Source organism: Pseudomonas sp. F-14 TE3623 (genome assembly GCF_053629015.1).
This window is the reverse complement of sequence record NZ_JBRJHM010000001.1, coordinates 3382028-3495350: the sequence shown is the minus strand read 5'-3', so window position 1 is coordinate 3495350 and position 113323 is coordinate 3382028. Positions and strand designations below refer to the sequence as shown.

Genomic DNA, 113323 nt, shown 5'->3' with positions numbered 1-113323 from the left:
TGCACGTCAGAGGTAACGAAGGTGCCGGTGTTGAGATTGCGAATCCGCACGCGGGTTAGCTCACCGACCGCCTTGACCAGGCCCTGCTCGATGGCAAACGGCCCGACCGCGCAGAGCATGTTGCCGCAGTTCGGGGCGGTATCCACCCGACGCTGGGACACCATGACCTGCACGAACAAATAATCAACATCGGCATCGGGATGCAATGAAGGGCTGACGATGGCGACCTTGCTGGTCTGCGGACTGCCGCCACCGATGCCGTCGATCTCCAGTTCGTGACCCGAGCCCATCACCGAGAGCAACAGCTCATCGCGTTCTTGAATCGAAACCGGCAGATCCCAAGCGAGAAAAACCGGACCCTTTGAGGTACCGCCGCGCATCAGCACACAAGGAATTCGTTGCATGGCTACTGACTCTTGTTGATCAATCGAGGTAATTGATGTCTTGCAAACAAGAGTGACAGGGAAGTAATTGTGTTTCCAATGCAAAGATCGGCGCAATTATTGCGTTTCACAAAAGAACGTTTTACCGTGATTCAGCGCCCTCCTCCGACGAGATAGAACATGGAATATGAACTTCAGGACATCCGATCTTTCGTGAAAATCGCCGAACTGGGGAGTTTTCACGAAGCTGCCGATGCACTGCATCTGTCGCAACCAGCCTTGAGCCGACGGATAAAAAAACTTGAGGAGGGTTTAGGGACTACGTTGCTCGATCGCACCACACGCAAGGTCAGCCTGACCAGCGTCGGCCGCGACTTCCTGCCCAAGGCTCGTCGATTACTGGATGACTTCGACGATTCGATCCTGAACATCCGTGAATTGGCCGAACGGCAAATCGGTCAGGTGACCCTGGCCTGCATTCCAACCGCTGCGTTTTATTTCCTGCCGTCGGTGATTCGTCTTTATAACGAGCGCTATCCGAAAATCCGCATCCGCTTGCTCGACCTCAGCGCCAATGAAGGGCTCGAAGCAGTGTTGCGGGGTGAAGCCGACTTCGGCATCAACATGATGAGCGGCCAGCACCCGGACATCGAATTCGTTTCACTGGTCAACGAACCCTTCGTCCTGGCCTGCCGTCGTGACCATGAACTGGCCCAGCGGACGTCCGTGACCTGGTCAGAACTGAGCGATTACCGGTTGATCGGCGTCGGACGCCTGAGCGGCAACCGCATGTTGCTGGACCACGCCCTGTCGGGCCTGAGCTGGCGTCCGCAGTGGTTTTATGAGGTACAGCATTTGTCCACCTCGCTGGGCATGGTCGAAGCCGGTCTGGGAGTTTCCGCGATGCCGAGCCTTGCGATGCCGACGGCGGATCACCCGACGCTGGTGAGCATTCCTCTCACCGATCCTATCGTGAACCGGACACTTGGCCTGGTGTACCGTCGGGGCGCATCGCTATCGCCGGCGGCGGAGAAGTTCGTTTCCATCCTGCTCGAACAATGGCCCCACTAAACCGTCAATTCTCAGCAACCTCCTTGCTGACTGAACGGACGCCACCCTTTATCCTGACGCCCCGCTGAAAATCGGGCGAGCGCCGCTCTCGCCTGCCCCACCCAGGAGTTTCGCCATGCCCCACGAAGGCAACCTGTTGCAAGCCGCTGTCGTCTTTTTATTCGCGGCGGTGCTCACCGTCCCCTTGGCCAAGCGCCTGCAACTGGGGGCGGTGTTGGGTTATCTGTTTGCCGGGGTGATCATCGGGCCGTCGGTGCTGGGCTTGATCGGTAATCCGCAAAGCGTCAGCCACATCTCCGAACTCGGGGTGGTGTTGTTGCTGTTCATCATCGGCCTTGAGCTGTCGCCGCGACGCTTGTGGGTGATGCGCAAATCGGTGTTCGGTGTGGGCCTGGCGCAGGTGTTGCTGACCGGTTCGGTGATTGGTGTGCTGGCGTTGTTCGTGTTCGGCCAATCCCTGAACAGTGCCATCGTATTGGGCCTGGGGCTGGCCTTGTCCTCCACCGCGTTTGGTTTGCAAAGCCTGGCCGAACGCAAGGAACTGACCAGCCCCCATGGGCGGTTGGCGTTCGCGATTTTGCTATTTCAGGACATCGCCGCGATCCCGCTGATCGCGATGGTGCCGCTGCTGGCCGGCGGCGATCACACCAGCAGTGCCGCCGAAGATTTGAACCACGGCTTGCGGGTGCTGGGCAGTATCGCGGTGGTGGTGATCGGCGGGCGTTATCTGTTGCGACCGGTGTTTCGCGTGGTGGCCAAGACTGGTCTGCCGGAGGTGTCCACCGCCACCGCGTTGCTGGTGGTGATCGGTACGGCGTGGTTGATGGATCTGGTCGGCGTGTCCATGGCACTCGGCGCGTTCCTCGCCGGTTTGCTGCTGGCGGATTCCGAATACCGTCACGAACTGGAAGCGCAGATCGAACCCTTCAAGGGGCTGCTGCTAGGACTTTTTTTCATCAGTGTCGGCATGGGCGCCAATTTGAGTTTGCTGCTCAGTGCGCCAATTGCGGTGCTGGGGCTGACCGTGCTGCTGATCGCGATCAAGCTGCCATTGCTGTTTGTGGTCGGTCGACTGGCCGGGGGGCTGGGCAAGGTCAATGCGATTCGCTTGGGCATCGTGCTGGCGGCCGGTGGTGAGTTTGCCTTTGTGGTGTTCAAGATCGGCCGGGATCAGGGCTTGTTCGAGCCGCGTCTGTACGACTTGCTGGTGCTGACCATCACCCTGTCGATGGCGCTGACACCGCTGTTGTTGCTGGCCTGCGCACGACTGGTCAAACCCAAGGTTCAACCGGTGGAGGTGCCGGAAAAATTCCGCGAAATCGACACCGACACACCGCGCGTGGTGATCGCCGGCATGGGCCGTATGGGGCAGATCGTGGCGCGGATTCTGCGGGCGCAGAACATCAAGTTCGTCGCCCTCGACACGTCGGTGGAAACCATCGAACTGTCCCGCAGCTTCGGCGGCGTGCCGGTGTTCTACGGCGATCCGATGCGCCCGGAAATCCTCAGCGCGGCCAAGGTCGAGCAAGCGGAGTTTTTCGTGATTGCCACCGATGATCCCGACACCAACATCAAGACGGCCGAGGTGGTGCACAAGCTCTATCCGCACATCAAAATCATCGCCCGCGCCCGTAACCGTCAGCATGTGCACCGGTTGGTGGATGTCGGGGCTCAGGCGGTGCGGGAAACCTATTACTCCAGCCTGGAAATGACCCGGCGAACCCTCGTTGGACTAGGGTTGACCCAGGCCCAGGCGGATGCTCGGATCAAGCGGTTTACCCATCATGATGAGCAGGTGCTGGAGGCCCAGCATGCGGTGTATGACGATGCCGCCAAGGTGATGCAAACGGCGCAGGAAGCGCGGGCGGAATTGGCAAAACTGTTTGAGTCGGATCAGTTGGAAGAGGAAGCGGGTAAGGTTTGAGGCGGTTGTGAGGGCCTCTTCGCGAGCAAGCCCGCTCCCACATTGACCGCGTCAGCCACAAGATTTGCGGCTGACATAGATCCAATGTGGGAGCGGGCTTGCTCGCGAAGAACGATAACGCGGTATTTCAGGTAAACGGTATTTCCAAGGAGCTCACAATGGCAGACCAAACCTCCCCCGCCCTGAAAGAAATCTTCAACGCCGAACGCCTCGCGCATATCGCCGCCGAAATGACGGCGGTCTACCCCGAATTCGATGCCAAGGCTTTCCTGAAACTGGCCAAAACCGGCTTGGCGGAATTGTCAGTCATGCAGCGCATGGCCCGCGTCAGTGAATGCCTGCACGCGGTGTTGCCACTCGGTTATGAAGAATCCCTGGACATCCTGCGTGCCCTCGCCCCGCGCCTGAACAGCGCCTTCGTCAGTATGTTTTTGCCGCACTACGTCGCGACCTACGGCGCTCACACGTTCGACCTGTCGATGAATGCGCTCAAATATTTCACAGCCTTCGGCTCATCGGAATTCGCGATTCGGCACTTTCTGCGCAACGATATCGAACGCTCGTTGGCGCTGATGCACGTCTGGTCGCTGGATGAAAACGAACACGTCCGGCGCCTGGCGAGCGAAGGTAGCCGACCGCGCCTGCCATGGTCGTTCCGCCTGGAACAGGTCCAGGCCGACCCGACACTGGCGGCTGCGATCCTCGACAACCTCAAGGCCGACAACAGTCTCTACGTGCGCAAATCCGTGGCCAACCACCTCAACGACATCACCAAGGATCATCCCGAGTGGGTGCTGGCGCTGATCGAGGGTTGGTCGCTGGACAACAAGCATACGGCGTGGATCGCCAGACACGCCCTGCGCAGCCTAATCAAACAGGGTAACCAGCGGGCGCTGGCAATCATTGGCGCGGGCGGCAAGCCCGAGGTTGAAATCATTGACGTTAAGGTTGAACCGACGGTGATACGCCTGGGGGAGAAAATCACTTTGTCCTTCGCGATGAAATCCACCGTCCCGGAGTGTCAGCGACTGGTGATCGACTACGCGATTGATTATGTCAAAGCCAACGGCAGCACGTCGGCAAAGGTATTCAAGCTCAAGGCGATGACGCTGCCCGGCAAGGCTACCGAATCCATCGCACGTAGCCAGCACATCAAGGAACTCACCACTCGCAAACACTACGCCGGTCAGCACGCCGTGCACATTTTCGTGAACGGTGAACGCCTCGCCAGCACCTCATTCGAAATTCTTGATTGATACACGGTCCCTGTGGGAGCGGGCTTGCTCGCGAAGAGGGAGTGTCAGTCGACATTAATGTTATCTGATACACCGCCTTCGCGAGCAAGCCCGCTCCCACAGGGATTGCACGTGACTGACTGGCATTAAGGCGCCAGTCAAGGTCAAAAGGCCGCTGAACACTCTGTGGCGAGGGAGCTTGCTCCCGCTGAGCCGCGAAGCGGCCCCAAAAAAGGAGCCACTGCACAACCCTGCGTCAGTAACTCCCTCACCACAGCAACCCACACCTACTAAGGCGTATCAATGTGATCCAGCAATCGGTTCGCGGTGATCTCCGCCACCATGATGCTGTTTGAAATGCCCATCAAGGCGTAGCGCGACTCACCCTCTAGATGATCTACCAACTGATGGACCATCACATCGACCGAGGCCAGCGTCTCGACCAAAAAAATCGCCAGGGTTTCGGCTGTGGCCTCTGGGGCCACGGCAAACAGCTTGCTGGGGTTACGCGCGGTGGCTTTGATATCGGCATTCGATGGAAAGTGGAAGTCGAGGGCGCGTTTGGCGGCCCCATTGAGTTTTTTTGAATCAGGTTCGTACGGGGATATTGGATCGGTGTCCGGCGGATTGGGCGTAGGTTTGATCATGGTGAAACTCCTGATTGTTCATTAGGAGCTACCGACATCACTTGCAGATGATGGGTGGCAGCTATGTGCGGGTCTGCAAGACCGGGAAACCAGGAACCCGGCAGATCCGAAGATCTCCCGCACAAAGCCGCCATTTCGCGGACATAAACGAGCGTCCTTTGGCAGGGCTATGCGACTGGTATTCCGGCGGGCTTGCAGACCCGATCACTGATGAGCAGTGACGAGAATTAAGTTACCGACGGCCCCCTAGACGCACAAGCCGGCGGATTCTGTCTTACCTGTAGGCGGTGGCGCAAGGCGTTGTAGCCTTTGGGTGGTAACGGCAAGCTTCATTTAAACGATCGCTATTTTTCTTGTTTAAATGGGCTGCGGGCGAAACGCAGCCTCACTCGCGGCGGATGCCTCTGTAGGAGCGAGGTTTGCCCGCGAAGAACGATAATGCGGTGTGCCAGACTTGACGCCTTCGCGGGCAAGTCGGATCGCCGCACCGCTCGCTCCTACAGGGGAATAGAGCCTCGCAGCAGCTCCTGCTCACGCTCACACAACTCCACCACGTAATCCCACAGCACCCGCAGCCTCACGGACTTGTGCAACTCGCGCCGCGTACTGATCCAATAACTGCGCTGGATGCTTTCATCCGGCAGCAACGGCACCAGTTGGGGATCGGCGCTGGCCATGTAGCACGGCAGCACAGCAATCCCCAGGCCCGAGCGCGCGGCCTGTTGCTGGGCGATGACGCTGGTGCTGTGAAAAACCACCTGGGGGTTGCGGCAGAAGCTGTTGAGGAACATCAATTCCTGGCTGAACAGCAAATCGTCGACGTAGCCGATCCATGCATGGCGACCGAGGTCTTCGCGGCTGCGCAGTGGTGGCGCGCGGTCCAGATAGGCCTGGCTGGCGTAGAGTGCCAGTCGGTAATCGGTGAGTTTGCGGGTGACCAGCATGTCGGCGGCCGGGCGTTCCAGGTGAATGCTGATCTCGGCTTCACGGTTGAGAATGCTGACGAAGCGCGGCACCGCCACCAGTTCCACTTCCAGTCCTGGATAGCGTTCGAACAGCCCGTTCATGCGGCTGGCAAGGAACATGATGCCCAGCCCTTCCGTCACCCCGACGCGGATCTTGCCCAGCGGCGCGGATGACTGGGTGATTTCTTCCTGAGCCAGTAGCGCGACGTTTTCCATGGCTTCGGCGTGTTTGAGCAGCGCTTCGCCGGCCGGGGTCAATTCGTAGCCTTGGGCATGCTGGACGAACAGCGCGGTGCCGAGGCTTTTTTCGATGGCTTCGATGTGCCGGGCCACGGTGGCGTGAGTGGTGTTCAAACGGCGAGCGGCGGTGAGCAAGCGGCCGCTGCGCTGCAATTCGAGAAAAAACCGCAGGTCATTCCAGTCGAACATGAACCATCCTTGACGTTATGCCGTTAGCGACGCTGTTTAAAAACGCACAGCAGCTGCGCAAAAACTAACATTCTTTTAACGAAAGCTAACAACTAGGATGACCGACAACAAGAACAACAATACGAGGTCAGGGATGCAGACTTCCCTTGATGAATACGACTACATCGTGGTCGGCGCCGGGCCGGCCGGTTGTTTGCTGGCCAATCGACTGTCAGCCAACCCGCAACACCGGGTGCTGCTGCTCGAAGCCGGCGGCCGCGATAACTACCCGTGGATTCACATCCCCGTCGGTTACCTGTTCTGCATCGGCAACCCGCGCACCGACTGGTGCTTCAAGACCGAAGCGCAATCCGGCCTGCAAGGCCGCGCCCTGAGTTACCCACGCGGCAAGGTGTTGGGCGGCTGTTCCTCGATCAACGGCATGATCTACATGCGCGGCCAGGCCGGCGATTACGACGGTTGGGCGACCGAGGGCAATGTCGGCTGGAGCTGGCAAGACGTACTGCCACTGTTCAAACAAAGCGAAAACCATTTTGCCGGCGACTCGGAATTTCATGGCGCTGCCGGCGAATGGCGGATCGAACGGCAGCGGCTGTCGTGGCCGATCCTCGATGCCTTCCGCACGGCGGCCGAGCAAAGCGGCATCGCCAGCATCGATGACTTCAATCAGGGCGACAACGAAGGCTGCGGCTATTTCCAGGTCAATCAGAAAGCCGGGATCCGCTGGAACGCGGCCAAGGCGTTTCTCAAACCGATCCGCCAGCGCGCCAATCTGACAGTGCTGACCGACGTCGAAGTGGACCGCGTGCAGCTGGAAAACGGCCGTGCCTCAGCGGTCAGCGCACGTTGGCAAGACCAGGCGAAAACCTTCAAGGCACGCAAGGAAATTGTGCTGTGTGCCGGTTCCGTCGGTTCACCGGGCATCCTCCAGCGTTCCGGTATCGGCCCTCGCCTGCTGCTGCAAAAACTGGGCATCGGCGTCGCCCATGAACTGCCTGGCGTGGGCGGCAACCTGCAAGATCATCTGCAACTGCGGCTGATCTATAAACTGGAAAACGCCCGCACCCTGAATCAGATCGCCGGCACGCTGTGGGGCAAGATGGGCATGGGCCTGCGTTATCTGTATGACCGCAGCGGCCCGCTGTCCATGGCCCCGAGCCAACTCGGCGCCTTCGCCCGTTCGGGGCCGGAGCAGACCTCGGCGAACCTCGAATACCACGTGCAACCGTTGTCGCTGGAGCGTTTCGGCGAGCCGCTGCACGCCTTCCCCGCCTTCACTGCATCGGTCTGCGATCTGCGTCCGCAAAGCCGTGGCCGAATAGACATTCGTTCCGCCGACCCGCGGGAAGCGCCGCTGATTCAGCCCAACTACCTGAGCCATCCCGAAGACTTGCGAGTGGCAGCCGACGCTATCCGCCTGACTCGTCGCATCGTCTCCGCACCCGCCTTGCAAGCGTTCAAACCGGTCGAGTACCTGCCCGGCGACAGCTTGCAGAGTGAAGAGCAGTTGCACGAAGCGGCCGCCCGGATTGGCACGACGATTTTCCACCCGGTGGGCACCTGCCGGATGGGCAACGATGCGGACGCGGTGGTCGACGCCGAGTTGCGCGTCCACGGCATTCCCGGCCTGCGCATTGCCGACGCCTCGATCATGCCGCGCATCACCTCGGGCAACACCTGTTCGCCGACGCTGATGATCGCCGAGAAAGCTGCGCAATTGATCCTCAACCCTTCGCCTATAGACCTCTCCCCTGTGGGAGCGGGCTTGCTCGCGAAGGCGGCATTACATTCAACATAGAGGTCGACTGACCCACCGCTTTCGCGAGCAAGCCCGCTCCCACAAGGGATCGCCGCTGCAAGGACTACGCAACACCAGTGGAACAACAAAAACAATCACTGTGAGGGATACCGATATGTCAGAACATGTTCAGCCCCTGGAAGCCGTCCGCAGCGCCGGCACCAGTCAGGAAACCCAGAAAGTCATCTTCGCCTCGTCCCTCGGGACGGTGTTCGAGTGGTACGACTTTTTCCTCTACGGCGCCCTCGCGGCGGTCATCAGCAAACAGTTCTTCGCCGGGGTCAACGACACCACGGCGTTTATCTTCGCGCTCATGGCCTTCGCCGCCGGCTTCATCGTGCGGCCGTTCGGTGCACTGGTGTTCGGACGTTTGGGGGACATGATCGGGCGCAAATACACGTTCCTCGCGACTATCGTCCTCATGGGCCTGGCGACCTTCTGCGTCGGCTTGCTGCCGACTTACGCGAGCATCGGCATCGCCGCGCCGATCATCCTCGTGGTGCTGCGCATGCTTCAGGGTCTGGCGCTGGGCGGTGAATACGGCGGCGCGGCCACTTACGTCGCCGAACACGCGCCGATGGGCAAACGCGGTTTCCACACCAGCTGGATTCAGTCCACTGCCACCCTCGGCTTGCTGCTGTCGCTGTTAGTAGTGCTCGGCTGCCGCTACTTCACCGGTGATCAGTTCGAAGTCTGGGGCTGGCGCATTCCGTTTCTGTTTTCGATCGTGCTGCTGGGCATCTCGACCTGGATTCGCCTGAGCCTGCATGAGTCGCCTGCGTTCGTGAAAATGAAAGAAGAAGGCAAGCTCTGCAAGTCGCCGCTGCGCGATTCCTTCGGCAAATGGGACAACCTGAAAGTGGTGCTGATTGCGCTGTTCAGCATCAACGCCGGGCAAGCGGTAACCTTCTACGCGGCGCAGTTCTATGTGCTGTTCTTCCTCACCCAGTTCCTGAAAATGGACCCGGCCCTGGCCAACAGTCTGCTGATCGTCAGCGTGATCATCGGCGCACCGTTCTTCATCTTTTTTGGCTGGCTCTCGGACAAGGTCGGGCGCAAACCGGTGCTGATGATCGGCCTGTTGCTGGCCACTGCGCTGTACTTCCCGATCTTCAAAACCCTGGCCCACTACGCCAACCCGGCCATCGACCAGGCCAGCCGCCAGGCACCGATCACCGTGCTGGCCGACCCGGCCACCTGCACCTTCCAGTTCGACCCGGTCGGCAAGGCTAAATTTGATAGCCCGTGCGACAAGGTCAAAACCTTCCTGGTCAAACAAGGCCTGCCCTACAACAGCGAAGCGGCTCCGGCCGGCAGCGCCGTGCAGATCAGCATCGGCGAGGTGAAAATCGATGGTTACGACGAAGCGGCCCTGCGCGGCGCGGTGACCCTGGCCGGCTATCCGTCGCAAGCCGACACCCAGCTGATCAACAAACCGATGATCGTGGCGCTGATCGTCGCGCTGATCATCATCTCCGCCATGTGCTACGGCCCGCTGGCGGCGCTGATGGTCGAACTGTTCCCGACCCGTATCCGCTACACCTCCATGTCCCTGCCCTACCACATTGGCAATGGTTGGTTTGGTGGTTTCCTGCCGACGGTGTCGTTTGCCCTGGTGGTGTACACCGGGGATATTTTCTATGGGCTGTGGTACCCGGTGGTGATTACCGGGGTGAGCCTGGTGGTGGGAATGATCTGTTTGCGTGAGACCAAGAATGTGGATCTGGACAAGAACTGACGGCACGAACCTCTAGCAAAGGGGTACCTGTGGGAGCGGGCTTGCTCGCGAAAAGGGAGTGTCAGTCGACATTAATGTTGCCTGGCACACCGCCTTCGCGAGCAAGCCCGCCCCCACATGGATTGCGTGCGGGCAACAGTCCCCTTACCACAATGCTTTCTGCACCTCAGGTATCAAGCACCTCAAACGTCACTTCTTCAGGATAAAACGCCACATACCCGCCAATCTGCGCAACCGACACCTTCGGGTGCTCATAACTCCATACCGCATTGGCACCTTCATGCCCGGGGATTTGCAGGCTGAAATAGCTGGCATCGCCCTTGTACGGGCAATAGCTGGTGTGGTCGGTGCGGGCGAAATATTGTTCGGCGATGTCCTCCCGGGGGATGTAGTACACCGGAGGATAATTGGCCTCATGCATGACCAGCGCCCGAGTGGATGACGCCACTTGAATGCCATGGAACTTCACCACCACGCAGCCGGGTTGAGGGCTGATGGCAATGGGATTACCGGGGCCGGGGGCTTTCATAGAGTAGGATCCTCTGTCGCTGTTGCGCTGTATCCGCGCTCCGACAGGTATACCTCATGTTTCGGCATCGCGACTGCTTCACAGCCGAACGGAGCTTGCCTGGGCTACAGTGAGGCCCCCAAAACAGCATGCCCCATCAGGAGAGCAGCATGGACATTGCCAACATCCCCTTCGGCACCACCGACTGGTCGCAAATCGAGCCCACCGAGCACCCGGGCGAGACTGGCAGCGCCCTGTGGCGCACCCGGCAGTTCGGCGCGATTCGTGCGCGCATCGTCGAATACACGCCGGGGTATCTGGCCGATCACTGGTGCTCAAAGGGGCATGTGCTGTTTTGCCTGGAGGGAGAACTGCACACCGAACTGGAAGACGGTCGAGTCTTCGTTCTCACGCCGGGCATGAGCTATCAAGTGGCGGACAATGCCGAAGCGCATCGTTCATCCACCGCCACTGGCGCCAGGTTGTTTGTGGTGGACTGACCGCTGTCATCAAGCGCAACAGCTTAAGCTGTACATCCATACAGATAAAGATTGCTCCATCGCTCATCAGCCGCCATTCTGTGCACCTCTCGAACACTGATTGATGATGGTGGTTATGCAGCTGTACCTCTGTGAAAAACCCTCCCAGGCCAAAGACATCGCGGCCGTGCTCGGCGCCAAGCGCCGGGGCGACGGCTGCTGGCTGGGAACGGGCGTCACGGTGACCTGGTGCATCGGCCATCTGCTGGAAACCGCACCGCCGGATGCCTATGACGCGCGTTACAAGCGTTGGGTGCTGGCGGATCTGCCGATCATTCCCGAAAAATGGAAGATGACCGTCAAACCGCGCACGGCCAGCCAGTACAAGGCGGTCAAACGCTTGCTCGGCGAGGCCAGTGAACTGGTGATTGCGACCGACGCCGACCGTGAGGGCGAGATGATCGCCCGGGAACTGGTGGAGCATTGCCGTTATCGCGGGCCGATCCGGCGGCTGTGGCTGTCGGCGCTGGACGATGCATCGATCCGCAAGGCACTGGCGGCGCTCAAGCCTGGGGCCGAGACGTTCAGCCTTTATCATTCGGCATTGGGGCGCTCCCGGGCCGACTGGGTGATCGGGATGAACATGAGTCGGCTGTTCACCCTGCTGGGGCGTCAGTCCGGCTATCAGGGTGTATTGCCGGTCGGTCGGGTGCAGACACCAACCTTGCGCCTGGTGGTGGATCGCGACCGCAGCATTGCCGATTTCGTCCCGGTGGCCTACTGGGCGATCGAAGTGCAACTGCTGCACGACGGCACCGCGTTCACCGCCCAATGGCGCGCGTCCTCCGACGTTTGCGACGATCAGGACCGCTGCCTGAATCAGGCGCTGGCTCAGAAAGCGGCTGCGGCCATTGGCGGTGCGGCGAGCGCGCGGGTGATCAAACTGCGCACCGAGCGGATGCGCGAAGTCGCGCCTTTGCCGTTCGATCTAGGCACGTTGCAGGAAGTTTGTTCGAAGAAGCTCGGGCTCGGTGCTCAAGAAACCCTCGATATCGCCCAGGCGCTGTACGAAACCCACAAAGTCATCACCTACCCGCGTAGCGACTGCGGCTACCTGCCCCTGAGTCAGCACAGCGAAGCCCCGGGTATTCTGGCGGCGCTTCGGCAAGCCGACCCGGCCCTGAACGCCTTGCACGATCACCTGGAGCCCCAGCGCCGCTCACGGGCCTGGAACGATGCCAAGGTCAGCGCTCACCACGGCATCATCCCCACAGCGGCGGCGAAAAACCTCGACCGACTGGCAGGCAAGCAACGGGCGGTCTACACCCTGATTCGGGCGCGTTACCTGGCGCAGTTCCTGCCGAACCATGAGTACGACCGGACCCAGGCCGACTTCGACTGCGCCGGTGAAGCCTTGCGCGCCGTGGGCAAGCAGATTGTCGAGCCCGGCTGGAAACGCGCCCTGCCCGAAGCCCTCGCGCCAGCCAAGGGCCGTGAAGCACCGGCACCACAAACACTGCCGGCATTGACCGAAGGACGTGACTGCGCAGTGGCCGATGTAAAACTCAAGGACCTTTGGACCCAGCCGCCCAAGCCGTTCACCGAAGGCGACCTGATCAAGGCGATGAAAAACGTCGCCAAACTGGTGGAAGATCCGCTGCTCAAGCAAAAGCTCAAGGACACCACCGGCATTGGCACCGAAGCCACCCGCGCCTCGATCATCCAGGGCCTGCTGGACCGCGGCTACCTGATCAAGAACGGCAAGGCCCTGGCCGCGACGCCGGCAGCGTTCAGCCTGATCGATGCCGTACCGCGCGCGATTGCCGATCCCGGCACCACGGCAATCTGGGAACAGGCCCTGGACATGGTGCAGAGCGGTGAAATGAGCCTGGAAGAATTCGTCACCAAACAGGCTGCATGGATGAGCAAGCAAGTGGCCCGTTGCGCCGGCCTGAACCTGACCATCAGCGGGCCGGCAAGCCCGGCCGGGCGTGGCGCCACACCGTGGAAAAACAAACGCAAACCGACCAAACGCAATCCCTCGACCAGCACCAAACGCGCGGCGAAACCGGCGAGCAAGGGTTGAGAGCACTTGCAACGAATCGAAATGGTCTAGTGTTCTTCATGTCCGGCAACATGCAATCCATGTGGGAGCGGGCTTGCTCGCGAAAGCGGTGTGTCAGGCGACATCAATGTTAACTGACACACCCTCTTCGCGAGCAAGCCCGCTCCCACAGGTTCAGCGTCAGGCATCAGCCCTGCTTTCTGAAAGGTACGACCATGACGACAATCAGAAGCCAGCCCTCAATAGAATTGCACGCCGCTCAGCGCGACGAACTGGAAACCATCGAAAACCTGATGCAGTTCTACGTGTATGACTTCAGCGAATGGCTGCCGCTGAAACTCGGGGAACATGGCTTCTTCAACATCCAGCCCAGGCTTGATTATTGGCGCAATCCCGCAACCAGACCGTTTCTGATCAAGGTTGACGACGAACTTGCTGGTTTTGTGACCGTGGATAACGAAACCCATATCGTCGGCGCGAAGCACAACATCGGCTACTTTTTTGTCAGTCGACGCTTTCGTGGCCAAGGCGTCGCGAGATTTGTCGTCTCTGCCCTCTTGAACCGGTTCCCCGGTCAATGGCAGATTTTCCACATCGAGGCCAACCAGCCTGCAAGGCTGTTCTGGGCCAAGGTGATACCTGATCTCACGGACGGTGAGTTCACCCTGCATCATCTGCCGATCGACGGTTATCCGTGCACCATTTACCGCTTTAAAAGATCGCAGCCTTCGGCAGTTCCTACCCCGGCCCTGTAGGAGTTGCCGAAGGCTGCGATCTTGGCGATTCTGTGACATCACAGCCTCCAATCGCTAGCCACACCTGACGTTCTAATTCCAAAACCACTTTGTCCGACAATATGTAGTGAGCAAAAATAATCACTACAAAACCGTTGACGCCTCCGATTTGCCCTTGCATGATGCAGACATCTCCCCGATCGGGAGTGCAGGTAACACGTTTGAGCAAGCTCGTCTGACCGCCGAGCTGTTTTTCCCGGATACACGCTGCCCACAAGGCAGATTGAAGAAGCTGACCTGGCCTGAACGTCCAGTACAAGGACGAGAAGCGCTGGCGATCAATCCTCATGAAGCTTGTGGCCGACCCTGAAAATGTCGGCAGTGGCCTCCAGGTTTTCGCTGCTTCTCTTCGTTGTGACGCTATTGCGTAGCAGTTATTCAACACGACTACATGCAACAGACGCGGGACCCCGTCGTATTGACGGCCGACCGCTGACGTCCTGGTTTCGGTGCCAGGGATCAACTAACCGATGGGCTACTTGTATTAGCGAATCAACTTTGAAAGATCACCAAATGGTCAAGGGGCTTACAATGAATCTGAACAATCAACCTACTATCGATGAACTGGCTCGCTTGTTCGCTGCGCAAAAAGACAGCCAGGACAGCCATATTCTGTGGATCAGCAAATCGGGCCAGGTACATATCGACTGCCTGTCGCCCCATGCCCACGAAGAAGCGTTCGACCAGAGCAACCAGAACCTGCTCGCCCGACTGAAGATGTACCGTCGCGGCCAGGGTTATGTCGGCAAAAAAGCCGCGGCCGACAAGGACTTCATCGGTAATGTGCTGCAAACGCTGAAACAGGCGTGGGCATCGATGCAGAACCAGAACGAAGTTCGGGTGATTGATCGGTTGTATTGATATCCCCTCTCAGTAATGAAAGAAGGCTCCGCTCGGAATATCGAGCGGGGCCTTTTCGTTTGTCTCGTGCGCACCAAACAAAGCTATGGTTAACCGTATGCCCTGCTGGATCTCTGGAGGCCTGCGATGAACAAAATCCTGATATTCATAGTGTTCGCGATGGCGAATGTTGCCCATGCGAACACCCTCCCTGGCATTCCCTCATTCGATGTGGACTGCCCCGGTAAAGTCGTTGTCCATGCGGATCAGGACGGCCCGGTATTGATCAACAGTAAAGAGGCGGTAACCAAAGCCATCGACGATCGCCGCTTCGAAGCCAGGGGTTCGGGCATCACGATCTCGATCATCCTCGCCGATGACGATTCGGTGACCGTGTCCTCCACCGGCAAGGCTCCCAATGGGCTGTGCCAATCAGTGGATGACTGACTTCGCCGACGCGACCGCAGTCGCGCCCAATACCAGATCCATAAAGGCCTCCGACGCCGCACTGTGATAGTTATTTTTGCGCCGAAGCAGCGCGGCCCCTCGGTTGGGCGCCTCCCCCAGCAGCGGAATTTTGCGCAATGCCCGTTCCGCAGTGGCGATGGGTTCCGGGAGGATGGTGGCCATCGGCGCGTGACGAATGACTTCCAGCAGCGTACTCACCGAGTTCACCTCGATTGCCACTTTGGGCGTAATGTTCTGTTGCCGAAAATACCCGTCGATAGAGGATCGGGTGATGAAGTCCGGCGTCAGCAACGCGAACTCCAGCTGCGCCACCTCCTTTGGCGATAGCGGGTTCTGGCGCTCGTACAACGGATGACTGCGCCCGACCATCACGCCCAACGTCTCGACAAACGCGGGCACGCACTCGATATCGAGGCTTCTCACCGGGGTAAAGGCGATGGCGATGTCCAGCGAGTCATCGAGCAACCCGGCCTCGATGTCATCCATCGATAACTCGAAAATCTGCAGATGGATGTTCGGAAACTTCGCCACGTAGTCGCGCACCAACGGCCCCACCAGATACGCCATGAACGTTGGCGTCATGGCCAGTCGCAAGGAGCCCCGAGACAAGTCCTTCACGTCATGCAGTGCGCGTTTCCCCGCTTCAAGTTCCACCAGTACCCGACGGGCACTTTCGATATAGGCCAGTCCCGCATCGGTCGGCTTGACCGTGCGCGAGGTGCGGTCGAACAAGCTCACGCCCAACGTTTCCTCCAGTTGCCGGATCTGCTGGGACAGCGTCGGTTGGGAGACGTGCAACGCCTCGGCGGCGCGGGTGAAGCCGCCGTGGTCGGCGACCGCCAGCAAATAGCGCAAATGTCGGAGCAGCATGGGGCACACCATCTATAGGCAGGGCTTATGCGAAGCATTGTATATCGGTCTTGGATGCTATGAATCAATCGACCGAAGATGGCTCCACTTTCCAGCCACAACCGATAGGAGTCACACCATGCAACAGTCCCACGCTTACCAGGACCCGAGTCTGGCCCTGACCACTTCGATCCTCGATGCCAAGGCGCGCAAGAATCTGTCCTGGCAGGATCTGACCGACGGCACTGGCCTGGGCCTGGCCTACGTCACCGCCGCCCTGCTCGGCCAACATCCGCTGCCGGAAGCCGCCGCCAAGGTGATTGGCGAGAAACTCGAACTGGATGCCGACGCCGTGGCCAAACTGCAGATCATTCCGCTGCGCGGCAGCCTCTCGGGTGTCCCGACCGACCCGACCATTTACCGTTTCTACGAAATGATCCAGATCTACGGCACCACGCTCAAAGCCCTGGTTCACGAGCAATTCGGCGACGGCATCATCAGCGCGATCAACTTCAAGCTGGACATGAAGAAAGTTGAAGACCCTGAAGGTGGTTCCCGCGCAGTGATTACCCTGGACGGGAAGTTCCTGCCGCTGCGTCCGTTCTGAAATCGACTAATGCCAGTCAGTTAAGAATTTGAACACTGCCCACCTGTGGGAGCGGGCTTGCTCGCGAAAGCGGTGTGTCAGGCGACATCAATGTTGACTGTGCCTCCGTCTTCGCGAGCAAGCCCGCTCCCACAGGTTCTGCACTTAACTGCCCCCTCATTCATTGCAAGGAAGTCCGCTATGAAAGCGCTCATCGAAGGCTTATTGAAGTTCCAGAACGAAGCCTTTGTGCAACGTACCGACCTGTTCAAACACCTGGCCACCACCCAGCATCCCGGCACTTTGTTCATCACCTGTTCCGACAGTCGTGTGGTGCCGGAACTGCTGACCCAGCAAGAGCCCGGCGAACTGTTCGTGGTGCGCAATGCCGGCAACATCGTACCCTCTTACAGCCCGCATCCCGGCGGCGTGTCGGCCACGGTCGAATATGCAGTCGCGGTATTGGGCGTGACGGACATCGTGATCTGCGGGCATTCGGATTGTGGTGCCATGACCGCCATCGCCCAGTGCAAATGCATGGATCACCTGCCCGCCGTCAGCGGCTGGTTGCAACACGCCGAGTCGGCCAAGGTGATCAACGATTCCCGCCCTCACGCCAGCGACGCAGCCAAGGTGAGTTCGATGGTCCGGGAAAATGTCATCGCCCAACTGGCGAATATCCAGACTCACCCGAGCGTGCGTCTGGCCCAGGAAAAAGGTCTGCTGAATCTGCATGGTTGGGTTTATGACATCGAGACCGGTTCGGTCGATGCTCTGGATGCCAGCGGTCGCAACTTCGTGTCGCTGGCCGAGCACCCGGACACCTGTGCGGTGTATGGTCAAGCGGTCGAAGCCGCCTGAAGGCTTCACCCGCTCGAGCTGCGCCAGGCTTGGCGCAGCGTTACAAAGTGAGCACGCGCGCGACTACACCCGTCCTCGGCTCCCGACCGGGAATGTGATACTCACAAGATCATCCTTGTCATTTGTCGTCCGTCTTTGCTGACGATGGTGGCCGACGTTCAGGCGTGTCTTCAGCATTGGGCGCTTCTGGAAAACTGCCCGGCGTGAACACGTGAGTGAGCAATTCGCTGGCATCGATGTCGACGACACCCTGAACCGAATGGGCCAGAGCAACAGCCTGTTCACACTGCCTGTGAGTGTTGACGCGGCCGCTCAATGCCACCCTGCCCGCATGGGTTTTGACATGGACATGCAGGCCAAGGGTTGAGTCGGCCAATGCCAGGGCCGACTTCACTCTGGTGGTAATCCACGCGTCGTGAACGACCGCTTCCAGATCATGAGAGTAATGTTGAAAGGAATGAAGTTTCATGACGCAACTCTCCCTGACGTAATCAGATGCGCCGCCCGCCCCACCGCAGACACGGACACACATTAAGTATAGTGCGGCCGTTGCCTGCGGGCGGGGCTGTCCCTGATGCCGGTAAGATATAAGAGCGACGAATATCCTGTGGGAGCGGGCTTGCTCGCGAAGACGGCGGCACAGTCAACATTGATGTCGCCTGACACACCGCTTTCGCGAGCAAACCCGCTCCCACAGGTTTGCGCGGCTGTTCTGGAGTGTTGTTTCAGCGTTTGACCGACAAATCCGTCTGCGTCATGCGGCTACGGATGGTGAACACGCCATCCCCCGAGAGAATCGCGCTGCGTGCAAACAAGCGCCCACTCTCCCAGTTCGAAAGCCCCAGCTCTGGCTTGTTCAGCGCGTACTGCCCGTCGACCCAGCGGGTAATCCCATTGCCAACAAAAGGCGCGTTGACCGCGTTGTAGAAACGCTCCTGCACCGGGGCATCTTCACTGATCAGCGACACAGTGAATTGCGGGCTGTAGCGGTTGAACAGAGCGATGGCCTGATCCAGGTCGTCGACGATCTTCAGGCTGACTTCCGGGGTTTCTTCCCATTCCCACTCGCGACCCAACTGATCCTCGGGCAGCGGTTCGGCCAACGCTTCGGTCTGATAGCCTTCGGCGCGGTACACCTCGACGCTCGCGGTCTGCCAATCGGTTGGCAAATGCTGCTCGCTACCCTTGACGATATGCAACTTGCAGCCCTGGCCCCGAGCGGTCCCGGCCTGTTGCAATGCGTCGAGAAACAGCGGCACCAGTTCGGCGGCGCGATCGCGGTGGATCAGGCAGACGTTCAGGGTGTTGCAGACTTTGCGGTCCAGCGAGTTGCGCACCACGGCGGCAAAGCGCTGGGCATCGGCGTCCTTGTCGGCGATAAGCCATGCGCCGCCGGTGCCGTGCAAGCTGACCGCGGTGCCGGCCTGTTGCGCGATGCTGCCCAACTGGCTGACCGCACGTCCCGAACCACGGGCCACAGCCAATGACAGGCGTCGGTCGGCGAACATCGCCCAACCAGCGGCGTGATTGACACTTTCAACCAGCGACACCGCACCGCTCGGCAATCCGGCATCGCTCAATGCAGGGTTCAATGCATGGGTGACGATGGCCTGAGCGGTGCCCAGCGCATCGCTGCCAATGCGCAACACCGCGGTGTTACCGGTGCGCAAGACACCGGCGGCGTCGGCAAAGACATTCGGCCGGCCTTCGAACACGAATGCGACGATGCCCAGCGGCGACACCACTTGCTCGACTTTCCAGCCGTCATGCTCGACGCAACTCACAACCTTGCCGCGGGTGGCCGGTGCATCGCGCCAGGCCCTGAGACCTGCAATCATGTCGCCGCGCATGCGTTCATCGGCGAGCAACCGCGTGGTGGAACGCCCGCGCGCCTTGGCTCGCTCGATGTCGGCCAGGTTCGCGGCCGCAATCAAGGCCCAGCATTCAGGCGTTTCCAGGCGTTGGGCAAAGCGATCGAAGAACTCGCTGATGGCCTGATCCGAGACGCCAGACATCGCAGCGAACGCCACTTCGGCACGTTCGATGGCGACCGCCGCCGCTTGCTGGTCCGCTACCGGGATCAGCAGCAATTCGCCGCTGACCTGCTCCACCAGCAGATGGTCGCCGGGCTGAAAGCGCGCCGCCAGTTCGGGGCTGACGACAGTGACACGATTACCGGCAAAAGGGATTGGCGTGCCAGCGACTAGACGTTCGAGCGCAAGAGACATGAAACGGTTTCACCATGCAGGAGAGCGGCCAGAAAATGTATAGGAAAATCCGTGGAACGTCATTCACTGGGGCGCAGTAGCGGTTACTTTTTAGCAAGTCGAAATACATCTTGCTCCAGGCGATTGCTCCCCTGTTTGCGCCACCTGGCGTTCGCGTCATAGACCACCAGCAGCAAGGGCTCTTCTACGCCCGCGGTGCTGATAAAGGTCAGTCCTTCGGCATGATCGCAGCCTTTATCCTCGCCTTGCCCGTAAGGAACCTCCAGGACTGGCGTCAATTGTTCGCTGAAGGCAAAACTTTCCTTTGTTGGCCTGGCGCCGTCGAGCCATCGAAATACGCTGACAGGCCCGTCGAGGTTCATCGTCGGCCCGGCCAGGATCAACATGTCGTCACCCTCGATGCATAAGTCCCTGACGCCGAGTCCGCCCAACTGGAGAAAATGCTTTCGATATTTTCGCCCCCCAGGCCCGATTTTTTTCAGCGTCAGCGTGTGGGCGGTCTGGGGATGGTCCTCGGGTTCGATCTCCAGAACAATGGTCCAGCCCCGCAGCACTGGCCCTCGCAACCCGATAAAAACACGCTTGCCGTTGACCTCGAGGCCTTCGGTATCGAACCCGTTGTCCTTGCCGGGAATGTGCAGGAATGCCCCTACATGCTCATCGTCCTTGAGTTCATCGAGCAATTCGTTACCCAGTTGATTGCCGGCCAATTGGGCGGCGGCTCGATCATCGCTGGCGGTGCTCTTCACCAAAGTGAACGTCCCGTTTTCTTCGACCACCGGAATCCGGGCCAGGAGAAAACGATTGCCATCGCGGCTGACAGTTGCCAGACGCTCGGCGTTTTTCTTCAGGGTCTTGGTGCTATCGGTTTTTTTCCGTATCAGGCTGTGAGACCCCACAATCCAGAGATACCCCGTGTCGGGGTCGTAGCTCATGCCTTCCAGGTCTGCTTCAACGAATTCTTGGCCATTCTTCGGAATGACCGGCAGCGCCAACAGGGATCCCAGCGAGAACTGTTTGTGTTCGTCAAACAAAAACTCGGCCGCACCGGCGCGCTCACGCAGGGTGAAGCGCTCCAGCGTCAAGGATTCATCATTGGCGACCCACAGGGTGTTGCCAATCTGGACCACGGCGGACAACCCTTTGCGCAAATGAGCGTCCGGCTCATTGAAGACTAGAAGCACGGAACCGAATTTCACCATGAAGTCACCCAGCCCTTCACCCGTTCGGGTGAGTCAAAGAATGCCTGCTTCACGGTAGCGGTCATCGGTCGCTAGTCAAGAGATGCCATCAGAACACCGACCAGCCAATCCGCTGACTCAACAACTCCAGCGCCGCCATGCCCGCCAGAGAATTGCCGGCAGCGTTCAATTCCGGGGACCAGACGCACACCGTGAATTGCCCCGGCACTACCGCGACGATGCCCCCGCCCACGCCGCTCTTGCCCGGCAGGCCGACGCGATAGGCAAAGTTACCGGCTTCGTCGTACAGCCCGCTGGTGGCCATGATCGAGTTGACTTGCTGGGTCTGGCGGGCGCTGAGGATCTGGGCGCCGCTGTGTTTGCAGAAACCGTCGTTGGCCAGAAAGCAGAACGTGCGGGCCAGATCCACGCAACTCATGCGTAGCGCGCAATGGCTGAAGTAGCTGCGCAGCACGGCTTCGACGTCGTTATGAAAGTTGCCGAACGATTGCATCAGATAAGCCATGGCCGCGTTGCGCGCGCGGTGCTGGTATTCCGACTCGGCGACCTTGCCGTCCACCATGACATTCGGGTTGCCGGACAAGCGCCGGACAAAATCGCGCATCGACAATGCCGGCGCGGCAAAACGTGACTGGTTGATGTCGCAGATCACCAGCGCACCAGCGTTGATGAAGGGATTGCGCGGGCGCCCGCGCTCGAACTCCAGCTGCACCAGTGAGTTGAACGGCTGGCCGGACGGCTCGTGTCCCAGGCGCTCCCAAATCGCTTCGCCGGAATGGTCGATGGCCTGCACCAGGCTGAATACCTTGGAGATACTCTGCACCGAGAACGGCGTGTCGGCGTCTCCGGCGCAAAACAACTCGCCGTCATTGCCATACACGGCAATGCCCAACTGATTGGACGGCACGGTGCCGAGGGCGGGAATGTAGTCAGCCACTTTGCCCTGACCGATCAACGGTCGGACTGCGTCAAGGATCTCGTTCAACAGCGCTTGCATGCCGGGTTCCGAAGTCTCGCCCCATAGGATTGCGGGGACACTGTCGCTAGACGCTGCTGGTCGGTGATGAATCACAGTTTTGTATGGGAATGTATCTGTCGCGGCCCGGGATACATGAACTTGCACCGGGCGACCTTTCGGACATACCGCCCACACACCGGGTTGAAAAACTCCTGCTGTCCGCTGACCACCGGCAAAACCGGGTCGGCCCTTGCTCAGGAGTGTTGTCATGATGACCCAAGTTCCCCGTTACCACGGCTGGTCGCTGTTTGGCCTGCTGTCCCTGCTGGTGTTGTTGATGACCGGCCTGATTCTGTTGCTGAACCCGGATCTGGTGGAAGCCACCCGCAGCGCCATTCGCGCCACTGCACGCACTTCGTTTGCACTGTTTCTCGCTGCGTTCACTGCGTCCGCTTTGGCTGTGCTGGTGCCCTCGCCTTTCACCCGATCGCTGGTGCGCGAACGACGCTTCATCGGCCTGGCCTTTGCGTTTTCCCACCTGGTCCACGCCATCCTGATCTACAGCTACGGCCAATTGAACCCCGAGTTCTGGCCCAGCCGCACCACGGTCGGCAACATCCCGGGCTCGGTGGGTTATCTGTTTATTTTGCTCATGGCACTGACCTCGTTCAAAACCACGGCGCGGCTGATCGGCCCCAAAGCCTGGAAAGCCCTGCACGTCAGCGGCATGTGGGTACTCGCGGCGGTGTTTACCTATTCCAACTTCAAACGCATCCCCATGAGCGCCTGGTACGTCCTGCCGTTCGGTTTGATGTTTTCGGCAATCGTCGTTCGGCTGCTGGGCAAGATTGCGTTGAAGTACAAACGGTCGGTCAGGAATGCGCTGTTGACTGAATGAAATCTCAACAACACCAACAATCCCCTGTGGGAGCGGGCTTGCTCGCGAAAGCGGTGTGTCAGGCGACATCAATGTTGAATGTGCCGCCGTCTTCGCGAGCAAGCCCGCTCCCACAATGAATCCCCGGAGCTCACGCCCATGAACACCTCTCTCTCATCGGCCATCAAAGGCCTGCACCTGAACCTCGACCGTGTCGGTAGCTGGATCGCGCCCCTGACCTTGCGGGTGTTTCTGGCCTGGGAATTTTTCGAGTCAGGCCTGGAAAAATGGAACGGTCAGAACTGGTTCGCCGACATTCAGCACAACTTCCCGTTTCCCTTCAACCACGTGCCGGCCACGCTGAACTGGGAACTGGCGATGTGGGCCGAATTGATCTGCGCCCTCGCCCTGCTGGTGGGCCTGGGAACGCGGGTTTCGGCGGTTATTCTGACCATAGTCACGATCGTTGCGACCGCTGCCGTTCACTGGCCGGCCGATTGGTCTACATTGAGTGAACTTGCCCAAGGCTATGCCATCAGCAATAAAGGCCATGGTAACTTCAAACTGCCGCTGATCTACCTCGCAGCCCTCATGCCGTTGCTGCTCTCGGGGGCCGGCAAACTCAGCGTGGACGCGCTGTTGGCTCGATACTTCTGGCGGCGCAGTCACCGCTGATACGCAGCGTCTCGATAACCTACCCAACTTATGTAAAGGAGCCATCATGAGCGTAACCACCCAATGGATCGAGATCAGTAGCGCCGAGGGCACATTCGGCGCTTACCTGGCCATCCCCCACACCCTTAAAGGTCCGGGGATTGTGCTGATTCAGGAAATCTTCGGCGTCAACGAACACATCCGCTCGGTCGCCGAGCAATACGCCGCCGACGGCTACCTGGTCATAGCGCCGGATCTGTTCTGGCGCAACGGCCACCGTATCGAACTGGGCTACGACGAAGCAGGCTGGAAACGCGCCGTCGAACTGATGAATGCCACCGACACCAAAAAAGCGCAGGCCGACATCAAACTGGCCATCGACGCCCTGAAAGCACAACCTGGGCTGGACGGCAGAATCGCGTCTATCGGTTTCTGCTTCGGCGGCATGCTGTCGTACAACACCGCGGCCAACGGTTTCGTCGACGTGGCGATCGCCTACTATGGCGGCGGTATTCAGAACCAACTGGATCGAGCCGATGAAATCAAAGTGCCAGTGCTGATGCACTTCGGCGAACAGGACAGCCACATCCCCATCGACGCCGTGAAACAAATCGCCGAGCGTTTCGAGTTCAACGATGACGTCGATATCGAGGTTTATCCGGGGGCCGAACACGGCTTCAACTGCTCACACCGTGACAGCTACAACCAACGGGCGGCGGTTGAGGCACATGGCAATACGTTGCTCTTTTTGAGTCAGAACCTTTAAGACCTGATCGCTGGGGTTGGCGACATAAACAATCGGTGAGCATTCAATCCCGGAAACCAGCATGGACAACCTCTCAAAACCCAGACCGACCTCATTACGCATCCCCTCCACGGTCTGGGCCCTGGGTTTTGTCAGTCTGTTCATGGACCTGTCTTCGGAGCTGGTGCACAGCCTGCTGCCGGTATTTCTGGTCACGACCTTGGGCGCGAGCGCATTGACCGTCGGGGTGATCGAGGGCATCGCCGAAGCGACCGCGATGCTGACCAAGATCTTCTCCGGGGCCATCAGCGACTTTATTGGCCGGCGCAAAGGCCTGCTGTTGATGGGCTACGGTCTCGCCGCCTTGTCGAAACCGCTCTTTCCCCTCGCGCAGTCGGTGGATGTGGTGTTCACCGCACGTTTTCTGGATCGCATCGGTAAAGGCATTCGTGGCGCGCCGCGAGATGCGCTGGTCGCCGATATCGCACCCGCTGAAATCCGTGGTGCTTGCTTTGGCTTGCGCCAATCGATGGACACCGTGGGCGCCATTCTTGGCCCGATCCTGGCGATCGTACTGATGTTATGGCTCGGGCAGATCCATCTGGTGTTGTGGTTTGCGGTAATTCCGGCGGTGATATCAGTGGCGCTGATTGTCGGCGGGGTCAAAGAGCCGACCACTGTCGCTGGCGAACGTGCCTTTCACTCGCCAATCCACTGGAAAGTTCTGCGGGATTTTTCGCGCGATTATTGGTGGGTGGTGATCGTCGGCGGGCTCTTCACGCTGGCCCGTTTCAGCGAAGCCTTTTTGGTTTTGAAGGCGCAACAAACAGGCCTGACGGCCACTTGGGTGCCGATGGTGATGGTGGTCATGTCGCTGCTCTATGCGGTGTCCGCCTACCCTGCCGGCTGGTTGTCCGACCGGATCAGCCGCACCAAAGTGTTGTGTGTCGGCATCGTCCTGCTGATCCTGGCGGACCTGTTATTGGCGCAAGCAGATTCGATCATGACCATGCTGGCGGGCGTGGCTCTGTGGGGCCTGCATATGGGTTTCAGCCAGGGCATTCTCGCGACACTGATCGCCGACACCGCGCCCGAACATCTCAGGGGTACGGCATTCGGCCTGTTCAATCTGATCAGCGGCGTGTGCCTGTTGATCGCCAGTGTACTTGCGGGCGCGCTGTGGGAGACCTCGGGCTCAGCCAGCACCTTCGTCGTCGGGGCGGTGCTGGCGGTTGCGGCGTTGTTGTTGCTTCTGCTGCGCAAGCCCTAGTCCACAGTGGCGGCGAACCCGCGTTGCAAATCCTCGATCAACGTGTCGGCATCTTCCAGGCCGATATGCAGCCGCAGCACCGGGTTCAATGCACGATCTACCGCGCTGTTGCGATCCTTGGTATCCGCGACGGTGACCAGGCTTTCATAGCCGCCCCAAGACGCGCCCAGACCAAACACCTGCAGCGCATCGATAAACCGCTCGAGGTACTTGGCGTCGACATCGCGCAGTTCGAAGGACAGCAAACCGTTGCTGCCAGTGAAGTCCCGCCGCCACAGTGCGTGATGAGGATGATTGGGCAGCGCTGGATGGAACACCCGTTTCACCTGCGGTTGCGCCTGTAGCCATTGAGCGATTTCCAGAGCCTGGCGTTCGTGTACGTCGAGGCGCGGCGCCAGGGTTCGTGCACCGCGCAGCACCAGATAGGCATCGTCGGGACTGACGGCGATGCCAAAGGTGTCGCTCATCGACGACAGTGGCTGCCAAACCTCTTGCCGGGTACAGACGCTGCCCATGACTACGTCGCTGTGGCCGCACAGGTACTTGGTCAACGCCATGATCGAGATATCCGCGCCCAGGGTCAGCGGCCGGTACAGATAGCCCGAGCCCCAGGTGTTGTCCACGGCCAGCAGTATGCCGCGCGGTTTGCACAATGCAGCGATGGCCGGCAGGTCGCAGAGTTCATACAGCAGCGAGCCGGGCACCTCGGTGTAGACCATTTTGGTATTGGCTTGCAGTTGCGCTTGCAGGCCGCTGCCGTCAGGCGCGAAGTAGCTGACCTGGATGCCGAACGGCTCAAGCAGCTCCCGGGCCAGACGCCGCACGGGCGCATACACCGCATCGGTGATCAGCACATGATCGCCGGGCCGCAAGTAGGCCAGAAATGTCTGCGCCACTGCCGCCAGCCCCGTGCCGAACAAGCGCGTGCGGTAACCGCCTTCCAGTTCCGTCACCAGATCTTCCAGGGCGAACGCCGTGGGATTGCCACGGGCGCCATAGCTCAGAACACGTTCACTATCACGACGAGCACGGGCGTCGCGCATTTGCGCCAGGTTGTCGAACAGCACCGTGCTCAAACGAGTGACCGGCACGTTGACCGCCCGACCGCCATTGCCCTTTTCAGTTCGCGCCGAATGCACCAGACGGGTACGAACCCGCGTATCACGGCTGGCTTGAGGCTGCGCGCGCAGCGGTTTGAGGCTGGCGATTTCGTCCTCGCTCATTTGCGCCAACAAGCCGATTTCCCAAGCCAGGTACTGACGCGCCGCGTCCTTGTTGCCGGAGTGACGATCGTGGGTAAAGAACAGGAAATCGATGCACTGGTGATCGGGCGGTGTGTTGGCATCCTCATGCAGTGCAAACCCCGCCGCACGCCAGGCCTCGACACCGCCATCCAGCAACCGAGTTTGTATACGCTGAGCATCGGGCAATTCCAGTACCGCGAAAGCGGCCAGCAGCGGATCATCGGCCAGCAGCACCAGAGGCAGTTGCTCTCCCATCACCTCAGTCGCCAGCAACGAGCGGATCGACCAGCGCGAGCCGGCGATATGACCTTTGCGCCAAGTCATGCTTGGACGCAGGTCAATCAGTGTCACCTCGTTATCCTTCAGCGCATCGCTCAGGGCCTGTGCCGTGATCACTGGCAACGCTTCGTGTGCGACGGCCTCCACCGCCGGCAACGCCAGACCGCTGTTCACCCCATCCGCTAGAACATAAGCCTCATGCCCCAACTGCCGAAGCCAACTGGCAACAATCGGTGCCCGCACGCCATCGCTGTCAATCAGCACCACCCGCGCCTGGCGCACGCCGATGTACAAATCGGTAGATTGAATCAGCTGGCCACCCGGCGCGGGTTGCGCGCCCGGCAAACTGCCGGCGGCAAACTCCTCGGCGGTACGCACATCACACAGAAACAGACTGCGTTCGGCCTCCCCGGCCCACTGCTCGACTTGCGCGGTCGCAACGGTTTTTACCCCGGCCCGTTCGGCCAGTTGTGCCGCGGCAAGACGCTCTTGCGGCAAGGTCTGCGATGACACCTCATCGGCATAGCGGCGGGTGCTGCCATGCTCCAGCTGAAGATCTTCCAGGTACCAGCCCTGGGTCCCATTTTCCAAGGCATAGACCGGGTTCTTCAGCCCCAGATTGATCAGGGTCTGGGCACCGATAATACTGCGGGTTCGACCGGCGCAATTGACCACGATCGGCGTGCTGTCGTCCGGCACCAGATCGTGTACGCGATAGCCCAGTTCGCCATTCGGGCAGCAGACAGAACCGGGGATGGTCATCTTGCGGTATTCGTCGAACGGCCGACCGTCCAGCACCACCAACGGTTCGCCCCGGGCTTGCCATTCGGCCAGCTGTTTTGCGGTGACATGCGGCGTATGACTGGCCTCTTCCACCAACTCGCCAAAGGCCTTGGACGGCACGTGCACGCCGGCAAACAGTTGCAGGCCTGCCGCTTCCCAGCCCTCGGCACCACCGTCGAGAATATGCACGCGGCCGTACCCCAACGCCTGCAGACGCTGAGCGGCGCGCGCCGCGACGTCCCCTCCGTTCTGGTCATAAATCACCAACCGCACCTGCGGATTCGGCGCCAGGCGTCGGACCTCCAGTTCCAGTCGACTGTAGGGCAGGTTCACCCCGTAAAACAGATGGGCTTCGCCATATTGGCCGTGCTCACGCACGTCAAACAGGGCAATTTCCTGCCCGTCGAACAGCCATTGCTGCAATTGCCCTGGAGTTACAGTCCGATTCATGCGTAGGCCTTGATCGACGGGGCCATTTGCGAGGCGTTGTAATTGAGAATGCGCCCGTCGGCCTCGACCCCATAACGGCCATTGAGCGATTCCAGCGGCAAACCGTAAAGGTGGAAATGCAGGGTTGGTTGCTCGCCTTCGACACGGATGCCATGCAGGTCTTCACCGAGAAACGAAATCGACGTGCCAGGCTGCACGATCACTTGTTTTTCCAGGTGCAGGGTGGTGAATCCAGGCTCGCGGTCCTCGTCATCACGGGCGTAGACGTAATTGATTTCCTGGCCTTCGACGGCACTGATGATCGCCCAGGTTTCGTGGTTGTGCGCGATGGTGCTTTTGCCCGGCAACAGCGAGTTGAGGTACAGCGTCGGCGTGTCGCCATCGTCGTTGAGACGGTAGCGAAACGCGGTGCTGCCCTGCCCTGGCACCGGAGCCGGGAACGCATCGAAATTGAACAGATCGCGGCGCTCGGCCAGGGTTTCGAGCAAGGCGACGATTTGCGTCAACGCGGCGCGGTCGACGCCGCGCTGATTGATGACGCGGATTTTCTTGAGGAAATCCTCGATGACGGCGGCACGGTTATCGGTACTCATGAACAGACTCCTCGGTATTAGACGGACAGGCTGTAGCGGCTCAGGTTGGTCAACAGATACGGGTCGTTGGCGACGCGGGGACGGCGTCCCGGATCGCCCAGGGCGTGGCGCAAAAACTCTTGAGTGCGCTCGCTGGTGGGGTGCTGAAAGATCTGCGCGGCGCTGCCGTGCTCGACGATCACGCCGTTTTCAGTGAAGTAGACGATGTCGCTGATCTCTTCGGCGAAGCGCATTTCGTGGGTCACCAGCACGCAGGTCATGCCCTCTTCGGTCAGCTCGCGAATTACCGTCAGTACCTCGCCGACGGTTTCCGGGTCGAGGGCCGAGGTCACTTCATCGAACAGAATCAGTTCCGGGCGCATGGCCAGCGCCCGGGCAATCGCCACCCGCTGTTGCTGACCGCCAGAGAGTTGTCCCGGATAGGCATCGGCCTTGTGCTCCATGCGCACCTTGGCCAGCAAGGCGCGGGCGTCTTTCTCCGCCTCGGCGCGGTTGCGCCCCAGCACTTTGCGCGGTGCGATCACCAGGTTCTCCAGCACCGACAAATGCGGGAACAGGTTGTACTGCTGGAACACAAACCCCACGCGTTTGCGCAACTCGATGCGCTGGGCTTCCTGGGCCAGGGTGTGAACCTTGGTGGCGCCGACACGAATGCTGCCGCGCTGAGGCTGCAACAGCCCGGTGATGCAACGCAGGATCGTCGACTTGCCAGAACCGGACGGGCCGATGATCGACACGGCCTGGCCGCGGTGCACGTCGAGGTCGATACCCTTGAGCACCGGGTTGCTGCCAAACGACAGGTGCAGGTCACGCAGGCTGACCAGAGGCTCGGCGACGGTTTCAGTAGAAGGCATAACGTCGCTCCAGGTGTTGGGTGAGTCGGGAAATCGGGTAGCAATAAGCAAAGAACAGCACCAGCAGGCTCAGGTAAATCACCACGGTGAAGCCGGTCAGGTTCACCGTGTTGCTGGCGATCTGCGCGGTGTCGATCACGTCATGCACGCCCACCAAAGACGCCAGCGCGGTGCCCATGGTGATCACCGCGTAGAGGTTCATCCATGGCGGCAACATGCGTTTGAAGCACTGCGGCAGGATGATCGAGCGGAAAATCTGCCCACGGGTGAACGCCAGGGAGCGTGCGGCTTCCCATTGGGTACTGGGGATCGAGGCGACGGCGCCACGGAAGATTTCCGCGACGTTGGCACTCGCCGGCAACGCCAGGCCAAGGGTGACCTTGACCCAGTCGGGGAACGAGACATAGGCCCTGCCGATGTGGATCTCGAACGGGAACACATAGGTGGTGAAATAGATCAGCACCAGCCACGGCGCGTTGCGAAAAATCTGCACCCAGATCCGCGCCGGCAAACGCAGCAGCCACAACGGCGACAACCCCAAGGCACCCACCAACAGTCCCAGCAACGCCCCCAACCCGATCGCCACCAGGCTGATCAGAATGTTCTGGCCAAAGCCCACGACCAGCGCCGGGGACCATTGCAGCAAGGCCTTGAGCACCGGGCTGTGCGGGGTGAAATACACCAGCCAGAGCACGGCAACCGCCAACAGCAGCAACTTGCCGACATGCCGCCGTGGCCAGGCCACTGGCGCGGTGACGGACGATTCAATGGCCATAGCCGGGCATCCTCAGGCGCGCTTCGAGCAGGCGTCCCACACAATTGACGGTAAAACTCAGCAGACCGAAAAACGTCAAGATCAGAATCATCAACTCCAGCACGTTATCGCTCTGGGTCCAGATCATGATCGCCGCGTAGGTGATATCGCCGACGGCAATTGCCGAGGCGACGGCGGTCATTTTCACCAGGTCGATCAGGTTGTTGATCAGCGATGGCAAGGCGAAGCGCAAGGCCAGCGGCAGTTGCACATTCCACAACAACTGGCGGCTGCTGAACGCCAGCGAACTGGCCGCCTCCATCGTCACCGCAGGCACGGCTTCGATGCCGGCGCGCAAGGCTTCGGCATGGAACGCCCCCTTGTGCAGCGAGATCACGATCACCACCCAGGCGAACGGCGTCAGCGGGTTGGCCGCGCCGACGGCCTGGGTCAGCAGCATGTTCAGCACCAGGAACGCGCAATACAGCTGCACCAGCGTCGGCGTGTTGCGGGTGACTTCGACAAATACTCGCGCGGGTTTCGCCAGCCAGGGTTTGCCCGAGGTCAACATCGCCGCCAACCCGACACCCGCCAGCAGACTGCCGACGATAGTGAACAGGCACAGCAGCACCGTGGTCAGCGCGCCCTGCTCCAGGGTTCCGCGCTGATAGGCGTCCAGCAGAAAACCGTAATTCAGGCCGAACCCGGCGGCCCAGTGGACGAACAGTTCCATCCAGTGATTCCTTGAACGACCGCCGAGCCCGTCGGCGACCTATTGAAACGATGAGGTGAACCGGTCAGGCGCCGTTGGCCTGGAACTGTTTCTGTAAATCCACCAAGGCCGGTGACGCGGGGGTGATGCGGCTGCGGGTCTGGGCTTCGATCAGCCAGCCGCTGCGATGCAGTTCCTTGACGATCGGGTCGAGCCGGGCCTGGGTATCGCGTTCGCCAAGCCGGGTCCAGATCACTGAAGGGGCCGGGTTGAGTTCCGGGCTGAGCGCGCGATAGCCCTGCCATTCGGCGTTGTCGGCGATCAACGGGTTGATCAGCGTGGCGTCATGCACCGCCGCGACGCAGTTGTTGCCACGCAGCGCGAGCAGGGATTCCGACGAGCTCTTGAAGGCCTTGATCTCGACGCCCAACTCGGTGAGCGGCTTGATGTAGCTGCTGCCTTGGGAGGTGCAAACGGGTTGGCCTTTGAGGTCTTCCCAGCGGGTGATCTTGCTGTCCTTGAGCAGCGCCGCGGAGCCGCCGACGCGGTAGAACGGTGTCGGCACAAAACCGAGAATCTCGCCGCGTTCGGCCGTCCATTCCATGTTGGCGATCAGCAGATCAACTTTGCCCTGCTGCAAAAACTGCACGCGGTTGGCTGGCAATACCGGCACCAGTTGCACCTCGGCGCCCAATTGCCGTCCCAGTTCCTGAGCGAGATCGACGTTCAAACCCCGTGGTTTCTGGGTACCCGGATCGATACTGCCAAAGGGACCGCCAGACAGTACAACCCCCACTGTCAGCACATGGCGTTGCTGGATCTTGTCCAGGGTGGCATCAGCCTGAGCACCGGCACTGGCGGCCAATGAGATCAAGGCACCCAGCATGGCAGGCAACAATCGTTTTACAGGTGAGCGCTCAAGCAACATGGATTTCCCCTCATGAAATGATCGGCGTCCCCCGACCTGATGTGAGGGCATCCTAGGTACAGCGTTGGCGTAACGGAAATTCAAATATCTAATATCGTTATAACTTGCCGTGTTGACGCTAAGCGGCAATCTTATTAACCCCAGTAATTACTGGAACATGTGACACAAACACTAAAATATCGCCAAAAACACATAAACAACTGTAATGTTTATGTTTGCAGCACTGATATAAAAACAGCCTCGGGAATGACCATGTCGACCTCACCTACCCTCGATCTCGAACTACTGCGCACCTTCATTGCCGTGGTCGATCACCACAGTTTTGCCGAGGCCGGCGCGCAACTGGCCCGCACGCAATCGTCGGTAACCCAACACATGCAACGCCTGGAACAACAAGTCGGGGTGAGTCTGTTCGAGAAGCGCGGGCGACAGAAACAACTCACCGAAGCCGGTTTGCAGTTACTTCGGCATGCACGGCAGATGCTCTCGCTCAACGACGATGCGCTGAACTCCCTGCGTGAAAGCAGCTTGAGCGGTGTATTGCGCATCGGATCGCCCCATGACATTGCCGACACCATCCTGCCGCCGATCCTCAGCCACATCGCCCGCTCGGCCCCTCGTTTGCGCCTGGAGATCGATGTCGGCCGCAGTCCGTTTTTGATGGATGACCTGCACCGGGGCAAGGTCGACATGGTGATTTCCACTCGCGAGGATCCGACGCTCGAAGGCTTTGCCTTGCGCACCTCGCCGGTGTGGTGGATCTGCTCGGCGCAGTACATCCATACGCCCGGCGAGCCCTTGCCGCTGATTCTGGTGGACGAGCCAAGCATCTATCGCCGCTATGCGCTGGAAGCCCTGGAACGCGCGAACATTCCTTGGCGCCAGGCGTACCTGGCGTCGAACCTGATTGGGATCAAGGCCGCGACGCGTGCGGGGCTGGGCGTCACGCCCCGCAGCATGGAAATGCTCGGCCCTGACATGCGTGTACTCGGCGAAACCGATGGCCTGCCACGACTGCCGGACGTGACCTACCACTTGTGGATTCGGCCCAACACCGTGAATCCGCTGGTGCGTCGGGCCTATGAGTTGATCAGGAGCAGTCGGGGGCTCTGAGCCGCTCAGCTTCCCTCGCTGCTGTGTGCTTCTTCAAAGAAGTAATCCTTCCAGCTGGCAGCCTTGTTTTTCAGCACACCGAGTTCCTGGAGTTTCTCGGCGTAGATGAAGGTGCGCTGGGGCACAACGGTGAAGTCGATTTCAGGGTCGGCGACGATTTTCTCAACCAGTGGCAGCGCCAGCTTCGATTGCTCCACCCGGATATAGGTTTGGGCCGCTGCGGGCTTATCGGCCTTGATTATTTTCTCGGCCTCGGCGAGTGCCCCGTAGAACGCCTTGTAGGTTTTCGGATTTTCGTCGTGGAATTTCTCGGTGGTGTACAGCACGTTAAACGTGGCCTGGCCACCCAACACGTCGTAGGAACTCAGGACCTTGTGCACGTTGGGACTCTGCAGCTCCTGGTACTGGAACGGCGGACTGGAGAAATGTGAGTTGATCTCCGAACCGCCGGCAATCAGCGCCGACGTCGCATCCGGATGAGCCAGGCTGATCGAGATGTCGTCAAATTTCTTGAAGTTTTGCGCGCCAAACTGTTTCGCCGTTTCGATTTGTAAAGTGCGCGACTGGAAACCTACCCCTGCTGCCGGCACCGCGATGCGGTCCTTTACGGTGAAGTCCTTGAGGCTTTTTACGTTCGGATTATTGGTCAGCAGGTAATTGGGCATCGACCCCAGCGAGGCGATGGCCTTGACGTTTTGTTTGCCCTTGGTCCGGTCCCAGATCGTCAGCATCGGCGGCACGCCTGCCGACACCACATCCAGCGCACCGGCCAGGAGCGCCTCGTTCATCGCCGTGGCACCCGAGATGCTGCTCCAGTCGACCTCGATGTCGAGGCCCTGCTCCTTGCCATGTTTCTCGATGAGTTGCTGATCGCGCACCACATCCAGGATCAGGTAACCGATACCAAATTGCTGGGCAATGCTGATTTTGCCTTCGGCCTGAGCGCCGGGGCTGAGTAACGCACTCACCGCAGCCACGGAGGCTGCCAACAGTGTTAATCCGGAGCGCTTCAAGGGAGTCGCCATGAAAACCTCAACGTTATGGAAAGTGAGCACAATGCCGGTAAGCCAAGACGTAGAACCTGTTGGAGCGTGGCTTGCCCGCGAAGAACGATGACGCGTAATACCTGAAGAACTGCGGTGCATTCTTCGCGGGCAAGCCACGCTCCAACAGGATTTTCGTCGCTCAAATTTCAATTTCAGAGCTTGGCGATCGACACCTCGGTGGATTTGACGAAGGCAATCACCTCGCTCCCCACTTTCAATTCAAGGTCGCGCACCGAACGGGTGGTAATCACCGAGGTGACGATCCCGGAAGCGGTTTGCACGTCGATTTCAGATACCACATCGCCCTCTACTATTTCCTTGATGACACCCTTGAACTGGTTCCGGACGTTGATCGCTTTGATGGTCATGATGAGGCTTCCTGTCTGATGTCGGGCGCATCCGCATGGATGTGCAGACCCTCAAAATGCACCACCCGAACTAACAACAAAAGGAATATATAATTATCTGCTTATTCCTTAATTGAATATTAATTCAATAACCAAAACGAATTAACAAATACAAAATCAGTATTTATCGTTATAAATATATCCACGTACTCTCAGCTCATCCCGTCATTCATCACCACAGTGAAGTGCCCCATGAATCCGACTGACAACCTCATCGACTTCGCCAGTTACCGCAAACGCAAACAGGCTCAGCAACGGGCACGGGCCATGTGGGAGATGTATGCACGTAACGCCGGTTTACAGGCTTATCAATGGGTCCAGGCCGCTCATTCGACCGAGACCCGACACGCATGAACGCGCAGCAACCCTCGCGATTTCTGGCGAGCGCAGACGAACCCGTGACGGATTTGAATAATCTGGAGCCACTGGAAGAAGAGCCGATCTGCGAGCGAGTCGCACAGAACCTGCAACGGCTGCGGGGCAAGCGTCACTTGTCCCTCGACGCGCTCGCCCGGCAATGCGGTGTGAGCCGGGCAATGCTGGCGCAGATCGAGTCCGGACGCAGCGTGCCGTCCATCAAAGTGCTGTGCAAAATTGCCAAAGGCCTGAAAGTCTCGGTGGCCGCCTTTCTTGAGCATCGAGCCTTTGAAGGTGTGGCCGTGCTGTCCGCACGTGAGAGCAAACGCCTGGTCAGCGCCAACGGAGCCTTCATCAGCCGTGCCCTGTTCCCGTTTGATGTGGCACGCCAATCGGAATTTTACGAACTGCGCCTGAGCCCTTTGGGCGAAGACCACAGCGAGGGGCATGGCCCCGGTGTTCAGGAGAACCTGGTGGTGTCGCAGGGTGTACTGGAAATCAGCGTCAACGATGAACGCTACCTGCTGTCTACCGGCGACTCGATCCTGTTCTACGCCGACCAGCCCCACCGCTACCGCAACCCCGCGGACAGTGAGGCAGTGGCTTATCTGGTGGTGACCTATCCGGAACGCCTGGATTAAACACCTGAAAGAGCAATGAACATCCAATGTGGGAGCGGGCTTGCTCGCGAAGAGGGAGTGTCAGTCGACATTAATGTTGCCTGGCACACCGCCTTCGCGAGCAAGCCCGCTCCCACAGTTTTACTACCGCTACCCACGAATACCGCGCTCAACCCAGATCCCTGTGGGAGCGGGCTTGCCCGCGATGAGGCCAGTCCATCCAACATTAATATTGGCTGACACTCCGCCTTCGCGGGCAAGCCTCGCTCCTACGGGGGGATGTGGTGTTTGCCGGAATGAAAAAGCCCCCGTAACCATAAGGTCGCGGGGGCTTTTTTGTGCTCCTGTCAGGGATCAGCAGGTGCAGCACATCAGCGGCATGCCGTTGCAGCTCATCATCATCGGCATGCTGCAATCGTTCATCATTTTCATCATCAAGTCGCAGCAGCTTTTCATCATGTCCATGTTCATGCCGGCCATCGGCATGATTTTGCACATCATGCAGTCGGCCATCATCGTGCACTCCATCACACACTTCATCGACGGCATCGGCATGCCCATCATCGGCATGGGCATCATCATGTTCATCATCGGCATGGCCATGCTCGCCTGGGACATGCACATCATGCTCATGTTGCCGCAGTGCATCATCATTGGCATGCCGCAGTTCATCATCATCTGCATCATTTCAGCGCTGTTCTTGAACATGGCCATGTCCATGCCAGCGGCCGGCATCATTTTGCACATCATGCCGTCGTCCATCATTTCGCAGCTCATGGTCGCCATCATCATCGGCATGCCCATTATTGGCATCATCGGCATGTTGGCGTTCATCATCGGCATTGGCATCTGCATGGCGTTCATCATGGTGTAACTCCCTAAGCGATTCGATAGTTGGACGAAGCTGATGGAGGCGGATTCTAAGGACTGGCAAAGGGACGACAAGATGATGGCCGAGCAGCAGGTTTTGATGTTGAAACCGCTTTAGTGGCGTGGTCGGTACGCTGCCGTCTGTAATAGCGGCTAAAGCGCCTTCATCACAGACAGAATCAAAACGAAGACGTGGTTTTAGCAGTTACGGATATTCGACCCAGCGCTATATAAAGAACCGAAAGAAATAATCGATCTAAACAGTGCCGATTTTTTTATTCGAGAGCTCTGGAGTCGATCAGTTAGCCGTATAGAACAATTTACGTCGACGTATTGAGCGCCACCGCCGCACGAATCAGCGTCTTCAACGCGTCTTCATCAATCCTGTCGCCCTCATGGAAATCGATGGCACGTCGGGTGTTGCCCTCGAGGCTGGCGTTGAACAGACCTGAAAGGTCCTCCAGCGCGGCGCCCTTGGCGAAGGTCATCTTCACGGCATTCTTGTACGTCTCGCCGGTGCAGATGATGCCGGCGTGCGACCACACTGGAACCCCTCGCCACTTCAACTCCTCGACCACATCGGGGTCGGCTTGCTTGATGAGCGTCCGGACCCGGGAGAGCGTTTCACCCCGCCAGCCACCCAGCGCCTGGATTTTTGCGTCTATCAGCTCAGAGGCAGAGCTTCCCTCCTCGTCTTCCTTTGTGTCGATCTTCTTCATGATGGTTGTCACTCCTCTGGGGGGTCATCAAGTTTCGTCGCTGGATAAAATCCAGCGACATAAACCATAGCAGGAGCCCGCCATGATCAAATGCAATCGACACTGTGCTCCAAGCATGGCGTTGCGAAGAGCTCGAGTCTTAACCAGCCTTTTCGCTGGACACATGGTCTCGGCCATCTTGGCACGGCCCAGTTGCGTGAAAGACCAGGCAGCTCGCCGCCACTAGCACCCATGCCGCAATACCGCCATACAGCATCACCCAGCCAAATCCATGGGCCAAAGCTGCGTTGGCGACATCGACCGGAATCGTAGTGCCCTGGCCAGCCTGTGCCAACACGGCGGAGTTGCCGGCTGAAATATTCTCCGCCGGCAACCTCAGTTGCACATCATCAGAGGAGCCAGATAACTGCTCGCGCAGGGAAGACAGGATGCCTTCCACCAGGATGAATCCCATCAGCGCGATATTGATTGCAAGGCTGATCATACGAGCGCTGATATCAATGCCCGATGCCATGCCTGCACGCTCACTGGGCACCGATCCAGTGGTGGTATTGGTGACAGGCGTATTGGTCAACCCCAGTCCGATTCCGGCGATCAGGCAGCCGGGAAGCATCGTCAGCCAGCTGGCATGCGTGACACTGCTGCCCCATTTCATCAGCAGGAAGCCCAGACCTATGATGAACAAGCCTGCGGGAATCACCACGTCAGGTCGATAACGTAGCGCCAGCCGTTCGCCCAACGGAGGGATAACCAGCGTTGGCAGCGTATACGCCAGCAGTGCCAGACCGGTGCCGACACTGGCGTAGCCCAGGCTATTTTGAAAGTACAGCGGCAGGTAGATCATGAATGGCCAGAAGCTGAAGTTCATGCCTGCCGACCCTAGCAAGGCACCCGAGAAGCGGCGGATGCGAAATACCGAGAAGTCGAACATGGGATCGACATAGCGTCGCTGTGCGATGACAAAGACAATGAAGCTGACCATTGCCACAACCAGGCTGGCGATGGCCGAACCACTGGAGAAGCCCAGCCCCGCTCCCTGAGTGATGAACCAGGAAAGACCCAACACTGCCAGCGATAGCGAAATAATGCCCAGCACATCCAGCCTGCGACGCTGCGGGTCGCGTGACTCATCGACACCGGCGATCACCAGCACCAGCGCGAGCACGGCAATTGGCGCATGCACCAGGAACACCCATTCCCAACTCGACAACTCCACGATAGCTGCGCCGATAATCGGACCGAACCCCAGACCGATGCCGAACACGATCCCCCAGGCACTGAAAGCTTTACCGCGCGCAGCTCCCGACTGGAATCGGTGAGACAGCACTGCCACCTGACAAATCAGCATGGCACCACCGGACATACCTTGCAGGAATCGGCTTGCGATCAACACACTGGTGCTTTGCGCCCATCCACAGCTCAGTGAGGTAATGCCGAAAAGTACCAGGCTAATGACAAACACTCGCTTGCGCCCATACCGATCCGCCAGTGTGCCGGTGGCCATCAGCACCGTGGTGCAGGCGATGGTGTAGGCATTCATGATCCACTGCATATCTTTGAAATCGCTGCGCAGAACCGATTCAAGTGTGGGCAGGATTGCCGGCACGCTCGAGATTTCCAGGCCGAACATCAGCGAGGCCAAGCAAACGGCGGCTATTGTGAAAACATCTTTTTGCGAAGAAGAGAACTGCATCGTGATCTTCCAGATCAAGTTGATGGGCAACTGGCAAGACCGCCCTGAACGCCCTCAGGGAGTTGGCGCAATGCCTCACCAGCGTCACCCGACATAACTCCAAGTGACCGGCCGCATTCTGGAAGTAATTAAAAAATGACAGAAATGATTTAATTTCGTAAGTTTTATTAATATTCATCATGAGTTGACTAAATGGACTTCGACCCAGCTCTGTTGCGTGCTTTTGTCGCGATCAAGGAGACCGGTAGTTTCACTCGTGCCGCAGAACGGCTGCACTTGAGCCAGTCAGCGATCAGTCATCAGATCCGGCGCCTGGAAGAACAGGCCGGCACCACCCTACTGGTGCGCACCACCCGACGTTTGACGCTGACAGAAGATGGCGAAGATTTTCTGCGTCATGCCGAACATGTCCTCAACGCGCAAGACGCCCTCTCACGACGTTTCAAAACTTCATCGGTATCCGGAACCGTGCGCTTCGGTGTGCCAGAAAACTTTATCGGCGACGGCCTGCCGCCGTTATTGACTCGGTTCGCCAGACAATTTCCCGCAGTACGTCTGGATGTAACCGTTGGCACCTACCTCGATCTGCGCGCGCAGGTCGATGCCGATGGGCTCGATCTGGCCGTGGTCATGGCATTGCCGGGCAGTCAGGCCGGCGGTACCGTGCTGCGCGAAACCCGGTTTGTCTGGGCCGCGGCGCAGGGTTTCGACTTTACCGGCGACGCCCCTCTACCGCTGGCGTTTGCACCAGCGCCCTGCATGCACCGGCAAGTGGCCGTAGAGGCACTGGCGAGTTCCACAGTGGATTGGCGAGTTGCCTTCACCTCTCCAAGTCAACAAGGACTGCGGGCGGCGGTATTGGCGGGGCTTGCCGTCACCGCGCTACCGCTGGGAGATCTAGAGCCCAGCATGGTGGTGATTGACGGGCAATATGGCCTGCCACCGCTGCTGGATGCTGATTTCAGACTGATATGGAGCGTCACAGGAAAGACGCCTGCGGCCAATACATTTGGGCAACTGCTGGTGCAGATGTCTGAGTCGTCATCGATCTAGAACAGGCTGACTGCCATTGGCATTCCAGGGTAAGCGTCCTGTTGGTTGCGAATGGCTGTTTGGGTTGTGGACGTTGGACACGGGATGGCTATCGCCGCAATATTGCCAAGCCTGCGGATACAAGGAAGAAGCACATGGCGCTAACCAGCAAGATTTCCCCCTACGACAGTAAATGGCCCGCGCTCTTCGTTAGTGCCAAAGAGCAGATCGCGAAGGCGTTTGGCACTGATCTTATTGCCATCCATCATGTCGGAAGTACCGCCGTTCCCGGGCTCGCAGCCAAGCCAGAGATCGACCTCCTGGTCGAGGTTGCGGAGCATCGAAACGAATCCTCCCGAGACAATGTCATGCGCGAACTAGGCTATGCACGGGGAAGCGATCTGTCGGCGGGACACCATTTTTATCGTCGCGATGTTGATGGTGTGCGAACACATAAGGCCCACGTTTGTATCACCGGCCACGGTCAAATCGAAAGAATGCTCCGTTTTCGTGACTTGCTCAGGGACGCCCCTGTGATTCGCCAACAGTATCAAGACTTAAAACTTGAACTGGAAGCAAACAACACCGGCGGCATAAGTGAATACCTGGCACGGAAAGCACCCTTTATCGACGGGCTTATGGGGTCAGTCTCGACACCCGCTCACAGAGGTGCAGCCGGATGCGACACCGATAGCGGCCCCTCGCGATAAGCTGCTTTCGGCCCAGTGTGTGTAAAAACACATATGGATTCGCGGTGGAGGTTACGCAGCCGGTTCGAAGACACCTGCATCCACAAGCATCTCAACTAACGCCTCTGGCCATACTGTTTCTCCAGTAGATCTCAGCTCGTGAGCGGACCACCATTGATGATCTGCCATGACCTGAGTCTCGTGTAAGGTCCATTCGGAGCTAGAAAGGGTTTGGCTTTGCGCATGCACAACGAAATACTGCTCAACTGCGAACACTGTCTCGCCGCTGGGCAGGAGCATTGAAAACCTCCGATCTGCCACAGGCCCTACAACTGTGTTGACCTGAATACCAGTCTCCTCACGCAGTTCACGTATTGCAGCGGCGTGGAATGTTTCTCCGTCTTCAAGACCACCGCCTGGGGTGGCCCAGTAATTTCTACCGGCTAAAGCCCCATCTTTATGGATAAATTTGAAAAGAAGGACATCCCGAGAGGGGCCTATAACTAGTAATCGTGCGGCCTTTCGCTCACGCATTTGACGTATATCTTCCCTGAAATTTTGAAATGTGGAGTGCCGTCCCGATCAGTCGGAGGTCACCCATCGACGACTCGGCCGCAATTTCACCAGCGCCAAACTGATCAACGATCAAGACTCTCCCCTAATGACTCTGCCATTCGAACCAAATCAGCAAATGACTTTGCGTGCATTTTTTTCATTGCATGCCCGCGGTGAATTTTCACGGTGATCTCGCTCAGATTCATCTGCCCTGCAATCTGTTTATTCATCAGACCTTTGACTGCAAGGGCCATTACCTCTTTCTCACGAACTGTCAGCGTCTGATAGTGGGCATGCAGATCTGAAAACTGCTGCTCAAATTGCCGGCGTTTGACATCTGCTTGCAGTGCGGCAGACACCGCATCCAGAAGGTCCTGTTCACGGAACGGTTTTGCCAAAAAATCCACCGCACCGGCTTTCATCGCCTTGACGGACATTTCGATGTCCCCATGCCCAGTGATGAAAATAATCGGAATATTGGCATTGGATTTAGCTAACTGGCTTTGAAACTCAAGACCACTGTTACCTTGAAGTCGTACATCAAGGATCAAACAGCTTGCACCCTCTGTCTTTGGCTGTTGAAGAAACTCCGCAGTGGATGCGAACGTCTCGACTTGTATACCGGCAGAGCGTAAAAGATTGCTTAATGCGTCGCGCATGGAAGCATCGTCATCCACCACGAACACCATAGAACCTTTATTGCCTTGCTCATTGGATGGTGGATTTCCGTTCATGCACAGCCCTCTTTGGTTGGTTGAAGGAAAAAGTCTAGCACAACACTTTATTTTGCGTTAGTGCGCGCGCAAGCATGATTACAACGGCCCGGAAAGACTGGGAAAAGTCATGCTATAAAATACAGCTCCAGCGCTGAAATAAAAGAAAGTAGATAACGTGGACAATGGAGAAACGCCCTGACCTGGACACTACAACTTCGCCCACTAATGCACCAATTGCAAAAATGCTCGCAGTTATTGGACAGAATCCTGTATTGACTTTCACCCATTCTAGAACGCGCACGACTGACAATTTCATCGCTTGAATATTCACACGGTTCCCGTATCAACCAGACTGGCTTGCCGCGTGCGAAGCTTTCAAGGTCAGTCACTTCGATGGGACCTGGCTTGAGGGAACTGCTAAATCCAGAGTAATGAGCTACGTCCCCACACCCAAGGTATATGCCATGATGCACATAAAATTTGCGCGGGCTAACCAGGTGCGAACCTATTGGCAAATTAACTGTATCCTTTTCGACATGCACTAACTCCATTGGAAACATGAAAGATCTTCTTGGTGACTTACTACCATTGCAGCGCTCGACAAACAGACAACTTTCGAGCATTAGCGCCTTCAAATAACCAGCGAGGTCTATTTCCATTATCGTCAGACAAAAAACGATGACTGATCGAAGCGATGAAAATCCACTTGTCAACTTGATAGCTAGAGTATTCACGACAAACTCTCCGCAGACCCTTGTTATGTAATATATCGCCAGGGCTGCGAAGCTTCATTTGTACACAGGATTAATTTAAGTGACCATTAATATACCTCCCCTAAACCTAAGTATTAAACCGGGCACCTGATTGCAGGCGACCAGAGTGCAGTAGATTCAATGATGCTCGACAGGCAGGGTGAATTGAACGGTAGCACCGCGGGGCCGGTTGACGCTTGCCCACAAGTGGCCGCCATGTGCCTCGATGATCGAGCGACAAATGGACAACCCCATCCCCAATCCGGTGGGCTTGGTGGTGTAGAAAGAAGCGAAAATCTGCTCGGTGTTTTCCGAGGCAAACCCTGGCCCCGAATCGCTCACACTGACGAGCACACAACCGGCGTCATTTAACAGAGCGCTGATGCGCAATTGGCGTTCACCCTCGCTTACACCATTCATGGCCTCGAGCGCATTCATGATCAAGTTGAGCAGCACCTGTTGCAGTTCAACGCGATCGCCTTCGATAAATGGCAAACCGTCTTTGAGTTGAGTCCGAATCAAGGCCCCACTCTTCATGATCTGGCCACGGGTGAACTCGATCATCTCGCGAATCGCCGCGTTGATGTCCACCGCCCCCTTTTGCGGTGGTGCCTTGCGGATATGCCGACGAATTCCACCCAATACATCGGCTGCCCGATTGGCATCCATGATGAGACTGCCAAGTACTTTGCGGACCTCTTCGATCTCCGGCGGCTGGATGTTTAGCCAGCGCAGCGCGGCGTTGGCATTGAGGATGGCCGCTGCAATCGGTTGATTGACTTCGTGAGCAATCGAGGCGACAAGCTGCCCCATGGTCGCGACACGGTTCGCGTGGGCCAACTCCGTTTGCACCTCGCGATAGCGTCGTTCGCTTTCGCGGATTTTTTCTTCCGCCTGTTTGCGCTCGGTCAGATCCAGCACGAAAGCGACTCCTTCCTTGCTGCTGGCTTCGAACATCGCCAAACCGACAATCACCGGCAGGCGACTACCATCCTTTCTGAAATATTCCTTCTCGTGGGGTTGGGCATAGCCGGTCCGCACGGCTTGCGCCAAAAAGTGCTCGCTGAGCTCATGAAATTCCGGTGTTGTCAGATCTCTCCAGCGCAGACAGCCCGAGACAAGATCCTCTCGCTCATATCCCACCATGCGAAGAAAGGCATCATTGGCCTCGACGATGTCACCGTCGGCGTTCCAGACGAGGATCCCGATGATGTTGGCGTCTACGAGACGCCGAATCTTCCCTTCGCGCTCCGCGACCTCGCGGTACAAACGGGCATTTTCCAGCGAAATAGCAGCCTGTGAGGCCACCAGTTTCAACACGGCAATCCGGGATGGGCTGAACACACGGGCGGTCAGATTGTTTTCGAGGTAGAGCGCGCCGGTCAGTTTGGCCTGGTTCATCAACGGCAGGCAGAGAACCGATCGGACGTGGTGCCGACGTATATAGGGGTCTTCGGCAAACGGGGCCTCGGTCAGGGCATCATCAAGAAAAACACTCTCACCCGTGCGCAGGACATGGTAGAGAAGTGACTCCGGCAGCAGTGCCGAAGTCATCGGCTCATCGCGCAACTGCATCGAATGGCTGCCAGTGGTCACTTGCGCTGCTATGCGGTGCTCACCCGTGTCCGACAGAATCAACACGCCTCGTTCGGCACCGGCCTGTTCGATGGCTGTGCGCATGATCATGTCGATGAGTTTTTCCAGGACGATTTCTCCCGACACGGCCTGCGAGACCTTTATCACGGTGGCCAGATCGAGGTGTTCGACCGGTGCGGCCATCGTCGTTGTCGGGCCGAGCGTTTGCTCCTCGGACCTCAGCAACGGATACCGTGCCTCAAGCTGCCGCACCTTGCCATCAGCGCCCCAGCGCAGGTAGCCGTAGCGAGCGTCTTGCAAGTAAACGCGGGCTACTTTCCCAAGACCGCGGGCCGCATAGAAGCGAGACGCCAGTTCGTTGGCAAGCGCTTCGATATGGACGAAACCGCTCTTCTGCGCCGAGTGGACGGCTTGTTCGTAAAGCAACTCGGCCTCGATCATGCGTCCTTCGACGCGGGCGATCTCGGCGTCGACCAGCGCGGCCCGGCTCGCGAAATTCTCTGGACACTGTTCAGCCCAGATCTGGAGTTGCCGGTGATCCGTCGCCATTGCGATCAGGTGCTGCGCACGCTCGTCCACCGGGACACTGTCGCACCATCGGGCACGAGCCAGTGCGTCATAGAAGTAAAACTCAGCCTCCTCGAAGAACAAATATGACGTCCATAGCAACTGCTGTGCCTTTGCAGCGGCTTGCATGGCCGCCCTGGGGTCGTCGGCCATGTAGCATGCCTGTAATTTGCGGACCCAGTACCAGCACTCGGCCAATGCCAGGTCCGGATTGCTGGACAGGTGGGCTTCGGTGCCTGGCTCGTCAAACTGTCCATCATCAAAACAACCGAATACTGGCGTCGAACCCCGGAGCATCCGGATCAGCGCCAGTTGTGTGCCAATGAAATCGGTGACCAGCCCGAACCGCACCTTCCTGGCGTAAGCCAGGCCACGTTCGGCTTCGTCCTGTACCTCGGACAATGGCTCGCCGGCGAAGAGAGCGTCGGAGGTGAGGCTATTGCCCGCATAAGCACCATATGGCAAGTCACCGATCCGGTTCGCCGCAGCAAATGAGCGATGCAGCAGGTCGCGGCATTGCTCTACGGGCTTCATCCAGCGCACGGAAAAATTCGAGAAACAAAGATAGGTACTGGCTTCGAATCGCTTCAGGCCTCGCTGTTCAACGAGTTCGCAGCCGAGTTGGCCGAATCGGAATCCTGCCTCGTAATCGCCGAAACGCCGTCCGGCGACTCTGAATGCATTGGCGTAATGCACACATGAGGCATCGCAGTTGCCCCCTTCGAGGCTCAGGCTGATCGCCTTGCAGATCAACAGGTCCGTCAGGTTCGCATCCGTCTGCAAGGCAGGCGGGAAGAGCTTGCCCAGCGCGCTGACGGTCATGAGGGAAGCTGCGTCCTCCATCAATGGCAAATCAATGAGTTCCTCGATTGCCCGATCACCCAGTAACGACCAGATATGGTCGTACTCCTGGCGCACTTCATCGTCGCTCGGATGAGCAGACCACTCGATGCCCACATGCCGCAGATAGGCGAGACAAGCAGCGACCGCGCCATCGCTCCGATCCAGGAGCAGGTAGTCATCCATTTGCAGACACACGACATTGGCTCGTTCGATCGTAGTCATGGCGCGATCCGATAGCGCCGCCAGGCGCTTGTCCGCGACCGATAACTGTCCAGTCAGCATCTCGCATTCGGCCCGGTTCAACTCCAGCGCGAACATCAACCCATGCAGACGCGCCCAACAGCTGTCGTCCAACAGCTGCGCACCCGTGGTGAGATAGTTGAGCGCCGAGGCATAGGCCGTTGACGCCTTGGCACGCTGGCCGGCCATCAGGTTGAGCTCTGCCAATTGCTCCCGTTCGGCCTGATCGGTGAGCAGCACTGCGCCGCTGTTGAGCTGGCCGACGATGTCAAAGATCGCCTCCTCCCGCCCTTGCAGGGGCGTCTGCGCTGCGAGCAGCCGGCCTATTCGCAGATGAGCCTCGGCGCGAGCCCCCTTGGGGATCAGTGAATAGGCCGCTTCATGAATACGGTCATGAACAAAGCCATAAGCGCCTTCCAGCCGCTGAACCAACTCCTGGCGTACGGCTTCCCACAATACCGTGCGGATCTGTGCCTGGGGGATGCCCAGAACGGTCGAAAGCGTCGTGGTCCCGGCAACGTTCCCCAGACAGGCAAGCTGCTGTAATGCGTGTTGCGTTTCAGCCGGCAAGCGGGTCAGCTTGCCGACCATCAGGTCCACGATGTTGTCGGTGTAACCCTTGGCATGGATGCGCTCCGGGCTCCAGCACCACTGCCTTGCTTGATGGTTGAAGGTCAGCAGCTGTTCGTCAGCGAGTGTTTGCAGAAACTGGATCACGAAAAACGGGTTGCCGGCGGTTTTGTCCAGCACCAACTGCGCCAGGGGCTCGATGTGCGCAAGCTCGTCGTGAAGCGCATCCGCAATCAACTGCTCAATGTGTCCCTTCCCGAGCGGCGCCAGAGTGATTTCATCTACCCTGCCCCCAGCGTTCCGAATGGCCTGAAGTTTGCCCGCTAATGGGTGCGTGACATTCACTTCATTGGTGCGGTAGGCACCCACCAGCATCAGATGCCGCACATCCGAGCTGGTCAACAGATCCTCCAGCAGGTCGAGCGTTGCCGCGTCGATCCACTGCAGATCGTCCAGAAACAGAGCAAGCGGATGCTCCGCCCGGGCAAATACACCGATAAAGCGCCGGAACACCAGGAGGAAACGGCGTTGCGCCTGTTGAGGCTCAAGTGTCTGCACCGGTGGTGGCTCACCAATGATGAGCTTCAGTTCGGGAATGAGGTCGGTCATGAGCCCCGCGTTGGCATCCAGTGCGCTCTGTAATGCGTCACGCCATTGCGCCAGTTCAGTGTCGTTCTTGCCCAGCAGCGTGCGCACCAGGCTTTGAAATGCCTGCACCAGCGTCGAATAGGGAATATCGCGCCGGTATTGATCGAACTTGCCGGTAGCGAAGAGTCCTCGCGGCGGGACCAGCGCTTTGTGCAGCTCATTGACCACAGAGGATTTGCCAATACCGGAATAGCCGGTGACCAACATCAGTTCCGGCGCGCTGCTTGCGATGATCCGATCGAACGCGGCGATCAAGGTACTCACCTCATGCTCGCGCCCGTAGAGTTTCTCGGGAATCATCAGCCGATCGGATGTCCCTTGCTCGCCCAACGCGAAGGCATTGATGTGGCTCAAGGACTCCCAGTCTGCCAGGCATTGCCGCAGATCGTGTTCAACACTCGCAGCCGTCTGGTAGCGCTCCTCAGCGGTCTTGGCGAGCAGCTTCATGACAATCCGGGAAAGCACATCGGGGACTGTTTCGACCCGCACGCTCGGTGGCTGCGGTTTTTTGGCGATATGGCAGTGCACCCACTCTATCGGGTCAGATGCCGTAAACGGCAGCGAGCCCGTGAGCATCTGGTAAAGCGTGACGCCAAAGGAATAGAGGTCGCTGCGTAAATCGATCGAGCGATTCATCCTGCCGGTCTGCTCAGGTGCCATGTAGGCGAGCGTGCCAGCGATGGTCTCAGGCGCCTGTCGCTCACGCGGTAGCCACGAGGCGAGGCCGAACCCTGTAAGCCGGGCCTGACCGTCGGAGCAGTTCACCAAAATATGGGAGGGCTTGATATCTTTATGGACGAGTCCGCGCTGGTGGAGCTTTCCCAATGCCTGCGCGATGCTAATAGCAAGACGCAGAAAAGTTAGCGTTTCCATGGGGGCAACCAGCAATTGCACAAGCGGCGTGCCACCCGTATCTTCCAGCAGCAGATACATCTGCCCACTTTCTCGCACCATCTCAAGCGGACGCACAGCCCAAGAGCCATCCAGTTCGTCCTTCAGGCCAAACTCGTGGGCGAAACGGCCAAGACAAGCCGGAAGCGGTTGTTCAGCAGCGGGTCGTGCAACCAGAACATTGCGGTCGCCTTCCACACCCGAGCGTAACTCTCGACAGAAGGTACGCTCACCATCGTTCCATAGTATCTGCATGTTGTTATCCGTCGGAGCGGGAACAATAAGTAGGTTCTTGACTGCCGCGCATTACCGTCACGCTGTATCCAGAGTCGCGCCGCACATGCCGATGCCGCCGCAATAGCCTACAACAGCTTCCAGTACCATTAGAACTCAGATCTGACCGAGCCCACCGTCAGCACAAAGATCAATGCCAGTGATAAAGCTACTTTCGTCGCTGGCCAGAAACAGCGCCGCCGCTGCCAGTTCCTCGGGACGGCCCAGTCGTCCAAGGGGGATCATCTCGCCAAGCCCCTTCTCAAAGGCCTCCAGACTTTCATCGGGTATGCCCATTTTGCCGATGATCGGTGTCATCACCGGCCCCGGGCTCAGGCAGTTGACGCGGATCCCGCGATGCTTGAGATCATGCGCCCAACTGCGTGCAAAGGAGCGTACCGCGGCCTTGGTCGCCGCGTACACACAGTGGCCTTCCAGTGCCTTGAAATGCGCAATGGAAGAAACCAATACGATAGCGCCGCCGTCGTTGAGCAACGGCAAGGCTTTTTGGGTGGTCTGGAATACTCCCCTGACATTGATATCGAACTGACTTTCGTACTGCTCCTCGGTCACTGACTCCAACGGTGCGGGATGGATGACGCCGGCATTGGCCACCAGCACATCAATGCGGCCATGCAACTCCCCCACTTGCTCATACAAACGCTCGATGTCATCCCGTCGACTGACATCTCCCCTGAATGCTGTGGCGCGTGAACCTATTATCGCCAGCGCATCATTCAGCGTTTCCTGTCGGCGTCCGGTGATCACCACTTTCGCACCTTCCTCAACGAACCGACGCGCGATCGCCAGGCCAATGCCGCTGCCACCGCCGGTGATCACCGCTACTTTATCGTCCAGTTTACCCATCGCTAACTCCCTCCAGTTCCCTATCAAAGCGTGTGTTATTGAGCGCATCGCTCTCTCGCTCACCTGTGTTCGTCGATGCGCCCGATTGGGTGTAGCGCTCCAGTCGGTCAAACAGTCGTTGCCTTCGCTCCAACAACAGCGCGAGCAAGCTGTCCAGGGCGCCCAGCTTCTCCATGTGCTGCTTCAGGCACTGACGAAATTGTTCACTGCCTGGCTCGCTGTCCTGCAGATAGGCGAGCAGACCGTGTATTTGTCGGGTACTGAAACCGCAATCAATGAGTTCCTTGATCCAAAGGACTCGTTGCACGGCCCCTGGCGCATATTCGCGATAACCGTTTTCCCGTCGGGTCGATTCGATTAGCTTCTGCAGCTCGTAGTGACGCAAGGCCCGATGACTCGCACCGGTCCGGAATGCCAGTTCTCCAATTCTCATGTTGTCCTCCACAATGGGACTCTACGACCCTGACACTAATGTCAGGGTCAAGCCCTGTTTGCACGACCTGCCAGGGGGCGCTTCACGGAACAATGTAGCCTTGATTCACGCTACGGCGAGAGGCGCGGGCTGCTCTTGATGTTGACCAAGATAGCGACAGAAGCACGAACGCAACCAGCGTTCCCGAGGGTCGTTGTGGGCCGCGCCGCGCCAAGCCATGGACAAGTCCGGCGCCGGTAGCGCCAACGGCGCAAAGTCAGCACGCATCCCCTCCATTCGCTCCATGGCCCGGGCGACGTAGTCCGGTACGATCGCAATCATGTCGCTGCCGGCGAGCAAAGCGGGCAAGGCACTGAACTGCGGAACAGCCAGTACTACCCTGCGCTGCCGACCGACCAGACTCAGGGCATGGTCGGCATCGTCGATGACATTTCCCATCGAAGAGACAACCACATGAGGCCGCCTGCAAAAGTCATCCAGCTCGAGGGAACCGGGGGCCGAATCGGCACGCAATAGCATGGGTTGCATCGCTCGCAAGCTTTTGCAATGGGCACTGGCCGGCAGTTCTTGCGCAAAGCTGATACCCACGGAAATCTCTCCCGAGGTCAGCAATTGGGGTAATTGCCGATGGTCCACTCTGCGCACTACCAGCGTGATGTTTGGCGCCTCGTCCCGCAGGTGCTTGATCAAACGAGGAAGCAGCGCGTACTCGACATCGTCAGAGAGCCCGATATGAAAGGTCTCGTCGCTGGTGAGTGGGTCGAACGCCCGGGCACAACTCAAGGCGACAGCAATGCCATCCAATGCTGGCGTCAGCCGCGCATGAATTTCTTCTGCCCGCGCCGTCGGCTCCATCACCCTGCCAGTGCGGATGAACAGCGGATCATTGAACATCGAACGCAGTCGCCCGAGGGCGCTGCTGATAGTGGCCTGACACAGGAAAAGTCTCTCTGCGGCCCGGGTAACGTTGCGTTCGCACATCACTGTTTCGAAGACAATCAACAGATTGATGTCGGCACGCCGCAGATCATTTCTGTTCATCACGTTCACCGCCTAGGCACAAGGCCACATGGGTAAGGGGAGTTCAAGCTTATGCAGGCCAATAGCAAGACGTCACTTGTACCTAGGTTCAGCCGATGTATCCCTTGGTTGGGCAGCCTTGTACATGGGTATGCCCGGAATCGCGACCAAGTAGCACAAGACTAACCTGGGTGACTTCATCGAACTTCCAAGTAGAACATCTACACTTTGGTCTTAGCGGATCATACATTGGTATACTTCAACACCTTACAAGTTGGCGTATGTTGTAGTAACGACCAAAGCTGTCACGAGGGTCCCAAATGAAGCAAGATACACAAATACGCAACTCAATGATTATCGCCATCGTCGACGATGATGATTCGGTCCGGACAGCGCTTGAAAGCTTGCTGCGATCCTGCGGTTACAAAGTTAAAACTTATTGCAGCGCTCTGGAGTTTCTCAACACGGACGGTCCCGCTCAAACACATTGCCTTATCTCCGATATCCAGATGCCGGGAATGAGCGGTTTTGAGCTTCATAAGCAGCTCGTCGCGATGGGCTTTCACATTCCCACTATATTCATCACGGCTTACCCTGAAGCCCTCCCGCCCCTTAGCACCGATACGCCTGCGCTGATTGCCTATCTGCCTAAACCTTGTGACACCAACAAGCTTCTGAACTACATCGAAACAGCCCTCCTCCAGCAGAACTGAGAGCGCTCTGAAAGTTCTCTTTTGCATCCAATACAAACCTTCGTATATCCCCATACCACTGACGTATAGCTTTTCTGAACCGATGTAGAAGTGCGCCGACAATAATCCAGCAATAACATAAATCCACAGCGGGCGACCTGCTGCATTCAACATAGGCACCTTGACTTTCGGGGCCCTTGTATCGACCAACCAAACTTGAAGAATAACTTCAATAACATTGAAAACCTTTTTGAGGAACAACTAATGAAACAGCATATTCTGGTTATTGGTGCGGGGTTCGGTGGTGTGTGGAGTGCATTGAGCGCCGCCCGTCTACTGGATAAGCACAGTCGTAGCGACGTGGAAATCACGCTGCTGGCGCCCCAGGCGCAATTGCGCATCCGCCCCCGCTTCTACGAAAGCGACGTGCACAAAATGTTCGCCCCCCTGGATGGGTTGTTCGACTCGGTAGGTGTGCGTTTCATCAAAGGCACCGCCGAGCACATTGATGACCTTGGAAGGACCGTTGGCTATCGCGATGAGGCTGGCCGGTGGAGCACATTGACCTACGATCGCCTGGTACTTGCGGCTGGCAGCCAGTTAGCCCGTCCGACGGTGCCAGGCCTTGACGCCCATGCCTTCGACGTTGATCAGATCGAAGCCGCGATGCGCCTGGAGAACCACCTCAAATCCCTCAAGAACCGTCCCTCCAGCGTTGCCCGCAACACGGTGGTGGTCGCGGGTGGCGGTTTCACCGGTATCGAGACCGGCACCGAGATGCCGGCGCGACTGCGGTCCTTGCTCGGTAACGATCAGGACATCCGCGTGATCATCATCGACCGTGCGCCTCAGATCGGCGCGACCATGGGTGAGGGAATTCGTCCATCGATCATCGAGGCGTCCGAATACCTGGGCATTGAATGGGTGGTCAACGCCAGTGTGACGGCAGTGGACGCCAACGGCGTTACCCTCGCCGATGGTAGCCGCATCGAGACCCAAACAGTGATCTGGACCGTCGGCTTTCGCGCCAGCCCGCTGACCGAACAGATTTCCAGCGTGCGCGATGTCCAGGGTCGCCTGCACGTCGATGAGAACCTGAAGGTGTTCGGCCAGGAGCATGTCTACGCCGCTGGAGATGTCGCCTATGCCGCCACCGACGACCTCGGTAACTTCGCCGCAATGTCTTGCCAGCATGCGATTTCTCTAGGCCGTCACGCCGGGAACAACGTCGCTGCGGACCTGCTAGGTGTCGCGCCCACCCCCTACCGTCAGCCCAAGTACGTGACCTGCCTCGATCTGGGCGCCTGGGGCGCGGTGTTTACTGAAGGCTGGGATCGCCAGCTCAAGCTGGTCAAGGAAACGGCCAAAGAGCTCAAGACGCAGATCAACACCCAGTGGATCTACCCACCGGCAGCTGATCGGGCCGCCGCCCTGGCAGCAGCCGACCCGATGATTCCTGTGGCCTGAAGCCTCCCGCCTGAACCCGACGTTCTTGACCCAAGCAATAGGAGAAGGACCATGACTATGCATTTGAACCACCCCACCCCAAAGGATGGAACACAGAAAAGGAACGCTCAGCAGGAGTCAAACCTGAGCTTGCACAACACCTCACACCCCGGTGGGTCGGGGTCCGAGGAGTTGGTTCCTTCGCGCTACGCGCTGCGGATCGGCGAGATTGACGTGCTGGTGGTTAGCGATGGGGTGCTGCCTCTTCCGACCGAGACGATGTCCACCAATGCCGACCCAGCCGCCCGCGCGGCCTGGTTCAAGGACATGTTTCTGGGGCCGGACGCGTTCGATTGGGCGCTGAACGTACTTGTGGTGCGCAGCGGCGACAAGCTCATCCTCGTCGACGCTGGACTCGGAGGACAGTTCCCCGGATTTCCGCGGGCCGGGCAGTTCCCCAAACGACTGAAGGCCGCCGGTATCGATCTTGCGTCCGTGACCGACGTGGTGATTACCCACATGCACATGGACCATATTGGCGGGCTGCTTGTCGATGAGGTGAAGAGCCAACTGCGTCCAGATCTGCGTATCCACGTTTCAGCCACCGAGGTCGCGTTCTGGGAGTCGCCCGATTTCTCCCTCACCTCCATGCCGTCGCCGGTGCCGGACGTCCTGCGGGCAACGGCCAATCAGTTCATCAGCGAATACCGCAGCAAGGTGCGCACGTTCGAGGATGAATACGAGGTGGCACCAGGCGTGGTCGTCAAGCTCACCGGCGGCCACACCCCAGGGCACAGCGTGGTCTACGTGACATCCGGCGGTGAGCGGTTGACCTTCGCAGGCGACGCCCTGTTCCCGGTCGCCTTCGAACACCCCGACTGGCATAACGGCTTTGAACATGACCCTGAGGAGTCGGTTCGCGTTCGTGTCCGCCTGTTGCAAGAGGCGGCAGCTAGCGGTGAGCTGTTCGTGGCGACTCACCTGCCGTTCCCCTCCGTTGGCCGGGTGGCAGTGGACGGTGACGCCTTTCGCTGGGTCGCGGGTTTCTGGGACTACTGATCGCTTGTCGGATTTGCGCCTCCGTTCACGGAGGCACGAATCTCCCTGAGCAACATCACATGATCGAGAGACCTTTAATGAAAGACTCCAATCGGGAGATAGATCTCCAGCGTCGGGCCATATTGACAAGTTCAGCAGTAGTGGCCGCCAGTTTGTTGGTACCGCTTTCCAGCTTTTCCGGGTTGACGCAGGCCGCTATTGAGCACTCTGCAACCCAAAACAAACCAGATCACAAGGAGATGCACGCTATGAACTCTATTACGACCAAAGACGGCACCGAGATTTTCTTCAAGGATTGGGGGCCGAAAGACGCGACGCCCATCGTGTTTCACCACGGCTGGCCATTGAGCGCGGACGACTGGGACAACCAGATGATGTTTTTCTTGCTCAAAGGCTATCGGGTGATCGCGCACGACCGCCGCGGTCACGGCCGCTCGACCCAAACTTGGGCGGGCAACGAAATGGACACCTATACCGCTGACGTCATCGAGCTGACCGATGCGCTCGACCTTAAAGGTGCGATCCATGTCGGCCATTCGACCGGTGGTGGTGAAGTAGCGCGCTACGCCGCTCGAGCCAAACCGGGACGCGTCGCCAAGGCCGTACTGATCAGCGCGGTTCCCCCCATCATGGTTAAGTCAGAGAAGAACCCCGGCGGTTTACCTCTGGAAGTGTTCGACGGGTTCCGTTCGGCACTGGTCGCCAGCCGCGCACAGTTTTACCTGGACGTGCCGTCGGGGCCGTTCTACGGTTTCAATCGACCTGGGGCCAAGGTTTCACAAGGCGCAATCGACAACTGGTGGCGTCAAGGCATGATGGGCGGTGCAAAAGCTCATTACGACTGCATCAAAGCGTTTTCCGAGACCGACTTCACCGAAGACCTGAAGGCGATTCAGGTGCCCACACTGGTCATGCATGGAGAGGATGATCAGATTGTGCCGTTTGCCGACTCTGCGCCGCTTTCGGCCAAACTATTGAAGCATTCCACCCTCAAGACGTACCCGGGCTTTCCTCACGGTATGCCGACTACCAACGCGGATCAGATCAACGCCGATTTGCTGGCGTTCATTCGCGGTTGAGCACTAACGTCGTGACGGCGATCTGATCGCCGTTGCGGCGGCTGAAATGGGCGCCACAGTCGAAAACTGCCTGCCCTACGACACTCCCACGTTAAATCAACCCCCATCGTTTGACCGCGCCCGACAGTCATTCCAAACCTCACGTATCACATCCTTAAGTATCAGCGCCTCCGCCCAGCGATCGGTGATGTCGCGTCCATCGGCACCCGTAATGGCATAAGGCGGCGGGCCGAGTTCACAGGTGAAGGACAGGCTGTCGGGCGTGTTCGGTCGGGCCAGCCAATCCTCGATCCCATAACGCCACCAGCCCAGAAAGCGCTCCAGCCAGGGTCGATGCTGGGCGAAGCTCAGGGGCACCTGGACCTGTTCGCCGTTGGCGACACGACCATGAAAACCCCAACTGTGGCGCAGGATGGTGTGGATCTGTTCGTCGTCCTCGGCGGTAGCCGACTCTGGCAGTTCGCGACCCACGACATAGTGGGACAAGTCGGCCAACAGTTTGAGATCGGGCATTTCAGCGAGGATGTCGAGGGTGAACAACAGGTCATTGGTGAGGCGATAACGGTGGGTTTCCAGCAGAACAGGAAAGTCCACCTGCTCGGCCAGACGCTGCCAGCCTTCGATCAGCTCGATAGCTTGCTTCAGCGTGCGCGGCCGCACGTCTGCTTGCAGCGTGAGGTGGTGGCAGCCGAAGCGGGACGCGACATCGATCGCTGCCGCCAGATCATCCACGGTGCGGGGGAACACCTGCCCTTCGATTTGCAGGCCCTGCGCCTTGGCGGCGGCATGCAGGCGTGCGGCATGTGGCACGACCCAGAAATGGTCGGTGATGCCGTCGAAGCCGGCGGCGGCGATTTTCTCCACTTGCGCTTCCAGGGGAAGGTCGCATTGGCCGCGGTGATCTTGCATGGCCCACTGGGACTGAAAGACCAGGAATTCACGCATGTCAGTTCCTCAGCAGTTGTTTGAGCGGTACATCGGCGTCGGCCAGAGCGTCTACCGAAAGGAGGTTACGGTAAGCGATCAGCCGTTCGCACAGCTTGATGTCCTTGGCGACGCTATTCCCCTGCCCCCAACCGCAAGCGCCTTGCAGACGTTGCTCGGCATCAAGGTAGAACAACAGGTAACCGCCACCAGGGGTTGTCCGACTCGCCGTGGGTTCTGTGTTTGCGATCACGCCCATGGTCTGCAATCCCCAGTCGTATTGATCGGACCAAAAACCGGGAATGACCTCGAAGGGCAACTCGCCGCCCAACAGATTCAGGGCGGCGTGACGACCTTGGGTCTCGGCGTTGCGCCAGGTTTCCTGACGCTGGAAAACGCCTTGCGGGTGCAGCCGAAACTCACAGACATCGCCCGCCGCAAAGATGTCCGGCGCACTGGTGCGCAGTTGGGCATCGACGCGGATGCCTTGGCCGACCTCGAGTCCTGCGGCCTCGGCCAGTTCAGTGTTGGGTTGCATGCCGATGCCCACCACCACCAGGTCGCAGGGCAGCAACTCGCCGTCGACCAGTTGCACGGACTCAACATGAGTAGCGCCCTGCACCGCCTCAATGGCCACATTCAGCCGGACATCCACGCCCTGACTGCGATGCAGTTCCAGCAGGACACTGGACAGCTGCTCCGGCAATACTCGCCCCGCGAGACGCGGTCCGGCCTCGAGCAAGGTCACCGTGCAACCCAAGGCACGGGCGGTGGCGGCGACTTCGAGTCCGATAAAGCCGCCGCCGATGATCACCACCCGGGCGTCAGGCTGCAACGACGCGCGCAGTGCCAGCGCCTCGTCATGGGTACGCAGATAAAGCACATTGAGCAGATGCTCGGGCACCGAGGCAAGTCTGCGCGACCGCCCTCCCGTCGCCAGCAACAGCCGGGCGTAATGCAGCCAGCTGCCGTCGGCCAACTGCAGACGATGCTGCTGCGGATCCAGGTATTTCACCGGGTTGCCGGCCAGGTGTTCGATGTCCAGATCGGCAAGCTGAGTGGTGTCGCACAGGCTGTAACCCGCCAGATCGACCGTGCCCTGCAACAACCCCTTGGACAGCGGCGGACGTTCATAGGGCGGGTGGGACTCGTCGCCTATCAGAATCAGGCGACCGCTATAACCTTCGCCGCGCAAGGTCAGGGCCGCGCGGCCACCCGCATGGCCGGCGCCGACGATGATCAATGGAGCATTGGCAGGATTCATGGCACAGACTCCGCGCAGTTAAACCGTGATGGCGAGCAGAACACGTCCCGCCTCGACCCGGACTTTATAGGTCTTGAGATTGACGCACACCGGTGCGCCAAGGGCTTTGCCGGAGCGGTAGTCGAAACGTCCGTTGTGCTTGGGGCACTCGATGACATGCTCCATCACCAGGCCATCGGCCAGGTGGATGGACTCATGGGTACACAAGCCCGCGGTGGCGAAAAACTCGCTGTCGGCGGAGCGGTAGACGGCATAGGTGTGCTGGCCATGGTCGAAACGAATGACATCTTCATCGTCGATATCGTCCACGGCACATACATCGATCCATTGATCGGTCATGGCGTTTTCTCTTGTAGTGGTACAGGCAGGAAGGTGTCATGTGGGAGCGGGCTTGCTCCGGGCGGCGTTCCGACGAAAGCGGTGTATCAGGCGACATCGATGTTGACTGTGACGCCGTCTTCGCGAGCAAGCCCGCTCCCACAGGGGTTGTGCCTATTGGATGTCAGCCCGGCATTGCTTCAGGTTGTGCCCGGACGGTTGCGGCGGGTTTGGTGCTTTGTGGCAAAGGACGAGAGACGAAATAAGTCGGGTCTTTGCGCTGCCTCCAAATGGTCGGGAGGATCTCCTTGAAGGCCTCGAACAGACTGGTGTAAGGCGGCGGACAGTCGTTGCGAATCTCCTCGTGAAGCTGCGCCAGCGCGTGAAAAGGCACCATCGGATACATGTGGTGCTCAAGGTGATAGTTCATGTTGAGGTACATAAAGCGCAGCACCGGGCCCATATAAATCGTGCGGCAGTTGCTGCGGTGATCGAGTACATCCTCAGCCAGGCCGACATGCTGCGACAGGCCGAACAGGTAGGACAGCCAACCGCCATAGAGCGTCGGCAGACCAATAAACATCAGCGGCAACCAGCTCTGCATGTACAGCGCAGTGCCCACGGTAAGCGCATAAATCGCCAGCCAGACGCGTGCATCCCTCACCACCTTGGGCCACTCGGATTCGGGGATGAACGTCTGTTCTTCTTCACCCATCCGCCCTACCGCATGCTTGCAGACTGACCACATCGTGTTCAACGCATAAGGCATTCTGAACAGACTCAGCACCATATTGATCAGGCTTGGCGGACGTGGTTCGACGATCTCCGGATCGCGGCCGACGATGACGGTGTCGGTGTGGTGCCGTGCATGGCTCCAGCGCCAGACTTGGGGTTCGAACATGAACATGAAGCTCGACAGCTGGTAGACCGCATCATTCATCCAGCGGGTCTTGAACGCTGTGCCGTGACCCGCTTCGTGCCAACGGGCATTGGACGCCGTGCCGTAGAGCATCCCGTAGACGAAGAAGAACGGAACGCAGGCCCAGGAGCCCCAGAACCAGTAACCGCCGAACCCGGTCACAACCATCGCCGACAGCCAGATCGCGGTATCAAGCAAGGCCGGGCCATCGCGGCGCTGCATCAATTCCTTCATGCGTTTACGAGAAATGGGGGATTGGTACCAGCTTGCCGATACCAGGCCTTTTTGCGCCGCTCGGGCGGCTTCGGGGCCGGTCAATCGATAATCCCGAGGCATGGGTTTACCGGGGTTTTCAAAGGCTGCGTTTTGTTCAGGCATTTTATTGTTCTCCGCAAGCTTGATTGTTTTAGGCACTTTTCGACGCGGGATCACATCGCTGGGGAAAATATAGAGAGCGCAGAAATCACCCTCAAGCCCTTGAATACATTCCCTATCAAGCTATCATCCAGGCCCATTGAAGCTTGATAGTTTTCTATCAAAGCGTTTGCGGGACCTACCATGAACAACACTAAACGCCCAACCATCGCCACCGTTGCCGAACACGCTGGCTTGAGTGTCGCTACCGTAGACCGGGTGCTCAACGCCAGGGCTCCGGTCAACCCGGACACCGCCGAGCAGGTATTCCAGGCCGCCGAAGCGGTCGGTTATTTCGCCGCCAGGCTGATCGGCCAGCGGATCCGCGAACGTCGTCCCACCTACCGTTTCGGCATCCTCTTGCTCGGCACCGCCCAGGCGTTTTATGGCAACGTGGCCACCGCCATCACCGAAGCGGCGCAGCGTCAGGCTGGTGCCAACCTGAGCATTCAATTCGAGTACGTCTTCGATCGCACGCCCAGCGCGATCATTGCCCAGATCGAACAACTGGCGGTGCAGTGCGATGGTCTGGCAGTGGTCAGCTTCGCGCATCCGCAGATCAATGCCGCCATCGCGCAGATCAGAGAGGCCGGCGTGCCGGTGATCGCGCTGCTGTCCGACATCCATGAGACGGCGGATGAGCCTTACGTCGGCCAGGATAATCACGAGGTCGGACGTACCATGGGTTGGCTGATGGCTCACACGTGTGGCGCCCGCACAGGCAGTGTCGGAGTGTTACTCGGCGGCCACCGATTTCTTGGCCATCAGGCGCGGGTCGAGGGGCTGCGCAGCTACCTGGCGGAGCGCGCCCCAGGGTTGCGGCTGCTGGAAGCAGTGATCAATCTGGACAATTGCGACATCACCGAAGAGGCGACGCTGGACCTGCTGGCGCGGCATGACGACTTGCGCGGTTTGTGCGTGGTCGGCGGTGGCGGCGACGGGGTCATCAATGCCCTGTCGCAACTGCCGAAGCAGCCATCGCTGTGCTGCATTCTGCAGGAGTCGACCGAGCTGTCGCGACAAGCGCTGGATCAGGGATTGATCAGCCTGGTGATCGACTCCCAGCCGCGATTACTGGCAACCGCGCTGGTCGATTTGCTGGTCGAGCTGCAGACCACGCCGGACTTCGATCCGATACGGCATCGAATCCATGTTCCATTGCAGATCATCACCTCAGAGAACGCCCGACACTGACGGTGTGAGCCCCCATCAGAGGTTGGGTTCCGAACGAAAAGCATCGGCACTCAGCCCGAATCGATTCATCTTGTTGTACAACCCGCCACGAGAAACATTTAGCTGCCGCGCGGCCAGGCGGATGTTCCCGCGGGTATCCCTGAGGGCCGCGATGATCGCATTCATTTCATGGGTGCCAAGGTCCAGGGCAGCCAGGGGTTCGGGCACACTTCCCGGCGCCGGCTGACGCAGCTTTTGCTTGATTTCAAGCGGTAGATCAGCTGGCTGGATCAGTTCGGTCACCGCCAGATTGGTCGCGCGCTCGATGGTGTTTTCCAATTCACGCACATTACCCGGCCAGCTATAGGCCGAAAGAATATCCAACGCCTCTGGCGAGATGCCCTGCACCGATTTGCGCAACGACCGGGTACAACGATTGAGAAAATGTCGCGCCAGCAATGGAACATCTTCCCGGCGCATCCGCAGAGGCGGAACTGTCAGGTTCAGCACATTGAGCCGGTAGTAAAGATCCTCACGGAAGGCGCCATCGGCAACCGCCTGGCTCAGGTTGCGGTGGGTGGCGGCGATGATGCGTACATCCACTTGCTGGGATTTTTTCGCGCCCACGCGAGTCACCTCACCTTCCTGCAAGACGCGCAGCAGGCTGACCTGGGCATCGAAAGACATGTCACCGATTTCGTCGAGGAAGATCGTTCCGCCATCGGCCAATTCGAACTTCCCGGCAGAGCCTCCACGGGCCGATCCGGTGAAGGCGCCCTCGACATGACCAAACAGTTCGCTCTGCACCAGATCTCGCGGAATGGCCCCGCAATTGACGGCCACAAACGGACCGCTGCAACGGTCGCTGGCGTTATGGATCGCCTGGGCAAACAACTCCTTGCCGGTACCGCTCTCACCGAGGATCAGCGTGGTCGAGTCACTGCGACTGGCAATCCGTCCCAGGTGCAACGCGTCTTGTATGGCTCGCGAATTGCCTTGAATGGTCTCGAAGGTGTAGCTGGCTTGAGTGCCGATAATCCGCCGGGTAATTTCCCGGATGCGCCTGTTCTCGCGCAACGAAACAATGCGCCCACCCTGCTCCAGTGGGCACACCGACACCAGACACGCCAAGAGGCTGCGATCATGCAGCTCAAAGGTGCAATCCAGATCTCTTATCCCTTCATACTGCTGCCCTTCCCCGCCACGCAGCAGAATCTCATCGGTCAGCTCGCTCTGGCCCAGACGCTGGAACGGGCTGCCCAACAGGTCCCGGCCGACGCGGAATAATTGCCGGGCATAACGGTTGAGCGCCTTGATGCAGCCCCGCTCATCCAGCACCACAAGACCCTCGTTGAGCACTTCGAGGACGGTTTGCTGTTCTTCCAGCAGAGCTTGAAGCGCCATCTGCCGCGAGACCGCTTCGGCCGCTGCCTGGACGGTGCCCAGCGTATGGAAATGAAACCACCCCGGCTCGGCGGTCAAGGTCAGCATGGCCAGCGTCCTGCCCTGCGCATCCCTGATCGGCGCGGCAGCACAATGCATGCGCCGGCGACGCAGTCCGATCCCGAAGTTTTCCTCGGCCAGCACATACACCAATCGATCCTCGGCAATCGCCAGCCCGGTGCAGTTGGTGCCCTGCACCGACTCCAGCAGCCGACTGCCCACAGGCGTGAGGTCCAGGCCACAGAAATACAGGGTCGTGCCTGCAGCATCGGTCAGATTGATATGGCCCCTGGGGTTGTAAGCCAGCAATCCCTTCATGACCTCCGCCGCCGCGGCGATCAAGGCACGATTGGCCGCCAGCGTTGCAGCCAGAACGGTGGGGGCGACAAACCGGTATTCACCATCCTCAGGATCGAGGCCGGCACTGACGCTGCGCAGCCAGGAGTCCCAGATAACCTGCCTGACCCCGGCAGGTCGATCGATGCGCCCTTTCAGGCAAGCCAGCCAAGCCTGATCCAGCTCGGCGATCGGTCCTTCGTTCAACGACGCAGGCCCGAGCGCGGTGATGTAATCGAGGTCTTGCGCGCTGAAGGCTGTTAGCTGTGGGTTCACCATCATCGATTCGCTTCTATGTTCACGTTTTAGACATGTCAGTGTAGACATGTCATGCGAATGAACACATCTTTCAATAAATATTAATTAAACCCTTAAATATCAGGTACTTATACATTGGCACAGCCCTTGCTCTCTTGATTGACGCCAGCGAGAACATTCCTGCTGCGAGTCATTGAACAACAATAAAAGGGAGTCATTTCATGAGTACGTCCAAGATCATCCGCCTGGGTCTCATCGGTGCTGGCCGCATGGGCAGCTTTCACGGCCTGACTGCCGCCAGACACATTCCCGGCGCCTGCCTGGCCGCCATCGCCGACCCTACCCCCGGTCAAGCCGCGCGCCTGGCCGCAGAGTTGGGTGTGCAACGGGTCTATACCGATCCACAGCAACTGCTCGATGACCCGGAAATCGACGCTGTCTTGATTGCCGCCCCCGCCCGCAGCCATGCCGAACTGGTGATCAGTGCGGCCCGCGCCGGCAAAGGCGTGTTTTGTGAAAAACCCATGGCCATCACCCTCGACGAGGCGGACCGCGCCATCGCCGCAGCCGCCGATGCGCGCGTGCCGCTGCAGGTCGGCTTCAACCGCCGCTTTGCCAAAAGCTTCCGGGCTGCCCATCTGGACGTGGTCGCCGGTCGCATCGGTACCCCGCAACTGCTGCGCTCGCTGACCCGCGACCCAGCGTTGAATAATCCGGCTGCCTCGCCGCAGTGGGTGATTTTCCTCGAAACCCTGATCCATGACTTCGATACCCTGCGCTACCTCAATCCCGGTGCCGAAGCGGTTGAGGTTTTTGTCATGGCCGATGCCCTGATTGCACCGGACTACAAGGCCAAGGGCTTCCTCGACACCGCCGTGGTCACTATCCGTTTCGACAACGGCGCCATCGCGACGGCCGAGGCCAATTTCCAGGCCGTGTATGGCTACGATGTTCGAGGGGAAGTCTTCGGCAGCGCTGGCATGCTGACCATGGGCAGCCTCAATGATTCTGACCTTGTGCGCTATCTGGCCAATGGCATCCAGGCCGATACCCAGCGCCTGGACACCGACCTGCTGCGTGATGCCTACGTGGCCGAGCTCAATCACTTTGTCGATTGCCTGCGCACCGGCGAAAAACCACTCGCCAGCGGCGAAGATGCCCGGGCGGCACTGGCCATTGCCCGCGCGTGTATCGAGTCCTTCCAACAGGGCAAACCTGTGCGCGTGCAAGGAGCCCATTCATGAGTTTCACACCGTTCAAACTGGCGATCAGTGCCGAGATGGTCTTCCTCGATCTGCCATTCACAGAGCGCGTCAAACGCATTCACTCGCTGGGTTTCAGCGCCGAACTCTGGGACTGGACCAAGAAAGACATTGCGGCCCTTGTCGCCACGGGCGCTGACTTCACCTCCATGACCGGCTACATCTCGGGCAACCTGACCGACCCCGAAGACATCCAGCACCTGCTCGACAGCGCACGAGAATCGCTGGCCGTCGCCGCACAACTGAATTGCCCGAGTCTCAATCTGCATGGTACCGGTTTGGGCGACAAAGGCATGCCGGTCAAACCCGTGGCCCACACCACCGGACGCATGTGGCTGAGCGCCTGCAAGACCCTGGAAAAAATCGCTCGCCTGGGCGAAGACGCTGGTCGGGTATTCTTGCTGGAAAACCTCAATACCGAGGTTGACCACCCCGGCACTCCCTTCGCTCGCGCCGACGATACTCTGGCGCTGATCGAGGCCGTGGGCAGCCCTCATTTGAAGATGAACCTGGACCTTTACCATGCCCAGATCGGCGAAGGAAACCTGATCGAACTGATCCAGCGCGCCGGCAGCGCCATCGGGGAAATTCAGGTCGCCGATGTCCCCGGCCGCATGGAACCCGGCACCGGTGAAATCCATTATCCGGCCATTGCCAAAGCCTTGTTCCGCATGGGATACACCGGTGTCGTCGGGCTCGAGGGCTGGGCCAGCGGCGACAGCGAAGCGGCACTTGAACGCTTTCGGCAAGCCTTCACGCTAGATTGAGGACGCTGGCGCTCTCGGCGGGTTTGATTCAGAGAGCGCCAGAAACCCTCACGTTTGATCTTGATGAATTTCAACTCATAACAAAAAAGGAAAAACCATCATGCGTCGCTGCACTCTTCTATTTGCCACGCTGCTATTCCTCTTCAGCCAATGGGCCGCCGCCAGCTATCGCATCGGCGTCAGCATTGCCAGGGTTGACGACAACTTCATGACCTATGTGCGCAGCGGCCTGGAAGATGCCGCCAAGAAGGAGAACGTCCAGATCCAGTTCGAGGATGCCCAGGGCGATGTGGTTCGCCAGCTCAATCAGATTCAGGGCTTTCTCGGCCAGAAAGTGGATGCCGTCATCGTCCTGCCCGTGGACACTGCCGCCACCGCCAACATGACTCGCGCCGCCGTCGAAGCGAAAATACCGCTGGTCTACGTCAACCGCCATCCGGACGAACGCGTCCTGCCCAAAGGCGTGGTCACGGTGGCGTCCAACGACGTTGAGGCCGGGCAACTGCAAATGCGCTACCTGGCTGACAAAATGGCGGGCAAAGGCAACATCGCGATCATCATGGGCGACCTCGCGCAAAACTCCACGCACGACCGCACCGAAGGCGTCAAACAGGTGCTCAAGGACTATCCCGGGATCAAGATCGTCGAACAGCAAAGTGCCGAGTGGCAGCGCAATAAAGGGATGGACCTGACCAGCAACTGGCTGCTGGCCGGCACCGGCTTCGATGCCATCGTTGCCAACAACGACGAGATGGCCATCGGCGCCGCCATGGCACTGCAGCAAGCAGGCAAAGCCAAGGGCGAGATTGCAATTGTCGGCATCGACGGCCTGCCTGACGGCCTCGCGGCCATCAAGCGCGGAATGCTCGTAGCCTCCGTCTTTCAAGACCCCAAAGCGCAAGCGACCAGCGCGCTGCAAGCGGCTATCAAAATGATCAAAGGGGAACCGGTCGAGACGGATGTCTGGGTGCCCTTTCAACTGATCACGCCGGAGCAGGTAGCGGTGTTTGAGCAACATTACAAATAGCGTCAAACCGGTAGCGCGGTTGGTCGATTTTGTTCATTGAGTGATGTCGCGACACAGACGTTCAAGCCGTTTGATTGCTGCCCTTGGTGACGGGCAGCAATCGGCCCAGACTGGGTGAAAACGTATGCACTGTTTTGAAGTCTGCGTTGCTAGTAAAAACTGCCAGCGTTTGGCTAGTCAGCAGACCTGAAATTTGCGTAGGAGCGCGACTTTCGCTCCCGTCATAAACAGGGGAATTGAGCAGTCAGCTTTCACTACGTAATTCCTCTGCAAGCCACTCAATCAGCGCACGCACCTCGATCCGATCTTCCCCATCATGTTGTCTAAAAACCGATATCGCATCAGGTAAAGGAACACTTTCTGCGCAAGGTCTCACCAGCGCACCGCTATCAATAAGCCTCTCGGCGGTTCGGCGCCACCCCATTGCAATTCCATGTCCTTCGACGGCGGCCTGAAGCATTAGGGGGTAACTATCAAACACGGAGCCCTGAGGATAACCGTCCAATGTCTGCCCAAACACCTGCAGCCAGCTATCCCATTCCATCAAGTGAGGCGGCGTGGCGCGATGGTGTAAAAGCGTGTGGAGGCGAAGATCGCTGATTTCCAGTGATTGCCGGACAGCCAGGTAATGGGGGCTGCACACTGGAAACACCTCATCTGCGGCAGTGAACGCCAGAACATGCAAGCCACTGGGGCGTCCGGTACTTTGTAAGGCCACGTCAAAATGGTCATTGAATTCAGTCAATGGTCGGGTGGATGTCGCGACCTGGATCTCGATTTCCGGGTGTTGCTGGTGGAACGTCGAAAGGCGCGGCATTAACCAATAGAACGCTTCGCACAACTGACACAGTAAAACGACACGGTTTTTGCGAGGTGATTGACGAAGAGTGACGGCACTGTCGCTGATACTTTGCAATGCGGTGCTCACCACGCGCCCTAGCTCACGCCCCTCCTGCGTCAGGAAGACTGCGCGGTTGCGCCGGCAAAAAAGCTTCAGTCCCAGATTATCTTCAAGCCCGCGGATCTGGCGGCTTATCGCCGCTTGCGTGATGTGCAATTCATCGGCGGCCTTTGAAAAGCTTTCCAGTCGAGCAGCCGCTTCGAAGGGCAGCAAACTGGCAAGCGGCGGCAATGACTTCCCAAGCGTATTCATAATCAGACGTTATGCATCCAGGACCGAGAACTCGTTTGTAGCATACCCCTGACGCTGTGCAACATGAGTTGAATACCTCGTGGATACGCCTGATGACCATTGCTCACTCAAACATCATCGCCGGAGTGACCCTTGCCGTGGTCGCGACCCTGAGCTGGGCTCTGAATTTCGTAGCGCCCTACGTCACTGGCGCCTACAGCATCTACGACTTGATGGTCATCAGGTTTCTGATCGCCGGTGCGCTGGGCCTGAGTGTCATGGTGCTCTGTCGCGCCCAGCTGCGGTTCCTGCGTCGCGATCAGCAGTTTCTCGCCGCAAGTCTGGGGGTGATCGGATACCTCGGCTACAGCACCTGTATTGCCGCCGGTGTCATTTTTGGCGGGCCCGTGCTGACTCCAGCGTTTATTGGCATGGTGCCAGTCTTGTTGGCACTGCTCAGCAACGCTGCGAAAAAAACGCTTCCATGGCGCAGACTGACGATACCGCTGACGTTTTTGACGGGTGGGCTTTTGCTGTCGAACATCAGCAGTATCAATCAACCCGTAACAGGCGACGGTTCGTGGCTGATAGGGTTGGTTTTTTCAATCAGCGCCGTTGTCTTGTGGCTCACATTCAGCTGGCTGAATCAGGGTGCCTTGGGGAAACTCCCGGCCAATGCATCAGGTATCTGGACCGGCCTTATGATGGCAGGCGCCGGAATGGGCACCTTGTGCTTGTTACCGGTTGTGCAGGTGCTGGATCTTCTCAAGCTGCCAACGCTTGGTTTCCGTATTTCCCTTGCAGGACATCTGTACGTCTGGGGCCTTGTTATTGCGGTAATGTCCTCACTCGTCGGGGCCTGGGCGTGGAACGCAGCATCCCGTCGCCTTCCCATGGTGCTTTCTGGGCAACTGATCTCCCTTGAATCGCTGTTCGCCACCCTACTTGGCTTGTTGTTTCACAGCCGGCTGCCAACACCTCTAGAAGCGTCAGGTCTTGCTGCCGTTCTCGTAGGTGTGGTTATGGCTGTTCGTATCATCCTGATTTCAATCGATAACCCACCCAGCACGATAAGAAAAATCGGCTCCGTTTGCTCCTGACAGTCACTATCCGGTACTGGAAGCGGCCTGAAGAAGATAACCATATTGGATTTAGCTGACCGTTTTGGTGTCACGGGGAGGCCAGGTTTCATTCTGATGTTCCACCGCGACCGCGCGACAGTTCCAGAATGGCCCCCACGACCGAAGTGCCCCTCTTCAGCTCGAAATCGAGTATGCGTTTGGCGCGTTGAACGCCAATGGTGTTCATGTGACCTACTCCTCAAAGCGACCCGTAGCGTCACGATCGCGCTCGTATCGTCGCATGAGCGGAAACGGCGGCAACCAGGATTCGCGACGGACAATCCAGCTTTCGTAGGTTGGCATCAGTTGGTCAGGGGCATCCAGGGATCCGAGGTTCACTTCGATTTCGTCGCCGGTGCGGGCGAAAACGGACGAGCCGCAGCGGGGACAAAAAAACCGTCCGGCGTAGTCGCGTGTTTCCCCATCGATCGTCACCGCATCCTGAGGGAACACTGCCGAGGCGTGAAAAAGAGCCCCATGATGCTTGCGGCAGTCAAGACAATGACAAAGGCCGACCCGGTATGGGAGCCCCGACGCCTCAATTCGGACGTTGCCGCACAGACAACCGCCGGTGAATCGGTCCATGCTGCCTCTCCTCTGAAATCAAGTGGCACGATGGCGCCATTGCGTGACGCTTTAGCATTTCAACATTACACAGAACTAACAGTATCTACTTTCAGCCGTCGCAGTTTCTGACGACGAACCCGGCTGATACACAGAGGTCAAAGCAGGTGATGACGTCGCCAATGTTCAAAGGCCTCTGGCCTGCTACATTCAAGGGCGAAGCCAGTAATTCACACACTTAAGGGTGCGCGGGATAATTTCAGCAGGCTCGGATTTCTGCCGAAGGCAGGTGCTGACTGCTGCTCACATCCAATGCTCCCGTATTGGAGTACTAAAATGACTCAGTCAATGCGGTTCTTCCTATCGATCGTCCTTGCGACAGCCTCACTGGCATCAGCCAGCTTCTTGAACACTGCAGGTGCGGCAACTGCCGAGGATCTAGATGTCGATTCTCGGCAAGCGTTGCAAACTCTCTACAAGTCCACCCCATTTGCCGAATCCATTTCGCATAAAGCCAAAGCGATTCTTGTCTTCCCGAAAATCATCAAGGCGGGCCTTGTGTTTGGCGGCAGCTATGGCGAAGGTGTGTTGTTGGAGGGCAAGAAAGTAGAGAATTATTACAACTCCGTAACCGGGTCCTGGGGGCTGCAAGCAGGCGCCCAGTCGTATGGCTATGCGGTTTTCCTGATGACCGACAAAGCCGTGGACTATGTCCGTAAAACCAAGGGTTGGGAAATTGGCGTAGGACCCACCGTTGTAATGGTTGACGAAGGGGTGGCGAAGAATCTGTCCAGCACGACAGTGAAAGACGATGCCTACGCGTTCATTTTCGACCAGCAGGGGTTAATGGCCGGGATCAGCATCGAAGGCACCAAGATTTCCCTGATCAAGCGCTAAGACTAGTCGTTTGGCGCATGGATGCGCCCTCTTGCCAACCAGTCACCGTGCAGATAATGTCAACTCTATGAATCAGCCACGCATTGCCTCGACCACCACTACCACGACCGCCCGAGGCGGGTCGTGAGAGGTGTCGTGAGCCAATAACGCACGAACTTCAAAAGGCCCGCCAGTGATGGATAGGGCCTTTTCTTTTGCCCTTGTGTCGCTGGTCCAAACGCAAGGAAAAGCACTATGTATGCACTGTTGATTCTCGATATGCAGGTTGGATTGTTTCATGGCCCGGATAAACCATGGGCTGGCGAAGCGTTGCTGAACACTTTGAATAGCCTGCTGAGCAAAGCCCGGAAAGCAGGCGCGCCAGTTTTTCTTGCTCGCCACGTAGGTCCGCCTGGCTCGCCTATCGAACCTGGAAGCCCGTTGACACAACTGGTGCAGGAACTCCTGCTACAAGGCGACGAAGTGATCTTCGAAAAAAGCCGACCCAACGCTTTCGCCATGACTGACCTGGCCGATCGGCTAAAAGCTTGTGGATCTCAAGGCGTGGTTATTGCCGGCATGAAGACCCAGTATTGTGTCGACAGCACCTGCCGCGCTGCACGGGATCTTGGGTTCGATGCAGTGCTGATCGCCGATGGGCATACCTGCACCGACACGCCTGCGTTGAAGGCCGAAAATATCGTCGCTCATCACAATGCAACCCTGGCGGGCCCATTCTGTCGTGTCGTTCACGCTGATAATTGGCACTTCTAACCGGCATTGATAGATCGGCTCAAGACTGGGTCGATCTGTCCTTTTGTCGGCGTCGTTGATTCTGCTGCTCCGCTGTGTATCTCAGTGTGTCTGGCTAGCAGCTTGATACATGGGTTTTCACCTGGCCTGCGATTCGACACAGGCCAGATACGTCGCCGCGTTCAAATGCAAGCCAGGTTTGAAGGGGATCACCCGGAACCCCTGACCAACGGCTTGCAACGGAGACATCACCATGAAGATGGCACTGCAGAACAAAACCGGCAAAACTCGCCGCCGTCTGGTCGGCTCATCGATCCTCGCGCTCACCCTGTTCAGCGCTCTCGGTGCGGCCCACGCACAAACGACCGCAGCTGTGCCGCCAGACGCGATCAGCGCCGACGCCACTCATGCGGCACCCTCCCCGTTCGGCCCGCTGAAGCATGTCAGCGCCGGACTGTTGAACGTGGCGTACGCCGAAACAGGCCCGGCCGATGGACCAGTAGTCATTCTTCTGCACGGCTGGCCGTACGACATTCACAGCTATGACGAGGTCGCGCCATTGCTTGCAGCAAAGGGCTATCGAGTGCTGATGCCGTATGCGCGTGGCTACGGTGATACGCATTTTCTGTCCGATAAAACCGTTCGCAATGGTCAGCCGGCCGCGCTGGCAAGTGACGTCATCGACTTTATGGATGCGCTGAAGATCAAACAGGCCGTACTCGGTGGCTATGACTGGGGCGCGCGATCGGCCGACATCGTCTCGGCGCTGTGGCCAGAACGGGTTAAGGCGCTGGTCTCTGTCAGCGGCTATCTGATCGGCAACCAAGCGGCCGGCAAGAACCCGCTGCCACCCAAGGCCGAGTTGCAATGGTGGTATCAGTTTTACTTCGCCACCGACCGCGGTCGCTCCGGCTACGAGAAAAACACCCACGACTTCGCCAAGTTGATATGGCAACTGGCGTCGCCGAAATGGGTGTTCGATGATGCCACTTTCGACCGCAGCGCCAAGGCTCTGGAGAACCCCGACCATGTCGACATCACCGTATTCAACTACCGCTGGCGCCTGGGGCTGGTTCAAGGCGAGAGTCAATATGAAGCGCTAGAGCAGAAACTGGCTACGGCGCCTTCCATTAGCGTGCCGACCATCACCCTTGAAGGCGATGCCAACGGCGCGCCGCACCCTGCCCCCGAGGATTACGCCAAGCGCTTCACCGGCAAATACGAGTTCCGGCTGATCAACGGCGGCATCGGCCACAACCTGCCGCAGGAAGATCCGCAGGCGTTCGCCAAGGCTGTAATTGATGCGGATCACCTTTGAATCCGGTCTGACATCCGTGCACTTCCTCCGATAAGCACCGTCACAAAAACGGCTCGTTCCATTTAACGAGCCGTTTTCTAATTTTTGCACTCCGCCAACACCACGTGGCAAGTATCCGGCGTGCCACCGGATCGGCCGGCATAGCGTATGCAATTAGTCAGGGATTTTTCGCGAGCCATGTTCAAGGTTGAGCCCCAAGCCAGGCCACCCTCGCCGGCGGTGGGTAGCGCTTTTGCATAGCAGCTTGAGCCTATGTTTGAGGCCGAATAGCGAGCCGTGGCAGCTTTGCCGGAACATCCCGCCGTCAGCACCAGGTTGATGGCTAACAGGGAGAGTAGGACCCATGACGAGCATTGGCACGCTGTTGTTCCGGTCATCCCGTTTCCCCTGCAGCAAGAGACGTGAGACATGCTTGTGCTCGCGTACTATTCAGATTAGACGGAGTTGCGCCGGCCCTTGGCTCCGTTTGGCGGACTGATTTGCGATGGCCCTGACAATGGCGATTGTTCTCGATGCTCGGCAGTTTTCGGCCATCATCGGGCACCCGGGAACGTCTCCTCACCGCCCCAAGCTCCGGGAGCGACAGTCAGTCTGGGTCGAAGAGCTCCGGTCGCTTCGGGTTGCAACCGAACTCAAGAGAACCAGCATTGATTTCATTCAATGCGTGCAGTCAGGGAATAAATCAGATTGGTCGCAGGGGCTGGCGCGTGTGCTCCCCCATGCGCCTGCGTGTTGGTCGGAATCTCAGGTAGATAAGGTCACTTCTTCCTGGGGTCATCCGCTGGATTGAGAAAATTGATACCCCACGGGCCGGTCCCATGGATCTGCACGACAGTTTCTTCTTGGGTGAATACATACATCGGCATACCAACAGGCATGATCGTGATACCGCCCGGCGTGTAGGCCCTGGTTTTGGCGGGGTCAAATTTGTCGCCGACTCCCAGGTGAAAAGTGCCGGAAATTACGGTGACACGTTCCACTACCGGGTGAGTATGGACACCTATTTTAGAGTTGGCCGGTAGCTTGAGCCGAAAGGTAAACGGATCTGCAGTTTTCAGGTCGCCTTCAATGACTACGATTTGGGCGCCAGGCGCGACCGATGGCGCATCAGACCATTTGAGATCGGAGGGTAGAACCGATATGTGGCCCGCCATCGGTTGCTCAGCGCTCGACACGGGTAACGTCATGAATGCGGCGAGTGTGAACGCGCTTGACGCCAAAAAGACTCTTAATTTGTACATTTTCTGCTCCTTTCGAACGGAACAAATGTTGCTCAGGGAGATCACCATTTATTAAAGCTACCTTGGGGCCATAAGCAAGGTGGCCTGTTGTTAAAGCCGCAGCCGTTAGGGACGTCGACGTACGCATCCGGCCATCTACGGCGTGCGCGCCCTCCCAAGGTACACAAGTTGCCAAAATTGTCCGGCTGCCTACGCTACTAGAATGCATGCATCAGTCCCAATTCTGGAGAACCAAGATGATCAGCAAGAACACGATTTGTCTCTGGTACGACGGCACCGCGTTGGACGCGGCGAAGTTCTACGCCGATACGTTCCCGGACAGCACTGTGGGAGCTGTCCTTCGCGCGCCTGGCGACTATCCGGCGGGCAAACAGGGCGATGTCTTGACGGTCGAGTTCACGGTGATGGGCATCCCTTGTCTCGGGCTGAACGGAGGTTCGGCGTTCAAGCACAACGAGGCTTTCTCGTTCCAGGTTGCCACCGACGACCAAGCTGAAACAGACCGCTTGTGGAACGCGATTGTCGGAAACGGCGGCCAGGAAAGTGCATGCGGCTGGTGCAAGGACAAGTGGGGACTGTCGTGGCAAATCACACCACGCGTTCTGACCGCCGCGATAACCGATCCTGATCGAGCGGCAGCCAAGCGCGCGTTCGACGCCATGATGGGGATGAAAAAGATCGACATCGCGGCGATCGAAGCGGCTCTGAAGCGTTAACCAGCGGTGCGTTCGTTGCTCGATCAGGCAGGATTTACGGCGGTCGAGGCCTCCTGTGAGGTGTCAGGTTTGATCTTGAACCAGAGGGCGTACATCGCAGGCAGGAACACCAATGTCAGCACAGTGCCAGCAAACGTACCTCCGATCAGGGTGTAGGCCAGCGTTCCCCAAAACACCGAATGGGTCAGCGGGATGAACGCCAGCATCGCCGCGAGCGCCGTGAGAATGACGGGCCTGGCTCGCTGCACAGTGGCTTCGACCACTGCGTCATAAGGGGACAGGCCGGCCTGCTTATTGGCGTGAATCTGACCGATGAGAATCAGCGTGTTACGCATCAAAATTCCCGACAGCGCAATCAGCCCCACCAACGCGTTGATCCCGAAGGGTTGCTGGAACAGCAGAAGCATCGGCACCACGCCAATCAGTCCCAGAGGCGCCGTGGCGAACACCATCATCATTGCCGACATCGAACGCACCTGAAGAATGATGGTGAGCAACGTCAGCGCGATCATGATGGGGAACAACGGCAGCAACGCCTTGTTCGCTTTGCCCGACTCCTCAATCGCCCCTGCCAATTCAATCCGATAGCCCTTAGGCAACTGTTCAATAAGCGGTTGCAGTTGCTTCATCACGGCGCTGGAAACATCTGGAGGCTGAAGCCCTTCAGCCACATCACCACGTACGGTGATGGTTGGCGTTCGGTCACGACGCCGCAGGATGGGCTCTTCCATTCGGATATCCACCGTCCCGATCTGAGACAACGACACCCGTTGGCCCTGCGCTCCGGTCAATGTGAAGGCATCGATTTTCGAGGGATCCAAACGAGTGTCACCGGCAGAGCGTGCAACCACCTGGACTGAGCGAATGTCCTCGCGCACCTGGGTCACTGGCGCTCCGGTCAGCAGAAACTGAAGCTGCTGAGCAACATCTGCGGAGGTCAAACCGAATGCCTGCAGACGATCCTGATTCAGCGTCAGGTGGAGTGCCGGCGCACGCTCGCCCATGTCCGTATTGACGGTTCTCATCATGGGGCTGGCTTTCATGACCTCACGCACCTGGCCGGCGATATCGCGTAGCACTGTCAGGTCCGGCCCCATGACGCGAAAGGCCACCGGGTAAGGCGAGTAAGGACCGAATACCAACTGGGTCGCACGTACGCGTGCTTGAGGGGCCAGGCCATCAGCAACGGCTTGCCTCAGCCGGATCTTGAGAGCCTCACGCTCTTCCTGATTTGCCGTTAGCACAACGATTTTTGCAAAAGAAGGATCGGGCAACTCTGGCGCCATCGCCAAGTAGAACCGTGGAGCGCCCTGACCAATGTAGGCGGTGACTATCCGTGCTTCCGGCTGTTGCGCAAACCAAGCCTCGACTTCGGATGCCGCTGCATCAGTTTGCTCGATGGACGTGCCATAAGGCATCTGAACCTCAACGAGCACCTCGGGGCGGTCTGATGTTGGGAAAAATTGCTTCTTCACCACGCCCATGCCGAGAATAGCGACAATGAACAAACCAACCACTGAGATCGCTACAAGCCCTTTACGGCGAATTACCACGCCCAGCACGCGCCTGAAACGCAAGTAATTGGGCGTGCCGTAAATCGCGGTATGGCCGCCTTCAGGCACCTTGATCTGCGGCAGCAGTTTCACCCCCAGGTAAGGTGTGAACACCACTGCCACCACCCAGGATGTGATCAGCGCAATGCCGACGATCCAGAACATGTTGGCTGTGTACTCACCTGCTGTTGATTTGGCGAAGCCATTAGGCATAAAGCCGATTGCAGTGACCAACGTGCCCGACAACATAGGAGCTGCAGTGTGACTCCAGGCATAGGCGGAAGCTTTGATGCGGTCATAACCCTCCTCCATTTTCACCACCATCATTTCAATGGCAATGATCGCATCGTCCACCAGTAGCCCCAGCGCCAGAATCAGCGACCCTAGCGTTATACGGTCAAAGTCTTTACCTGTTGCGGCCATGACAATGAAAACTGCCGCCAGGGTCAGCGGCACCGCCGCAGCGACGACGATGCCGACACGCCAGCCCATGCTGAGAAAACACACCAGCAGAACCACGCCCAGCGCAGCGAAAAACTTGATCATGAATTCGGTGACGGATGCATCTATGTTCACCGCCTGATCGGTGACCTTGCTCAATGTCATGCCTAGCGGCAATTGCTCATTGATCGACGTTGTCTCGGCTTCAAGCGCCTTACCTAAATCGAGACCGTTCCAGCCGTCGCGCATCACAATACCGAGCAGCAACGCGGGCTCGCCATTGTTGCGCACCATAAACGTGGTGGGGTCCTCGTAACCGCGCTTGACCTCGGCCACATCGGATAATTTGAGGGTCCTACCCTGCACGGCCAGCGGCGTGTCGCGAATCTTCTGGAGATCATCAAACGCGCCATCAAACCGGATGAACACCTGTGGGCCCTTCGCCTCAACTGAACCGGCCGGCGTCATCATGTTTTGCGCGCTCAACGCGCTAAATATGTCTCGAGCGGAAATACCCAGCGTCGCCAGACGCTCGTATGACAACTCGACATAAATGCGCTCGGACTGCTCACCAATGATATTGACCTTCTTCACGCCCGCCACGTGCAGCAGGCGCTGGCGCAAGGACTCGGCCTCGCGCACCAGCAATCGCTGCGGCTCGCCCTTGGCCTTGAGCGCATAAAGGGCAAAGGTGACATCGGCATATTCGTCGTTGACGATCGGGCCGATGACTCCAGGCGGCAAACCCGCCTCTTCATCACGGAGCTTCTTGCGAGCCTGGTAAAACTCCTCGGGAACAGCAGAAGGTGGCGTGCTATCGAGCAAATAGACGGTGGTGAGTGCCACTCCCGGACGAGTGAAGGTCTCAGTCCGGTCATACCAACGCAGTTCCTGCATGCGTTTTTCCAGCTTTTCAACCACCTGATCCTGCATCTCCTGAGCCGTCGCACCAGGCCATACCGTTACCACCGTCATTTGTTTGATGGTGAAGGCAGGATCTTCCGCCCGCCCTAGTTTGAAGAAGGCGTACAGCCCACCTATGGATATCAACAAGATCAAAAACAGCGTGATCGAACGCTCACGCACTGCCAGTGCGGACAGGTTGAACCCGGTCATCGGCGCACCTCAGCCACTGCTGCCTGAGCGTTGCCCGCCACCTGAGGCCTGACCTGCTCACCCTCGCTTAAAAGGTGAGCGCCCAACGCGACAATACGATCATTGATATTGAGATTACCTGTCACACGTGCAGTTTCTGCGTTACTCAAACCGAGGAACTTTACGGGGCGCCAGGTCACCTGCTCAGGTTCTCCGCCCACGACCCATACACCCGGACCTTTACCCGCGTCGTAGAGAGAAGCGACGGGCACCTGGACTTCACTATCGATGGCAGTTGGCGTGCCGCCTATGGCAACCGAAATGGTCGACCCCAGCGCGGCATTGGCAAGTGCGCCTTCCAGCACGTAACGCGCCTCAAATGTGCGAGTCAACCTGTCAGCCGAATCGGACAGTTGGCGCAGATGCGCCTTCCCTTCGTGCCGGTCCAGCCCATAAAGCTGCACTGTCGCCGACGATCCCAGTGCAGGACGTAGCGTTTCAGGCAATTGAATGACTGCCTCACGCTGCCCGGAATGGGCGACACGCACCACCACCTGGCCCGCGCCTACTACCTGCCCCGGCTCCACCAAAGTGTCTACAACAACGCCGTCGGAATCGGCCAGCAAGGTTGAATAACCGGTGGAGTTTTTCGCCACATCAGCCTGGGCTTTGGCCGCATTCAGTTGAGCTTTGGCCGAGTCGGCAGCCGCTTTGATCCCTGCGTAAGCCGAGGCAGATACAGCACCGATAGACACCAGATCACGGTATCGCCGCTCGTCATCAGTAGCTTGTCGGGATCGAGCCATTGCCGCCAGCACTGCTTCCTGCTGCGCTCGCGCTGTCAGCATCAGATCGTTCGCATCAATTCGCATAAGTGGCTGTCCGCGTTTGACGCTCTGGCCGGTGTCCACGAGGCGCTCCGTCACCTTTCCGGGCACTCGAAAACCAAGGTCACTCTGAACCCGAGCCGCAACGACGCCGGTATATACGCGGGTTTCAGGCACAGAAGGCTGAACCAGACCGATGCGCACCAAGGGCACCTGAAGACGAGGATCAGGAGGCGGCCCCTCGCTGCATGCAGCCATGGCAAACGGCAATAGACCGATGAAGATAAATGAATGGGAGCGGCGCTGGACCATAGAGACCTCTTGGAAGCAGATACGCCATGCTTATTCAAGTGACCAATTATGTCAATGGTCACGACATGAACAAATGAAAGCCGCCTGATGACCAAGGTGAGATCAGCAGAGTCGGCCTTAAGTTACGGATGCAAAGATAAATGTGGAGGTACGCAAGATCTGCCAGCCAGAACCTTTTTAAGGCATCAGGCTGCGCAGAATGAGGTTGGAGATGAGCCCGGGTGCCTCTTCAACGACGTCGAGGTTGTACTGCAACAGCAAAGGATTGATGTAGGGACGTAAAGCGAGATGAATCGATTCCACCGTCTCATCCAATGGTGTCTTGCGCTCAAACTCTCCAAGTTCACGCCCCTCTCGCACAATTTGCTGTACGAAGTGTTTGATTCGCACGTCATAGACCTGCGAGCTGGGCCAGCTCTCCGAAGCAGCGAACGCCGCTATGTCATACAACTTTCGATCATTAAAAAATAGGTCAATCCCCTTGGTTATCAGGGTTTTGACCAATCGCCGAAAGCGCTCCGTGGGTGAGATACCCTCGGCATTGATCGCTTCCTCCACCGCCGCAATGATTTGCGACAGGCAATTGCTGCAAATTGCCTCACCAATCGCCTGCTTGGAGTCGAAGAACTTGTAGATATAAGCCTTGGAAAAACCGATCGCTTTCGCAAGGTCGGAGACTGTTGTCTTGCTGTAACCGTATTGACTGAAATGTTCATTGGCCGCCGCGACAATCTGGTCGCGGATGTCGTGTTCGGCTGGACCGCGGGTGCTGGACGAGGAAACGGATAATGGGTTCATGCGATCAGCTTACGCACCCGCAGGACAGTTGACAACTCATGACCAAATCGTAATATGGTCACAAATCTAGCATTTCCAAGGTGTCACATGCACCCTTTCCGTTTTGCCGTTTTGCTAAGTTTCGGTATGGTCACGGGTTGCTCGGTGGGCCCTGACTATTCAGTGCCCAAAGTAGAACTGCCCGAGCATTTTTTGGCGCTTACACCTACAACACGAACAGTTGACGCAGCCCCCTGGGATCTCACCGTCTGGTGGAACGCTTTCAATGACCCCGTTCTCAGTCAGTTAATCAATCGAGCCCTTGAACAGAACCTCGATTTAGCTCAGGCAACAGCCAGGATCGAACAGGCTCGCGCAGGCTTGGGGGCAGCTAACGCAGCTCTTTTGCCGTCGGCTACAGTCAGCGGCCAAGCGGCTAGAGCGCGACAGTCCTTGGAGACACCGCTGGGCCAAGTGCTGAATTCAGATCCATCCTATAACCGCTACGGCAGTGCTTATGAGGCTAATCTCAATGCTGGCTGGGAACTGGATGTATTTGGAGGATTACGCCGAGGCAAAGAAGCAGCCGTCGCCGACTATCAGGCTTCCCAAGCTGCAGCGGTTGCCACACGTCTAGCAGTGGTAGCGCAGACTGCTGACCTTTACATCAGCATCCGCGGCCTGCAAGCACGCCTGGCAATTGCAAGAAAGCAAGTAGAGACGCGACAACACCTGCTCTCCACCATCGAACATCTCTATGCCAAAGGACTGGCTGCTGAACTACAGTTGAATCAGACTCAAGGATCGCTGAACCAAGCGCAAGCAACTGTCCCTGTACTGCAGGCTGGCCTTGATTCGGCGATGAACGCTCTGGATGTCATGTTGGGTAAACCACCGGGTACTTACACTGCGCAGTTGACTCAATCGACACGCATCCCGGACATACCAAAATTCGCCAGCCTGGGCTCTCCAGCCGACCTGCTGCGTCGGCGTCCAGACTTGATCGTCGCAGAGCGCCGACTTGCGGCATCGAACGCTCGCATCGGCGAAGCCATTTCCGAGTACTACCCAAAGTTTTCTATGGGAGCGCTGCTAGGTAGCGCTACGTCGGTCTCCAGCGGAAATCTTTTCACCAACGATGCCAGTCAGGCATCGGCGGTATTGGGATTACGCTGGAGGCTGTTCGACTTTGGCCGCATCAACGCTCAGATTGACTTGGCCAAGGGGCAAGAAGCCGAAGCGTTAGCCGCCTATCGCCAATCGGTGCTGCGGGCCTCCGAGGATGTCGAAACCGCTTTTTCGGCACTGATCAACCGCGAGCAGCAATATAAAAATCTTGCACAGGGTGAGGCTGCTTATGCAAAAGCCCGACGTACATCGTTTACCGCCTATGAGAAAGGCGTGGTGAGCTTGATCGAAGTATTGGATGCCGATGAGAACTTGTTAGCTGCATCTGATGGTAGGGCACAAGCACAAACGGAATCGGCTCGCGCTGCGGTGGCTACATTCAAAGCCTTGGGTGGCGGCTGGCAACGCGAGGCAACATTTCCCAATCCTGATCCCTTGCCCCCCGCCATCTAATCTGCAAGCGGCCCAGCACAGATGTGTATCTGACCGGTGGCTTTCGGGTTGATTACAACCCTTCAAGATGGACACCAATCAGCCAGAAGCCCCCGCACAGATTTATCGAGGTCAGTGCGACTCACGCGGGGCCACCAGAAGGCCCTTCTGATCATTTAGAGCGGCCCGCAAATTTCTGAATCAGATGAGTCGAGCCAGAGACGATGAGTAAATCGCCCGGCAGGATCAGGGTGCCAGGCGTGGCATGCTGGAAGTCTTCGTTGGCGCGCTTGAGCCCTACAACCGTTACGCCATATTTTTCACGAATATTGGCGTCGGCAAGTGTGTTGTTTTGAGTCGGCAATGGGGCGTGAATTTTGGCGATTGCAAAGCCGTCATCAAACTCGATGAAATCAATCATCCGCCCGGTAATGAGGTGCGCGACACGCTCCCCCATATCCGCCTCCGGGTAGACAACGTGATGGGCGCCAATACGCTGGGCAAGATGTCCATGTTCGGCAGTCAGTGCTTTGACCCAGATATCCGGGATGCCCAGTTCGGTCAACGCCATGATGGTCATCAGGCTGGCCGCCAGGTCGGTACCGATCCCCACGATGGCATGGGCAAAGTCGGCAACGCCCAGTTGGCGCAAGACCATGAGGTTGGTGGAGTCGGCCTGGACTGTGTGAGTCAAGAGATCAGCCCTGTCATGGACAGGCTCAGCATTCCTGTCGATGCCCATGACGTCATGGCCCAACCGCATCAACGATTGGGCCACAGAGCTGCCGAAGCGGCCCAGGCCGATCACCACAACGCTATCGCCTTTGGAAAAAGAAAACTGCTCCGTAAACAGAAACTTAGCCAACAATTGGATCCCAAGGCGCAGCACTACCTTCGGCGTGGGATATCGGGAGCATCAGAAGCGCGCTGCCGACGAGTATTGCTGCCAGAAAAACCAAAGCGACAGCTCTGGCTGGATGAAGCAATGATTTCATTTAATGGTCGCCAGCAAGGTCGGGAGGCATGGGCGAGGGCTTACGCGCATCGAGGGCCGATTCTCAAAACAGGAACATCGGTAGCTCACAGGCACGGTAAATTCAGCCGTATTCCAGAATATAACCCTGCATGCCGGACGCGAACCCGGGAGCAAGAGGCTCTTTTCTGCGAGAGCCGAGCCAGGTACCGGATGCTACCCCAGATTCAATATCTACATGTATTGCACGGCTGACTGCGGGGCGAAAATTTACTATTTTTTTACGCGCCGCCGATCCCTGTGTATCGAAGCTTTATGCCAATCACTCAAGAAAGGTGATAGCCATGTGGGAGGCCCGGGGACAGGTGGGAAAACGCGGTGTCTAGTCCTGAAATAGGTTTACACCTATTTCACCCCAACGCGCGTTTGCACTCGATCTAACAACCAATCGCATCAAAGCTGACCAGCTTGCTTCGTATCCATGATCAGCAGTGAACTGCGCATAGCTGCCGGTGACGACAGGCAGCTATCGACCGATTCTGTTGGAAAAGTCGGTCCTTCCAGACTGCCTGCATACTGACCGCTGAAAAGCCTTTTGCGCACCGCTACGCGAAATCTGAGCCATCAAGAATACTCATCGCTTCCTTTGCGTGGCGAAGGTGTCTCAGTGCGCCGGACGAGGCTACGCGGTCACCCTTTTGTCCCTTCCTGGCTTAGGCGAGGTAATCGGCGTTTGCTTTCGGCCCTGGCTGGGTAAAACGTTTTAAAGCAGGTTTGACAGGCAAAACCGGAACGAAAATCGCGCTCCTACACAATTTTTGTGCGTCTGCTGAATGCCGGGCGCTGGCAGATTTTACGTAGCGACGCAGACTTCAAAACGGTGCCTTGAGCAAACGCGGCTAGGCGCGTTCACGCCGCTATAGTCGACTCTATTGCCGACCGTACTTCCAGGAGCCTTTTCCCAGTGTCTGACATGCCGACCAACTTCGCTTACACAAAACGCTTCAACGCCGTACTCGCCTACATTGATGCCCATCTCGAAGGTGACCTGTCGGTGAAGACGTTGAGCCATGTGGCGAACTTTTCGGCGTTTCACTTCCATCGACAATTCACCGCGTTCGTAGGAGTGCCTGTCTCACGTTATGTGCAACTGATGCGGCTACGACGCGCGGCACATCGCTTGGCCGCCCCCGCTGATCACTCGGTACTGGATGCCGCACTCGGTGCCGGCTTTGAAAGTCCCGAGGCATTTTGCAGGGCGTTCAGGCGGGCGTTCGGTATGACGCCGAGTGCGTTCAGGAAGGAACCGAACTGGCAGGTCTGGAATGCGGTATTCGCAATCCCTCACTTTTCCAGGACTATCATCATGCAAGTACGAATCGTGCAATTCCCTGAAGTCAGGGTAGCAACGCTTGAGCACTGCGGGCCAGCCGGGCTCGTCAATGAGAGCGTGCGCAAGTTCATCGAGTGGCGTATGCAGAGCGGACAGTCGCCGGTGGCATCGAGTCGCACCTTTGGCATTCCCTATGGCAACCCCGATACGACACCTCCACAAGCATTCCGCTTCGCCATTTGCGGCGAGATTCACGAGGCCGTGGCGCCGAATGGGTTCGGCGTGCACGAGATCGTCATTCCTGGCGGTCGCTGCGTCGTGGTGCGACACGCGGGGTCACCGGATCACATTGGCGAAACGATCTATCCGATTTACCGTGATTGGCTTCCCGCCAGTGGAGAGGAACTTCGTGACCAGCCGCTGTTCTTTCATTACCTGAGCGTCTATCCCGAGACACCGCAGGATCAATGGCAAACTGATGTGTATGTTCCGCTGCAATAGCGAAGCTTTTGGCCCTGAGCTGATGTTGACGAGTGTCCGCTCAGGGGTGTGGATTGCAGTCTTTGTTCTCTATTTATGGCGTTGCTGACAAAGAGTAGATACTTTGATGAGCCCGGTCAGCGGGGTTCTCACTCAAATATCAAAACAAGGAAGTGCAATGGGCGTCCCGCTCCCCCTCTGGCTCATTCTCACAGCCGTGACCGCTTATGTTGCGAGTACACGCGGGCGATCAGGGCCAAGATGGTTTGCAATCGGGCTTTTCGTTCCCGGCGTAGCCCTGATCGCCGTGTTGTTAATGCCACGGTTGGCAAAGACCGGTGTTGACGCTCTAGTGCACGAAGATCTGCGCCCCTGCCCTGCCTGCACCCAAGCCATCAAAGCTGCAGCCTCACGATGTAAGCGCTGCGGAGCCGAAGTGGAGCCTATCGCCCTGAGAAATCGCAGCGGCTGGGTAGCACGCATTACTGCCCATACCGATGAGGAATTTGAACGGATAGCTGCACAGATGACGCTAATCGACATACCAACAATTCTCGATGAAGCGCCCCACGTTTTCGCAGGCCCGTTTGAAGAAAAGGCCGAGGCACAAAACATGCTCAGATACCTGAAGTCCGACCATGGCCTGGATGGACTGGTGACGTGGCGGTCAGTGACTAGGTAACAAGACACTCCCATCATCGCGCCTGGCTGTCTGCATACTTGGCTTACATGGATTCCATCTGGTTCGCAGACAGGTCTGCTAGCATCCGCTTTTTGTATATTTCTGAGCTACCAGCAGATTCAACCGGTCGAAGCAACACAAGGAGTTCCATGGAAATGCTGATGGAGGTTGTGTTCGGCGTCATCTGCTACCGAGTCGGATATTGGGTACTCAGGGCGATAACGCTGGGCCGGTTCACCGGAAAAAGCAGCTATTGGTTTGCAGTGGTCTGCACCGTAGGCGCATTGGTGTTGCTATCCCCTGTCATCACAATCATTGCATGGAAGTTGATGGAGAGCGCCAAGTAAGCACTGACCTGACTATCGTCCTTTTTCGGACAGAAGCGGGAAAAAGGTACTTTGGGTCGCAAGCTGACCTTCTTGACCGGCAGAAAACGGCCAGAAGCGGACGATCGTGCTCAGCCGTTTATCTTAGTTATTTGCGAGGCGGTACAGTGCTTGGGCATGAGATGTCGTCAACCCGGCACGTTGCAGATTTCGATGACTTTGGGAGCTGGCCAGCGCGGTCGCGGCGATCAAGTGGCAGCCATGCTTCTTCGCTTGCTCAATTCGATGAGATATCAGTGCTCCATGGTAGCCAAGGCCCCGGGCATCCTTTCGGGTGGCAGCTGTTCCAAGGTAGGCAATGCCATTACTGGCCAAATACATTGAGGCTCCTGCCACGACTTCCCCATCAGCTTTCAGGACGCAGATTTTCAGACGTCCGCTCGACGTCTGCTCTTCGAAGGATGCTTGATTCAACAATCGGTACTCCGGTTTGGTATGAAAACCGTCCGCATGCACGTCTGCGAACTGAGCAAGAGTTTTTGACGTGACTTCCTCAATTTCGAATGAGTGGCGACTCAAGACTACCTTCTCGATGGCACACGCGGATTGCAAGTGAGTCCAGCCCCTCAAACGCTCAAGCTGCGCTTCGCCCACAAGTGAGTACTGCCCCAACGCGGAAGGTTTCCCGATTAGGGGAGTTACGACCGAATGTTCCGCTGAATCTTTGAGCAACTTCAACACTGCCTTGGGATCACCTGCGCTGTCGCCGTAGATGCGGTTGAACATTGGGCTAGGTGATGCGTTCACCTGAAAACACGGAAAGTCTCCATTGGAAAAAACACATGCGCCATAAGGATTTCCGCTTACCCCTGCTAGGTTCTGAACACGCGAACGCAAATACTCGCTTTCTGCGGCCTCAATCTGATGTGCCAGTTCAACATCCATGTAAGTCGTCCTTTTTTTAAGATTTCCAAGGGAAGTAAAGCGCATCGAACAATACGCTTGCGTCCAAGTACGTACCAGTAGCTGGCTCTGCTTCACTGTCAGCTTTGGGTCGAAAGCAGGCATCCGACACCCGACTTCAATATGCTAGATTCACCGCTCGATTGGCACGACAAGGAATGTTCGTTCATGAAATTTGGTTACATGATCATCTACGTCCCGGACGTTGCTGCTTCACTTCAGTTCTTTTCATCAGCCTTCGGGCTCAGCATTCGATTCCTCCATGAATCCGCCACCTATGGCGAACTTGAAACAGGAGAAACTGTACTGGCATTCGCCGCCGATGAACTGGCCGCGATGAACTTCAGTACCGGCCATGTTTCGGCGCACTCGTCCGCCAAACCGCTAGGAGTCGAAGTAGGACTGGTGACCGAGGACGTTCCAGCGGCTCATGCCAGAGCGCTGCAAGCATGCGCTACTGAAATTTCCACCCCAAGCACCAAGCCCTGGGGGCAAACCATTTCCTACGTTCGATGCCCTGACGGGACGCTGGTAGAACTCTGCACACCAATGATGCATAAGCCAGGTGCTACCCATGACTGAAGCAGAAATCCTGTCTTGGCTTTTTTCCAACGATTGGCCTAAGGCTGATGAACTGACCAGCTACGCAATAAGTCATCACGGATATGTGGGGGATGATGGCTACTATGGAATGAGATTTTGTTCCGATCTCGATGAGTTTGAGCGAGAGGTTGAAGGGGCGTTCATCCCTGAAGGTTTTGTGGAAATAATGTTCTGGGACGGTGACCACAAAGAAATTCAAATTCCCGAAAACAACTACATCTTCGGCTTAAAAAAACACCTTTTGAAACAGGGCTATTGGCGTCTTGCTGCCGATCTTGACAGTGCATATCCAGCTGCTCAAACAAAAATGTCGCTTCTCCCATGAGCCAGGCTTAAGCCGGTTGTCTGCCGGTCGCTGATTGGCGCGAGATCACCAGTCGAATTTTAACTTGGACTGAGAGCGAAGGGCTGCCTTCGGCCAAAAGCGGCCCTTGTGCGAACGATAAGTCCAGCATTTTCCGCATTAACTAAAGTTCGGCTCGGTCAACACGTTGCGCCCTGACTGGCGCAATCGCATGCGAAAAAGATAGTCACGAAGATTTGATGCTTTTTTCAGCCATTGCGCACTTTCGGGCACGCGTTCCAAATAATCGAGCATAGGCGTCAGGATGGCGTCCGCCATGCTGTAGTCCGCCCCGCAGAAAAATTGCTGCCCGCCCAAATGCGTCTCCAGCAGCCCAAGTGTTTGGGTAGCCATTGGCTCGGCGGTAGCCACAGCTTCTCTATCGATAGGGCGTGACGGTTGCGCAGGTGAAACCAGCAATAAAAGATAACGACGTATCAGTCGATCATCGGCATACATCGCCAAGGCAGCGGACCACTGTTCGACCTTTACCCTCTGGGCCAAGTCTGCGGGTCTTAGAGAAGTGTGCGCAAAGGCTTCATCCAGGTAGCGGCAAATGGTGGTTGTTTCGATTACGCTCCGCTCTCCATGCAGCAATACCGGGACCTTGCCAAAAGGATGCAGTGCCTTGTGTTCAGGGCTGTGGAGCGTGATCGTTTTACCATCCACGTGCATCCCGTGTGTGTAATCGAGCGCTTTCTCTTCGCAGTAAAGTCTGACACTACGTACGAAGGTACTAAATCCAGGTCCCAGTATGTGCAATCTCATGTGTAGCTCCTTGAGGGGGAAGAGTCGGCAATTCTGGTCGGTATGACTTTATGTTCAAGAACATAAAGTCCCGTTTTGTCATACTCCATCTCACGCTTTACTGAGGAGAAGACGTATGCCCTGGCCTGCTACACAGCGCGCAACCACTCGACAGATGATTCTGGATAGCGCATCGCGACTCTTCGCACTGGAAGGTTTCGAAAAAGTCAGTATCGACTCAATTATGGAGAGTGCGGGATTGACCCGGGGGGCCTTCTATAGTCACTTCGCATCCAAAACGGAGCTTTACACCGAAGCTATTAGAAATGCCGCGAACGCGGGGGGCGCGATACTGGAAGAGGCTGGTAAAGACGGTTTGCAGCAGGTGGTGAAAGACTATCTCCGCATGGACCATCGGGATGCAAGCCGCATGCACTGTCCGTTAGCCTTCATGGTCAATGATGCTGCTCAGCAGGACGGAGCCATCCAGGAGAGCTACACCCAAGTGCTCGCAGCTTTCATCACACGTCTAGAGTCCGGACTGAAATCGACGACAGAGACGGATACACGCCAGCATGCTCTGCAAATTGCCGTAGGGATGATTGGGGGCTTGGCACTAGCTCGAGCTGTGGCCGATGACCAATTGGCGCAGGAAATTCTCACAGCCTGTCAACAGGGATGTTTGGAGCTCGTTGAGCTATGACATGCCTTAGCAAGCAACGAAACGGCCGCATTGGGTCGCACGCGACCCCACGTCAGAGGCAAAAATCGGCCAAAAACGGTCATTCAGATGTGTCTATGGAGCCAGGGTCGATACAGGTGGAGTTGACCTCTACTCAAGGCACTCCGAGCAGGAGGGCAATTGATTTACCTACATCTGACCACCTCACGCACCACGTTTGAGGAGTCTGGAGCTGGATCTGCGACGTCTTTGGTGGGTCGGTACCCAATGAAAATGTTGATAGTGTCGCGACCCACAACCTTACGGCCCGTAAATATCAAGGGACAACTCAATACCTCGACGTGACAACGCGTCAAGGCTTGTAACCGACAGTGATAAACCCTGGTTGTCGTTGCTCATGAACAGACCGCAGAACAGGTCTACTTTAAACCGCGCACCTATTCGCGCCCACACGCTGAGGTCGGGCGTAAGCTTGCTGAGTAGCTCAGCGATTTGACCATCTAGATCCTCTGGGCTCGACTCCGTCGCCTCTAGCCTCCAGCCCCCCGTTTTGGCTTCAAAATCCGAGCCTGCTTTGATCGGTAGGCCTTTGGTTTGAGCGCTCGTAGGCGGACATCCAAGCAAATTCGTCAACTCATCAGGATTTAGGTCGTCACCGAACATACGAAGTGTCGCCTTGGAGCGTCCTATTGGGCCCATAGTTCTCTCTCAAAAACTTGATTTTAGCAGTTCGTCTCCATCCCTGTTTTCACTGACCGCTATCAGCCATAAAGCGGTCATTCAGACTTCGCCGATTACCGCCAGAAACCGCCATCGATGCCCAAGGATCTACAGACTTACCCGTAGCCAGAGCAAAGAGTGAGATGTAACTGCTATACCTTCACCTGCTGCGTTCCAGCATAGTAAGAGGGTAAATGAACATGGGCTTCCTTGGAGACACCTACCAGCAAATCATCACATGGCGCCGGCTCAGCGATTCGGCGGCAGTGAGATACGTCTGCTTTTTGAATTTCCAAACCTCACTGTACACCGTACAAAGCGCTGATTTTTTTAACCTGCCATTGGACACCTCTAATCAAACCTTCCTTGATAGTCAGTTGATTGAGCTATTTATCGAGGTTTCGCCGCGCGATCGGAGTGATGGATATCGGAGCTTGACGGAAGCTATGGACGCTCACGATGCAGCTTTCTGAAGGTACTCAGCTTATGGCTACCGACCGGGCCGAGAGTAACAAGACTAATTGAAGGGACGGTCTGCCCGGGCGAGTGCTCGCGTTTCGGGATCGGCGTCGAATGCACACTCTGCAAGCACCCAGGCCGGAGCGATGTTCGTGTCGGTCAACGCCTTCACTGCCCGCTTTCGGCAGGTCGAACACGGCGAAAACTCATATACGTAGAGGAGACAGTCGAGCGCCTCTTGGCCAGGATGCGCTTCGCACAAGTTCAAGAGTTGTCCGACGAAATGGTGCGTTTTGTCAGCATCATAAAGCTGTGTTAGGTGCTTCGTGCACAATGAAAAATCGCCCTCAAAAAAATTGTTCACCAGCAACGCGACACCGTTTGGGACGTTGCCATCAGCGATCAATCGCTTAGCCACATCTCGCAGTTCTCCGTGCGTTTTAGGTGCAAAAGCCTCTACTGCCGCCCACTGAACTTGTTGGTCGGCATGGTCAATCCAGCGGAGTAATCGACTTTCGAATCGAGGAACGCCGGTTTTTGCAAAGCATCTGAACAGTCGTTTGACTTGTTCCGACTCCTCCGACGCAAGCAGGGCTGCGAATACTATGTCGCATTGCTCGTTAGTGGCTTGTGTGCCCCATCTTCTGAGCCAATAACATTGTTCTATGGGGTTCTTTTTGACATACGCCACGACCTCATTGCCATCAAATAACATTGGTTGAAAGCGGGTAGAAGAACCGCTGAGGCTATCGTGCGTCTCGCGTATCCCCACGAGATAGCTCGCAATATCGGAATCAACTGCGGCCTTACGCTCCAATGCGGCAAGCCCTCCTTCAATCCCTGTGGAGGCATCAAATTGTTTGATCGGATAGTCATCAACCCAGAAATCCGGATCAGCCTGCAACCATTGCCCCATCTGCCTGACGACATATATCAAGCCATCCACGCCGCCGAGTGCGATGATTTCCTCAGCGCCAATTACGCTAGCGGTACCCGGAAAGAGCGCGAGGGAAGAATACAAAAGACGTCTCGCGTCTTCTGATCCTGAAGCAGCCAGTTCTTTCAGGATCGCACTGCGCTGATCACTGTCGCGTTGATTCTCGGGCGGTGGCGTGTTCTCTAGCGCCTTGATTGCCTGCACCACCTTTGCGTTCAGCTTCGCGCGATCAACAATCGAAAACAGCCATGGAGCCCGATCTACCTCCAGCTGAGGATCATAGGAAACGCATGTTAGGCACGCTTCGATGATTATCTCTTCCAGCCCATTCGATCCATGACTTTCGACGTGATAGATAGCGCGCCCATGACCTGTCCTGAGAGCCGCGGCGAATGCGGCTTTGGCAAGGGGCAGAACCGGCTGTTTTATTCGCATAAGGCGTCCAATGTTGGATCATCAAGCCTGTGAACGTTGCGGTATTTCTTCGCCTCGCACCATAACTATAGCAATCGTGAGGCCGCCGCAATTATGAACTGTAGGGTAACTGGCGTCGTTAATTGGCCAGTTTTAGCCGATTGATCCCCGGCAAGCTGCGATGGAGGCGCGAACGTCAGCTATGGGCCCAGGCTGTGTGAAAACGCATGCTCCGTTTTGAAGTCTGCGTTGCTACGTAAAATCTGCCCGCGTTTGGTTAATCAGCAGACCGGAAATTTGCGTAGGAGCGCGATTTTCGTTCCGGTCCTGACTGTCAAACCTGCTCTAAAACGTTTTCACACAGCCTCGGTCGGTTGCTGCCCTTCGCAACAGGTAGCCATCGGACCCAAAAAGCAGACTGTAGACAGGTAACCGCTGACGTCTCTACGCTCGTCGACCTAGTGACAGCACAGCGCTAAAAAGGAGCAGTTATGTTGGTAGTTACCATTGATCGAGATAGCGTTCATGCGGGGGATGATATGGGAAGCCACGCGACGTCGATCACGCTCGATCCATCAGCAACGCTGCGTTCCTTAATCGAAGTGATACAAGGTATGGGCTACCTACCTGGTATCAATGGAGGCAAGGCTACTTGGATTATTTGTTCGTCTGGCAAACCAATAGGTGTTTTAGCGCAACAATGGTCAGAACCTAAATTGACTGCGCCCCCCGCGAGCATCGTGGATCAGTATTTCGGAAATACCGAACCTCGCCTTCTGTTCAGATATTGGGGCCAAGCAGATCCAGATCAGGTCTTTTCGCATATCGAGGCCGGAAATGAGCCGCCATCACTGTTTTAGGATTGGCGGGTGGCATTCCTATCGATGAATGCAGTTCAGATGACTGCTATCCAAGCTTAATGCTTTCGCTGCAAAGATGTATGAGATGAAACTGCATTGCCTTGCCAAGACCATCCAAGGAATGTCATTCCAGTAGCGGGACCAGGCGCGGCTCAATCGAGCACGTAAGCACCTCGAGTAGAGCCAGCGTCACCGGTAGTTTGAAGCGCCGCCGGCCAGCGCTACCTGGGTTGAGGTATAGCCGTTCGCCGCGCCATTCTATGCGTGGCTTATGCGAATGGCCGGTGATCACCAGCCTTATGTCTGCATCAAGCACGGCAGGGACATCTGCAATGTCATGAACCAGCAAGGTCTGCCAGCCATTCAGGTCGAAACATAGTCGGTCGGCGAGATTTTCTGCCCAAGGGGCGTCCAGATCATTGTTCCCGCGCACTACGTGCAGCGGGGCAATGGACGCCAGTTGATCAAGTATTTCGAGCTTGCCGATGTCGCCGGCGTGAATGATCCGTTCACAACCCTCCAAGGCAGCAAGGGCTTCGGCGCGCAGTAAGCCATGGGTATCGGAGATCACGCCAACTTTCATGCAACGCTCCAGACCGGTCTCAAGTATGGGAACTCACCAGAACCAAAGCAGCCGACTGAATACCTGAAAGCAGCTGCATTTACCGGGCTTACAAGATGAGCATTATGGTCGGCCCGCTCTTCTGCGGGTCATATGGATGAGTGCTGATCTACGACTATCCAGAGAAGATCGCTCTTCAACAGCAAAGGGCAAGAAGCCCAGTTTTGGATAAAGCAGCAAGCCTGCTGTGTTTTCATTGAAACACGAGATCTGTACTTCGGTGGCGTCATAGCGATTGAACGCCAGAGCTGTCATCGTCTCCACGATGAAGGTCGCCACACCTTTACCTCGTGCCTCTTGGGCAACGATGACATTGCCGATACAGCAAACCCCACCCGTTTCAGCCCGATAAAAGTTAGCAAAGCCGACGACGCTATTCCCGCACTCGACAATCGTCGAGTCGAATCGTTGAGTAATAGCGTTAGAAAGCTGAGCTTCAGTCAGAGGGTATTGAGCTTTCGGAAACATATAAAACAGTTCCCGAGCGTCAAGAGGAAAGCTACAGATAGTTTTGATGTCATCAGCCTTCACTGGCCTGTGCTGCAATATCATCGCGCGTCCTTGAGGTCTTTGATTACCGTTACCAAGCGGGATTGGAGCGTGTCCTGCCCCAATCCCGCCCTTCTTATTTCTGGCCACCCGACAATGGTGGGGTTCGAGGCGGGATCAATCGTTTCGTCCCCGTCGACTCAAATGCTAAAGCCAAGCGAAGCAGCGTCGAATCGTCATAGGCACGCCCAGCAAATGTCAGCCCGACGGGCATGCCGATGTCCGGCATGACGCCCATCGGCACCGTGACCGTGGGAACACCCAAGTGGCGGATGGCGAGGTTGCCGTTGGCGACCCAGACACCGTTACTCCACGCGATGTCCGCAGACTTCGGATCGACATCGGCATTCGCCGGCCCCACGTCGGCTACCGTAGGGAAGATCACTGCGTCGAGCCCCAATCGATCCATCCAGTCTTCAAGATCGATTCGACGGGTCTGCTCAAGGCCGCGTAGTCCGTCCGGCACCGTGGTGATCTGGTCCCAAGGGGTGATGCCGCGCTCGGCCATTCGCACATACTCGTCCATGCCCGCGGCAAGGTCGCCCTCACGGTTGGGCAGCGTCCCCGGGTCGTGCGGGAAAATCAGCGGCCCGTTCACATCGACCAGGCGATTGAGTTTTGGATCGCCATTGGCCTGCAGAAAATCGTCGAACGCCCAGGCCGTCAGATCCCACAACTCATGGTGAAGGAACTCTTTGGAAACCAGGCCGCGGTTGAACACTGTCGGTGCACCAGGACGATCGCCCTCGCAATTGGAGACCAGCGGGAAATCGACCTCGATCACTTCGGCACCAAAGGCTTCGAGTGCCTTGCGAGCCTCTTCCCAGAGCCCGATAACCGAGGGACGGGTATTGATTCTCTGGCCCGTCGGACCACCGATACCAGGCGCATCGCTGGTGCCTGCCTCGGGATCCGCGTTGATGTACATACGTGGAACGCCGAAGCGCTTTCCGGCGAGGGCATCGGTATTTGCGGCAAGCGACCTATAGGAAGCGGGACGCACCGAGGCGACACTCGGAATGGGCACCCAAGGTTGCATCCGCCACAGATCGCCTCGTGTGTCGGGATCGTCCGCCACCACCACGTCGAGCACTTCGAGCAGGTCGGCCATGGTTCTGGCAAACGGCACGACAACGTCCATGGTCGGCGTCAACGGCCAGTTCCCGCGCACCGAGATCACTCCGCGCGAAGGCGTATAGGCACACAAGCCATTGTTCGACGCCGGGCCACGTCCGCTCGACCAGGTTTCTTCAGCGAGGCCGAACGCCGCGAAACTGGCGGCGGTTGCAGTACCGGCCCCGTTTGATGAACCCGATGCGAAGGGGGCGGTGAGATAGTCAGCGTTGTACGGGCTCTCCGCACGACCGTAGACCCCGCGCTGCATGCCGCCGTTGGCCATGGGCGGCATATTGGTTTTGCCCAGGCAAATCGCGCCGGCGGCGCGAAGCCGTTCGATGGTGAACGCATCGCGATAAGCAATCAGGTTCGCGAAGGCGGGACTTCCAGAGGCTGCGGTAAGCCCCTTCACCAGATAACTGTCTTTGGCCGTATAAGGGATGCCATCGAGCGGCCCCAGCGCTTCGCCCTTGGCCCGACGGGCATCGGACGCCTGCGCTTCCTTGAGCGCATCGGGGTTGCGAACCACCACTGCGTTGAGGGCGGTGGGCGTGTCGGCACCGTCGTAGGCATCGATCCTGGCGAGATAGGCCTGGACCAACTCAACCGCCGTCGTCTGGCCCGATTCGAGCGCAGCACGCAGTTGGGCAATGGAAACCTCGGTGACCTCAATCATGCTGTTACCGCCGGCTGCTGAAGGGTGACTGGATCTTGGGCTCAAAGACATCACTTATCTCAAAATGGGTTTTTGTATCGATTCTCGTTGCACTGCATTACGCGACAGGGTCGGGACTTCCTGCGTCGAACTCCACATCTGATGCGAGTTCCGGGTACTCCATTTTCATGTCCGCAAGGCATTCTTGCATGAGCCTCGCATCATCCGGTAAACGTCTGGACAAAGTATCCCACCCTGAGATTTTCAGTTGCGTGGGCATTTGGACAAGCCCTGTTATTGCGTCCCGGAAAGCATCCCAATTACAGCCCTACCAGCCGGGGAAGCCGAGCGCATCGCTCAAGGTCGAATAGAGTTCGCCAGAACTCGTCACCGTACTTAAGTCGATTTTTACAACATCTAAGCGGGTCATCGTCAGTGCCTCGAAAATTGCTCACTAGTGAGAAGGATAACTGAAGTCCGCGTCTGCCACGCAGCCTTGACTCTGTCCCGTGGGACAGAGTTTATGGTTGCCCGCTATGAAAAAGGGTACTGGGTCCAGCGAGGGGTGATTTCAATGCGTCAGTTATGTCTGGTTACAGGGGCGAATGGGCACTTGGGAAACACCTTGGTCAGAGCGTTGCTCGATCAAGGTTACCGAGTCCGGGCCGGCGTTCGCGACATGAACAATACGGCCCCTTTCGATGGGCTGGATTGCGAAATGGTCTATGCCGAACTGTTGGACGAATCCGCCATGCTTGAGGCATTGCAAGGGGTTGACGTGTTGTTCCAGGTCGCCGCCGTGTTCAAGCACTGGGCAAGAAATCCGCAAGCCGAGATTATCGAACCTAACGTAGGGGGCACTCGCAGCGTTTTGCAGGCCGCGTCGAAAGCCGGGGTCAAACGCGTGGTTTATGTCAGTTCCGTTGCGGCAATCGGGCAGAACGGACATGCACTCGATGAAGATCATTGGAATGACGAAGACGAGAATGCCTATTACAAATCCAAGATATTGTCGGAAAAAATGGCGTGGCGCACAGCTCAAGCCTTGAACCTTTGGATGGTCTCGGTCTTACCCTCGGCAATGATCGGTCCTAATGCCGCGAACCTGACGGATACCATGAGGTTTCTTGATTCGGTCAGACAGCGGCAAGTACCTCTGGACCCGAGGTTTCATTTCAATTTTGTCGATGTCCGGGATGTCGCCCAGGGAATGATTCAAGCAGCAGAAAAAGGCAGGCCGGGGCAGCGCTATATTCTGGCGAATGAGCAGTCCTCTTCACTCACCGAAGTCATTGATGCAGCGAATGTAGTTTCACCCGGCTATCGTACTCCCCCGGCGGCCCCCAAGTGGCTTCTGCTCACTGTGGCCTGGGCACTGGAGGTTTGGGCACGGCTAACTGGCCAACCTGCCCGGATGTTGCTCAGCCAGGTCAGGATGTTCCACGACGTTCAACAGAACTACAGCATATTAAAGGCCAGAACCGAATTGGGCTTTAATCCTCGATCACCAGAAACCGCCCTGCAGTCGGCTTTTATCTATCTGAGCAAGCGCTCGATTCTTCCCTATGAAACGTTGCCGTTGCGCCAGATTCAAAAAGCGAATTGATCTCGCTTTTGAGTTCGCCAAGGTGAATGTCCAAGGCCCGAAATTCAGCTATTTTTTCGTTGATTTGTTGACGTTTGAGGTCGATAGCCTCGTTCGCCAGCGCCAAGGGAAAGGCATTCAGTTTGTTCTTGGCCGAGATCAAGGGAGTCATCTCGGCGAGCTTGAATCCGGCAACCTGTGCTTGGCGGATAAGGTGTACGAGTCGGAGGTGATGCGCGGTATAGACGCGATATCGACCATGGCGGTCGGGCTCCGGGATCAATCCCATCTGTTCATAAAGTCGAATGGCTTTCGGTGTACAGCCAGTCAGCCGGGCGAGTCTTCCAATGAACATTAGCAATCCTTTTTTAGAAAAACGGGGGCAAGGGCGAGGTCAAAACCACTCATCCACCGACTACGCATCCTGAAGCCGCTCACGCAGAAACTCGATAAACCGCTGGGTTTTCGCCGGTAACAGCCGCGTCTCGGTGAGGGCGTAAACCGAGACGGGTGAAGCCTGCCACTGCGGCAAGACTCTGCGCAGTGTGCCATCGGCGAGGTCTTGCGCAACGATACCTTCCCCCAATAACGCAATACCCAGATCCAGCGTCGCCAGACGTCGAATCATTCCCACGCTATTGAGTTCGAATCGACCGCCAACCTCAACCTCCACCTCCCCTTCACTGCCGGAGAGTATCCAGCGGTCGGCGCGCGTGCCGCGCATACGCAGGCATTCGTGGCTGGTCAGGTCCGTGGGATGAATCGGATCACCGTGCAGTTCGAGATAACGGGGTGAGGCATACAGGCCGCGGCGCAAACTGGCGAGCTTACGGGCGATCAGGTTCGAACTCGCGGGCTCGCCCATGCGAATGACCACATCAACCGGCTCACTCACCAGATCGACCTGACGCGGGGTCAGATCAAACTCGAAGCTAATACCCGGATACAACCGGGCAAACTCCGCGATCAGCGGTGCCAGGTAGATATTGGCGAAATCCACCGGGAGCGAGGCCCGGAGTACACCGCTGGGTCGGGCAAGCATTTCGCCGAGCTGCTCGTGCGCAAGCCGGGCTTCGTCGACGATGCGTTTGCAGCGATCGAAGTACAACTGCCCCGCTTCGGTCAGCTCGATTTTGCGCGTGGTGCGATGCAAAAGCCTTAGCCCGATTTCCTTCTCGAGGCCACTTATCCGGCGCGACAGCGTCGAGTTCGGCATCCCCATCGCCTCCGCCGCCCGACGGAAACTGCGCGCCTTCACGACTTCGACGAACAACGCCATGTCGTTGAGAAACTCCAATGTCATTGCTCCATCAGTGGATCAGTCAATTCAGTTTTACCCGGTTTATCCCGGATTCGGATTGATCAATGATAGCCACATCATTTACCGAGGAGTACCGCAATGCATTCGCTTTTTTCTCAAGTCCAGATCGGGCGCCTTACACTGTCCAACCGCATGGTCATGGCCCCGATGACTCGCTCGCGTTCTGATGATTCCGGGGTGCCTACCGAACTGGTACCGACCTACTACGCGCAGCGCGCCGGTGCTGGGTTGATCATCTCTGAAGGGGTGTTCCCTGTGGCCTTGGGCAAAGGTTATGTGCGTACTCCCGGTATCGAAACCGCTGAGCAAGTGGCCGCCTGGAAGCAGGTGTCCGAAGCCGTACATGCTCGCGGCGGACGGATCTTCATGCAGCTGATGCACTGCGGACGCATATCGCACCCTTCGCTGTTGTCTGACGGCGCCCTGCCACAGGCCCCCTCCGCGATCAAACCCACCGGCCAGACCTGGACAGCCTCAGGCCTTCAGGACTTCGTCACCCCACATACGCTGAGCGTGGTCGAGATTGCCGCGGTCATCGAGGGCTACCGTCAGGCCGCACGCTTGGCCATTGAGGCCGGCTTCGACGGTGTCGAGCTGCATGCCGCTTCGGGGTATCTGCCTGAACAGTTCCTCTCGACGAGCAGCAATCAGCGCACGGATGAGTACGGTGGATCGGTTGAAAATCGTGCTCGCTTTGTACTGGAAGTGTTGAATGCCATAGCGACGGAAATTGGCAGTGATCGTGTTGGCATCAAGCTCTCCCCTGAAATGAACTTCAACGACATCGTCGATGCCAACCCGCAAGAAACCTACACCTGGCTGGTCGAGCAATTGCGCGGGTTGAATCTCGCCTATCTGCACGTTGCCCTGTTCGGCGCCAGCGTCGACTACCACGCCTTGTTGCGCCCGCTGTTCGATGGCAGCTACCTGATCGGTGGCGGGCTCGACCAAAACGCCGCCCAATCCCTGCTCACTAAGGGCCAGGCCGACGCGGTGGTGTTTGGCAACGCATTCCTCGCCAACCCAGACCTGCCTGAGCGTTTTCGCACAGGCGCCGAGCTTAATGTGCCGGACAAAGACACGTTCTACGCACCGGGCGCTCAGGGGTATATCGATTACCCAGCCATGAGCCCGGCTCAAAGCGCCTGAGGAAACTGCGCTTCCCATGCATGCGGCTCACTGAGGCCATTCAGCGCAGAACCTGTGGGAGCGGGCTTGCTCGCGAAGAGGGAGTGTCAGCCAACATTAATGTTGCCTGGCACACCGCTTTCGCGAGCAAGCCCGCTCCCACAGGGATTGTGTTTGACTGACTGTTGTCGTCTACATCTCAACCTGCGTGCCCAGCTCTATCACACGATTGAGCGGCAACTTGAAGTATTTGAGGTTGCTGTTGGCGTTCTTCAGCAAGAACGCGAACAGGCTTTCGCGCCAACGGGCCATGCCGATACGCTTGGTCGGGATGACAGTCTCCCGGCTGAGGAAATACGTGGTGCGCATCGGACTGAAATCCAGCTCTTTCAAATGGCAAAGGCTCAACGCCAGAGGTACGTCGGGCTCCTCGATAAAACCAAAGTGCAGACTTACTCGAAAGAACCCTTCACCATAAGCCTCGACCTCGAATCGTTGATCCGCAGCCACACGCGGACTGTCTTCAGACACCACGGTAAGCAACACCACCTGCTCGTGCAGAACCTGGTTATGCAACAGGTTATGCAAGAGGGCATGCGGGACAGCATCAGCCCTGGCCGTCAGAAATACCGCGGTACCCTGCACACGATGGGGTGGTTGCGAGCCGATGCTGCTGATGAACAACGGCAGCGGTAGCGAGGTTTCGTCCAATCGCTCGACAATGATCTTTCGGCCCCGTTTCCAGGTGGTCATCAATATGAACAGGGCAATACCGGCAATCACCGGGAACGCACCGCCCTGGAAGATCTTCGGTGCGTTGGCGGCGAAGTACAGGCTGTCCACTATGAGAAAACCCAACAGCATCGGAATAGCCAACCAACGAGGTGTTTTCCACAGCAGCAATACAACGGCCGAGGACAGAATGGTGGTAATCAGCATGGTCCCCGTCACCGCCACGCCATAAGCCGCCGCCAGCGCACTGGACGATTCAAAGCCGATGACCAGCAACACAACGCCGACCATCAGCGCCCAGTTCACCATGCCGATATAAATCTGCCCCTGCTCCTGACTGGAGGTGTGCTGGATAAACATACGAGGTACGTAGCCCAGCTGAATGGCCTGGCGAGTCAGTGAGAACGCGCCGGAAATCACCGCTTGGGAGGCGATGATGGTGGCCAGTGTCGAGAGCGCAACCATCGGCAGCAGCGCCCAGTCAGGTGCCAATAGATAGAACGGATTACGTACCGCTTCAGGGTTCCCGAGGATCAGCGCGCCCTGGCCAAAGTAGTTGAGTACCAGGCCGGGGAGTACCAGGATGAACCAGGCACGAGCAATGGGTTTGCGACCAAAATGGCCCATATCGGCATACAGTGCTTCAGCACCGGTCAATGCCAACACGACGGCGCCCAGGATGGCGACGCCAATGCCCGGATGTACCACGAAAAATTGCACCGCCCACGCAGGATTCAGCGCTTGCAGAACTTCCGGTCGTTGCAAGATGCCGTAAATGCCGAGTGCACCCAACACCACAAACCACAGCACCATGACCGGGCCGAACAGGATGCCGATACGAGCCGTGCCATGTTTCTGTATCAGGAACAGTGCTACCAGGACGACCACGGACAGCGGAACCACCCAATGCTCAATGCCATCGAACGCAAGCTGTAGCCCTTCAACCGCAGAGAGCACCGAGATGGCCGGGGTGATCATGCTATCGCCGTAAAAAAGTGCCGCGCCAAACAGGCCAAGCAATACCAGGACCCTGCTCATTTTGGGATACGGCGCAGCGGCCCGACGTGCCAGTGCCGTCAAGGCCATGATGCCCCCTTCGCCCTGGTTGTCGGCACGAAGGATAAACAGCACGTACTTGATCGAGACGACCCAGATCAATGACCAGAAGATCAACGACAGAATACCCAGTACACCGTCGTGATTGGCCTGGACTCCGTAGTGACCGGCGAACACTTCTTTGAGGGTGTAAAGAGGACTGGTGCCGATATCCCCATAAACCACGCCCACCGCGGCGACAAGTAAACCCACTCCCGAGGTTCTGGAATGGGATTCTTCATGGGCAGGGATTGCTGTTTCGCTCATGGGTCGCTTCTCGAAAATTGAGGAAAAGAGGGTTTGCGGGGGCACTGGGTAGACGTTTCGACTCGGCCGCCATGAGATCCAACGGCTTGATAAGGACGAAAAACTACAAGCATATCGATGACCAAAAAAACGCGGTAAGTATCGTTGCGAGAAAGAATATTCCCCGTAAAGAATCCGTAAAATTCTACGGACAGCACGCTCCGCCAGCGACTCACACCTACTGCGCCGTCCCGCCACGAGGTTTATAAAACAGAAACTTCCGGGTCTCGGCCGTCCTGGTGTATTTCTTTGCCCAGGCGGGCTTTACCGTTCTGTCGTGGAAATACAACGCACCATGGGTGCGGTCCGCGAGTTGCTTGTTGAGTGCCTTGCGCGCGATTTCCTTGGCGAGGGCATATTCGTCGTCTTCCTTTACCTGATCCGCACGTCCGTCGCACCACCACGAAAACTGGCAGGAGCCCGTTTCAGAACCTTGCTTGACCACGGCGCACACCGTATCGGGAAACCCACCATGGCCGAGCCGGTTCATGACCACGCTGGCGACGGCTTCCATGTTGGCCGGTGCCACACCTTTGGCTTCCCAATAGATACTGCGGGCAAGGCAAGTAATGGCATCGTCCAGCGGCGCGGTGCCCGCCGGATCGACTGCCTGCACTTCGGAGGTGGTAATGGCTTCGGTCTTGGGCACCGGAAGTTCGCTGTCCTTTTCGGCGGCTTTCTGTTCCAGGACCTGCGCCTTGTCTTCAGCCACTTCCTGTTTTTGCTCCTGCTCAGTCGCCAACACCTGACCTCCTAGAAGGATGATTGCGAAGCAGGTGAGTACCCATTTTAATCGCATTATCGATCCTTCCGATGACACTGGCTTGAGCAATGAAACGGCGATGTTGTAGCGCTGACCTGCTGTGATTGTAGTCGTCGCAAGTCATTCCAGCCGCCTGACAATAAACGCGTTTCAGTGCAAAAAGGCATTGCGTTCGCAGGGGTGAAATCGCGCATCATGGGCGCAGTCCGTCCAAGGGAGAATTTCATGCGCAGCCTGTCATCCGTTTTACATCTTGCCGTGTTGTCATTCGGGCTGGTGTTCAGCGTCGCCGCCTCAGCGGCTGATGAAACGCAGTTGGTCGAGTCAATCAACGTTTACCGCAGCCAGGCGCAGCGCTGCGGCGGCCAGGCGTCTTCGGAGTTGCCGCCACTGGCGAGCGATCCGCGTCTGGTCCTGTCTGCCAACAGCATCGGTGACTTGCAGCAGGCACTGGCCCGCGCGGCTTATCCGATGGTCAATGTGCAAGCGATCAGCCTGTCCGGCCCGCGTGATGCGCCGTCCGCCATGAAGGCGATTCAAGAGAGCTTCTGCCAAGTGGTGCTGGACCCGCAATTCGTAGACATCGGCGTCAGCCGCGATGGCCGTGAGTGGCGCATCGTGCTGGCGCGTCCGCTGTTGACCGGGCGTTTGGGCGACTGGCAGGCAGAGGGACAAAAACTGCTTGAAGCGATGAACAGCGCCCGCGCTCAAACGCGCCAGTGCGGCACCCAAGCCTTTACCGCCACGACGCCGCTGGCCTGGAACGCCACACTGGGCTCCGCGGCCGAGACCCATAGCCGGGCCATGGCCAACAATAACTATTTCGATCACAAGGACCGCGACGGCCGAACACCGGGTGATCGGGCTGAATTGGCGGGTTATGCGGGTCAACAGGTCGGCGAGAACATCGCTGCCGGGCAAGACACCGTGCGCAAAGTGGTCGATGGCTGGCTGGCCAGCCCGGGCCATTGCGCCAATCTGATGAACCCGCAATTTCGCGAGCTGGGTGCGGCCTATGCGGTGGACCCGAAAAGTGACGCGGGCATTTACTGGACGGCGATGTTTGGGACGCCATAAAGGCCTGAATCGACCGTTGAAAAAGGAATCGTGATTTGAATAAAGCCCCCTCTTCGACCGTCGAGCAGGACCTGTCGACGCCTGCGGCCATCAGTCTGCGGGAAGCATTTCTGTTTTGGCTGAAGCTCGGCTTCATCAGTTTCGGCGGGCCGGCCGGACAGATCTCGATCATGCACCAGGAGTTGGTGGAGCGCCGACGCTGGATCTCGGAACGGCGCTTTTTGCATGCTCTCAACTACTGCATGTTGCTGCCTGGGCCTGAGGCTCAGCAGCTGGCGACCTACATTGGCTGGCTAATGCACCGCACATGGGGCGGCCTGATTGCCGGCGCGCTGTTTGTGCTGCCTTCGCTGTTCATCCTGATCGCGTTGTCCTGGGTGTACATCGCCTTTGGCGAAGTGCCGGTGGTGGCCGGGCTTTTTTATGGGATCAAACCGGCCGTGACCGCCATTGTGGTGCAGGCAGCCCACCGAATCGGCTCGCGGGCACTGAAGAACAACTGGCTATGGGGGATCGCCGCGGCTTCATTCACGGCGATCTTCGTGTTCAATGTGCCCTTCCCGTTGATTGTGCTGGGCGCCGCGATCATCGGTTATGTCGGCGGACGTCTGGCGCCTGAAAGGTTCCAGACCGGGGGCCACGGCGCTGCGAAAAAATCCTTCGGCCCGGCGTTGATCGACGACGACACCCCGACTCCCGAACACGCCCGCTTCAGCAGTTTTAAATTGCTGCGCCTGTTGCTGGTGGGTGTTGTTTTGTGGGTATTGCCGATGGGGATTCTCACCGCGCTGTTCGGCTGGGAAGGCACCCTCACCCAGATGGCCTGGTTCTTTACCAAAGCGGCGTTGCTGACGTTCGGCGGCGCGTATGCCGTGCTGCCCTATGTGTATCAGGGCGCTGTCGGTCACTATGGCTGGCTGACGCCCACGCAGATGATCGATGGCCTGGCACTTGGCGAAACCACCCCCGGGCCGCTGATCATGGTGGTGGCCTTCGTCGGTTTTATCGGCGCCTATGTTCATCAGGTGTTCGGCCCCGAGCATGTGTTCCTGGCCGGCACCCTCGCCGCCACGCTGGTGACCTGGTTCACTTTCCTGCCTTCGTTCCTGTTCATCTTTGCTGGCGGTCCGTTGGTGGAATCGACGCACAACGAACTCAGGCTCACCGCACCGCTGACCGCGATTACGGCGGCGGTGGTCGGCGTGATTCTTAATCTGGCGTGTTTCTTCGGCTACCACGTACTCTGGCCCAACGGCTTCGGCGGTCAACTCGACTGGCCTTCGGCGCTGATCGCCATTGCGGCGGCCATCGCCTTGTTCCGCTTCAAACGGGGAGTGATTGAGGTGCTGATAGGCTGCGCGTTGATCGGGCTGGCGGTGCATCTGCTGCGCTAACCCATCAAGACGGAATCATTGACCTTGCCGTTGCCTCTGTAGCTCAGTCTTCAGCCAGAGGCTGGCGGATTGTACGCCTGCCGGACAGCGCACTTCATAGGCGCGGCCACTCATACTGCTTTGGCTGGCCGCCAGATCGATGAAGTCTTCGGCGCTGTTGACCTTGTTCCGGTCTTCAAGATACTTCAGCTTCTTCTGCAGATGTACCCGGGCCTCAGCGCCCGGGTATTCGCTTCCATTACGCACAAACCGGCACTCACTGTGCTCGACAAAGTCCAGCAAGCTGTTTATTTCCTGAGTGGCTTGAGGTGGGGTTTGCGCCTGTGCATCGAACGCCATACCGGTGAGGCAAATACTCGACGCGATCAGCCATTGGCTGAGGCGCCGAGTGAAACGTCCAGGCAGAATTTCCATGGTTGGGCCTCGCATAACCAACGGCAGATCAGAGCGGTGGTGCCCTCCGCTCTGAAGGTTGACGGCAAGTATCAATCGTCGTCCCGGTCGTCATGGTCCCGATCGCGGTAACGACGGCGATCATCACGACGATCGTAATCGCGGTAATACCCTCGATCATCACGTTGGTCATAGCCTCGGTCATGGTCGCGACGGTATTCACGGCGATGATCCCGATCGTACCTGTCGTCATCTTCCCAGTGAGGAAAGCAGCCTCCCAACAGGAGAGTACTTGCAATGGCCAGGGTCATTATCGCGGTGCGCTTCATTTGAACATCCTAAAAGCAAAGGTCAGAGCTGCGGGGATGAGTTGACGCTATCCACGAATTTATTCGAAGTGCGTGCAAACCGCAGATACGACCTTCCAGATGCTCAATGATTCAGTTATCGCCAAGCCTTACAGCGTTCTTTGGCTATTGCCGATTGTTTTGGCTTTTTCGATCGCCCAGTCCAGCGCGGCCTCCATGTCCAGCAGATGCGGCGACGGATGGTTGTCCTCAACAATGGCCGAACCGTCCGGCCAGTAAACACCGATGAACATCCCCAGCGAACCGTCTCTCAATATCTCGGCCTTAACCTTGATCGTGCATCCGTTCGATAGCGTTTCCGAGTGGATCATATGGCGCTCAGTCATGACTGCATTCCTCCCGTCGTAGCTATCAGCGTAACCCATGCAGCGCTGACCGCGATGACACTCAAGCGTCTACCTGCACCACCTCGATCCCCAGTTTTTGATAATCCTCGACATTGCCCGAGGCCACGTGACGTTCGGTGATCAGGGTATGCACGCGGTTGCAAGGCGCAACAACGAAGGGCTCCACCGCCCCCAGCTTGTCTGCGGTAGTGACGGCAATCACGTGGGAAGCACTGGCGAGCATCGCCTGCTTTACCGGCACCTCATCGAAATGCAACGAGCTGATGCCGACTTCCGGATGAATGGCGCAGACCCCGGTGAACAGCAGATCGGCCTTGATGCCCTCGATCAGCCGCAGGGTTTCATGGCCGCCGGAAGACATAGTCACGGGGTTGAGCTGACCACCGGCGACGATCACCGTGATGCCTTTGTATTCGGCGAGGATGATCGCGATCATTGGCGACGCGGTGATGGCCGTGATGCAGATGTCTGCGGGCAGCGAGCGTGCGATCTGCAGTGTGGTGCTGCCGGAATCGAAAATCACGATCTGGCCATTTTTGACCCGGCGTGCGGCGAGTTGGGCCAGCCGGGTTTTCACTTCATCGGTTTCGCCGACCCGGGTGAAGTAATCCTTGCCCGTGTCCTTGGGTCGCGGCAGCGCCCCGCCGTGTACCCGCTGCACCAGCCCGGCGCTGGCCAGCTCCGACAGATCCCGGCGGATGGTGTCTTCAGACACGACGAAATGCTGGCTCAATTCGGAGGCCATGACCTTGCCATCGCGTTCGAGGATCAGCAGGATTTTCTGACGGCGCAGCTGCGGGAGTTCGGCGGAGGAATGCTCGGCTTGCATGGTTATGCCTGTTTTTGCGTGTTTGTGCGAGATTAGCCAAATGCCGGGATGAACACAACTGGCATGGCAGCGCAGAACCTGTGGGAGCGGGCTTGCTCGCGAAGGCGGCGGCACAGTCAACATTAATGTCGCCTGACACACCGCTTTCGCGAGCAAGCCCGCTCCCACATGGATTGCGTTTAACTGACGTTAATCACAACGCACTCACAATGAACTCGCGCAACCATTGATGCGCAGGATCGCGATGAACACGCTCGGGCCAGAGCATCGACATCTCGTAACCCGGGACTTCAAGTGGTGACTCGACCACCGCCAGCGCCTGCGTATCGCGAACCAGCCGCGACGGCAGCATCGCGACCATGTCGGTGCTCTCCACCACCGACCGCACAAACAGGAAATGCGGGACTGAAAGCACCACCCGGCGTGTCATGCCTACCGCCGAAAGCGCCTGATCGGTGACACCCTGAAAACTTCCACCATCCCGTGACACGATCACGTGGTCGAGTTCGCAGAATTGCGCAAGTGTCGGCCGCTTTTTCAACTGCGGATGGCCGGCCCGCCCCACCAAAACATACTGTTCGGTAAACAACGCGCGCCGCCGCAAGCCGAGGGGAGCGTCCTCGCTGGTGTGAAAAGCCAGATCGATTGCCCCCTGCTCCGCTTGTCTGGCGATCTGTGATGGAACCAGGTCAAACACCGCCAGACGTGTGCCGGGGGCTGCCGAGCGCAGCCCGGCCAACGCTGACAACACAATGGTCGACTCACCGTAGTCGGACGCCATGACGTTCCACGTCTGCCGGGCCTCGGCCGGGTTGAAAGGACTGGCGGGCGACACGGCGCGCTCCAGGGCTTCCAGGGCCTGGCGCAACGGCTCGCGCAACTCATCAGCCCGAGCCGTGGGCCGCATGCCCCGTGGTCCAGGCAGCAACAGCGGATCACCGAAAATGTCCCGCAATTTGGCGAGATGAACACTCACCGACGGTTGAGACAAATTCAGGCGTTGCGCCGCACGGGTCACGTTGTGTTCCGAGAGCAAGACATCAAGGGTCAGCAGCAAGTTGATGTCCAGGCGTCGCAGATTATTCATGGTAATACCTGGCATATTGGTTATTCATTTCCAATATACCTGGCAAAGCCCGACTCTGCTGGCTCCTGACACTGGAGACTCAGCCATGAATGTTCTGCTTGTTTATGCCCATCCCGAACCCAAATCATTGAACGGCTCGCTCAAAGACTTTGCCGTCAAACGCCTGGAGGCTGCCGGCCACCAGGTGCAGGTCTCCGATCTATACGCTATGGACTGGAAAGCCTCGCTGGATGCCGATGACAGTCCCGGCCGGCCATCCGAATCGCGGTTCAATCCTTCTCTGGACTCCAAACTTGCCTTCGAAGAAGGCCGGCAAAGCCAGGACATCGCCCTCGAACAGGAAAAACTGCTCTGGGCCGATGCCGTCATTCTGCAGTTTCCGCTGTGGTGGTTTTCGATGCCGGCGATCCTCAAAGGCTGGGTGGAACGCGTCTATGCCTATGGTTTTGCCTATGGCGTAGGAGAGCATTCCGATGCGCGCTGGGGTAACCGCTACGGAGAAGGCACGCTCGCGGGCAAACGGGCGATGCTGATCGTCACTGCAGGTGGATGGGAGTCTCATTACAGCCCTCGGGGTATCAATGGGCCCATCGATGATCTGTTATTCCCCATCCAGCACGGCGTACTGTTTTACCCCGGCTTCGACGTGCTGCCACCGTTCGTAATCTATCGGACCAGCCGCATGGATGAAGCGAGATTTTCGACGACCTGCGACGCGCTCGGCCAACGGCTTGATGACCTATGGAAGACCGCACCGATTCCTTTCCGACCGCAGAATGCTGGGGCGTATGACATTCCGCAGCTGACATTGCGCGCGGAGATTTCTTCGGATCAGACAGGGTTTGCGGCTCACATCAGACAGGCGGAACGCGATGAACCAGGCGTACGCGCCGTATCCGCAAAAGCGCGCGCCGTATAGAACAAACTGGCTCCCCGCAAACACGAAAAAGCCCGCACAAGGCGGGCTTTGGAAATCGATGTAGGTGGCCAGCGCTGGTCTCTGGCTTACAAGGTTTATCGGGCCTCTCACAGAACAGTAATTGTTGCTTTGGGCTGTTCTGCCTCACACGGCATAAGGGCTGGATCTCAGCGCGGAGATCTTTCTAACCGTGTACCCTTGGGAGCGCGCCCCACGCTTCCTCGCTATCCCTTTGCGCATCAGTCTGCGTCTTCACCTACAACTTCAGGATAGCAAATTGATCGACGCCTGGGTCGGGCTTTTTAGACCGATTCTCTTCAAGGGGAATGACCGCAGAATGGAAAAATACTAACGCCACCCAATGACGATTTAATTCACGGACATGCTGCCCGTGAGGTTCTGCTGCATGTAAGCCAGGAAACGACGCTGAAACAGCATGGTGTGTTCATGCGCGGCCTGTTCGGCCTCATCCGGATTGCGCGCCGCGATGGCGTCGATCATTTCATCATGGTCACGCCCCAACCGCGTGCTGGTGCTGGCAGCGCTGATGATGTAGTCGAAATGCAGATGCAGCAGTCGCTGGCCTTCCCCCAGGAGCTTCTCGTAATAGTTGATGAAGTAGGGATTCTTGCCGGCTTCGGCGATGGTCATGTGGAAGGCTTTGTTCATTTCCGACATCGCCTGAAAATCCCCGGTGCTGACGGCTTCCAGATAGGCCGCATCGGCGGCGCGAATACGCATCAGGTCGTCTTCGGTGCGCTGTAACGCCGCCAGCCTTGTGACGGCACGCTGAATCAGGTCCAGGGCGGAGATGTAATTAGGGAATTCTTCGATCTCGAACGGTGTCACCAACGTGGTGCGATTGGGCAGAATCGTGACCAGCCCTTCGCTGATCAGTCGCGCCAGGGCGTCGCGTACCGGCGAGCGTGACAGCCCGAATTGCGCCGCCAACGACACCTCATCCAGCGGCGTGCCTGGCTTGAGCTTGAGCGTCAGGATCTGTTTACGCAGCTCCTCGTAAATGTAACGCCCACCATGGCGTTTGACGCTTGCGTTGGGTTCAGCGGTGTCTTTGCTCATCAGGCAGCTCTCAGCGGTGCGGGCCGGACGTCTGTCCGGCCCGCAACTTTAGCATCAGCCAAGGCTCGGTTAGAAACCTTCGCCCCAGGTATCGCTCAGCATGAACCCTTCGCGAAGCGGATCGTCCGGGTCCACACCGATCTGATGCAAACCATACACCCAGGCACGCCCGGTGATTCTCGGCAATACCGCAGGCCGATCTCCTACCTCGGTCAGGCCCAACAACTCGACCTTGAATTCACCACCGATGGTGGAACGCGAGGTGAGCTGATCGCCTGGCCGCACCAGACCGCGCGCGCTCAAGGTCGCCAGGTTCGCGGAGCTGCCCGTACCACACGGCGAACGGTCCACTCGGCCGGGCGGCAAGGTGGTGCAGGTTTGCCAGGTTTTATCGTCGAGGCGATTGCGGAACATCACGTACGCGACTTCATTCAGCTCTTTGATCAACGGATGGCGGACCACTATCTGCTCGTTGATCACGCGCCGCAAACGCACTCCCTCGCTTGCCAGCGTACGGGCGTTTTCCGGGGCGATACTCAGGCCGATCTGATCGACATCCACCAGCGCGTAATAAACACCACCAAAAGCGATGTCAGCCTTGATCGGTCCATACTCGGCGGTTTCGATGACCACGTCCAAATGCTCGACGAACGAGGGCACCATATCCAGCGAGACGCTAACACAGCGCCCATCCGCACACTGGGCACGCGCCGTGACCAGGCCGGCCGGCGTGTCAAGCACCACGGTGGTGGACGGCTCCTGCATCGGCAAAATGCCCAGCTCCAGCAACGCGGTGACCACACAGATGCAGTTGCTGCCGGACATCGGGTGAGCCTTGTCCGCTTGCAGTACGATGAAGCCGGCCTGCGCCTCCGGCCGGGTTGGCGGCAACAGCAGGTTGACGGACATTTGCAGGCAGCCACGAGGTTCCAGCACCACGAGCCGACGCAGGCTGTCGTCCACTTCGTTGATGTAATTCATCTTGTCGAGCATGGTCTTGCCGGGGATGTCGAGCACGCCACCGGTAATGACTTTGCCGATCTCGCCTTCGCAATGCACGTCGGCCATTTGCAGGGTTTTCTTCCAGCGCATCTCGGCCTCCTCTACTTGATGTACCAGCCCCAAGGCTGTTGGCTGTCATAACGGGTGATCTGCTTGGTTTCCAGGTAATTGTTCAAGCCCCACTCACCCAGTTCACGGCCGATCCCGCTTTGTTTGTAGCCGCCCCAAGGCGCTTCGGTGAAGGTAGGCTGCGAACAGTTGACCCAGACGATACCGGCCCGCAGCCCGCGCGCGACTCGCTCCGCCCGCTGCAGATCCCTGGACATCACCGCCGCCGCGAGACCGAAGCGTGAATCGTTGGCGCTGCGCAATGCCTCGGCCTCATCGTCGAATGGACGCACGCACACTACCGGGCCGAAGATTTCCTCTTTCCAGATCCAGCTCTCTTCGGGCACATCGGCAAAAATCGCCGGCGTCAGGAAGTAGCCTTTTTCACAATCAGCCGGGCGCGTGCCGCCGTACAACAAGGTTGCGCCCTCCTCCTGCCCTTTGGCGATGGCTTCCAGCACTTTGTCGTATTGGCCACGGCTCACCAGCGGGCCAAGCAAAACGCCTTCTTTCAGGCCATTGCCGATACTCAGGCTGCGGGTCTGTTCGACCAGGCGCTTGAGCAAAGGCTCGTACAGATCACGCTGGACCAGCACACGGGAGGTCGCTGAACACACTTCGCCCTGGTTCCAGAAAATCCCGAACATGATCCATTCGACGGCAGCCTCGATATCGCTGTCATTGAAAATGATGAACGGCGACTTGCCGCCCAGTTCCAGGCTGATGTTTTTGATGTCGCGAGCCGCCGACTGCATGATCTTCGTTCCAGTCGGCACGCTGCCGGTGAAGGCCAGTTTGTCGATGCCCGGATGCTCACTCAACGGCGCGCCAGCCTCGCTGCCCAGACCGGTCACGACGTTCAACACACCGGCGGGCAGGCCGGCCTGATGGGCGATGTCGGCCAGTTCCAATGCCGTCAGCGGCGTGAGTTCGGACGGTTTCAACACCATGCAGCAGCCCGCCGCGAGCGCGGGGGCGACTTTCCATGCCGCCATCAGCATCGGGAAATTCCAGGGAATGATCGCGCCCGCGACACCCATGGGCTCTTTACGGGCGATCGAGCTGAAGCGTTCATCCGCGAGGGCGATCGGTTGCTCCCGATGCCCATCGAGCTCTTCGGCCAGATCGGCATAGAAGTCGAAACAACCCGCCGTATCGCCGATGTCCCACAGGGCTTCCGGCAAAGGCTTGCCGTTGTCTCGCACCTCAAGCTCGGCCAAGGTTTGCTGACGCTCGCGAATCCCGGCGGCGATTCGGCGCAGCACGATGGCGCGCTCAGCCCCGGTCATTTGTGGCCAGGGACCGTCATCAAAAGCGCGGCGCGCGGCTTTGACCGCCAGGTCGATGTCTTGCGCGGTCGCGGCGGCCACGCGGGTGATCACACACTCATTGCTCGGGTCGATGGTCTCGAAGCTGCCGCCCTCGGCGGGGCTGACCCATTGGCCGTCGATGTAAAGCAGGTCGTAGGATTTCATGAATGGCCTCAATTGAAAGCAAAGCGTTTGGCACTGAATGGGGTCAGGTCCTGGGCAGGTTTGCGCCCGGCGACCAGGTCTGTAATGAGTCGCCCGGTCGTTGCACCCAGGGTCAGCCCCAGTTGACCGTGACCGAACGCAAGGAATACGTTTTTGAGCCGATCACTACGATCGATGACCGGTTTGGTGTCCGGCAGAAATGGGCGATAACCCACGCCGTATTCAAGGTCGTCGACCTTCAACTGAGGAAGGATCTTGCGCGCCTTCTCCAGGATGATCTCCGCACGCTTGTAATTAGGCGCGGCATTGGGGCCGGCGAACTCGATCGTTCCGCCTATTTGCAGGCCTCGGGTCATCGGCGCGAAGCAAAAACCGCCGTCGGCGTAAATCACCGAATGACGAACCTCGACACCGGAATGCGGGAGCAGCACTTGATAGCCGGCAATACCCGCCAGAGGCACGCTGGCGCCTGTCTGCTCGAAGAATTGTCGTGAGCCGGTACCGGCCGCGATCACCACATGATCAGCGGCGTAACGCTCACCGGTGATCACGGTCACGCCGCTGGCCCGGTCTGCGACCTCATCGATGTGCTTCACCTGAGCACGCATCCTGACGCCGCCCTGATCGACGAAACTTTGCGTCAACGCGGCAATAAATCCTTTGGTGTCGCTGACCGCACGCCAATCGGGAAACAGCAGCCCGTGGCTGAATTTACCGGCCAATGCAGGTTCAAGGTCGGCGATTGCTGCGCGATCCAAAACCTGCGATTTGAAGCCGAGGGACCTGCGCAGCTCCATATGCGGTCCTTCCTGTTCAAGCCCCGCCGCTGTGTCAAAGACTTCGATAATCGGGCGCTCGCCCATCAATGTCTTGTCTGCACAGGCGTCCAGCAGGGGCGCATAGTCTTCATAGACATGATGCGTCAGCGTCGCCATCTCATTGGAAATCTCGACAATCCTGGAATGCCGCGCGCAGGCCAAAAACCGCAAAAACCACGGCAGGATTCCCGGCAAGGCACTGGGTCGCAAGGCCAATGGTCCTTTCTGATCCAGCAACCAGCCCGGAATCTTTTTCAGTATTCCCGGCTTGGACAACGGGATGACTTCACTCACCGCCATTTGCCCGCAGCTCCACTTGGCCGTGCTGTCGCCCGGCGCTTCGGGGTCGATCAACGTGACTCGATAACCCTCGCGCTGCAGATACAAGGCGCAGCAGACGCCGACGATGCCTGCGCCAATGACAACCGCGGTTTGGCGATCGGCTTGCTGCTGGATGGGTGATTGCATAGGGGTCATAAACACCGTCTCTCTTTCATGAAGCCGAGCCCGTACAGGTGGAACCCATCCTGACACGGACACGCCATTACCCGCATCGGCCCGCGTGGAGGCCGATGCGGGAAAAGTATCAGCCTTGCAGCTTCTCGAACTCTTTGCGGAATTCGGTTTTTTCCTCAGGCGTCAGCGGCAACAACGGCATGCGCGCGATACCCACTTCAAAGCCAGCCAGTTCGCATCCGTATTTGACCTTCTGAATGAACTTGCCGCTTTCCAGATTGGCCATTAACGGGAACAAGGAGCGCACGATTTGCTGCGCACCGGCCAAGTCACCTGAGGTGTACTTGTTGTAGAACGAAACGATTTGCGGCGACAGGAAATTCGCCGGCGCGCAGATCCAGCTGGTCGCGCCCCACAGGAAAAAGTCCAGCGCCTGGTCATCGGAACCGCAGGACAGCTGGATTTTGCCTTTATAGTTTTCACCGATCTCAATGGCGCGCAGCAGGCTGCCTGCACTTTCCTTGATGCCGATCACCCGCTCATGATCCTTGAGCGCATCGAGCACGCTATAGCCCACTTCAACGTTAGTCCGGATCGGGTAGTTATAAAGAACGACGTTCACATCCGGGACGGCGTCGAGAATCGCTTCGTAGTGACCGATCAGCTCTTCCTGGGTCGGAATGGCGTAGTACGGCGGCGCGATGAGCAGGTTGCTGTAACCGATGTCGCGAGCCTGTTTGACCTGCTCGATCACCTCACGGGTGCACGAGCCGTTGGCGCCAGCGATCAGCATGCCGCGATCACCGACCACCTCACGGACAGTGGCCATGACCCGACGACGCTCATCATTGGTCAGCGCGTAGTATTCGCCCGTAGAGCCCAGTGGCACGAAACCGCTCACGCCCTGTTTGAGTTGATATTCGATGATCGATGCAAGGACGTCGTAATCGATCGCACCGGATTGATCGAACGGGGTCACCAGGGCTGGCAGGATGCCTTTGAGTTGCTGCATGGGAGTATCTCCAGTGTGTTGAGTTAGTACGCGTAGCGTCTGAGCATCCGGGTTTCGATCACGCCGACCAGTCGGGTCAGGGGGAACGCCACCAGGAAATAAATCACCGCCACCGCCGACAGGAACTCGACCGGGCGTGCGGTGCTGTTGGAAATGTTCTGGCCGACGAACATGAGGTCAGCGATCCCCACCGACGAAATGAGCGCGCTTTCCTTGAACAGGCTGACCACGTTGGAAAGCAGTGGCGGGACTGCCCGCAAGAGTGCTTGCGGGAAAATCACGTAAAACACCTTGTTCCACGACGCCACGCCAAGGGCAGTGCAGGCATCGTGTTGCTCACTCGGAATGGACTTGAGCGCGCCGCGAAAGGTCTCGCTGGTGATGGCGGTCATGTACAGCGTCAACGCCAACACCACCGATACGTAGGGGGGAACCGAGATACCGAACACGACGGGCAGGCAGAAGAAGATCCAGAACAGTTGAATCAGCAACGGCGTGCCGCGAAAAAGCTCGACGTAAAGCCCGGTAGGGATTCGGATCAAGGGGCTTTTCGAGAGCCGCAAAAGGCTCAAGAGAAACCCGCAAACACTCCCCAGCACGGCGCAACTGACGGTGAACGCCAGCGTCAGCGCCAAGCCTTTGGCCAACACCTGCCAATAGGAAAAGACCACCATGAAATCCAATTGCATCATCGTCTCCTCAGCGCGCGAGCGCAGTGTCCTGGCGTCGCTCGAGCCACTGCACCAACTGCGCGATGGGCAACGAGAGGGCGAAGTAGATCAGGGCAATCAGCGAGTAAGTTTCGAGTGGGCGATAGGCTTCAGTGGCAATGCTTTTGCCGACGTACATAAGGTCAGCGACCGCCACAATGGCAACCAGCGCACTTTGCTGGAGAATTGAAATGCCGTTGGTCATCAGCACCGGCAGCGCGGTGCGCAGGGCTTGCGGGAGGATCACGTAAAGCGTTCGCTGCCATGGTCGCAGACCCAGCGCAACGCAGGCATCCAGATGTTCGCGCGGAACCGCTTGCACCCCTGCCCGATAGGCTTCTGCGTTGAACGCGGTGAGGTTCAGCCCCAGGGCCAGTACGCCCATGGTGATCGGATCGATGAACACGTTGAACAGCATCGGCAAGCAGTAGAAGAACCAGACGATCTGCAACAAGGCCGGCGTGCAGCGGAAGAACTCAATGAACAGCTGAGCGGGCCA

The 113323-nt window shown here is 57.8% G+C and carries 110 protein-coding genes and 1 pseudogene (2 of these 111 cut by a window edge); 47 read left to right on the top strand and 64 right to left on the bottom strand.

Going from position 1 to position 113323, the window contains the following annotated elements:
* Window positions 1-404, bottom strand: the start of a protein-coding gene (locus AB7M29_RS16370; RefSeq protein ID WP_454247305.1) for a 4-oxalomesaconate tautomerase. It extends 679 nt beyond the left edge of the window; the window shows 404 of its 1083 coding nt (coding positions 1-404); the start codon lies at window positions 402-404; its stop codon lies off the left edge, out of view.
* A gap of 159 nt (window positions 405-563) precedes the next feature.
* Between AB7M29_RS16370 and AB7M29_RS16365 the strand changes: the two genes are divergently transcribed.
* The 3 genes from AB7M29_RS16365 (at window position 564) to AB7M29_RS16355 (ending at window position 4634) form a co-directional block, all read left to right on the top strand.
* Window positions 564-1454, top strand: a complete 891-nt coding sequence (locus AB7M29_RS16365) for a LysR family transcriptional regulator (protein WP_217854633.1) — start codon at window positions 564-566, stop codon at window positions 1452-1454.
* Between the two features lie 115 nt (window positions 1455-1569).
* The gene (locus tag AB7M29_RS16360; RefSeq protein ID WP_454247304.1) at window positions 1570-3378 is read left to right on the top strand and encodes a monovalent cation:proton antiporter-2 (CPA2) family protein; all 1809 of its coding nucleotides are present in this window, start codon (window positions 1570-1572) and stop codon (window positions 3376-3378) included.
* Between the two features lie 158 nt (window positions 3379-3536).
* Window positions 3537-4634: a DNA alkylation repair protein gene (locus AB7M29_RS16355; RefSeq protein ID WP_454247303.1), complete on the top strand. Its 1098-nt coding sequence runs from the start codon at window positions 3537-3539 to the stop codon at window positions 4632-4634.
* A gap of 269 nt (window positions 4635-4903) precedes the next feature.
* Here the strand turns inward: AB7M29_RS16355 and AB7M29_RS16350 are convergent, their stop codons facing one another.
* Together AB7M29_RS16350 and AB7M29_RS16345 are read right to left on the bottom strand one after the other, a co-directional pair.
* On the bottom strand, window positions 4904-5260 hold the full coding sequence (locus AB7M29_RS16350; protein ID WP_454247302.1) for a DUF6124 family protein: 357 nt from the start codon (window positions 5258-5260) through the stop codon (window positions 4904-4906).
* Window positions 5261-5757: 497 nt separating this feature from the next.
* Entirely contained in the window at window positions 5758-6654 is an 897-nt protein-coding gene (locus AB7M29_RS16345) for a LysR family transcriptional regulator (RefSeq protein ID WP_454247301.1), read from the bottom strand.
* Between the two features lie 133 nt (window positions 6655-6787).
* On the opposite strand from AB7M29_RS16345, the gene AB7M29_RS16340 reads away from it, so the two are divergent.
* Entirely contained in the window at window positions 6788-8452 is a 1665-nt protein-coding gene (locus tag AB7M29_RS16340; RefSeq protein WP_454247300.1) for a GMC family oxidoreductase, read from the top strand.
* 115 nt (window positions 8453-8567) lie between these two features.
* Entirely contained in the window at window positions 8568-10190 is a 1623-nt protein-coding gene (locus AB7M29_RS16335; protein ID WP_217854627.1) for an MFS transporter, read from the top strand.
* Between the two features lie 166 nt (window positions 10191-10356).
* Here the strand turns inward: AB7M29_RS16335 and AB7M29_RS16330 are convergent, their stop codons facing one another.
* Window positions 10357-10719 (bottom strand): DUF427 domain-containing protein, encoded by a 363-nt coding sequence (locus tag AB7M29_RS16330; protein ID WP_007907061.1) that lies wholly within the window; start codon window positions 10717-10719, stop codon window positions 10357-10359.
* Window positions 10720-10868: 149 nt separating this feature from the next.
* Here AB7M29_RS16330 and AB7M29_RS16325 point away from each other — a divergent pair, with 149 nt between their 5' ends.
* The 5 genes from AB7M29_RS16325 to AB7M29_RS16305 all read left to right on the top strand — a co-directional run bounded on the left by AB7M29_RS16325 (window position 10869) and on the right by AB7M29_RS16305 (window position 15323).
* Window positions 10869-11198, top strand: a complete 330-nt coding sequence (locus tag AB7M29_RS16325; protein ID WP_217854626.1) for a DHCW motif cupin fold protein — start codon at window positions 10869-10871, stop codon at window positions 11196-11198.
* A 115-nt stretch (window positions 11199-11313) separates the two neighbouring features.
* Entirely contained in the window at window positions 11314-13263 is a 1950-nt protein-coding gene (locus AB7M29_RS16320; RefSeq protein WP_454247299.1) for a DNA topoisomerase III, read from the top strand.
* Window positions 13264-13457: 194 nt separating this feature from the next.
* Complete coding sequence (locus AB7M29_RS16315; RefSeq protein ID WP_217854624.1) at window positions 13458-13997, top strand: GNAT family N-acetyltransferase; 540 nt, start codon at window positions 13458-13460, stop codon at window positions 13995-13997.
* Between the two features lie 570 nt (window positions 13998-14567).
* Complete coding sequence (locus AB7M29_RS16310; RefSeq protein WP_217854623.1) at window positions 14568-14897, top strand: hypothetical protein; 330 nt, start codon at window positions 14568-14570, stop codon at window positions 14895-14897.
* Between the two features lie 126 nt (window positions 14898-15023).
* Window positions 15024-15323, top strand: a complete 300-nt coding sequence (locus AB7M29_RS16305; protein WP_217854622.1) for a hypothetical protein — start codon at window positions 15024-15026, stop codon at window positions 15321-15323.
* Here the strand turns inward: AB7M29_RS16305 and cynR are convergent.
* Window positions 15309-16214: a transcriptional regulator CynR gene (cynR, locus tag AB7M29_RS16300; RefSeq protein WP_454247298.1), complete on the bottom strand. Its 906-nt coding sequence runs from the start codon at window positions 16212-16214 to the stop codon at window positions 15309-15311. The genes AB7M29_RS16305 and cynR overlap by 15 nt on opposite strands.
* 118 nt (window positions 16215-16332) lie before the next feature.
* Here cynR and cynS point away from each other — a divergent pair, with 118 nt between their 5' ends.
* Together cynS and AB7M29_RS16290 are read left to right on the top strand one after the other, a co-directional pair.
* Entirely contained in the window at window positions 16333-16800 is a 468-nt protein-coding gene (gene cynS / locus AB7M29_RS16295; RefSeq protein WP_454247297.1) for a cyanase, read from the top strand.
* Between the two features lie 180 nt (window positions 16801-16980).
* Window positions 16981-17640: a carbonic anhydrase gene (locus AB7M29_RS16290; protein WP_454247296.1), complete on the top strand. Its 660-nt coding sequence runs from the start codon at window positions 16981-16983 to the stop codon at window positions 17638-17640.
* A 118-nt stretch (window positions 17641-17758) separates the two neighbouring features.
* Here the strand turns inward: AB7M29_RS16290 and AB7M29_RS16285 are convergent, their stop codons facing one another.
* From AB7M29_RS16285 to glsB, 4 genes are all read right to left on the bottom strand, one after another.
* Complete coding sequence (locus AB7M29_RS16285; RefSeq protein WP_454247295.1) at window positions 17759-18109, bottom strand: BON domain-containing protein; 351 nt, start codon at window positions 18107-18109, stop codon at window positions 17759-17761.
* 256 nt (window positions 18110-18365) lie between these two features.
* Complete coding sequence (locus AB7M29_RS16280; protein ID WP_454247294.1) at window positions 18366-19868, bottom strand: aldehyde dehydrogenase family protein; 1503 nt, start codon at window positions 19866-19868, stop codon at window positions 18366-18368.
* An 83-nt stretch (window positions 19869-19951) separates the two neighbouring features.
* Complete coding sequence (locus tag AB7M29_RS16275) at window positions 19952-21070, bottom strand: DUF3616 domain-containing protein (RefSeq protein WP_454247293.1); 1119 nt, start codon at window positions 21068-21070, stop codon at window positions 19952-19954.
* Between the two features lie 88 nt (window positions 21071-21158).
* Window positions 21159-22067 (bottom strand): glutaminase B, encoded by a 909-nt coding sequence (gene glsB / locus AB7M29_RS16270; RefSeq protein ID WP_052962965.1) that lies wholly within the window; start codon window positions 22065-22067, stop codon window positions 21159-21161.
* 229 nt (window positions 22068-22296) lie between these two features.
* Here glsB and AB7M29_RS16265 point away from each other — a divergent pair, with 229 nt between their 5' ends.
* The 4 genes from AB7M29_RS16265 (at window position 22297) to AB7M29_RS16250 (ending at window position 25574) form a co-directional block, all read left to right on the top strand.
* Window positions 22297-22926 (top strand): ferric reductase-like transmembrane domain-containing protein, encoded by a 630-nt coding sequence (locus AB7M29_RS16265; protein ID WP_454247292.1) that lies wholly within the window; start codon window positions 22297-22299, stop codon window positions 22924-22926.
* Window positions 22927-23064: 138 nt separating this feature from the next.
* Window positions 23065-23580, top strand: a complete 516-nt coding sequence (locus AB7M29_RS16260) for an HvfX family Cu-binding RiPP maturation protein (RefSeq protein WP_217854615.1) — start codon at window positions 23065-23067, stop codon at window positions 23578-23580.
* Window positions 23581-23626: 46 nt separating this feature from the next.
* Window positions 23627-24325 carry a dienelactone hydrolase family protein gene (locus AB7M29_RS16255; protein ID WP_217854614.1) on the top strand — a complete coding sequence of 233 codons (699 nt, stop codon included), beginning with the start codon at window positions 23627-23629 and terminating at the stop codon, window positions 24323-24325.
* Window positions 24326-24386: 61 nt separating this feature from the next.
* Complete coding sequence (locus AB7M29_RS16250) at window positions 24387-25574, top strand: MFS transporter (protein ID WP_454247291.1); 1188 nt, start codon at window positions 24387-24389, stop codon at window positions 25572-25574.
* Here the strand turns inward: AB7M29_RS16250 and metC are convergent.
* The 6 genes from metC to AB7M29_RS16220 all read right to left on the bottom strand — a co-directional run bounded on the left by metC (window position 25571) and on the right by AB7M29_RS16220 (window position 32171).
* Window positions 25571-28330: a cystathionine beta-lyase gene (gene metC / locus AB7M29_RS16245; RefSeq protein ID WP_454247290.1), complete on the bottom strand. Its 2760-nt coding sequence runs from the start codon at window positions 28328-28330 to the stop codon at window positions 25571-25573. The two genes, AB7M29_RS16250 and metC, sit on opposite strands and share 4 nt — an antisense overlap.
* On the bottom strand, window positions 28327-28923 hold the full coding sequence (locus tag AB7M29_RS16240; protein ID WP_217854611.1) for a cysteine dioxygenase family protein: 597 nt from the start codon (window positions 28921-28923) through the stop codon (window positions 28327-28329). The genes metC and AB7M29_RS16240 overlap by 4 nt, the downstream gene beginning before the upstream one ends.
* A 17-nt stretch (window positions 28924-28940) precedes the next feature.
* Window positions 28941-29777: an amino acid ABC transporter ATP-binding protein gene (locus AB7M29_RS16235; protein ID WP_217854610.1), complete on the bottom strand. Its 837-nt coding sequence runs from the start codon at window positions 29775-29777 to the stop codon at window positions 28941-28943.
* Window positions 29764-30552: an amino acid ABC transporter permease gene (locus AB7M29_RS16230; RefSeq protein ID WP_454247289.1), complete on the bottom strand. Its 789-nt coding sequence runs from the start codon at window positions 30550-30552 to the stop codon at window positions 29764-29766. The genes AB7M29_RS16235 and AB7M29_RS16230 overlap by 14 nt, the downstream gene beginning before the upstream one ends.
* Entirely contained in the window at window positions 30542-31264 is a 723-nt protein-coding gene (locus tag AB7M29_RS16225) for an amino acid ABC transporter permease (RefSeq protein WP_096480031.1), read from the bottom strand. The genes AB7M29_RS16230 and AB7M29_RS16225 overlap by 11 nt, the downstream gene beginning before the upstream one ends.
* 64 nt (window positions 31265-31328) lie before the next feature.
* A complete protein-coding gene (locus AB7M29_RS16220; protein ID WP_454247288.1) occupies window positions 31329-32171 on the bottom strand; it encodes a transporter substrate-binding domain-containing protein in 843 nt (280 codons plus the stop codon).
* Between the two features lie 252 nt (window positions 32172-32423).
* Between AB7M29_RS16220 and AB7M29_RS16215 the strand changes: the two genes are divergently transcribed.
* Entirely contained in the window at window positions 32424-33284 is an 861-nt protein-coding gene (locus AB7M29_RS16215) for a LysR substrate-binding domain-containing protein (RefSeq protein ID WP_454247287.1), read from the top strand.
* A 5-nt stretch (window positions 33285-33289) separates the two neighbouring features.
* On the opposite strand, the gene AB7M29_RS16210 is transcribed toward AB7M29_RS16215, so the two are convergent.
* Window positions 33290-34309: an ABC transporter substrate-binding protein gene (locus AB7M29_RS16210; protein ID WP_454247286.1), complete on the bottom strand. Its 1020-nt coding sequence runs from the start codon at window positions 34307-34309 to the stop codon at window positions 33290-33292.
* Between the two features lie 173 nt (window positions 34310-34482).
* Window positions 34483-34698, bottom strand: coding sequence for a TOBE domain-containing protein (locus AB7M29_RS16205; RefSeq protein WP_392887244.1), 216 nt, complete (start codon window positions 34696-34698; stop codon window positions 34483-34485).
* A 231-nt stretch (window positions 34699-34929) separates the two neighbouring features.
* Here AB7M29_RS16205 and AB7M29_RS16200 point away from each other — a divergent pair, with 231 nt between their 5' ends.
* Complete coding sequence (locus tag AB7M29_RS16200; RefSeq protein WP_008011108.1) at window positions 34930-35091, top strand: hypothetical protein; 162 nt, start codon at window positions 34930-34932, stop codon at window positions 35089-35091.
* A complete protein-coding gene (locus AB7M29_RS16195) occupies window positions 35088-35735 on the top strand; it encodes a helix-turn-helix domain-containing protein (RefSeq protein ID WP_225922901.1) in 648 nt (215 codons plus the stop codon). The genes AB7M29_RS16200 and AB7M29_RS16195 overlap by 4 nt, the downstream gene beginning before the upstream one ends.
* 333 nt (window positions 35736-36068) lie before the next feature.
* Here the strand turns inward: AB7M29_RS16195 and AB7M29_RS16190 are convergent, their stop codons facing one another.
* The 3 genes from AB7M29_RS16190 to AB7M29_RS16180 form a co-directional block, all read right to left on the bottom strand.
* Complete coding sequence (locus tag AB7M29_RS16190; protein WP_217854604.1) at window positions 36069-36581, bottom strand: hypothetical protein; 513 nt, start codon at window positions 36579-36581, stop codon at window positions 36069-36071.
* Window positions 36582-36904: 323 nt separating this feature from the next.
* Window positions 36905-37303 carry a DUF1801 domain-containing protein gene (locus AB7M29_RS16185; RefSeq protein WP_454247285.1) on the bottom strand — a complete coding sequence of 133 codons (399 nt, stop codon included), beginning with the start codon at window positions 37301-37303 and terminating at the stop codon, window positions 36905-36907.
* Between the two features lie 139 nt (window positions 37304-37442).
* Window positions 37443-38996 (bottom strand): MFS transporter, encoded by a 1554-nt coding sequence (locus tag AB7M29_RS16180; protein ID WP_454248718.1) that lies wholly within the window; start codon window positions 38994-38996, stop codon window positions 37443-37445.
* Between the two features lie 192 nt (window positions 38997-39188).
* Here AB7M29_RS16180 and AB7M29_RS16175 point away from each other — a divergent pair, with 192 nt between their 5' ends.
* Window positions 39189-40049, top strand: a complete 861-nt coding sequence (locus AB7M29_RS16175) for a LysR family transcriptional regulator (RefSeq protein ID WP_454247284.1) — start codon at window positions 39189-39191, stop codon at window positions 40047-40049.
* A 134-nt stretch (window positions 40050-40183) separates the two neighbouring features.
* Entirely contained in the window at window positions 40184-40738 is a 555-nt protein-coding gene (locus AB7M29_RS16170) for a GrpB family protein (RefSeq protein WP_454247283.1), read from the top strand.
* A gap of 51 nt (window positions 40739-40789) precedes the next feature.
* On the opposite strand, the gene AB7M29_RS16165 is transcribed toward AB7M29_RS16170, so the two are convergent.
* From AB7M29_RS16165 to AB7M29_RS16135, 7 genes are all read right to left on the bottom strand, one after another.
* Complete coding sequence (locus tag AB7M29_RS16165; RefSeq protein ID WP_217854599.1) at window positions 40790-41251, bottom strand: NUDIX hydrolase; 462 nt, start codon at window positions 41249-41251, stop codon at window positions 40790-40792.
* Between the two features lie 104 nt (window positions 41252-41355).
* Window positions 41356-42006: a response regulator transcription factor gene (locus AB7M29_RS16160; protein ID WP_454247282.1), complete on the bottom strand. Its 651-nt coding sequence runs from the start codon at window positions 42004-42006 to the stop codon at window positions 41356-41358.
* 107 nt (window positions 42007-42113) lie between these two features.
* Window positions 42114-42722, bottom strand: a complete 609-nt coding sequence (locus AB7M29_RS16155; RefSeq protein ID WP_217854597.1) for a lecithin retinol acyltransferase family protein — start codon at window positions 42720-42722, stop codon at window positions 42114-42116.
* Window positions 42723-42878: 156 nt separating this feature from the next.
* Window positions 42879-48350: a trifunctional serine/threonine-protein kinase/ATP-binding protein/sensor histidine kinase gene (locus tag AB7M29_RS16150; RefSeq protein ID WP_454247281.1), complete on the bottom strand. Its 5472-nt coding sequence runs from the start codon at window positions 48348-48350 to the stop codon at window positions 42879-42881.
* Window positions 48351-48485: 135 nt separating this feature from the next.
* Window positions 48486-49235 carry an SDR family NAD(P)-dependent oxidoreductase gene (locus AB7M29_RS16145; protein ID WP_217854595.1) on the bottom strand — a complete coding sequence of 250 codons (750 nt, stop codon included), beginning with the start codon at window positions 49233-49235 and terminating at the stop codon, window positions 48486-48488.
* Window positions 49228-49668 (bottom strand): MerR family transcriptional regulator, encoded by a 441-nt coding sequence (locus tag AB7M29_RS16140; protein WP_217854594.1) that lies wholly within the window; start codon window positions 49666-49668, stop codon window positions 49228-49230. The genes AB7M29_RS16145 and AB7M29_RS16140 overlap by 8 nt, the downstream gene beginning before the upstream one ends.
* Before the next feature lie 105 nt (window positions 49669-49773).
* A complete protein-coding gene (locus tag AB7M29_RS16135; protein WP_454247280.1) occupies window positions 49774-50709 on the bottom strand; it encodes a LysR family transcriptional regulator in 936 nt (311 codons plus the stop codon).
* Between the two features lie 299 nt (window positions 50710-51008).
* Between AB7M29_RS16135 and AB7M29_RS16130 the strand changes: the two genes are divergently transcribed.
* The 4 genes from AB7M29_RS16130 to AB7M29_RS16115 all read left to right on the top strand — a co-directional run bounded on the left by AB7M29_RS16130 (window position 51009) and on the right by AB7M29_RS16115 (window position 54964).
* Window positions 51009-51401 carry a response regulator transcription factor gene (locus tag AB7M29_RS16130; protein WP_217854592.1) on the top strand — a complete coding sequence of 131 codons (393 nt, stop codon included), beginning with the start codon at window positions 51009-51011 and terminating at the stop codon, window positions 51399-51401.
* A 243-nt stretch (window positions 51402-51644) separates the two neighbouring features.
* The gene (locus AB7M29_RS16125; RefSeq protein WP_217854591.1) at window positions 51645-52847 is read left to right on the top strand and encodes an NAD(P)/FAD-dependent oxidoreductase; all 1203 of its coding nucleotides are present in this window, start codon (window positions 51645-51647) and stop codon (window positions 52845-52847) included.
* 51 nt (window positions 52848-52898) lie between these two features.
* On the top strand, window positions 52899-53885 hold the full coding sequence (locus AB7M29_RS16120) for an MBL fold metallo-hydrolase (RefSeq protein ID WP_454247279.1): 987 nt from the start codon (window positions 52899-52901) through the stop codon (window positions 53883-53885).
* Window positions 53886-54133: 248 nt separating this feature from the next.
* Entirely contained in the window at window positions 54134-54964 is an 831-nt protein-coding gene (locus tag AB7M29_RS16115; protein WP_217854589.1) for an alpha/beta fold hydrolase, read from the top strand.
* Between the two features lie 96 nt (window positions 54965-55060).
* Here AB7M29_RS16115 and AB7M29_RS16110 read toward each other — a convergent pair whose 3' ends face one another.
* The 4 genes from AB7M29_RS16110 to AB7M29_RS16095 form a co-directional block, all read right to left on the bottom strand.
* Window positions 55061-55909, bottom strand: coding sequence for a sugar phosphate isomerase/epimerase family protein (locus AB7M29_RS16110; protein ID WP_454247278.1), 849 nt, complete (start codon window positions 55907-55909; stop codon window positions 55061-55063).
* 1 nt (window position 55910) lies between these two features.
* Window positions 55911-57152 carry an NAD(P)/FAD-dependent oxidoreductase gene (locus AB7M29_RS16105; protein ID WP_454247277.1) on the bottom strand — a complete coding sequence of 414 codons (1242 nt, stop codon included), beginning with the start codon at window positions 57150-57152 and terminating at the stop codon, window positions 55911-55913.
* A gap of 18 nt (window positions 57153-57170) precedes the next feature.
* Window positions 57171-57491 (bottom strand): MocE family 2Fe-2S type ferredoxin, encoded by a 321-nt coding sequence (locus AB7M29_RS16100; protein WP_454247276.1) that lies wholly within the window; start codon window positions 57489-57491, stop codon window positions 57171-57173.
* Window positions 57492-57654: 163 nt separating this feature from the next.
* Window positions 57655-58767, bottom strand: a complete 1113-nt coding sequence (locus tag AB7M29_RS16095) for a fatty acid desaturase family protein (protein WP_454247275.1) — start codon at window positions 58765-58767, stop codon at window positions 57655-57657.
* A gap of 180 nt (window positions 58768-58947) precedes the next feature.
* On the opposite strand from AB7M29_RS16095, the gene AB7M29_RS16090 reads away from it, so the two are divergent.
* Entirely contained in the window at window positions 58948-59997 is a 1050-nt protein-coding gene (locus AB7M29_RS16090) for a LacI family DNA-binding transcriptional regulator (RefSeq protein WP_454247274.1), read from the top strand.
* Between the two features lie 15 nt (window positions 59998-60012).
* On the opposite strand, the gene AB7M29_RS16085 is transcribed toward AB7M29_RS16090, so the two are convergent.
* Window positions 60013-62034 carry a sigma-54 interaction domain-containing protein gene (locus AB7M29_RS16085; protein WP_454248717.1) on the bottom strand — a complete coding sequence of 674 codons (2022 nt, stop codon included), beginning with the start codon at window positions 62032-62034 and terminating at the stop codon, window positions 60013-60015.
* A 200-nt stretch (window positions 62035-62234) separates the two neighbouring features.
* Between AB7M29_RS16085 and AB7M29_RS16080 the strand changes: the two genes are divergently transcribed.
* From AB7M29_RS16080 to AB7M29_RS16070, 3 genes are all read left to right on the top strand, one after another.
* On the top strand, window positions 62235-63257 hold the full coding sequence (locus AB7M29_RS16080) for a Gfo/Idh/MocA family oxidoreductase (RefSeq protein ID WP_454247273.1): 1023 nt from the start codon (window positions 62235-62237) through the stop codon (window positions 63255-63257).
* The gene (locus AB7M29_RS16075; RefSeq protein ID WP_217854584.1) at window positions 63254-64042 is read left to right on the top strand and encodes a TIM barrel protein; all 789 of its coding nucleotides are present in this window, start codon (window positions 63254-63256) and stop codon (window positions 64040-64042) included. The genes AB7M29_RS16080 and AB7M29_RS16075 overlap by 4 nt, the downstream gene beginning before the upstream one ends.
* A gap of 100 nt (window positions 64043-64142) precedes the next feature.
* Window positions 64143-65069, top strand: coding sequence for a sugar ABC transporter substrate-binding protein (locus tag AB7M29_RS16070; protein WP_201060193.1), 927 nt, complete (start codon window positions 64143-64145; stop codon window positions 65067-65069).
* A 244-nt stretch (window positions 65070-65313) separates the two neighbouring features.
* Here the strand turns inward: AB7M29_RS16070 and AB7M29_RS16065 are convergent, their stop codons facing one another.
* Window positions 65314-66222, bottom strand: coding sequence for a LysR substrate-binding domain-containing protein (locus AB7M29_RS16065; protein WP_217854582.1), 909 nt, complete (start codon window positions 66220-66222; stop codon window positions 65314-65316).
* Window positions 66223-66314: 92 nt separating this feature from the next.
* Here AB7M29_RS16065 and AB7M29_RS16060 point away from each other — a divergent pair, with 92 nt between their 5' ends.
* Window positions 66315-67301, top strand: a complete 987-nt coding sequence (locus AB7M29_RS16060; RefSeq protein WP_454247272.1) for a DMT family transporter — start codon at window positions 66315-66317, stop codon at window positions 67299-67301.
* 213 nt (window positions 67302-67514) lie between these two features.
* Here the strand turns inward: AB7M29_RS16060 and AB7M29_RS16055 are convergent, their stop codons facing one another.
* Window positions 67515-67907 carry a GFA family protein gene (locus AB7M29_RS16055; protein ID WP_454247271.1) on the bottom strand — a complete coding sequence of 131 codons (393 nt, stop codon included), beginning with the start codon at window positions 67905-67907 and terminating at the stop codon, window positions 67515-67517.
* A gap of 315 nt (window positions 67908-68222) precedes the next feature.
* Here AB7M29_RS16055 and AB7M29_RS16050 point away from each other — a divergent pair, with 315 nt between their 5' ends.
* From AB7M29_RS16050 to AB7M29_RS16040, 3 genes are all read left to right on the top strand, one after another.
* Window positions 68223-68783: a lipid-binding SYLF domain-containing protein gene (locus AB7M29_RS16050; protein ID WP_217854578.1), complete on the top strand. Its 561-nt coding sequence runs from the start codon at window positions 68223-68225 to the stop codon at window positions 68781-68783.
* A gap of 234 nt (window positions 68784-69017) precedes the next feature.
* Entirely contained in the window at window positions 69018-69536 is a 519-nt protein-coding gene (locus AB7M29_RS16045; RefSeq protein WP_454247270.1) for an isochorismatase family protein, read from the top strand.
* Between the two features lie 232 nt (window positions 69537-69768).
* Window positions 69769-70833 (top strand): alpha/beta fold hydrolase, encoded by a 1065-nt coding sequence (locus AB7M29_RS16040; protein WP_217854576.1) that lies wholly within the window; start codon window positions 69769-69771, stop codon window positions 70831-70833.
* A gap of 77 nt (window positions 70834-70910) precedes the next feature.
* Here the strand turns inward: AB7M29_RS16040 and AB7M29_RS16035 are convergent, their stop codons facing one another.
* Both AB7M29_RS16035 and AB7M29_RS16030 read right to left on the bottom strand, forming a co-directional pair.
* A complete protein-coding gene (locus AB7M29_RS16035; protein WP_454247269.1) occupies window positions 70911-71210 on the bottom strand; it encodes a hypothetical protein in 300 nt (99 codons plus the stop codon).
* A gap of 381 nt (window positions 71211-71591) precedes the next feature.
* The gene (locus AB7M29_RS16030; RefSeq protein ID WP_052962988.1) at window positions 71592-72074 is read right to left on the bottom strand and encodes a cupin domain-containing protein; all 483 of its coding nucleotides are present in this window, start codon (window positions 72072-72074) and stop codon (window positions 71592-71594) included.
* Between the two features lie 236 nt (window positions 72075-72310).
* Here AB7M29_RS16030 and AB7M29_RS16025 point away from each other — a divergent pair, with 236 nt between their 5' ends.
* Window positions 72311-72790 carry a VOC family protein gene (locus AB7M29_RS16025; RefSeq protein WP_217854575.1) on the top strand — a complete coding sequence of 160 codons (480 nt, stop codon included), beginning with the start codon at window positions 72311-72313 and terminating at the stop codon, window positions 72788-72790.
* A gap of 23 nt (window positions 72791-72813) precedes the next feature.
* Here the strand turns inward: AB7M29_RS16025 and AB7M29_RS16020 are convergent, their stop codons facing one another.
* The 3 genes from AB7M29_RS16020 to AB7M29_RS16010 form a co-directional block, all read right to left on the bottom strand.
* Window positions 72814-75900 carry an efflux RND transporter permease subunit gene (locus AB7M29_RS16020; protein WP_454247268.1) on the bottom strand — a complete coding sequence of 1029 codons (3087 nt, stop codon included), beginning with the start codon at window positions 75898-75900 and terminating at the stop codon, window positions 72814-72816.
* Window positions 75897-77018, bottom strand: a complete 1122-nt coding sequence (locus AB7M29_RS16015; RefSeq protein WP_454247267.1) for an efflux RND transporter periplasmic adaptor subunit — start codon at window positions 77016-77018, stop codon at window positions 75897-75899. Before AB7M29_RS16015 ends, AB7M29_RS16020 begins: the two co-directional genes overlap by 4 nt.
* 177 nt (window positions 77019-77195) lie before the next feature.
* Complete coding sequence (locus tag AB7M29_RS16010; protein WP_052962992.1) at window positions 77196-77816, bottom strand: TetR/AcrR family transcriptional regulator; 621 nt, start codon at window positions 77814-77816, stop codon at window positions 77196-77198.
* A gap of 87 nt (window positions 77817-77903) precedes the next feature.
* Between AB7M29_RS16010 and AB7M29_RS16005 the strand changes: the two genes are divergently transcribed.
* Window positions 77904-79376 carry an efflux transporter outer membrane subunit gene (locus AB7M29_RS16005; protein ID WP_454247266.1) on the top strand — a complete coding sequence of 491 codons (1473 nt, stop codon included), beginning with the start codon at window positions 77904-77906 and terminating at the stop codon, window positions 79374-79376.
* 151 nt (window positions 79377-79527) lie between these two features.
* Here the strand turns inward: AB7M29_RS16005 and AB7M29_RS16000 are convergent, their stop codons facing one another.
* Complete coding sequence (locus AB7M29_RS16000) at window positions 79528-80223, bottom strand: potassium channel family protein (protein ID WP_454247265.1); 696 nt, start codon at window positions 80221-80223, stop codon at window positions 79528-79530.
* 1069 nt (window positions 80224-81292) lie between these two features.
* On the opposite strand from AB7M29_RS16000, the gene AB7M29_RS15995 reads away from it, so the two are divergent.
* Both AB7M29_RS15995 and AB7M29_RS15990 read left to right on the top strand, forming a co-directional pair.
* On the top strand, window positions 81293-82162 hold the full coding sequence (locus tag AB7M29_RS15995) for an AraC family transcriptional regulator (protein WP_217854569.1): 870 nt from the start codon (window positions 81293-81295) through the stop codon (window positions 82160-82162).
* Window positions 82163-82972: 810 nt separating this feature from the next.
* The gene (locus tag AB7M29_RS15990) at window positions 82973-83170 is read left to right on the top strand and encodes a hypothetical protein (RefSeq protein ID WP_217854568.1); all 198 of its coding nucleotides are present in this window, start codon (window positions 82973-82975) and stop codon (window positions 83168-83170) included.
* A gap of 123 nt (window positions 83171-83293) precedes the next feature.
* On the opposite strand, the gene AB7M29_RS15985 is transcribed toward AB7M29_RS15990, so the two are convergent.
* Entirely contained in the window at window positions 83294-84094 is an 801-nt protein-coding gene (locus AB7M29_RS15985) for a GNAT family N-acetyltransferase (protein ID WP_454247264.1), read from the bottom strand.
* Between the two features lie 186 nt (window positions 84095-84280).
* Here AB7M29_RS15985 and AB7M29_RS15980 point away from each other — a divergent pair, with 186 nt between their 5' ends.
* Window positions 84281-84694 (top strand): VOC family protein, encoded by a 414-nt coding sequence (locus AB7M29_RS15980; protein ID WP_454247263.1) that lies wholly within the window; start codon window positions 84281-84283, stop codon window positions 84692-84694.
* Window positions 84687-85040 carry a hypothetical protein gene (locus AB7M29_RS15975; protein WP_454247262.1) on the top strand — a complete coding sequence of 118 codons (354 nt, stop codon included), beginning with the start codon at window positions 84687-84689 and terminating at the stop codon, window positions 85038-85040. Before AB7M29_RS15980 ends, AB7M29_RS15975 begins: the two co-directional genes overlap by 8 nt.
* A gap of 138 nt (window positions 85041-85178) precedes the next feature.
* Here AB7M29_RS15975 and AB7M29_RS15970 read toward each other — a convergent pair whose 3' ends face one another.
* A complete protein-coding gene (locus tag AB7M29_RS15970; RefSeq protein WP_454247261.1) occupies window positions 85179-85826 on the bottom strand; it encodes a glutathione S-transferase family protein in 648 nt (215 codons plus the stop codon).
* Window positions 85827-85941: 115 nt separating this feature from the next.
* Between AB7M29_RS15970 and AB7M29_RS15965 the strand changes: the two genes are divergently transcribed.
* Complete coding sequence (locus AB7M29_RS15965) at window positions 85942-86508, top strand: TetR/AcrR family transcriptional regulator (protein WP_454247260.1); 567 nt, start codon at window positions 85942-85944, stop codon at window positions 86506-86508.
* A gap of 279 nt (window positions 86509-86787) precedes the next feature.
* Here AB7M29_RS15965 and AB7M29_RS15960 read toward each other — a convergent pair whose 3' ends face one another.
* The gene (locus AB7M29_RS15960) at window positions 86788-87150 is read right to left on the bottom strand and encodes a DUF4279 domain-containing protein (protein WP_454247259.1); all 363 of its coding nucleotides are present in this window, start codon (window positions 87148-87150) and stop codon (window positions 86788-86790) included.
* Between the two features lie 251 nt (window positions 87151-87401).
* On the opposite strand from AB7M29_RS15960, the gene AB7M29_RS15955 reads away from it, so the two are divergent.
* The gene (locus AB7M29_RS15955; RefSeq protein ID WP_454247258.1) at window positions 87402-87680 is read left to right on the top strand and encodes a hypothetical protein; all 279 of its coding nucleotides are present in this window, start codon (window positions 87402-87404) and stop codon (window positions 87678-87680) included.
* A 44-nt stretch (window positions 87681-87724) separates the two neighbouring features.
* On the opposite strand, the gene AB7M29_RS15950 is transcribed toward AB7M29_RS15955, so the two are convergent.
* Window positions 87725-89038 carry a hypothetical protein gene (locus AB7M29_RS15950; protein WP_454247257.1) on the bottom strand — a complete coding sequence of 438 codons (1314 nt, stop codon included), beginning with the start codon at window positions 89036-89038 and terminating at the stop codon, window positions 87725-87727.
* A gap of 470 nt (window positions 89039-89508) precedes the next feature.
* On the opposite strand from AB7M29_RS15950, the gene AB7M29_RS15945 reads away from it, so the two are divergent.
* Entirely contained in the window at window positions 89509-89877 is a 369-nt protein-coding gene (locus tag AB7M29_RS15945) for a hypothetical protein (protein WP_454247256.1), read from the top strand.
* Between the two features lie 124 nt (window positions 89878-90001).
* Here the strand turns inward: AB7M29_RS15945 and AB7M29_RS15940 are convergent, their stop codons facing one another.
* The 4 genes and pseudogenes from AB7M29_RS15940 to AB7M29_RS15925 all read right to left on the bottom strand — a co-directional run bounded on the left by AB7M29_RS15940 (window position 90002) and on the right by AB7M29_RS15925 (window position 93249).
* Window positions 90002-90460, bottom strand: coding sequence for a metallophosphoesterase family protein (locus AB7M29_RS15940; protein ID WP_454247255.1), 459 nt, complete (start codon window positions 90458-90460; stop codon window positions 90002-90004).
* A 102-nt stretch (window positions 90461-90562) separates the two neighbouring features.
* Entirely contained in the window at window positions 90563-91051 is a 489-nt protein-coding gene (locus AB7M29_RS15935; RefSeq protein ID WP_454247254.1) for a GNAT family N-acetyltransferase, read from the bottom strand.
* A 73-nt stretch (window positions 91052-91124) separates the two neighbouring features.
* Window positions 91125-92840, bottom strand: a complete 1716-nt coding sequence (locus AB7M29_RS15930) for an amidase (protein ID WP_454247253.1) — start codon at window positions 92838-92840, stop codon at window positions 91125-91127.
* A gap of 97 nt (window positions 92841-92937) precedes the next feature.
* A pseudogene (locus tag AB7M29_RS15925) lies at window positions 92938-93249 on the bottom strand (barstar family protein).
* A 144-nt stretch (window positions 93250-93393) separates the two neighbouring features.
* Between AB7M29_RS15925 and AB7M29_RS15920 the strand changes: the two are divergent.
* Complete coding sequence (locus tag AB7M29_RS15920) at window positions 93394-94425, top strand: NAD-dependent epimerase/dehydratase family protein (RefSeq protein ID WP_454248716.1); 1032 nt, start codon at window positions 93394-93396, stop codon at window positions 94423-94425.
* On the opposite strand, the gene AB7M29_RS15915 is transcribed toward AB7M29_RS15920, so the two are convergent.
* On the bottom strand, window positions 94352-94759 hold the full coding sequence (locus AB7M29_RS15915) for a MerR family transcriptional regulator (RefSeq protein ID WP_454247252.1): 408 nt from the start codon (window positions 94757-94759) through the stop codon (window positions 94352-94354). The two genes, AB7M29_RS15920 and AB7M29_RS15915, sit on opposite strands and share 74 nt — an antisense overlap.
* A gap of 60 nt (window positions 94760-94819) precedes the next feature.
* Complete coding sequence (locus AB7M29_RS15910; RefSeq protein WP_454248715.1) at window positions 94820-95701, bottom strand: LysR family transcriptional regulator; 882 nt, start codon at window positions 95699-95701, stop codon at window positions 94820-94822.
* A 102-nt stretch (window positions 95702-95803) separates the two neighbouring features.
* Between AB7M29_RS15910 and AB7M29_RS15905 the strand changes: the two genes are divergently transcribed.
* The gene (locus AB7M29_RS15905; RefSeq protein ID WP_454247251.1) at window positions 95804-96874 is read left to right on the top strand and encodes an alkene reductase; all 1071 of its coding nucleotides are present in this window, start codon (window positions 95804-95806) and stop codon (window positions 96872-96874) included.
* Between the two features lie 171 nt (window positions 96875-97045).
* Here AB7M29_RS15905 and AB7M29_RS15900 read toward each other — a convergent pair whose 3' ends face one another.
* Together AB7M29_RS15900 and AB7M29_RS15895 are read right to left on the bottom strand one after the other, a co-directional pair.
* Window positions 97046-98947 (bottom strand): potassium transporter Kup, encoded by a 1902-nt coding sequence (locus AB7M29_RS15900; protein ID WP_454247250.1) that lies wholly within the window; start codon window positions 98945-98947, stop codon window positions 97046-97048.
* Between the two features lie 217 nt (window positions 98948-99164).
* Window positions 99165-99785, bottom strand: a complete 621-nt coding sequence (locus AB7M29_RS15895; protein WP_217854556.1) for a cell wall hydrolase — start codon at window positions 99783-99785, stop codon at window positions 99165-99167.
* Window positions 99786-99974: 189 nt separating this feature from the next.
* Between AB7M29_RS15895 and AB7M29_RS15890 the strand changes: the two genes are divergently transcribed.
* Window positions 99975-100826: a CAP domain-containing protein gene (locus tag AB7M29_RS15890; protein ID WP_052963006.1), complete on the top strand. Its 852-nt coding sequence runs from the start codon at window positions 99975-99977 to the stop codon at window positions 100824-100826.
* A gap of 35 nt (window positions 100827-100861) precedes the next feature.
* Window positions 100862-102220, top strand: coding sequence for a chromate efflux transporter (gene chrA, locus AB7M29_RS15885; protein ID WP_454247249.1), 1359 nt, complete (start codon window positions 100862-100864; stop codon window positions 102218-102220).
* A gap of 15 nt (window positions 102221-102235) precedes the next feature.
* On the opposite strand, the gene AB7M29_RS15880 is transcribed toward chrA, so the two are convergent.
* The 5 genes from AB7M29_RS15880 to AB7M29_RS15860 form a co-directional block, all read right to left on the bottom strand.
* Complete coding sequence (locus AB7M29_RS15880) at window positions 102236-102634, bottom strand: YfeK family protein (RefSeq protein ID WP_217854554.1); 399 nt, start codon at window positions 102632-102634, stop codon at window positions 102236-102238.
* A gap of 71 nt (window positions 102635-102705) precedes the next feature.
* Window positions 102706-102942, bottom strand: a complete 237-nt coding sequence (locus AB7M29_RS15875; RefSeq protein WP_080370380.1) for a hypothetical protein — start codon at window positions 102940-102942, stop codon at window positions 102706-102708.
* Between the two features lie 128 nt (window positions 102943-103070).
* Window positions 103071-103307 (bottom strand): hypothetical protein, encoded by a 237-nt coding sequence (locus tag AB7M29_RS15870; RefSeq protein WP_007904583.1) that lies wholly within the window; start codon window positions 103305-103307, stop codon window positions 103071-103073.
* A gap of 61 nt (window positions 103308-103368) precedes the next feature.
* A complete protein-coding gene (locus AB7M29_RS15865) occupies window positions 103369-104157 on the bottom strand; it encodes a DeoR/GlpR family DNA-binding transcription regulator (protein ID WP_217854552.1) in 789 nt (262 codons plus the stop codon).
* 193 nt (window positions 104158-104350) lie between these two features.
* Window positions 104351-105244, bottom strand: coding sequence for a LysR family transcriptional regulator (locus AB7M29_RS15860; RefSeq protein ID WP_454247248.1), 894 nt, complete (start codon window positions 105242-105244; stop codon window positions 104351-104353).
* Between the two features lie 85 nt (window positions 105245-105329).
* On the opposite strand from AB7M29_RS15860, the gene AB7M29_RS15855 reads away from it, so the two are divergent.
* A complete protein-coding gene (locus AB7M29_RS15855; protein WP_454247247.1) occupies window positions 105330-106163 on the top strand; it encodes an NAD(P)H-dependent oxidoreductase in 834 nt (277 codons plus the stop codon).
* Window positions 106164-106532: 369 nt separating this feature from the next.
* Here AB7M29_RS15855 and AB7M29_RS15850 read toward each other — a convergent pair whose 3' ends face one another.
* The 7 genes from AB7M29_RS15850 to AB7M29_RS15820 form a co-directional block, all read right to left on the bottom strand.
* The gene (locus tag AB7M29_RS15850) at window positions 106533-107243 is read right to left on the bottom strand and encodes a GntR family transcriptional regulator (protein WP_217854549.1); all 711 of its coding nucleotides are present in this window, start codon (window positions 107241-107243) and stop codon (window positions 106533-106535) included.
* A 69-nt stretch (window positions 107244-107312) separates the two neighbouring features.
* Window positions 107313-108335, bottom strand: a complete 1023-nt coding sequence (locus AB7M29_RS15845) for a proline racemase family protein (RefSeq protein ID WP_217854548.1) — start codon at window positions 108333-108335, stop codon at window positions 107313-107315.
* An 11-nt stretch (window positions 108336-108346) separates the two neighbouring features.
* Window positions 108347-109828 (bottom strand): aldehyde dehydrogenase family protein, encoded by a 1482-nt coding sequence (locus tag AB7M29_RS15840; RefSeq protein WP_217854547.1) that lies wholly within the window; start codon window positions 109826-109828, stop codon window positions 108347-108349.
* Window positions 109829-109836: 8 nt separating this feature from the next.
* Window positions 109837-111123, bottom strand: coding sequence for an NAD(P)/FAD-dependent oxidoreductase (locus AB7M29_RS15835; protein ID WP_454247246.1), 1287 nt, complete (start codon window positions 111121-111123; stop codon window positions 109837-109839).
* Between the two features lie 109 nt (window positions 111124-111232).
* Complete coding sequence (dapA, locus tag AB7M29_RS15830; protein WP_454247245.1) at window positions 111233-112114, bottom strand: 4-hydroxy-tetrahydrodipicolinate synthase; 882 nt, start codon at window positions 112112-112114, stop codon at window positions 111233-111235.
* Window positions 112115-112137: 23 nt separating this feature from the next.
* Complete coding sequence (locus AB7M29_RS15825; RefSeq protein WP_217854545.1) at window positions 112138-112803, bottom strand: amino acid ABC transporter permease; 666 nt, start codon at window positions 112801-112803, stop codon at window positions 112138-112140.
* Between the two features lie 10 nt (window positions 112804-112813).
* Window positions 112814-113323, bottom strand: the 3' portion of a protein-coding gene (locus tag AB7M29_RS15820) for an amino acid ABC transporter permease (RefSeq protein ID WP_217854544.1). It continues 162 nt past the right edge of the window; only the last 510 of its 672 coding nucleotides appear in the window; the start codon falls outside the window, past its right edge; its stop codon occupies window positions 112814-112816.

Excerpts from the sequence above, each read along its gene's own strand:
- AB7M29_RS16145 (WP_217854595.1), bottom strand. The coding sequence starts at position 49,235 with ATGGGTAAACTGGACGATAAAGTAGCGGTGATCACCGGCGGTGGCAGC.
- AB7M29_RS16220 (WP_454247288.1), bottom strand. The coding sequence starts at position 32,171 with ATGTTGCTTGAGCGCTCACCTGTAAAACGATTGTTGCCTGCCATGCTG.
- glsB (WP_052962965.1), bottom strand. The coding sequence starts at position 22,067 with ATGCAAGCGCTGTTGAACGAGATCCTTGACGCAGTCCGACCGTTGATC.
- AB7M29_RS16335 (WP_217854627.1), top strand. The coding sequence starts at position 8,568 with ATGTCAGAACATGTTCAGCCCCTGGAAGCCGTCCGCAGCGCCGGCACC.
- AB7M29_RS16310 (WP_217854623.1), top strand. The coding sequence starts at position 14,568 with ATGAATCTGAACAATCAACCTACTATCGATGAACTGGCTCGCTTGTTC.
- AB7M29_RS16075 (WP_217854584.1), top strand. The coding sequence starts at position 63,254 with ATGAGTTTCACACCGTTCAAACTGGCGATCAGTGCCGAGATGGTCTTC.
- AB7M29_RS16280 (WP_454247294.1), bottom strand. The coding sequence starts at position 19,868 with ATGTCTCTTGCGCTCGAACGTCTAGTCGCTGGCACGCCAATCCCTTTT.
- AB7M29_RS16035 (WP_454247269.1), bottom strand. The coding sequence starts at position 71,210 with ATGACCGGAACAACAGCGTGCCAATGCTCGTCATGGGTCCTACTCTCC.
- AB7M29_RS16250 (WP_454247291.1), top strand. The coding sequence starts at position 24,387 with ATGGACAACCTCTCAAAACCCAGACCGACCTCATTACGCATCCCCTCC.
- AB7M29_RS15895 (WP_217854556.1), bottom strand. The coding sequence starts at position 99,785 with ATGCGATTAAAATGGGTACTCACCTGCTTCGCAATCATCCTTCTAGGA.
- AB7M29_RS16160 (WP_454247282.1), bottom strand. The coding sequence starts at position 42,006 with ATGAACGGAAATCCACCATCCAATGAGCAAGGCAATAAAGGTTCTATG.
- AB7M29_RS15975 (WP_454247262.1), top strand. The coding sequence starts at position 84,687 with ATGACTGAAGCAGAAATCCTGTCTTGGCTTTTTTCCAACGATTGGCCT.
- AB7M29_RS15900 (WP_454247250.1), bottom strand. The coding sequence starts at position 98,947 with ATGAGCGAAACAGCAATCCCTGCCCATGAAGAATCCCATTCCAGAACC.
- AB7M29_RS16150 (WP_454247281.1), bottom strand. The coding sequence starts at position 48,350 with ATGCAGATACTATGGAACGATGGTGAGCGTACCTTCTGTCGAGAGTTA.
- AB7M29_RS16275 (WP_454247293.1), bottom strand. The coding sequence starts at position 21,070 with ATGGTGAAATTCGGTTCCGTGCTTCTAGTCTTCAATGAGCCGGACGCT.
- AB7M29_RS15920 (WP_454248716.1), top strand. The coding sequence starts at position 93,394 with ATGCGTCAGTTATGTCTGGTTACAGGGGCGAATGGGCACTTGGGAAAC.
- AB7M29_RS16315 (WP_217854624.1), top strand. The coding sequence starts at position 13,458 with ATGACGACAATCAGAAGCCAGCCCTCAATAGAATTGCACGCCGCTCAG.
- AB7M29_RS15915 (WP_454247252.1), bottom strand. The coding sequence starts at position 94,759 with ATGTTCATTGGAAGACTCGCCCGGCTGACTGGCTGTACACCGAAAGCC.
- AB7M29_RS15855 (WP_454247247.1), top strand. The coding sequence starts at position 105,330 with ATGAATGTTCTGCTTGTTTATGCCCATCCCGAACCCAAATCATTGAAC.
- AB7M29_RS16290 (WP_454247296.1), top strand. The coding sequence starts at position 16,981 with ATGAAAGCGCTCATCGAAGGCTTATTGAAGTTCCAGAACGAAGCCTTT.
- AB7M29_RS16360 (WP_454247304.1), top strand. The coding sequence starts at position 1,570 with ATGCCCCACGAAGGCAACCTGTTGCAAGCCGCTGTCGTCTTTTTATTC.
- AB7M29_RS16085 (WP_454248717.1), bottom strand. The coding sequence starts at position 62,034 with ATGGTGAACCCACAGCTAACAGCCTTCAGCGCGCAAGACCTCGATTAC.
- AB7M29_RS16170 (WP_454247283.1), top strand. The coding sequence starts at position 40,184 with ATGGCGCTAACCAGCAAGATTTCCCCCTACGACAGTAAATGGCCCGCG.
- AB7M29_RS16105 (WP_454247277.1), bottom strand. The coding sequence starts at position 57,152 with ATGAATCCTGCCAATGCTCCATTGATCATCGTCGGCGCCGGCCATGCG.
- AB7M29_RS15960 (WP_454247259.1), bottom strand. The coding sequence starts at position 87,150 with ATGTTCGGTGACGACCTAAATCCTGATGAGTTGACGAATTTGCTTGGA.
- AB7M29_RS16350 (WP_454247302.1), bottom strand. The coding sequence starts at position 5,260 with ATGATCAAACCTACGCCCAATCCGCCGGACACCGATCCAATATCCCCG.
- AB7M29_RS16345 (WP_454247301.1), bottom strand. The coding sequence starts at position 6,654 with ATGTTCGACTGGAATGACCTGCGGTTTTTTCTCGAATTGCAGCGCAGC.
- metC (WP_454247290.1), bottom strand. The coding sequence starts at position 28,330 with ATGAATCGGACTGTAACTCCAGGGCAATTGCAGCAATGGCTGTTCGAC.
- AB7M29_RS15865 (WP_217854552.1), bottom strand. The coding sequence starts at position 104,157 with ATGCAAGCCGAGCATTCCTCCGCCGAACTCCCGCAGCTGCGCCGTCAG.
- AB7M29_RS16285 (WP_454247295.1), bottom strand. The coding sequence starts at position 18,109 with ATGAAACTTCATTCCTTTCAACATTACTCTCATGATCTGGAAGCGGTC.
- AB7M29_RS16115 (WP_217854589.1), top strand. The coding sequence starts at position 54,134 with ATGAACTCTATTACGACCAAAGACGGCACCGAGATTTTCTTCAAGGAT.
- AB7M29_RS15940 (WP_454247255.1), bottom strand. The coding sequence starts at position 90,460 with ATGAAAGTTGGCGTGATCTCCGATACCCATGGCTTACTGCGCGCCGAA.
- AB7M29_RS16355 (WP_454247303.1), top strand. The coding sequence starts at position 3,537 with ATGGCAGACCAAACCTCCCCCGCCCTGAAAGAAATCTTCAACGCCGAA.
- AB7M29_RS15870 (WP_007904583.1), bottom strand. The coding sequence starts at position 103,307 with ATGACTGAGCGCCATATGATCCACTCGGAAACGCTATCGAACGGATGC.
- AB7M29_RS16030 (WP_052962988.1), bottom strand. The coding sequence starts at position 72,074 with ATGTACAAATTAAGAGTCTTTTTGGCGTCAAGCGCGTTCACACTCGCC.
- AB7M29_RS16055 (WP_454247271.1), bottom strand. The coding sequence starts at position 67,907 with ATGGACCGATTCACCGGCGGTTGTCTGTGCGGCAACGTCCGAATTGAG.
- AB7M29_RS15990 (WP_217854568.1), top strand. The coding sequence starts at position 82,973 with ATGGAAATGCTGATGGAGGTTGTGTTCGGCGTCATCTGCTACCGAGTC.
- AB7M29_RS16210 (WP_454247286.1), bottom strand. The coding sequence starts at position 34,309 with ATGGCGACTCCCTTGAAGCGCTCCGGATTAACACTGTTGGCAGCCTCC.
- cynS (WP_454247297.1), top strand. The coding sequence starts at position 16,333 with ATGCAACAGTCCCACGCTTACCAGGACCCGAGTCTGGCCCTGACCACT.
- AB7M29_RS16320 (WP_454247299.1), top strand. The coding sequence starts at position 11,314 with ATGCAGCTGTACCTCTGTGAAAAACCCTCCCAGGCCAAAGACATCGCG.
- AB7M29_RS16260 (WP_217854615.1), top strand. The coding sequence starts at position 23,065 with ATGAACACCTCTCTCTCATCGGCCATCAAAGGCCTGCACCTGAACCTC.
- AB7M29_RS16340 (WP_454247300.1), top strand. The coding sequence starts at position 6,788 with ATGCAGACTTCCCTTGATGAATACGACTACATCGTGGTCGGCGCCGGG.
- AB7M29_RS15875 (WP_080370380.1), bottom strand. The coding sequence starts at position 102,942 with ATGAAGCGCACCGCGATAATGACCCTGGCCATTGCAAGTACTCTCCTG.
- AB7M29_RS16100 (WP_454247276.1), bottom strand. The coding sequence starts at position 57,491 with ATGACCGATCAATGGATCGATGTATGTGCCGTGGACGATATCGACGAT.
- AB7M29_RS16015 (WP_454247267.1), bottom strand. The coding sequence starts at position 77,018 with ATGGTCCAGCGCCGCTCCCATTCATTTATCTTCATCGGTCTATTGCCG.
- cynR (WP_454247298.1), bottom strand. The coding sequence starts at position 16,214 with ATGCTGCTCCGACATTTGCGCTATTTGCTGGCGGTCGCCGACCACGGC.
- AB7M29_RS16060 (WP_454247272.1), top strand. The coding sequence starts at position 66,315 with ATGACCATTGCTCACTCAAACATCATCGCCGGAGTGACCCTTGCCGTG.
- AB7M29_RS16175 (WP_454247284.1), top strand. The coding sequence starts at position 39,189 with ATGGACTTCGACCCAGCTCTGTTGCGTGCTTTTGTCGCGATCAAGGAG.
- AB7M29_RS16365 (WP_217854633.1), top strand. The coding sequence starts at position 564 with ATGGAATATGAACTTCAGGACATCCGATCTTTCGTGAAAATCGCCGAA.
- AB7M29_RS15980 (WP_454247263.1), top strand. The coding sequence starts at position 84,281 with ATGAAATTTGGTTACATGATCATCTACGTCCCGGACGTTGCTGCTTCA.
- AB7M29_RS16135 (WP_454247280.1), bottom strand. The coding sequence starts at position 50,709 with ATGAACAGAAATGATCTGCGGCGTGCCGACATCAATCTGTTGATTGTC.
- AB7M29_RS15965 (WP_454247260.1), top strand. The coding sequence starts at position 85,942 with ATGCCCTGGCCTGCTACACAGCGCGCAACCACTCGACAGATGATTCTG.
- AB7M29_RS15970 (WP_454247261.1), bottom strand. The coding sequence starts at position 85,826 with ATGAGATTGCACATACTGGGACCTGGATTTAGTACCTTCGTACGTAGT.
- AB7M29_RS16235 (WP_217854610.1), bottom strand. The coding sequence starts at position 29,777 with ATGCCTTCTACTGAAACCGTCGCCGAGCCTCTGGTCAGCCTGCGTGAC.
- AB7M29_RS15935 (WP_454247254.1), bottom strand. The coding sequence starts at position 91,051 with ATGATATTGCAGCACAGGCCAGTGAAGGCTGATGACATCAAAACTATC.
- AB7M29_RS16050 (WP_217854578.1), top strand. The coding sequence starts at position 68,223 with ATGACTCAGTCAATGCGGTTCTTCCTATCGATCGTCCTTGCGACAGCC.
- AB7M29_RS16185 (WP_454247285.1), bottom strand. The coding sequence starts at position 37,303 with ATGAAGAAGATCGACACAAAGGAAGACGAGGAGGGAAGCTCTGCCTCT.
- AB7M29_RS15890 (WP_052963006.1), top strand. The coding sequence starts at position 99,975 with ATGCGCAGCCTGTCATCCGTTTTACATCTTGCCGTGTTGTCATTCGGG.
- AB7M29_RS15825 (WP_217854545.1), bottom strand. The coding sequence starts at position 112,803 with ATGCAATTGGATTTCATGGTGGTCTTTTCCTATTGGCAGGTGTTGGCC.
- AB7M29_RS15845 (WP_217854548.1), bottom strand. The coding sequence starts at position 108,335 with ATGCGCTGGAAGAAAACCCTGCAAATGGCCGACGTGCATTGCGAAGGC.
- AB7M29_RS15880 (WP_217854554.1), bottom strand. The coding sequence starts at position 102,634 with ATGGAAATTCTGCCTGGACGTTTCACTCGGCGCCTCAGCCAATGGCTG.
- AB7M29_RS16120 (WP_454247279.1), top strand. The coding sequence starts at position 52,899 with ATGACTATGCATTTGAACCACCCCACCCCAAAGGATGGAACACAGAAA.
- AB7M29_RS15850 (WP_217854549.1), bottom strand. The coding sequence starts at position 107,243 with ATGAGCAAAGACACCGCTGAACCCAACGCAAGCGTCAAACGCCATGGT.
- AB7M29_RS16080 (WP_454247273.1), top strand. The coding sequence starts at position 62,235 with ATGAGTACGTCCAAGATCATCCGCCTGGGTCTCATCGGTGCTGGCCGC.
- AB7M29_RS15860 (WP_454247248.1), bottom strand. The coding sequence starts at position 105,244 with ATGAATAATCTGCGACGCCTGGACATCAACTTGCTGCTGACCCTTGAT.
- AB7M29_RS16230 (WP_454247289.1), bottom strand. The coding sequence starts at position 30,552 with ATGGCCATTGAATCGTCCGTCACCGCGCCAGTGGCCTGGCCACGGCGG.
- AB7M29_RS16255 (WP_217854614.1), top strand. The coding sequence starts at position 23,627 with ATGAGCGTAACCACCCAATGGATCGAGATCAGTAGCGCCGAGGGCACA.
- AB7M29_RS16010 (WP_052962992.1), bottom strand. The coding sequence starts at position 77,816 with ATGAACCCATTATCCGTTTCCTCGTCCAGCACCCGCGGTCCAGCCGAA.
- AB7M29_RS15950 (WP_454247257.1), bottom strand. The coding sequence starts at position 89,038 with ATGCGAATAAAACAGCCGGTTCTGCCCCTTGCCAAAGCCGCATTCGCC.
- AB7M29_RS16305 (WP_217854622.1), top strand. The coding sequence starts at position 15,024 with ATGAACAAAATCCTGATATTCATAGTGTTCGCGATGGCGAATGTTGCC.
- AB7M29_RS15835 (WP_454247246.1), bottom strand. The coding sequence starts at position 111,123 with ATGACCCCTATGCAATCACCCATCCAGCAGCAAGCCGATCGCCAAACC.
- AB7M29_RS16040 (WP_217854576.1), top strand. The coding sequence starts at position 69,769 with ATGAAGATGGCACTGCAGAACAAAACCGGCAAAACTCGCCGCCGTCTG.
- AB7M29_RS16200 (WP_008011108.1), top strand. The coding sequence starts at position 34,930 with ATGAATCCGACTGACAACCTCATCGACTTCGCCAGTTACCGCAAACGC.
- AB7M29_RS16190 (WP_217854604.1), bottom strand. The coding sequence starts at position 36,581 with ATGATGAACGCCATGCAGATGCCAATGCCGATGATGAACGCCAACATG.
- AB7M29_RS16045 (WP_454247270.1), top strand. The coding sequence starts at position 69,018 with ATGTATGCACTGTTGATTCTCGATATGCAGGTTGGATTGTTTCATGGC.
- AB7M29_RS15985 (WP_454247264.1), bottom strand. The coding sequence starts at position 84,094 with ATGGATGTTGAACTGGCACATCAGATTGAGGCCGCAGAAAGCGAGTAT.
- AB7M29_RS16265 (WP_454247292.1), top strand. The coding sequence starts at position 22,297 with ATGATGACCCAAGTTCCCCGTTACCACGGCTGGTCGCTGTTTGGCCTG.
- AB7M29_RS16330 (WP_007907061.1), bottom strand. The coding sequence starts at position 10,719 with ATGAAAGCCCCCGGCCCCGGTAATCCCATTGCCATCAGCCCTCAACCC.
- AB7M29_RS16240 (WP_217854611.1), bottom strand. The coding sequence starts at position 28,923 with ATGAGTACCGATAACCGTGCCGCCGTCATCGAGGATTTCCTCAAGAAA.
- AB7M29_RS15945 (WP_454247256.1), top strand. The coding sequence starts at position 89,509 with ATGTTGGTAGTTACCATTGATCGAGATAGCGTTCATGCGGGGGATGAT.
- AB7M29_RS16090 (WP_454247274.1), top strand. The coding sequence starts at position 58,948 with ATGAACAACACTAAACGCCCAACCATCGCCACCGTTGCCGAACACGCT.
- AB7M29_RS15955 (WP_454247258.1), top strand. The coding sequence starts at position 87,402 with ATGAACATGGGCTTCCTTGGAGACACCTACCAGCAAATCATCACATGG.
- AB7M29_RS16065 (WP_217854582.1), bottom strand. The coding sequence starts at position 66,222 with ATGAATACGCTTGGGAAGTCATTGCCGCCGCTTGCCAGTTTGCTGCCC.
- dapA (WP_454247245.1), bottom strand. The coding sequence starts at position 112,114 with ATGCAGCAACTCAAAGGCATCCTGCCAGCCCTGGTGACCCCGTTCGAT.
- AB7M29_RS16165 (WP_217854599.1), bottom strand. The coding sequence starts at position 41,251 with ATGCGTGAGCGAAAGGCCGCACGATTACTAGTTATAGGCCCCTCTCGG.
- AB7M29_RS16070 (WP_201060193.1), top strand. The coding sequence starts at position 64,143 with ATGCGTCGCTGCACTCTTCTATTTGCCACGCTGCTATTCCTCTTCAGC.
- AB7M29_RS16225 (WP_096480031.1), bottom strand. The coding sequence starts at position 31,264 with ATGGAACTGTTCGTCCACTGGGCCGCCGGGTTCGGCCTGAATTACGGT.
- AB7M29_RS16025 (WP_217854575.1), top strand. The coding sequence starts at position 72,311 with ATGATCAGCAAGAACACGATTTGTCTCTGGTACGACGGCACCGCGTTG.
- AB7M29_RS15905 (WP_454247251.1), top strand. The coding sequence starts at position 95,804 with ATGCATTCGCTTTTTTCTCAAGTCCAGATCGGGCGCCTTACACTGTCC.
- AB7M29_RS16125 (WP_217854591.1), top strand. The coding sequence starts at position 51,645 with ATGAAACAGCATATTCTGGTTATTGGTGCGGGGTTCGGTGGTGTGTGG.
- AB7M29_RS16005 (WP_454247266.1), top strand. The coding sequence starts at position 77,904 with ATGCACCCTTTCCGTTTTGCCGTTTTGCTAAGTTTCGGTATGGTCACG.
- AB7M29_RS16020 (WP_454247268.1), bottom strand. The coding sequence starts at position 75,900 with ATGACCGGGTTCAACCTGTCCGCACTGGCAGTGCGTGAGCGTTCGATC.
- AB7M29_RS16325 (WP_217854626.1), top strand. The coding sequence starts at position 10,869 with ATGGACATTGCCAACATCCCCTTCGGCACCACCGACTGGTCGCAAATC.
- AB7M29_RS16215 (WP_454247287.1), top strand. The coding sequence starts at position 32,424 with ATGTCGACCTCACCTACCCTCGATCTCGAACTACTGCGCACCTTCATT.
- AB7M29_RS16095 (WP_454247275.1), bottom strand. The coding sequence starts at position 58,767 with ATGCCTGAACAAAACGCAGCCTTTGAAAACCCCGGTAAACCCATGCCT.
- AB7M29_RS16195 (WP_225922901.1), top strand. The coding sequence starts at position 35,088 with ATGAACGCGCAGCAACCCTCGCGATTTCTGGCGAGCGCAGACGAACCC.
- AB7M29_RS16180 (WP_454248718.1), bottom strand. The coding sequence starts at position 38,996 with ATGCAGTTCTCTTCTTCGCAAAAAGATGTTTTCACAATAGCCGCCGTT.
- AB7M29_RS16140 (WP_217854594.1), bottom strand. The coding sequence starts at position 49,668 with ATGAGAATTGGAGAACTGGCATTCCGGACCGGTGCGAGTCATCGGGCC.
- AB7M29_RS16110 (WP_454247278.1), bottom strand. The coding sequence starts at position 55,909 with ATGCGTGAATTCCTGGTCTTTCAGTCCCAGTGGGCCATGCAAGATCAC.
- AB7M29_RS16130 (WP_217854592.1), top strand. The coding sequence starts at position 51,009 with ATGAAGCAAGATACACAAATACGCAACTCAATGATTATCGCCATCGTC.
- AB7M29_RS16205 (WP_392887244.1), bottom strand. The coding sequence starts at position 34,698 with ATGACCATCAAAGCGATCAACGTCCGGAACCAGTTCAAGGGTGTCATC.
- AB7M29_RS15840 (WP_217854547.1), bottom strand. The coding sequence starts at position 109,828 with ATGAAATCCTACGACCTGCTTTACATCGACGGCCAATGGGTCAGCCCC.
- AB7M29_RS15930 (WP_454247253.1), bottom strand. The coding sequence starts at position 92,840 with ATGATTGAGGTCACCGAGGTTTCCATTGCCCAACTGCGTGCTGCGCTC.